This window comes from Chitinophaga solisilvae (assembly GCF_009928525.1).
Taxonomy (GTDB): Bacteria; Bacteroidota; Bacteroidia; order Chitinophagales; family Chitinophagaceae; genus Chitinophaga; species Chitinophaga solisilvae.
In genome coordinates this window covers 1-115,343 of sequence record NZ_JAABOK010000008.1, presented here as the reverse complement: position 1 = coordinate 115,343, position 115,343 = coordinate 1, and the positions used below count along the sequence as shown (strand labels likewise).

Annotated in this window: 99 protein-coding genes and 1 tRNA gene (1 of these 100 running past the window's edge); 38 read left to right on the top strand and 62 right to left on the bottom strand. The window is 47.1% G+C overall.

Features of this window, described 5'->3' with window-relative positions; genetic code table 11:
- Both GWG06_RS17970 and GWG06_RS17965 read right to left on the bottom strand, forming a co-directional pair.
- On the bottom strand, positions 1-321 hold the 5' portion of the coding sequence (locus GWG06_RS17970; RefSeq protein ID WP_202183055.1) for a P-loop NTPase family protein. It extends 237 nt beyond the left edge of the window; the window shows 321 of its 558 coding nt (coding positions 1-321); the start codon lies at positions 319-321; the stop codon falls past the left edge of the window.
- Positions 322-409: 88 nt separating this feature from the next.
- Positions 410-871, bottom strand: a complete 462-nt coding sequence (locus GWG06_RS17965; protein ID WP_127036926.1) for an SRPBCC family protein — start codon at positions 869-871, stop codon at positions 410-412.
- A 135-nt stretch (positions 872-1,006) separates the two neighbouring features.
- Here GWG06_RS17965 and GWG06_RS17960 point away from each other — a divergent pair, with 135 nt between their 5' ends.
- The gene (locus tag GWG06_RS17960; RefSeq protein WP_160714849.1) at positions 1,007-1,519 is read left to right on the top strand and encodes a GNAT family N-acetyltransferase; all 513 of its coding nucleotides are present in this window, start codon (positions 1,007-1,009) and stop codon (positions 1,517-1,519) included.
- Between the two features lie 68 nt (positions 1,520-1,587).
- Positions 1,588-3,120 (top strand): MFS transporter, encoded by a 1,533-nt coding sequence (locus tag GWG06_RS17955; protein ID WP_160714847.1) that lies wholly within the window; start codon positions 1,588-1,590, stop codon positions 3,118-3,120.
- A 127-nt stretch (positions 3,121-3,247) separates the two neighbouring features.
- Here GWG06_RS17955 and GWG06_RS17950 read toward each other — a convergent pair whose 3' ends face one another.
- Together GWG06_RS17950 and GWG06_RS17945 are read right to left on the bottom strand one after the other, a co-directional pair.
- The gene (locus tag GWG06_RS17950; protein WP_235938412.1) at positions 3,248-3,649 is read right to left on the bottom strand and encodes a nucleoside deaminase; all 402 of its coding nucleotides are present in this window, start codon (positions 3,647-3,649) and stop codon (positions 3,248-3,250) included.
- A gap of 221 nt (positions 3,650-3,870) precedes the next feature.
- A complete protein-coding gene (locus tag GWG06_RS17945; protein ID WP_127036932.1) occupies positions 3,871-4,431 on the bottom strand; it encodes a TetR/AcrR family transcriptional regulator in 561 nt (186 codons plus the stop codon).
- Between the two features lie 92 nt (positions 4,432-4,523).
- Between GWG06_RS17945 and GWG06_RS17940 the strand changes: the two genes are divergently transcribed.
- A complete protein-coding gene (locus tag GWG06_RS17940) occupies positions 4,524-4,958 on the top strand; it encodes a hypothetical protein (protein WP_127036934.1) in 435 nt (144 codons plus the stop codon).
- A gap of 67 nt (positions 4,959-5,025) precedes the next feature.
- Here GWG06_RS17940 and GWG06_RS17935 read toward each other — a convergent pair whose 3' ends face one another.
- Complete coding sequence (locus GWG06_RS17935; RefSeq protein WP_160714845.1) at positions 5,026-6,015, bottom strand: helix-turn-helix transcriptional regulator; 990 nt, start codon at positions 6,013-6,015, stop codon at positions 5,026-5,028.
- Positions 6,016-6,113: 98 nt separating this feature from the next.
- On the opposite strand from GWG06_RS17935, the gene GWG06_RS17930 reads away from it, so the two are divergent.
- The 4 genes from GWG06_RS17930 to GWG06_RS17915 all read left to right on the top strand — a co-directional run bounded on the left by GWG06_RS17930 (position 6,114) and on the right by GWG06_RS17915 (position 11,325).
- On the top strand, positions 6,114-7,868 hold the full coding sequence (locus GWG06_RS17930; RefSeq protein ID WP_160714843.1) for an ABC transporter ATP-binding protein: 1,755 nt from the start codon (positions 6,114-6,116) through the stop codon (positions 7,866-7,868).
- Between the two features lie 19 nt (positions 7,869-7,887).
- Positions 7,888-9,642 (top strand): ABC transporter ATP-binding protein, encoded by a 1,755-nt coding sequence (locus tag GWG06_RS17925; RefSeq protein ID WP_160714841.1) that lies wholly within the window; start codon positions 7,888-7,890, stop codon positions 9,640-9,642.
- Positions 9,639-10,463, top strand: coding sequence for a siderophore-interacting protein (locus tag GWG06_RS17920; RefSeq protein ID WP_127036942.1), 825 nt, complete (start codon positions 9,639-9,641; stop codon positions 10,461-10,463). Before GWG06_RS17925 ends, GWG06_RS17920 begins: the two co-directional genes overlap by 4 nt.
- An 85-nt stretch (positions 10,464-10,548) precedes the next feature.
- Positions 10,549-11,325 (top strand): GNAT family N-acetyltransferase, encoded by a 777-nt coding sequence (locus GWG06_RS17915; RefSeq protein WP_160714839.1) that lies wholly within the window; start codon positions 10,549-10,551, stop codon positions 11,323-11,325.
- Between the two features lie 80 nt (positions 11,326-11,405).
- On the opposite strand, the gene GWG06_RS17910 is transcribed toward GWG06_RS17915, so the two are convergent.
- Complete coding sequence (locus GWG06_RS17910) at positions 11,406-12,713, bottom strand: PQQ-dependent sugar dehydrogenase (RefSeq protein ID WP_160714837.1); 1,308 nt, start codon at positions 12,711-12,713, stop codon at positions 11,406-11,408.
- A 323-nt stretch (positions 12,714-13,036) separates the two neighbouring features.
- On the opposite strand from GWG06_RS17910, the gene GWG06_RS17905 reads away from it, so the two are divergent.
- Positions 13,037-13,732, top strand: coding sequence for an outer membrane beta-barrel protein (locus tag GWG06_RS17905; protein ID WP_160714835.1), 696 nt, complete (start codon positions 13,037-13,039; stop codon positions 13,730-13,732).
- 78 nt (positions 13,733-13,810) lie between these two features.
- On the top strand, positions 13,811-14,605 hold the full coding sequence (gene budA, locus GWG06_RS17900; protein ID WP_160714833.1) for an acetolactate decarboxylase: 795 nt from the start codon (positions 13,811-13,813) through the stop codon (positions 14,603-14,605).
- Here budA and GWG06_RS17895 read toward each other — a convergent pair.
- A complete protein-coding gene (locus GWG06_RS17895; protein WP_160714831.1) occupies positions 14,568-15,305 on the bottom strand; it encodes a DUF92 domain-containing protein in 738 nt (245 codons plus the stop codon). The genes budA and GWG06_RS17895 overlap by 38 nt on opposite strands.
- Before the next feature lie 27 nt (positions 15,306-15,332).
- Positions 15,333-15,983 (bottom strand): DUF2306 domain-containing protein, encoded by a 651-nt coding sequence (locus GWG06_RS17890; RefSeq protein ID WP_160714829.1) that lies wholly within the window; start codon positions 15,981-15,983, stop codon positions 15,333-15,335.
- A gap of 216 nt (positions 15,984-16,199) precedes the next feature.
- Here GWG06_RS17890 and GWG06_RS17885 point away from each other — a divergent pair, with 216 nt between their 5' ends.
- From GWG06_RS17885 to GWG06_RS17870, 4 genes are read left to right on the top strand one after another with little or no spacing between them, the layout of a single operon-like run.
- Entirely contained in the window at positions 16,200-17,153 is a 954-nt protein-coding gene (locus GWG06_RS17885; RefSeq protein WP_235938410.1) for an SDR family NAD(P)-dependent oxidoreductase, read from the top strand.
- Positions 17,150-18,136 carry an NAD-dependent epimerase/dehydratase family protein gene (locus GWG06_RS17880; RefSeq protein ID WP_160714827.1) on the top strand — a complete coding sequence of 329 codons (987 nt, stop codon included), beginning with the start codon at positions 17,150-17,152 and terminating at the stop codon, positions 18,134-18,136. The genes GWG06_RS17885 and GWG06_RS17880 overlap by 4 nt, the downstream gene beginning before the upstream one ends.
- Before the next feature lie 16 nt (positions 18,137-18,152).
- Positions 18,153-19,229 carry a sensor histidine kinase gene (locus GWG06_RS17875; RefSeq protein ID WP_158631405.1) on the top strand — a complete coding sequence of 359 codons (1,077 nt, stop codon included), beginning with the start codon at positions 18,153-18,155 and terminating at the stop codon, positions 19,227-19,229.
- Positions 19,226-19,984, top strand: a complete 759-nt coding sequence (locus tag GWG06_RS17870) for a LytR/AlgR family response regulator transcription factor (RefSeq protein WP_127036960.1) — start codon at positions 19,226-19,228, stop codon at positions 19,982-19,984. The genes GWG06_RS17875 and GWG06_RS17870 overlap by 4 nt, the downstream gene beginning before the upstream one ends.
- A gap of 155 nt (positions 19,985-20,139) precedes the next feature.
- Here the strand turns inward: GWG06_RS17870 and GWG06_RS17865 are convergent, their stop codons facing one another.
- Entirely contained in the window at positions 20,140-20,514 is a 375-nt protein-coding gene (locus tag GWG06_RS17865) for a VOC family protein (RefSeq protein WP_160714825.1), read from the bottom strand.
- A gap of 145 nt (positions 20,515-20,659) precedes the next feature.
- On the bottom strand, positions 20,660-21,466 hold the full coding sequence (locus GWG06_RS17860) for an AraC family transcriptional regulator (RefSeq protein WP_160714823.1): 807 nt from the start codon (positions 21,464-21,466) through the stop codon (positions 20,660-20,662).
- A 356-nt stretch (positions 21,467-21,822) separates the two neighbouring features.
- On the opposite strand from GWG06_RS17860, the gene GWG06_RS17855 reads away from it, so the two are divergent.
- Positions 21,823-22,005, top strand: coding sequence for an Arm DNA-binding domain-containing protein (locus GWG06_RS17855; RefSeq protein ID WP_160714821.1), 183 nt, complete (start codon positions 21,823-21,825; stop codon positions 22,003-22,005).
- Between the two features lie 219 nt (positions 22,006-22,224).
- Here GWG06_RS17855 and GWG06_RS17850 read toward each other — a convergent pair whose 3' ends face one another.
- On the bottom strand, positions 22,225-22,458 hold the full coding sequence (locus GWG06_RS17850) for a helix-turn-helix domain-containing protein (RefSeq protein ID WP_160714819.1): 234 nt from the start codon (positions 22,456-22,458) through the stop codon (positions 22,225-22,227).
- A gap of 1,188 nt (positions 22,459-23,646) precedes the next feature.
- Between GWG06_RS17850 and GWG06_RS17845 the strand changes: the two genes are divergently transcribed.
- Positions 23,647-27,303 carry a hypothetical protein gene (locus GWG06_RS17845; protein WP_160714817.1) on the top strand — a complete coding sequence of 1,219 codons (3,657 nt, stop codon included), beginning with the start codon at positions 23,647-23,649 and terminating at the stop codon, positions 27,301-27,303.
- 371 nt (positions 27,304-27,674) lie between these two features.
- Positions 27,675-28,403, top strand: coding sequence for a glycosyltransferase family 2 protein (locus GWG06_RS17840; protein WP_160714815.1), 729 nt, complete (start codon positions 27,675-27,677; stop codon positions 28,401-28,403).
- Positions 28,404-28,405: 2 nt separating this feature from the next.
- Here GWG06_RS17840 and GWG06_RS17835 read toward each other — a convergent pair whose 3' ends face one another.
- Together GWG06_RS17835 and GWG06_RS17830 are read right to left on the bottom strand one after the other, a co-directional pair.
- Complete coding sequence (locus GWG06_RS17835) at positions 28,406-29,392, bottom strand: glycosyl transferase (protein WP_160714813.1); 987 nt, start codon at positions 29,390-29,392, stop codon at positions 28,406-28,408.
- Between the two features lie 23 nt (positions 29,393-29,415).
- Positions 29,416-30,333: a glycosyltransferase family protein gene (locus GWG06_RS17830; protein ID WP_160714811.1), complete on the bottom strand. Its 918-nt coding sequence runs from the start codon at positions 30,331-30,333 to the stop codon at positions 29,416-29,418.
- A 93-nt stretch (positions 30,334-30,426) separates the two neighbouring features.
- On the opposite strand from GWG06_RS17830, the gene GWG06_RS17825 reads away from it, so the two are divergent.
- Positions 30,427-31,524, top strand: a complete 1,098-nt coding sequence (locus GWG06_RS17825) for a tetratricopeptide repeat protein (RefSeq protein ID WP_127044440.1) — start codon at positions 30,427-30,429, stop codon at positions 31,522-31,524.
- Position 31,525: 1 nt separating this feature from the next.
- Here the strand turns inward: GWG06_RS17825 and GWG06_RS17820 are convergent, their stop codons facing one another.
- The 4 genes from GWG06_RS17820 to GWG06_RS17805 form a co-directional block, all read right to left on the bottom strand.
- Entirely contained in the window at positions 31,526-32,248 is a 723-nt protein-coding gene (locus GWG06_RS17820; RefSeq protein WP_160714809.1) for an SDR family NAD(P)-dependent oxidoreductase, read from the bottom strand.
- 219 nt (positions 32,249-32,467) lie between these two features.
- Positions 32,468-32,971: a DinB family protein gene (locus GWG06_RS17815; RefSeq protein ID WP_235938408.1), complete on the bottom strand. Its 504-nt coding sequence runs from the start codon at positions 32,969-32,971 to the stop codon at positions 32,468-32,470.
- Positions 32,972-33,091: 120 nt separating this feature from the next.
- Positions 33,092-33,973 carry a class I SAM-dependent methyltransferase gene (locus tag GWG06_RS17810; protein WP_160714807.1) on the bottom strand — a complete coding sequence of 294 codons (882 nt, stop codon included), beginning with the start codon at positions 33,971-33,973 and terminating at the stop codon, positions 33,092-33,094.
- Between the two features lie 9 nt (positions 33,974-33,982).
- Complete coding sequence (locus tag GWG06_RS17805) at positions 33,983-34,519, bottom strand: molybdopterin-dependent oxidoreductase (RefSeq protein WP_160714805.1); 537 nt, start codon at positions 34,517-34,519, stop codon at positions 33,983-33,985.
- A 102-nt stretch (positions 34,520-34,621) separates the two neighbouring features.
- Between GWG06_RS17805 and rluF the strand changes: the two genes are divergently transcribed.
- Together rluF and GWG06_RS17795 are read left to right on the top strand one after the other, a co-directional pair.
- A complete protein-coding gene (gene rluF, locus GWG06_RS17800; protein ID WP_127044532.1) occupies positions 34,622-35,368 on the top strand; it encodes a 23S rRNA pseudouridine(2604) synthase RluF in 747 nt (248 codons plus the stop codon).
- A gap of 165 nt (positions 35,369-35,533) precedes the next feature.
- Positions 35,534-35,606: transfer RNA gene (locus GWG06_RS17795), tRNA-Lys, on the top strand.
- Positions 35,607-35,823: 217 nt separating this feature from the next.
- Here the strand turns inward: GWG06_RS17795 and GWG06_RS17790 are convergent.
- The 3 genes from GWG06_RS17790 to GWG06_RS17780 all read right to left on the bottom strand — a co-directional run bounded on the left by GWG06_RS17790 (position 35,824) and on the right by GWG06_RS17780 (position 38,696).
- Positions 35,824-36,552, bottom strand: coding sequence for a Cthe_2314 family HEPN domain-containing protein (locus tag GWG06_RS17790; protein ID WP_160714803.1), 729 nt, complete (start codon positions 36,550-36,552; stop codon positions 35,824-35,826).
- 104 nt (positions 36,553-36,656) lie between these two features.
- Entirely contained in the window at positions 36,657-37,616 is a 960-nt protein-coding gene (locus GWG06_RS17785) for a P63C domain-containing protein (RefSeq protein ID WP_202183054.1), read from the bottom strand.
- 759 nt (positions 37,617-38,375) lie between these two features.
- Entirely contained in the window at positions 38,376-38,696 is a 321-nt protein-coding gene (locus GWG06_RS17780; protein ID WP_160714802.1) for a hypothetical protein, read from the bottom strand.
- Between the two features lie 1,326 nt (positions 38,697-40,022).
- On the opposite strand from GWG06_RS17780, the gene GWG06_RS17775 reads away from it, so the two are divergent.
- Positions 40,023-41,204 (top strand): hypothetical protein, encoded by a 1,182-nt coding sequence (locus tag GWG06_RS17775; RefSeq protein ID WP_160714800.1) that lies wholly within the window; start codon positions 40,023-40,025, stop codon positions 41,202-41,204.
- A 30-nt stretch (positions 41,205-41,234) separates the two neighbouring features.
- Positions 41,235-41,663, top strand: a complete 429-nt coding sequence (locus GWG06_RS17770; RefSeq protein WP_127044626.1) for a hypothetical protein — start codon at positions 41,235-41,237, stop codon at positions 41,661-41,663.
- Positions 41,664-42,063: 400 nt separating this feature from the next.
- Here the strand turns inward: GWG06_RS17770 and GWG06_RS17765 are convergent, their stop codons facing one another.
- Positions 42,064-43,590, bottom strand: coding sequence for a serine hydrolase domain-containing protein (locus GWG06_RS17765; RefSeq protein ID WP_160714798.1), 1,527 nt, complete (start codon positions 43,588-43,590; stop codon positions 42,064-42,066).
- 106 nt (positions 43,591-43,696) lie between these two features.
- Here GWG06_RS17765 and GWG06_RS17760 point away from each other — a divergent pair, with 106 nt between their 5' ends.
- Together GWG06_RS17760 and GWG06_RS17755 are read left to right on the top strand one after the other, a co-directional pair.
- Positions 43,697-44,197, top strand: a complete 501-nt coding sequence (locus tag GWG06_RS17760; protein WP_160714796.1) for a winged helix-turn-helix domain-containing protein — start codon at positions 43,697-43,699, stop codon at positions 44,195-44,197.
- Between the two features lie 331 nt (positions 44,198-44,528).
- On the top strand, positions 44,529-44,984 hold the full coding sequence (locus tag GWG06_RS17755; protein WP_160714794.1) for a DUF4334 domain-containing protein: 456 nt from the start codon (positions 44,529-44,531) through the stop codon (positions 44,982-44,984).
- Between the two features lie 30 nt (positions 44,985-45,014).
- Here the strand turns inward: GWG06_RS17755 and GWG06_RS17750 are convergent, their stop codons facing one another.
- Positions 45,015-46,190, bottom strand: a complete 1,176-nt coding sequence (locus GWG06_RS17750; protein ID WP_160714792.1) for a cytochrome P450 — start codon at positions 46,188-46,190, stop codon at positions 45,015-45,017.
- Positions 46,191-46,377: 187 nt separating this feature from the next.
- Between GWG06_RS17750 and GWG06_RS17745 the strand changes: the two genes are divergently transcribed.
- The gene (locus tag GWG06_RS17745; RefSeq protein ID WP_160714790.1) at positions 46,378-46,941 is read left to right on the top strand and encodes an NUDIX hydrolase; all 564 of its coding nucleotides are present in this window, start codon (positions 46,378-46,380) and stop codon (positions 46,939-46,941) included.
- 129 nt (positions 46,942-47,070) lie between these two features.
- Here GWG06_RS17745 and GWG06_RS17740 read toward each other — a convergent pair whose 3' ends face one another.
- The 3 genes from GWG06_RS17740 to GWG06_RS17730 form a co-directional block, all read right to left on the bottom strand.
- Positions 47,071-48,399 carry a S41 family peptidase gene (locus GWG06_RS17740; RefSeq protein WP_202183053.1) on the bottom strand — a complete coding sequence of 443 codons (1,329 nt, stop codon included), beginning with the start codon at positions 48,397-48,399 and terminating at the stop codon, positions 47,071-47,073.
- 229 nt (positions 48,400-48,628) lie between these two features.
- Positions 48,629-49,033 (bottom strand): hypothetical protein, encoded by a 405-nt coding sequence (locus tag GWG06_RS17735; RefSeq protein ID WP_202183052.1) that lies wholly within the window; start codon positions 49,031-49,033, stop codon positions 48,629-48,631.
- A 200-nt stretch (positions 49,034-49,233) separates the two neighbouring features.
- Entirely contained in the window at positions 49,234-49,563 is a 330-nt protein-coding gene (locus GWG06_RS17730; RefSeq protein WP_160714786.1) for a LytR/AlgR family response regulator transcription factor, read from the bottom strand.
- A 217-nt stretch (positions 49,564-49,780) separates the two neighbouring features.
- Here GWG06_RS17730 and GWG06_RS17725 point away from each other — a divergent pair, with 217 nt between their 5' ends.
- Entirely contained in the window at positions 49,781-51,223 is a 1,443-nt protein-coding gene (locus GWG06_RS17725; protein WP_160714784.1) for a serine hydrolase domain-containing protein, read from the top strand.
- Positions 51,224-51,356: 133 nt separating this feature from the next.
- Here GWG06_RS17725 and GWG06_RS17720 read toward each other — a convergent pair whose 3' ends face one another.
- The 3 genes from GWG06_RS17720 to GWG06_RS17710 all read right to left on the bottom strand — a co-directional run bounded on the left by GWG06_RS17720 (position 51,357) and on the right by GWG06_RS17710 (position 53,915).
- On the bottom strand, positions 51,357-52,442 hold the full coding sequence (locus GWG06_RS17720) for a DUF1573 domain-containing protein (RefSeq protein ID WP_160714782.1): 1,086 nt from the start codon (positions 52,440-52,442) through the stop codon (positions 51,357-51,359).
- Between the two features lie 31 nt (positions 52,443-52,473).
- Entirely contained in the window at positions 52,474-53,418 is a 945-nt protein-coding gene (locus GWG06_RS17715) for a DUF1573 domain-containing protein (protein ID WP_160714780.1), read from the bottom strand.
- Between the two features lie 230 nt (positions 53,419-53,648).
- Positions 53,649-53,915 (bottom strand): carbohydrate-binding module family 14 protein, encoded by a 267-nt coding sequence (locus GWG06_RS17710; RefSeq protein ID WP_160714778.1) that lies wholly within the window; start codon positions 53,913-53,915, stop codon positions 53,649-53,651.
- A 765-nt stretch (positions 53,916-54,680) separates the two neighbouring features.
- Here GWG06_RS17710 and GWG06_RS17705 point away from each other — a divergent pair.
- On the top strand, positions 54,681-55,661 hold the full coding sequence (locus GWG06_RS17705) for a sterol desaturase family protein (protein WP_160714776.1): 981 nt from the start codon (positions 54,681-54,683) through the stop codon (positions 55,659-55,661).
- 107 nt (positions 55,662-55,768) lie between these two features.
- The gene (locus GWG06_RS17700; RefSeq protein WP_160714774.1) at positions 55,769-58,180 is read left to right on the top strand and encodes a TonB-dependent receptor; all 2,412 of its coding nucleotides are present in this window, start codon (positions 55,769-55,771) and stop codon (positions 58,178-58,180) included.
- Positions 58,181-58,305: 125 nt separating this feature from the next.
- Here GWG06_RS17700 and nikR read toward each other — a convergent pair whose 3' ends face one another.
- The 12 genes from nikR to GWG06_RS17640 all read right to left on the bottom strand — a co-directional run bounded on the left by nikR (position 58,306) and on the right by GWG06_RS17640 (position 67,136).
- Entirely contained in the window at positions 58,306-58,707 is a 402-nt protein-coding gene (gene nikR / locus GWG06_RS17695; protein WP_127037318.1) for a nickel-responsive transcriptional regulator NikR, read from the bottom strand.
- Positions 58,708-58,730: 23 nt separating this feature from the next.
- Entirely contained in the window at positions 58,731-59,942 is a 1,212-nt protein-coding gene (locus tag GWG06_RS17690; RefSeq protein ID WP_160714772.1) for a porin, read from the bottom strand.
- 45 nt (positions 59,943-59,987) lie between these two features.
- Positions 59,988-60,695 (bottom strand): hydrogenase nickel incorporation protein HypB, encoded by a 708-nt coding sequence (gene hypB, locus GWG06_RS17685; RefSeq protein WP_127037322.1) that lies wholly within the window; start codon positions 60,693-60,695, stop codon positions 59,988-59,990.
- 12 nt (positions 60,696-60,707) lie between these two features.
- Positions 60,708-61,049, bottom strand: a complete 342-nt coding sequence (locus tag GWG06_RS17680; protein ID WP_127037324.1) for a hydrogenase maturation nickel metallochaperone HypA/HybF — start codon at positions 61,047-61,049, stop codon at positions 60,708-60,710.
- Positions 61,050-61,087: 38 nt separating this feature from the next.
- Positions 61,088-62,029, bottom strand: coding sequence for an urease accessory protein UreD (locus GWG06_RS17675; protein ID WP_160714770.1), 942 nt, complete (start codon positions 62,027-62,029; stop codon positions 61,088-61,090).
- Positions 62,030-62,040: 11 nt separating this feature from the next.
- Positions 62,041-62,649, bottom strand: a complete 609-nt coding sequence (ureG, locus tag GWG06_RS17670) for an urease accessory protein UreG (RefSeq protein ID WP_127037328.1) — start codon at positions 62,647-62,649, stop codon at positions 62,041-62,043.
- Between the two features lie 25 nt (positions 62,650-62,674).
- Positions 62,675-63,361 carry an urease accessory protein UreF gene (locus tag GWG06_RS17665; RefSeq protein ID WP_127037330.1) on the bottom strand — a complete coding sequence of 229 codons (687 nt, stop codon included), beginning with the start codon at positions 63,359-63,361 and terminating at the stop codon, positions 62,675-62,677.
- 3 nt (positions 63,362-63,364) lie between these two features.
- Positions 63,365-63,826 carry an urease accessory protein UreE gene (locus GWG06_RS17660; protein ID WP_160714768.1) on the bottom strand — a complete coding sequence of 154 codons (462 nt, stop codon included), beginning with the start codon at positions 63,824-63,826 and terminating at the stop codon, positions 63,365-63,367.
- Between the two features lie 12 nt (positions 63,827-63,838).
- Complete coding sequence (gene ureC / locus GWG06_RS17655) at positions 63,839-65,707, bottom strand: urease subunit alpha (protein WP_127037334.1); 1,869 nt, start codon at positions 65,705-65,707, stop codon at positions 63,839-63,841.
- A gap of 44 nt (positions 65,708-65,751) precedes the next feature.
- Complete coding sequence (gene ureB, locus GWG06_RS17650; protein WP_160714766.1) at positions 65,752-66,123, bottom strand: urease subunit beta; 372 nt, start codon at positions 66,121-66,123, stop codon at positions 65,752-65,754.
- 33 nt (positions 66,124-66,156) lie between these two features.
- On the bottom strand, positions 66,157-66,462 hold the full coding sequence (gene ureA / locus GWG06_RS17645; protein WP_127037338.1) for an urease subunit gamma: 306 nt from the start codon (positions 66,460-66,462) through the stop codon (positions 66,157-66,159).
- 293 nt (positions 66,463-66,755) lie between these two features.
- Positions 66,756-67,136 (bottom strand): hypothetical protein, encoded by a 381-nt coding sequence (locus tag GWG06_RS17640; RefSeq protein ID WP_127037340.1) that lies wholly within the window; start codon positions 67,134-67,136, stop codon positions 66,756-66,758.
- A 270-nt stretch (positions 67,137-67,406) separates the two neighbouring features.
- Here GWG06_RS17640 and GWG06_RS17635 point away from each other — a divergent pair, with 270 nt between their 5' ends.
- The 5 genes from GWG06_RS17635 to GWG06_RS17615 are packed head-to-tail and all read left to right on the top strand — an operon-like array spanning position 67,407 to position 73,046.
- Positions 67,407-69,557 (top strand): TonB-dependent siderophore receptor, encoded by a 2,151-nt coding sequence (locus tag GWG06_RS17635; RefSeq protein WP_160714764.1) that lies wholly within the window; start codon positions 67,407-67,409, stop codon positions 69,555-69,557.
- A 9-nt stretch (positions 69,558-69,566) separates the two neighbouring features.
- Positions 69,567-70,577 carry an ABC transporter substrate-binding protein gene (locus GWG06_RS17630; RefSeq protein WP_127037344.1) on the top strand — a complete coding sequence of 337 codons (1,011 nt, stop codon included), beginning with the start codon at positions 69,567-69,569 and terminating at the stop codon, positions 70,575-70,577.
- Positions 70,574-71,263, top strand: coding sequence for a class I SAM-dependent methyltransferase (locus GWG06_RS17625; RefSeq protein WP_160714762.1), 690 nt, complete (start codon positions 70,574-70,576; stop codon positions 71,261-71,263). Before GWG06_RS17630 ends, GWG06_RS17625 begins: the two co-directional genes overlap by 4 nt.
- Positions 71,260-72,273, top strand: coding sequence for a FecCD family ABC transporter permease (locus tag GWG06_RS17620; protein WP_160714760.1), 1,014 nt, complete (start codon positions 71,260-71,262; stop codon positions 72,271-72,273). The genes GWG06_RS17625 and GWG06_RS17620 overlap by 4 nt, the downstream gene beginning before the upstream one ends.
- The gene (locus GWG06_RS17615) at positions 72,273-73,046 is read left to right on the top strand and encodes an ABC transporter ATP-binding protein (RefSeq protein WP_160714758.1); all 774 of its coding nucleotides are present in this window, start codon (positions 72,273-72,275) and stop codon (positions 73,044-73,046) included. The genes GWG06_RS17620 and GWG06_RS17615 overlap by 1 nt, the downstream gene beginning before the upstream one ends.
- On the opposite strand, the gene GWG06_RS17610 is transcribed toward GWG06_RS17615, so the two are convergent.
- The gene (locus GWG06_RS17610; protein ID WP_160714756.1) at positions 73,043-73,618 is read right to left on the bottom strand and encodes a dihydrofolate reductase family protein; all 576 of its coding nucleotides are present in this window, start codon (positions 73,616-73,618) and stop codon (positions 73,043-73,045) included. The two genes, GWG06_RS17615 and GWG06_RS17610, sit on opposite strands and share 4 nt — an antisense overlap.
- Before the next feature lie 294 nt (positions 73,619-73,912).
- On the opposite strand from GWG06_RS17610, the gene GWG06_RS17605 reads away from it, so the two are divergent.
- Entirely contained in the window at positions 73,913-75,046 is a 1,134-nt protein-coding gene (locus GWG06_RS17605) for an acyltransferase family protein (RefSeq protein WP_160714754.1), read from the top strand.
- A 118-nt stretch (positions 75,047-75,164) separates the two neighbouring features.
- On the opposite strand, the gene GWG06_RS17600 is transcribed toward GWG06_RS17605, so the two are convergent.
- From GWG06_RS17600 to GWG06_RS17565, 8 genes are all read right to left on the bottom strand, one after another.
- Entirely contained in the window at positions 75,165-76,139 is a 975-nt protein-coding gene (locus GWG06_RS17600; protein ID WP_160714752.1) for a TlpA disulfide reductase family protein, read from the bottom strand.
- Between the two features lie 82 nt (positions 76,140-76,221).
- Positions 76,222-77,412 carry a TlpA disulfide reductase family protein gene (locus tag GWG06_RS17595; RefSeq protein ID WP_160714750.1) on the bottom strand — a complete coding sequence of 397 codons (1,191 nt, stop codon included), beginning with the start codon at positions 77,410-77,412 and terminating at the stop codon, positions 76,222-76,224.
- A 33-nt stretch (positions 77,413-77,445) separates the two neighbouring features.
- On the bottom strand, positions 77,446-79,563 hold the full coding sequence (locus GWG06_RS17590) for a S41 family peptidase (RefSeq protein WP_160714748.1): 2,118 nt from the start codon (positions 79,561-79,563) through the stop codon (positions 77,446-77,448).
- Between the two features lie 33 nt (positions 79,564-79,596).
- Entirely contained in the window at positions 79,597-80,427 is an 831-nt protein-coding gene (locus GWG06_RS17585) for a hypothetical protein (RefSeq protein WP_160714746.1), read from the bottom strand.
- 27 nt (positions 80,428-80,454) lie between these two features.
- A complete protein-coding gene (locus GWG06_RS17580) occupies positions 80,455-81,957 on the bottom strand; it encodes a RagB/SusD family nutrient uptake outer membrane protein (protein WP_160714744.1) in 1,503 nt (500 codons plus the stop codon).
- A gap of 23 nt (positions 81,958-81,980) precedes the next feature.
- Positions 81,981-85,622, bottom strand: coding sequence for a SusC/RagA family TonB-linked outer membrane protein (locus GWG06_RS17575; RefSeq protein ID WP_160714742.1), 3,642 nt, complete (start codon positions 85,620-85,622; stop codon positions 81,981-81,983).
- 54 nt (positions 85,623-85,676) lie between these two features.
- A complete protein-coding gene (locus GWG06_RS17570; RefSeq protein WP_160714740.1) occupies positions 85,677-86,792 on the bottom strand; it encodes a FecR family protein in 1,116 nt (371 codons plus the stop codon).
- 16 nt (positions 86,793-86,808) lie between these two features.
- Positions 86,809-87,360 carry an RNA polymerase sigma-70 factor gene (locus GWG06_RS17565; RefSeq protein WP_160714738.1) on the bottom strand — a complete coding sequence of 184 codons (552 nt, stop codon included), beginning with the start codon at positions 87,358-87,360 and terminating at the stop codon, positions 86,809-86,811.
- A 331-nt stretch (positions 87,361-87,691) separates the two neighbouring features.
- Here GWG06_RS17565 and GWG06_RS17560 point away from each other — a divergent pair, with 331 nt between their 5' ends.
- A complete protein-coding gene (locus GWG06_RS17560; RefSeq protein ID WP_127037372.1) occupies positions 87,692-88,048 on the top strand; it encodes a nuclear transport factor 2 family protein in 357 nt (118 codons plus the stop codon).
- 136 nt (positions 88,049-88,184) lie between these two features.
- Here the strand turns inward: GWG06_RS17560 and GWG06_RS17555 are convergent, their stop codons facing one another.
- Both GWG06_RS17555 and GWG06_RS17550 read right to left on the bottom strand, forming a co-directional pair.
- Complete coding sequence (locus GWG06_RS17555) at positions 88,185-88,400, bottom strand: hypothetical protein (protein ID WP_127034350.1); 216 nt, start codon at positions 88,398-88,400, stop codon at positions 88,185-88,187.
- 456 nt (positions 88,401-88,856) lie between these two features.
- Positions 88,857-89,207, bottom strand: coding sequence for a hypothetical protein (locus tag GWG06_RS17550; protein WP_160714736.1), 351 nt, complete (start codon positions 89,205-89,207; stop codon positions 88,857-88,859).
- Positions 89,208-89,358: 151 nt separating this feature from the next.
- Here GWG06_RS17550 and GWG06_RS17545 point away from each other — a divergent pair, with 151 nt between their 5' ends.
- On the top strand, positions 89,359-90,012 hold the full coding sequence (locus GWG06_RS17545) for a sigma-70 family RNA polymerase sigma factor (protein WP_160714734.1): 654 nt from the start codon (positions 89,359-89,361) through the stop codon (positions 90,010-90,012).
- 76 nt (positions 90,013-90,088) lie between these two features.
- On the opposite strand, the gene GWG06_RS17540 is transcribed toward GWG06_RS17545, so the two are convergent.
- The 9 genes from GWG06_RS17540 to GWG06_RS17500 all read right to left on the bottom strand — a co-directional run bounded on the left by GWG06_RS17540 (position 90,089) and on the right by GWG06_RS17500 (position 108,237).
- On the bottom strand, positions 90,089-91,291 hold the full coding sequence (locus GWG06_RS17540; RefSeq protein ID WP_160714732.1) for a hypothetical protein: 1,203 nt from the start codon (positions 91,289-91,291) through the stop codon (positions 90,089-90,091).
- Positions 91,292-91,323: 32 nt separating this feature from the next.
- Positions 91,324-92,502, bottom strand: a complete 1,179-nt coding sequence (locus tag GWG06_RS17535; RefSeq protein WP_160714730.1) for a hypothetical protein — start codon at positions 92,500-92,502, stop codon at positions 91,324-91,326.
- 26 nt (positions 92,503-92,528) lie between these two features.
- Positions 92,529-94,211 carry a hypothetical protein gene (locus tag GWG06_RS17530; protein ID WP_160714728.1) on the bottom strand — a complete coding sequence of 561 codons (1,683 nt, stop codon included), beginning with the start codon at positions 94,209-94,211 and terminating at the stop codon, positions 92,529-92,531.
- Between the two features lie 10 nt (positions 94,212-94,221).
- Complete coding sequence (locus tag GWG06_RS17525) at positions 94,222-98,052, bottom strand: hypothetical protein (protein WP_160714726.1); 3,831 nt, start codon at positions 98,050-98,052, stop codon at positions 94,222-94,224.
- A 14-nt stretch (positions 98,053-98,066) separates the two neighbouring features.
- Entirely contained in the window at positions 98,067-100,361 is a 2,295-nt protein-coding gene (locus GWG06_RS17520; protein ID WP_160714724.1) for a hypothetical protein, read from the bottom strand.
- 2 nt (positions 100,362-100,363) lie between these two features.
- Complete coding sequence (locus tag GWG06_RS17515; protein ID WP_160714722.1) at positions 100,364-104,680, bottom strand: DUF6603 domain-containing protein; 4,317 nt, start codon at positions 104,678-104,680, stop codon at positions 100,364-100,366.
- A gap of 43 nt (positions 104,681-104,723) precedes the next feature.
- On the bottom strand, positions 104,724-106,097 hold the full coding sequence (locus GWG06_RS17510) for a hypothetical protein (protein WP_160714720.1): 1,374 nt from the start codon (positions 106,095-106,097) through the stop codon (positions 104,724-104,726).
- Between the two features lie 451 nt (positions 106,098-106,548).
- Positions 106,549-106,899 carry a DUF2200 domain-containing protein gene (locus GWG06_RS17505; RefSeq protein ID WP_160714718.1) on the bottom strand — a complete coding sequence of 117 codons (351 nt, stop codon included), beginning with the start codon at positions 106,897-106,899 and terminating at the stop codon, positions 106,549-106,551.
- A gap of 156 nt (positions 106,900-107,055) precedes the next feature.
- A complete protein-coding gene (locus GWG06_RS17500; RefSeq protein WP_160714716.1) occupies positions 107,056-108,237 on the bottom strand; it encodes a vWA domain-containing protein in 1,182 nt (393 codons plus the stop codon).
- 175 nt (positions 108,238-108,412) lie between these two features.
- On the opposite strand from GWG06_RS17500, the gene GWG06_RS17495 reads away from it, so the two are divergent.
- Complete coding sequence (locus tag GWG06_RS17495; RefSeq protein WP_202183051.1) at positions 108,413-110,227, top strand: tetratricopeptide repeat-containing sensor histidine kinase; 1,815 nt, start codon at positions 108,413-108,415, stop codon at positions 110,225-110,227.
- Positions 110,190-110,945 carry a LytR/AlgR family response regulator transcription factor gene (locus GWG06_RS17490; RefSeq protein ID WP_160714712.1) on the top strand — a complete coding sequence of 252 codons (756 nt, stop codon included), beginning with the start codon at positions 110,190-110,192 and terminating at the stop codon, positions 110,943-110,945. Before GWG06_RS17495 ends, GWG06_RS17490 begins: the two co-directional genes overlap by 38 nt.
- Before the next feature lie 10 nt (positions 110,946-110,955).
- On the opposite strand, the gene GWG06_RS17485 is transcribed toward GWG06_RS17490, so the two are convergent.
- Complete coding sequence (locus tag GWG06_RS17485) at positions 110,956-111,648, bottom strand: LytR/AlgR family response regulator transcription factor (protein WP_127034322.1); 693 nt, start codon at positions 111,646-111,648, stop codon at positions 110,956-110,958.
- Positions 111,645-112,670 carry a sensor histidine kinase gene (locus GWG06_RS17480; RefSeq protein WP_160714710.1) on the bottom strand — a complete coding sequence of 342 codons (1,026 nt, stop codon included), beginning with the start codon at positions 112,668-112,670 and terminating at the stop codon, positions 111,645-111,647. The genes GWG06_RS17485 and GWG06_RS17480 overlap by 4 nt, the downstream gene beginning before the upstream one ends.
- A gap of 138 nt (positions 112,671-112,808) precedes the next feature.
- Here GWG06_RS17480 and GWG06_RS17475 point away from each other — a divergent pair, with 138 nt between their 5' ends.
- On the top strand, positions 112,809-115,196 hold the full coding sequence (locus GWG06_RS17475; protein WP_160714708.1) for an outer membrane beta-barrel family protein: 2,388 nt from the start codon (positions 112,809-112,811) through the stop codon (positions 115,194-115,196).
- Positions 115,197-115,343: the final 147 nt, after the last annotated feature.

Genomic DNA, 115,343 nt, shown 5'->3' with positions numbered 1-115,343 from the left:
TTCCCGCAGGCGTTGCATACGTATTTCCGGCGGCAGCCACAGGAATACAATCAGGTCAAATACCGGGAACACCTGATCACCCCAGTTGATGACAGAGCCACCCAGTATCCATGCAGGATGTGCCGCTATATCTGCCTGCACCCGTGCATTCCGCACATCCGCCGGCCGCCGTACCGTAAACGGAGGCTCCGACGGCTCCCAGAAATAATCATCACTATCGAAGTACGGAACCTGCCACTCCTCCGCCAGCACACGCCCCAGCGTAGTAACCCCCGTACCCGAAGCCCCGAACAAATGCAGTTTTATTTGAAATGTAGTCATTTGAGATTTGGTTATTTAAAATGCAGCGAAGATTTTCGCGAAGATCTTCGCTGCATTTTAAATAACCAAATCTCAGATAATCAAATAATCAAATCTTTGGAAAGCGGTCGCCTACGAGGTTTAATTGAATATTATATTCAAGGTAGGCCTTCAGGCCGGCCAGTACCCAGCAGAAGCCACCGGTGGTATCGCGGATCTGGCGGACGATGGCGTTGGTGTCTCCTTTGAAGCCGTATTGCAGAATCTCTACGAAAGTCTGGCCGGGGCCCAGTGGCTTGAATGTCCATTCTACCGTGGTGGCATCATCACCTTTGCCCCATTCGATGATGATCTTTTCGTTGGGGGTGAGGGAAATTACTTTGGCGGGGCTGGAAACGTTATACATTTCCCAGGTCCATTCCACTTCCTGATGTTCATCCAGGCGGCCGGTGCTTTTGGTGAACCAGAATTTAGTAGTGACAGCCGGATCGATGAAGGCTTCGTATACCTGCGCTACCGGCTTGCGGATGAGCATGGCAGTTTCCGTAATCTGATTTTCCTTGCTGATCATGACAATAACTTTTTTATGTGAAGGATACTATAAAAATAAATAAAACCGTTCGGTTACGTGTTTTTTTAACAGATTTTTCCGAAGAAGAAAAATGTATAGATTGTACTGTAAATAACGACTGGAAATTTAAGAACAATGCAGATCAGTATCAGGGTGCTCAGCAGTGAGCGGCAGACAATAGCAGATTTATCGGACATGATGATAGCAGTAGTGGCGCACGGCGGTTCTATCGGATTTATGCATCCGCTGGCACAGCAGGTGGCCGAAGGGTTCTGGCAGGACTCCCTGCTATCGGCAGAGAAGGGGGAACGCATCGTGTTGGGGGCTTTTGATAATGATATCCTGGCAGGGACGGTAACGTTGCTGCTGAAAGGACCGCAGAACCAGCCACACCGTGGCGAAATAGCCAAGATGATGACCCGTGCAGAATATCGCAGGCGCGGTATTGCGCGCGCCTTGCTGCTGGATGCAGAGCGCCTTGCTGCCGCGCACGGTCGTACCCTGTTAACACTGGACACGGCCACCGAAGATGGCGCTGCCGGTTTATACGAATCGCTCGGCTATCAGCTTACCGGCGAAATACCGGACTATGCGCTGAAGCCGCATGGCGGCCTGACCGGCACGCTGATTTACTGGAAGCGCCTTTGACCGGCGCCTGGCGGTGGAACATTTTGAAATGACCTTTGTTATTGGAGGAGTTAAAACCCTGACATATCATGACAACCGTATCGCTCCGCAGCGCTGAAGGCAAATGGATAATGGTGACTACCATACTGGCGTCTGCCATGGCGTTTATCGACGGTACGGCGCTGAACGTGGTACTGCCTGCCCTGCAACGTGGGCTGCAGGCTTCCGCGGCAGACCTGTTCTGGGTGCTTAACGCCTATATGCTGATGCTGGCTTCGCTCATTCTCATAGGCGGCACGCTGGGAGATGCTATCGGGAGAAAGAAAGTATTCATGACGGGAATCTTGATTTTCATCCTGGGCTCTGCGGCCTGTGGCTTTGCCGGCAACGCCGTGTGGCTCATCATCTTCCGGGTGATACAGGGTATCGGTGGCTCGCTGATGATTCCTGGCAGTCTTTCGCTGATCTCCTCCTCTATAAATGAAGATGAAAGAGGCAAAGCTATTGGCACCTGGTCGGCGGTTACCACCCTGGTAACGATGGGGGGCCCTGTCTTAGGTGGTGCATTGGCCGATGCGGGCCTGTGGCGCTATATATTTTTTATCAATCTGCCTGTGGGGCTTGTTGCCCTGTTATTTCTCGCGTGGAAGGTGCCGGAGAGCAGGGAAACAGATAGCGCAGCAGGACTGGATATTCCCGGTGCGGCCCTGACGGCATCGGGGCTGGCAGCGCTGACTTTCGGTTTCCTGCGTATGCCGTCGGTGGGGTTCAGTCATCCGCAGGTGTATGGCAGTATCGCCGGCGGCCTTGTATTATTGCTGCTGTTCGTATATACAGAGAGCAGGAGCCGGCATCCTATGCTGCCGCTTCATCTTTTCCGTAACCTGACATTCACGGGCGCCAACCTGCTTACTTTTTTCCTCTATGCCGGTCTCAGCTCCGGTATGTTGTTTCTGTCACTGAATATGGTGCAGGCACAGGGTTATTCGCAGCTGCAGTCGGGGCTTACCTTCCTGCCCTTTACCATCCTGATGATACTGATAGCGCGGTATGCCGGTAGTCTGGCAGATAAGTACGGGCCCCGCTGGTTCCTGGTATTCGGCCCTGCCGTGGCAGGAGCCGGTATGATACTGCTTTCCTGCATCACCGAAACCAATGGTTTTTCCGATTACTGGACTACCTTTTTCCCGGGCATCGTAGTGTTGGGCCTTGGTATGTCTTTCACCGTAGCTCCGCTGACCGCCACTGTGATGGGGTCCGTCAGCAATCATCTTTCCGGTACAGCTTCCGGTGTCAACAATGCTGTTACCCGTATTGCAGGTGTTTTCGCCGTTGCCATTTACGGCGCTCTGGCCGTATTGTTTTTCTCCGGCTCCGTACAACATAACATCGGTAACTTACACCTGCCTGCTTCCACCACCCAGGCAGTGCTGGCACAAACCGTTAATCTCGGCGATGCTGCGCCGCCGGCAGGTCTGACAACCGGACAGCACGATGCTGTAACCGGCATTTACCGCGAAGGCTTCATTGCCGCCTACCAGAAAATTATGGCGTTGTCTGGCGCATTGGGGCTGCTGGCAGGCGGAATGGGGTTTTTGTTTATAAGATCCGGAGGGAAATGATTTTTTTATAATTACGAATTACGAATTGCGAATTACGAATGTAGCGCGAAGATATAAGCGTAGATCAAATAATGTCTACGCTTATACCTTCGCGCTACATTCGTAATTCGCAATTCGTAATTCGTAATTACATAATATGAATTTCCGGCGCAGCCCCCCACGCCTGCACCTTATCTGTTGTCAGGATATTAAACGGTTCTCTGGTGCCGCCGAGTTCGCCGGAGTGTTTCATGAAAACAACGGCAGCAATACGGTAGTGACGGATGGCGTAGGAGCAGAGCAGGCAGGGTTCCACGTTGGTGTACATGGTGGCGCCTGCAGGATGTGTGCCTTTGTGGAGGGCGTCCAGGAGGGCGAGGGTTTCTGCGTGGCGGGTGATGTCCTGCAGTTGTTTGCTTTGCTCGTATGCTTCGCCGATGATGATGCCATTCTTAACGATGACGCTGCCTACCGGGCTTTCTCCCTGTGAGGCGGCGATTTCAGCCAGTTCCAGGCAGCGGTGCAGGAATGGTGTATGGTGGTCTGTCATATTTCAAAAGTAAAAAAGTACCCGGACCTGGTATGCTATTTTACCGGTCAGGGTGGTGATAGTTATCGGGCAGTTCTTTTATCAGGGTATGAAAAGAGGTAGCGTATTTTCATTATACAATTTTACCAAACGTTCGGTATATAAAAAAATATTTTTAGACAGACAGGTGATCATTGATGAAATAGAGCAGGGGGAAACGGTTGTGGGGCGTACAGCCGGTGTTATTTTTTCAGCAGCAGTGGAATATCTTCCAGGCACTTTTTGAAATAGGTGGTATCATTCATCACATTGGATAACACCAGGGAGCCCTGAATAGCAACGCTCACTTCTTTGGCCTGCTGCAGGGCACGCGTACCGGAGAACCCGTTTGCTGCCGCAATAGCGGCAAAACCGGTATGCAGCAACTCGAAGCACGAAGCGATGGCATCGCGGAAATAGGGCGCATCCGTACCTATTGACAATGTTCTCAGTATACAATTGGAGGACCCGCCGTTATATAACTGGTCCAGCGCCTGTAATGCCAGCGTCAGCCGCTTCTTTACAGGCTGCTCCTCATGCGTCAGCACATCCCGTATATGTGTCTTTATCCATTGCCGGGTGCCCTTCAGCACATGCAGCGCCATCTCCTTTTTCCCTTCCGGGAAACGGTGATACAAACTGGCCTTCTTCAGTCCCGTGGCATTAGCTAACATTTCCAGCGAAGTACCATCGTATCCGTAGGAACAAAAAAGCGCGAACATCTCCCGGTCTGCTGTTTCCGGATCTACTTTTTGAAGCGGCATATTTTACCAATTGTTCGGTAAAGTTACAAACTTTACGAATGTTCTGCACGCTTATTATCTTTGGATGACATCGATTCAGTTAAACTATTATCATGATGAAAAAAATCAAATGGCTTTGTCTTTGTATGGCCCTGCTCACCGGCTATCATTCCTTCGCCCAGGAGAAGGCGCCCTTCCGTTTACGGGAAGGAAAGCACAATTTTACCCTGCAGTGGGTAGGTTGGCATAATCCAGGTAAGGTGCTGATTTCCAAAAGATCAGATGGGTTATTTAATGTTAAGGGTGAACAGCGGAGCAGCGAAGGTTTTGTTACTATAGACGGTACGCTGAAAGTGTTGTCGCCGCAGGAACTTTTGTTTGAAGGTACTATTCAGACCATGGAAAAAAGCCTGAACAAAGGAGAGGTATGCGAGAAAAAAGGCGTGTATCACTTCCTTGCCAAAGGCGCCCGCAAATACTGGCGGCTCCAGGAAATGGATAACTGCGAAGGCAACAACGTGGTAGACTATGTAGATATTTTCTTTTGATACCGGGAAGGGGCGTGGATCACGCCTCTTCTTTCCCTGTCATAACGGGCAGGGGTATACGCCCTTACTACCTGACAGCGCCGGGCGTTATACCGAACCGCTTGCGGAAGGCGGTGCCGAAATGCTGTACAGATGAATATCCCAGGATCTCGCTTACTTCCTTGATCGCCATTCCTTCTTCCAGCATCTCTTTGGCGCGGCTCATCTTTACTTCTCCCAGGTAACCGAATACGGTAGTATCAAACAGTTCCTTAAAACCATTTTTCAGTTTAAATACGTTGGTGCCTGTGATGGCAGCCAGTTCTGTCAGCGAAGGCGGCGTAGCCATGTGCTGCAGCAGGTATTCGCGCGCCTGCATAATGCAATCACGGTCCCGCGAAGAGTGGAGTACGGTACTCCGGCTGTTTTCTATCCGGTCAAAAGCTTCTGCCTGCAGCGTCAGCATTTCCACGGCTTTGGACTGCAGGAACAGCAGTTTTAGTCCGCCGGCAAACTTACAGGCCATAATCTCCCGTATACACTGGTGCATAGCCAGCGAAATAGGCGTATAGTCGCTGCTGATACGCGCCTGCCTGCCTCCTGCCACATGGTCGGCAAAGCGGCGTAAAGGCGCATTGGCAAACTGCGCCAGCTCCAGGAAATACCTGCGCGTGAAATGTATCTCGAAAAACTGGTAGGGGGTATCGCCGGAATAGGCAAGCGATCCGTCAAATGACGGCATGTACAGGAGGTCGTGCTGCAACTCCCTGAAATGATACCGCGTGCCGCTGATCTGTTCCAGTACCAGGCCGCTGCCGTTCAGCACAAAATGCAGTTCTACCATATCCGGTACATCATGGGTACGCATATTCAGCAGGTGCTGCTTCATCTGTAAATCGCCATATACGATATAAATATTGGGAAGCGTAATCTGTATCAGGTCCAGGTCCCCGAACTGCAGACTGAATTTTTCCCGGCGCTCCTTCACCAGCGGCGCCTGCAGGTCCTGGGGCAGGAGGGACGGTATGGCTCCGAGATCCACCCATCCGGCTTTATCATCTTTTATCATCATCCCCATAAAAAAATCCCTTAGATGTTAAATAATATCCCTGAGATGTAAAAACAATTTTTTCATACACAGGCACCTTTGTACAAATTTAATGATAATAAATTCCTATGGCTAATAAACAAGAAAAGAAACCATCAGGCGTAGCCAGACTGCTGCAGATAGCAGGCAGGCGTAAAAGGCTGCTCACATTATCTGCTGTGCTGGCGGTACTGCATGCGTTGCTGGCATTAATACCATATGTGCTGATGTACGCTGTTATCCGGAATATGATGCAGCCGGTAACAGATAAGGTGCTGCTGCAAACCTGGATATTTCGTGCAGGCATTGCCGTGGCTGCCGGATATGTATTATTGTACGCTTCCGGCATGGCCTCCCATGTGGCGGCCTTCAATATCCTGTATGAGCTGCGCCGGCAGATGGCGGAAAAAATCGGGAAACTGCCCCTCGGCTTTATCAACCGCCATAATTCAGGGGCGCTCAAAAAAATTATGGCAGATGATATTGAGCGGATAGAAAATTTCCTGGCCCACAGCATTCCTGATTTTATAAAAGGCATCGCCCTGCCGGTTATCACGCTGGGGTTCCTGTTCGTCACCGACTGGCGGCTGGCGCTGGTCAGCTGCCTGCCACTGGCCCTGCTGGCGATACTCATTCCCCTTATGTTCAACAAAAGCAGGATGGAGCTGCTCACCGCCTATCACCGTTCCATTGAAGACATGAATGCCGGTATTGTAGAGTATGTGCGCGCGATGCCTGTCATTAAAATATTCGGGCAAACGGCAGACAGCTTCAGTAAATACAGTCATACCGTATACAACTTCCGGGAGATTGTATTGCGCTGGGTAAAGGCCTCGTCGCCGGCATTCGGTATTTTCATCAGCTTCGTCAGCAATGCTACTTTACCCGTACTGGCATTAGGGTTGTATCTGTATTTCTCTCAGGGTATTGGCCTGCCGGTACTGTTCCTCTTCCTCATCCTGGGCGTTGGCTATATCCGGCCGCTGTTTGCGCTGAGTAACCTGGGCTCCCAGATTTCTGTCATCAACCATGGGATCCGGCGGCTGGATGAAATTCTTTTCAGCCAGGAGCAGGAAACAGCGGGAGATGATTTGCTGGAAGATGATTTCAATATTGTATTCCGGGAAGTGAGTTTCAGCTACGACGAGCGCAGCAGCGTGCTCAACTGCGTGAACTTTACCATTCCGCAAGGCGCCGTTACTGCGCTGGTAGGGCCTTCCGGCTCCGGTAAATCTACTGTAGCGCAGCTGGTAGCGCGCTTCTGGGATGTGCAGCAGGGGGCTGTGCTGATAGGGGGAAAAGACATCCGGCGGATTAAGCCGGAAAACCTGATGCAGCATATCTCTTTTGTTTTCCAGGACAGCTTTATGTTTCAGCAGAGCATGCTGGAAAACATCCGGATGGGCATGGATAAGACTGACGAGGAAGTGATGGCTGCCGCGAAGGTGGCGCAATGCCATGAGTTTATCAGCAGGCTGCCGCAAGGTTATCATACGCTGTGGGGCGGTACCAGCGCACATCTCAGTGGTGGCGAGCAGCAACGCATCCAGCTGGCGAGGGCTGTACTCAAAGATGCGCCCATACTTATCCTGGACGAAGCCACTGCCTTCAGTGATCCTGAAAATGAATACCAGATACAACAGGCCTTCGGCCGCCTGATCCGGCATAAAACCGTCATCATCATCGCTCACCGCCTCAGCACTATTACTACCAGCGATCAGATTATTGTGATGGACAAGGGAGATGTGCATGCCGCCGGCACGCATGAAGCGCTGCTGAAAGAATCGCCGCTGTACCTCAACATGTGGGAAGCGCATACCCGTGCAAAGCATTTTGCTATCTGATAACCTTCAATGAAAACAAATGATCCGTAACCTGATATATACCTTTAAAATAGCGCCGGCGGCAGTCCGTAAAAGCATTGTGCTGGACCTGCTGCATGGACTGCTGATAGCCATGCCTACCGGTTTCCTCCTGTTAATCATCCAGGAGTTGTTCTCCGGAAAGGCAGTACCTGAAAGACTCTGGACCTACACCGGCATCCTGCTGGCGCTGCTGGTGGTACAGCTGTGGCTGTCTGTCCGTACCATCATTGCGAGTAACGTGATGACCTATACGTTGTCTACCCGTCTGCGCATCCACCTCGGCAATCACCTGCAGCGGCTGTCTATGGGCGTATACAAGCAGCGCGATCCGGGGGACCTGGCCTCCGTAGCGCTGCAGGATGTGGCCAACTTTGAACTCATCTTCGGCCATACCATCGGTAATATTACCGCTGCTGTTTTTACGACGCTCACGATATCCGTATTCCTGTTTATCACCGACTGGCGGCTGGCGCTGGTGCTGCTGGCGGCATTGCCACTCAGCTGGCTCATGGTGAAAATCTCCGATATGCTCATCTTCCGGGAAGGGAAAAGGCATATAGCCGCGCGTAACAATACCGGTGCGCGTTTCCTGGAGTATGTACAGGGCATCCGGCATATCAAGTCCTTCGGCATGACAGGGAAGCGCTTTGCCACACTGGACAAGGCCCTCAACGAGCTGCGCGCTGCCAGCATACAGACCGAAATGCTGCCCGGTCCTTTTGTTCTTACCGCCGCACTGGTGCTGGAATGTTGCTTCCTGCTGATGCTGTATACCGGCGTCACCTTTCTTACACAGGGCACATTGACCACCGCCGCACTCATCACCTTTCTCATACTGGGATACCGCCTTTTCGAGCCGCTGCGTATAGTGCTTGTGGATTACATCATCCTGCGATATATGAATATTTCCCTGGAAAGAGTCATGACGCTGATGAAGACCCCGGTGCAGGATGCCGGCCGCCGGCTTGTGCCGCAGCGTCATGACATCACCTTTTCGCAGGTGAGCTTTTCGTATAGCCATGACAAGCAGGTATTACGCGACATCAGCTTTCATGTGCCGGAACGGCAGATGCTGGCGCTGGTAGGGCCTTCCGGCTCCGGTAAAACCACTATCACCTCGCTGATAGCGCGCTTCTGGGATGTACAGCAGGGGAGTGTGCAGATAGGAGGCGTGGATGTAAGGGATATGGAGCCGCAGCAGGTATACCGGCTGATCAGCGAAGTGTTTCAGGACGTATATCTCTTCGACGATACTATTTACAACAACATCCGGGTGGGCCGTATGGATGCTACCGAAGAAGAAGTGCTGGCTGCCGCAGAGAAAGCCCTGGTACTGGACTTTGCCATGGAATTCCCGGACGGTATCCATAGCAGGACAGGAGAGGGCGGTAATCGTTTGTCCGGCGGACAAAAACAACGTATCAGTATTGCGCGGGCCCTGCTGAAAAATGCGCCCGTCGTTTTGCTGGATGAAGCCACCGCCTCCCTGGATCCGGAGAATGAAGTATTTATCCAGCAGGCCATACAGGAGCTGGTGAAAGATAAAACCGTGATAGTAGTGGCGCATAAGCTGGCTACCATCCGCAATGCGAACGCTATACTGGTATTAAACGACGGCCGCATGGATGCATATGGCACACATGAGACACTGATGGCGGAGCAGGGATTGTATCATCACCTCTGGCAGTTGCAGCAGACTGCCGGCGGCTGGAAGGTATCCAACGAAACATTCATTTTAAATGATCAGATATGAGCAGAGAAAAGTCAACCATCGCAGCGGTACTGGAAGTAAAATATAAGATCAGTATTACCCCGCATTACATACGTATGGTGCTGACAGGAGCGGAAGTGCCACAGTTCAGCAACACCACGCCCGGTGTCAATAACAAAATACTGATACCGCCACCTGGTGTGAAGGACATCTGTTTCCCGGAGTGGGACCCTGTCAGCGGCCGGTGGACAGAACAGCCGGAAGCTGTGCGCCCCTGGATCAGAACTTTCACACACAGGGGAATAGATACAGCGCGCCGGGAGATGTACATCGACTTTGCCGTGCATGGCGACCATTCGCCGGCTTCTGCCTGGGCGCTGCATGCGCAGCCCGGCGATAAGCTGGGGGTGATGATGCGCGACGGCCTCACAGAGTTGTACCCGCGCGCCGATAATTACCTGCTGATCGGCGATGCCACCGCTATCCCGGTGCTGGGCGTTATCCTGGAAGACCTGCCACCAGCCGCAAAAGTGGTGGCGGTGCTGGAAGTACCAGGCCCTGAAGATGAACAGTCGTTTAAAACCGTTGCCCGCGCAGACATACGCTGGGTGTACAATCCCCATCCGCAGGAGGGCAGCCGCCTCTCAGAAACGGTACATGGACTGTCGCTTCCCTTCGATGCAGGAGATACCCGCTTCGGATACGTAGCAGCAGAGTATACCACGGTAAAGACTATACGTAATTACCTGCGTCATGAACTGAGATGGCAGCGTGCAGAACTGTTTGCCTACGCCTACTGGAAGGCCGGTACATCCGAAGACGGCTCCTTTATGGAAAGACACCTGGAGAATGCAGAGGCATAAATCTGGACTACCTGTTTATTCTGAACTGGACTATCAGGTAGTCCAGGTGGTCCGTTAGTTTTGTGACAGATTAAAACGATGCAGTATGGAAACAATGACAGGCAACATCACGGAAACACCAGGAACAACAGAACAAGCTATCATAAATAACCTGTACTCGCTCTGGCGGTTTGTAGGCCGCCGCGCGGGCATTCTGCAGGAAATGCCGGCATTCAGTGCCACCACGCCGCTGGCATCGGACTGGCCTAAAAGAATATTTGCGCCGGAAGCAGACAAAGAAGTATTCAGTAATCTGCCGGCACTGATCAGAGAAAGACAGTTGCCGGAAATAATGGCGCTTACGCAGACCACCGGAGAACAATTCGCAGATACCTTACTGGCAGCGGGCTTCACAGAAACGTCCAGGTTACAGGGCATGATCATTGACACCACAGCCATAACCCTGCCGGAAAACAATCCGGGATTCCGTTTTCAGCGAATAGCTACCGCAGCAGATGCACAGCTGTATGCGGCCATCGCTTCCGCCTCTTTCGGATACCATGTGGACGGCAGTATTCTCGAAACATTGCTGCACCAGGAAGATAAAATCAGGTTATTCATCGGCTATCAGCAGGATGTGCCATCTTCCTGCGGCTTTATCTATTTCGATGAAGACGGCTATGCAGGGTTGCATATGATAGGCACCCTGCCGGAATTCCGCGGGCAGGGGCTGGCTGCTGAAGTAACGGTACAGCTGTTGAAGGAAGGTATACAGCTTGGCAGAACGAAATGTGTATTGCATGCATCCGTTGCAGGAGAACGTGTATACACAAGGCTTGGATTTAAAGCGGTGAAACAGGTGATTAACTATAAACTGGCCTGACAGCGCACATGACAGATCTATGCTGAATAAAAAAGAGAACACCACGGGCGGTGTTCTCTTTTGTTTTTATATGGATAAGATTATTGTTTGTAGATAACCCGGTAGATGGTGCCCTGTTTATCATCAGAGATGTAGAGGGAGCCATCCGGACCCTGTGCCAGTCCGCAGGGGCGGTGCATGGCATCGCTGGGAGAAGCGATATTATCCTTGCCGGCGAAACCTTTTGCAAACACTTCCCATTTGCCGGAAGGCTTACCGTTCTGAAAAGGTACGAACGCAACGAAGAAGCCGGCCTGTGGTTCAGGGGCCCGGTTCCAGGAACCATGAAAGGCAATGAAAGCGCCGTTTTTGTAACGTTCAGGGAACATGCTGCCGGTGTAAAAGAGCAGTGCATTGGGCGCCAGGTGGCCGGGGAAGGTAACCACCGGATTTTCGTATTTATCAGTGACTGCTTTTTTACCGTCGCCGCCGTATTCGGGGCATACAATTTTCTTTTCCTGGAACTGGTCGTAATAGATATAGGGCCAGCCGCAGTCTGCCCCCTGGAATAACTTGTACATACATTCCGCCGGCAGTTCCGCAGACTGTTTGGTATCATACAGTTCAGGGAAGAAGTCGTGCAGGTTATCCCTGCCGTGCTGCATTACATAAACTGCCTTATCGGCCTGGTTCCAGTCCAGTCCCACCACATTACGCAAGCCGGTGGCAAAGCGTTTGCCGGTGGCATATCCCTGTTGCAGTGCATCCGCCTTAAACTGCCAAATACCGCCGGCAGAATCGAGCAGGGGGCAGGGCATCATGCCGGGAGAGCCTTTGGTACGGTCTTTTTCCTGGCATACGTTGGAAGGTGCGCCGATATTTACATAGATATTACCGGCATCATCCAGCGCCAGTGATTTGGAGTTGTGTTGTCCGCGGTCTATCAGGCCGGATACCAGCGTATCTGGATGTTCTGTATCTGCTACCTGCTGCTTTTCATTCAGCTTATAGCGGAATACGCTGGTGTTGGAGGACGCATACAGGTAGTCCTTGCCGAGTATGATACCGGTACCGGGGTAATTGCCGAAGCCGGTGCGCTCATCGGCTTTACCATCGCCGTTTTTATCGGAGAGCATCAGGATACCGTGTCCGCTTTTGGCATCTTCCAGCTTAATGAATATATCTCCGTTTTTATTAACAGTGATATGGCGGGCATTGCCGGTGCTGTCTGCTACCTTTAATGCGCCAAATCCTGCGGGCAGCGTGAGTCCGACATTGTTACTGTCGGCCGCCACGCCGCCGCCACCTGCAGCGGGCTGCTGGCAGCTGCTGACGTACAGTGATGCGGGAAGCAGCAGCAGTAACGCGTATTTTTTACCGGAAAAGAAGGGCTGTAAGCCTGTTTTCATATGCAATAGTTTGGTTTAACAGTGATAACGGGTTGAAGAAAGACAGGATGTAAATTAATGAAATTTTCGTGTGGTGCATAAGATGGCTACCGGTATCCGGCATGAAGATAAATTTACGGCTAAACAGGATAAGTAAAACAGCCACGGCCGGAATGGCCGCGAAACAGCTGTAGAAGTCAGGCTGCATGCGGGAAACAACCGGCAAAAGGAAAAAACATCAGGCGTAACCGTTAGATCAGCCCGGGGCCCTACTATCTTTTAACGGCCAGATAGTGATATATTTGAGGTATCAACCCATATCAACCTGAAAATTAATCTCTGGCATGAAGCAACTTTTTTTACTCACTGTCATCACATTCACTGTTACATTATCAGCCGTATCACAGATAAGATTTGGCATTAAAGCCGGTTATGGCCTGGCTACAGCCTCAGAAAAGAAATATGCAAATATTGGCAGTACACAGCGGAAAAGCAACATCACTGGTTTGCATGCCGGCGCTGTCGCAGATATTCCCCTGACAAAATATTTTGCCCTGCAGCCCGGGCTTTTTTATTACCAGAAGGGTGTCAACTTCAAGAGAAACAGCTACTCGGCTGCGCTGGGACAGCAGTTTAGTGTAGACTCAGACGAGAAGCTCAATTACCTGGAACTACCTGTTAACTTCGTGGGCAAACTGCCACTGGGAACAGGAAAGATATTTGCAGGACTGGGGCCTTACGTGGCTATGGGCATACACGGGAAAATAAAGTCAGACATATATCTCAGCGGTTCGCACCTGACGGATAATCGCGAAGTAAAGTTCGGAGGAAAGGAGCAGGATATGACGGATCCCCGTTCGGATGTGCCGATGAAGCATTTTGATGCCGGCGCCAGTTTCACCATTGGCTATGAAATGAAAATGGGCCTGGTGTTCAGCGCGGGTTACAGCCTGGGCTTAACGAGTATCAGCGTAGGAACGGACGGCACTTTACGCAACCGTTATGCAGGTATCAGCATAGGGTATCTGTTTACAAAATAAAAAGCAGTAGATTAGATTGCTTTTATCATACTTGCCGGCACTGATAAAGCGCCGGCAATTTTATTTTAAGATAACGCTATGAAATCTTGTTGGCTCCTCCTGCTCTGTCTTCTTTATATGCTGCCCGTATCTGCGCAGCGCACTGAACAACGCTCCGGTACCCTGTTTCAGGCTGGCGTAGCCAGTGCATTCATCGGTGGTTTATACGATGCCTGTTATAGCTACAAAGAGCTGCGGCGGCACGGCGACTTCGGCCTGGGTGCGCCGGATAAGCTGGATGGAGAGCTGGTGATCCTGGATGGAAAATTTTATGAAACCCGCTCCAGCGGAAAAACATTTCCTGCAGCGGATACCGGTAGTACTTCGCTCGCGTTTATTAATTTTTTTCATGCAGATAAAAAGATAGTGCTGCCGCAGGCGATGAGCAGAACTGTCTTGTACAGGTATCTGGACAGCCTGCTGGAAAATCCTAACGGTATTTACGCCATCCGCATACAGGGTAGTTTTGATACCGTGAGAACACGCGCATTTCCGCCGCCGGAGCATCCTTACAGGCCGCTGGCAGGTATGCTGGACCAGCAACATTTCTTCTCCTTTAAACATATCAGCGGGGACCTGGTAGGGTACAGGCTGCCTTTATACCTGGAGGCGCTGAGTATTCATGGGTACCATTTTCATTTCCTGTCTGCCGATAAGCAAAGCGGCGGGCATATCATAGACTTCATTGCCCGCGGGGCCACGGTTTTCATCGACGAGCTGGAAAACTATTCCCTGGCGCTTCCCGGCTCGGCGGAGTTCAGGCAGTTTGACTTCGGTAAAGACCGTAAGGAAGAACTTAAAAGTGTAGAGACGGGGCACAACACCAATAAATAAACAAGGCTGTCAGCGCAGCAAACAGTGTATTGCAGCTGTTCACGATGTCGTTATTAATAAATTTTTTACGTTCCAGCGTAGCGCCCAGTACAGAATCCATGAAGTTGCCGGCGATGCCGGCAACCAGTACATACCATGCGCCCGCTGTAGAGATCAGGGCCGCATAGAGCAGCGCAATAATCAGTGCGCCGAGTGCCCCCAGCAGTGTGCCTTCCAGGCTGATAACGCCATCCAGCCCTCTGGCTTCCTTCTTCCATGTAAGGATGTTGAAATGCCTGCGGCCGTATACCATTCCCAGTTCAGACGATAATGTATCTGCCGTAGCGGAGGCCATACTGGCAGCCAGCATCAGCAGGTATATATGCCTGTGCGGCGGATCTGCCAGCGCTGCTACCGCCATCAGGGCGGCTACGCCGCCGTTGGCCAGCACCTGCCCCGGTTTGCGTTGCTGTGGCTCCGGCCCGTCGGCTTCCAGCATTACTTTTTTCTCTTTCTGATGGGAGGTGGCCCAGGTACCGAGTACAAAGAATACAGCCAGTAGTACAATGCCCGGATAGCCTGCTCCTGCAAATATGAGTATGCCGATGAGGCCGGCTGTCAGCGCTGCCGGCAGCGATAGTTTGCGGGCTTTCACGCAAATGATGATAAATATAATCAGTACTACCAGGAAGATGATAGTCTGCGTAACAGGTATCTGCATAAGAGCAGCAAAACTAGGGAATTAATTTCAGGCACACCGGCTGAAATTGATCCATCCCTCCGCGATGATGAGGTGCAGGGTAAAGCCTATCCAGAAAGCAGTGCCAAAGAAGACCTGCGGCGGTAATCCGGAGAACCCGAAGAACAGGGCAATGATGGGGCGCACGGTGCTGACAGCCAGCCCTGTTGCAAATGCCCGGATCATCCATTCCCGGTGCAGCCCTGTATGTTGATGAAGAATATGATACCAGGCCATGGAAAGCGCCAGCAGGAACCAGCAGCCAAAGAGGATGGAGGCGGCAGCCTCATTGATGCCACCGATGGGGAGCATCACAAAAGGCATCATGACTGCAGATATGCCGGTGATATATGCCGATATGATAAAGATACGCCCGCTGATGCGGTGGAAGGCCGGAAACCTGCTCCGCAGCCGCGGGATAAACTGCAAAGGGCCCAGCAACATGAAAATGGCGCCGGGGAGTATATGAATGAAAGTTAGTAGAGGATTCTCTGTAAAGCCATGGTCAAAAGGTTTCCCTCCGGAAGGGTTAAAAGAAGTCAGGCTGCCGCTGACCACCAGCACCCGGCGCATCACCATCACCAGGCCGGTGGCGGCGAGCAGGAATGACAGTACCCTCAGCAGGCGTGCCATACGGCGTATCTTTTTATCGCGGTTCATAGGCTGAAATTAGGGAGTAAAACCATCGGGTGGCGGCATAGTAGGCCAGCAGACCATATCCCGCGACAAGGCGGCCAGGAATGCAGATAAAGCCGCTTACGATCCCTGCCTGCTTTTTTACAGTCCAGCTGCCTTATGCTGCAATTCGTGGGAAAATTGCTGGCAGATACTGCAGCGGGTTGCATTTTTGTACCATCAATTAAAGCCTACAATCATATGCAGTGCCTGAGGTATATACTGAGAACGGAAAACAGCTCACACATCAACGGAACCAGCAGCCGTCAGTGTAATACCATTCAGCCGCGGATGCAATCATTTGTCACCAGGGCCGCTACTGTTCACACCCGGAAAGCCGCCTGCCAAAGCCATTCTATGCAACAACTGAAGTACACCCTGATTACCGGCGCCAGTTCCGGACTGGGAAAGGAGTTTGCCCGCCAGTGCGCGGCGATGGGCCGTAACCTGATTTTGCTGTCCCTTCCGGGCTGCAATATATTCTCCCTGGCAGAGAGCCTGGAGCTGGAATACGGCGTGGACGTACGTTTCTTTGAATTTGATATGACCAATACAGAGGTCCTGCAGCGTTGCCTGCAGGAAATCATGTCACAATACCAGATCGATTTTCTCATCAACAACGCAGGGGTGGGCGGTACTTCTTCCATTACCGCTACCCCTCTTGAAAAAATTGACAGCATTATCCTGCTGAATGTAAGGAGTACTGTGATGATTACGCGGATGCTGATTCCGCATCTGCTGCAACATAAGGAAAGTTATATCCTCAACATAGCCAGCATGGCGGCTTTCACACCGATAGCCTATAAAACGGTGTATCCCGCATCGAAGGCATTTATATCTTCCTTCTTTCTGGGGCTGCGAGAAGAACTGTCCGGTACCGGCCTGTCGGTTAGTGTGGTGTATCCCGGGCCTATTATGACCAATTCGCATACCACGCGGAGGATCATAGGGCAGGGGATAAAAGGCAAGATGGGCCTGTTGCCGGCCAGTGAAATCGCGGAAATAGCATTGAAAGGCGCACTTTCCAAATGCAGGGTCATCATACCCGGACTGATGAACCGCATCAATCATAAGCTCATGCAGCTGCTTCCGGCCGGACTGAAGCTCCGGCTGGTTTCCAGGGAGGTGAAGAAAGAAATACAATTTGCAACATGATGAAAGTATTAATAACGGGGGCCAACGGATTTCTCGGCTCCCATCTGACGAGAGAATTGTTCCGGCAGGGATATGAGGTGAAAGCCATGATCCGCGCATCTGCCAATCTCCTGGGTATGGAAGATATTCCCTGTGAAATCTTCTCCGGAAATATTGATAACCGGGACGATGTCTGTGCTGCAGTGGCAGGATGCGATATTGTTATCCATACCGCCTGCATCACTGACCAGTGGAACATCTCCTTTGAAGCCTATGAACGCGTGAACTTCACGGCTACCAAATATATCGTGGAAGCCTGTATTGCGCAGCAGGTGAAAAGACTGATATACGTCAGCACCGCCAATACCATCGGGCCGGGATCCAAAATGCATCCTGGTACGGAGCTGAACGGATTCACGCTGTTTAACGCCAACTCCGGCTATATCAATACCAAATACCTCGCACAGCAATATGTACTGGAACAGGTAGCTGCAGGGCGTTTGCAGGGAGTGGTGGTCAACCCCACCTTCATGATCGGACCGCGCGACAGCAAGCCCAGCTCCGGAAAACTGATCCTTTACGGGATGAAAAAGAAAGTACTGTTTTATCCGCCCGGCGGAAAAAACTTCGTTCATATTCAGGATGTATGCAGGGGAATCGTGAATGCCATAGACAAGGGGAAGACCGGCGACTGTTATCTGCTCGCCGGTCATAATCTTACCTACCGCGAATTTTTTAGTATACTGAACCAGGTATCGGGAGAGAAGAAAGTGATGATACGCATCCCGCGCTTCCTCCTGAAAATAGCCGGGGTCACCGGTTCTGTACTGCAGCAGCTTTTACATATACGCGGCAAACTGAATTATACCGCCGCCTACATGCTGAGCCTGGACAACTATTACACCGGCAGGAAATCAGAACGCGAACTGCAGGTACGCTACACACCTATAGAAGATGCGATAGCAGGCGCGCACAGCTGGTTCAAAGAAAATAACTATTTTTAGGATTACCGCAATGACTATGAATTTCCAGGAGAACGAAAAGTTATTTTCCAGCAAAGTGTTTCTGTATCTGTCCAGGATACTGATACTGTATACTTTCAGCATCATCTTTCAATCCTTCGACCACACCTTTGTGCAGGAGCTGAAGATGCTGAATTTCCGCGGACAGATGTTCAGTCTGGTGTATGTGCTGTTCGGATTACTGGTGTGGGAAGGCACGGTACGCCTGACCAAATTCCTGGAGCACCGGCTGCACAACCAGCATACCACCCGCCGCCTGTCCGTATTATGCGCCGCATTACTGGTATATGGAATGTTGTCTGCCTACTGCTTCGGCTTCCTGTACGGCGCCATGGATATTGTGTTGTTTCACCGCTATGAGGCCTGGGAGAGCTTCCGCAATTTCAGCTATGACCTGAACTTCGGCATCTTCTGCTTTTACCTGCTGATACTGGCTTTCAACGGCATCGTATATTATTATTCCGGCTGGAAGGAGTCGCAGGTACAGGCAGAAAGACTGATGCGGGAAAACCTGCAGGCCAAATATGACGCCCTGCGCAACCAGATAGATCCGCACTTCTTCTTTAATTCCCTGAGTGTGCTGACCAACCTGGTGTATAAAAGCCCCGACCTGTCGGCCGACTACATCACGCAGCTGGCCAAGACTTACCGGTACATCCTCGATAAAAAATTTGAGAACCTGGTAACGGTACAGACGGAGCTGGACTTCCTGGATTCCTATCTGTTCCTGATGCGCATCCGCCACCAGCAGAGCGTACAGTTCAGGGTGAACATAGATGAGAAGACACGGATGAAAGGGATGATACCGCCGGTATCCCTGCAGCTGCTGATAGAAAACGCCATCAAGCATAATCGTTTCTCCCATAATGATCCGCTGATAGTAACGGTGGAAATGGAGGAAGGTCACCTGGTAGTGTCTAATCCTGTCAGGCTGAAAACCAATCCTGATATGTCTTCCGGTATTGGCCTGGAAAATATCCGCAACCGTTATGCGCTTATCAGCGATCGCAGCATCATTATCCTGCAGCAGGATGATCAGTTTATTGTAAAAATTCCGATTATCGCCACCACATGAAGATTATCATATTTGAAGATGAAATGCATAACGCCGAACGCCTGATTCAGCTGTTACACAAATACGATCCCGGTATAGAGATCGCCGGTGTGATAGAATCAGTAGCTGACGGGTTAAAATGGCTGGAGCAGAAGCAGCCCGTAGATCTCATGATGATGGATATACAGCTGTCCGACGGCAACTGCTTTGAAATATTCAGGCAAGCAAAGATACGTACGCCGGTGATCTTTACCACGGCCTTCGATGGCTTTGCATTACAGGCATTCAAGGTCAACAGCATTGATTATCTGATGAAACCGATCGATGCCGGCGAACTGGCTGCCGCCCTGCAGAAGTACGAACACTTCCAGCCTTCAACCGCAAAAACCATCAGCATAGAACTGATCGCGGAAGAGTTTATGCGGCGTAACAGCACCCGTTTCATCGGTAAAGTCAATAACCAGCTGGTGTATGTCAAGGCCCAGGACATTGCCTACCTGCATTTCAGCAAAGGCGTAACAATGGCCACCACCACAGCTAATCAGCGTTTACCGCTGGATTACTCACTGGACCAGATAGAAAAAATGCTCGACAAAAATGTTTTCTTCCGCATCAACCGGCAGTTCATCATCCACATCGATGCCATCAAAAAAATTACAACCTATTACAATAGCAGATTAATTCTTCAATTAGCGCCTTATGTTGATTCTGATGTTATTATTAGCCGCGAAAGGGTGGCGGAATTTAAAAGCTGGCTGGAAGGCAAGAATGGTTAGGAGGGCGGTTTGTACCTATCTTTGTCATTAATTAATTACGAATTACGAATTGCGAATTACGAATTACGAATGAGGAGCGAAGACATAAGCGGATAAAAAATTTTAATCTTCGCTTCTACATTCGTAATTCGTAATTCGCAATTCGTAATTCGTAATTAATTCGCCTGGTATGTAACAATATCAATCCCTACCCCATTCGGGTCTTCAATAGCAAAATGCCTGTCTCCCCAGGGCTCTTCCCGTAGTTCAATCTTTATCTCTACTCCTTTATCTTTTATTTCCCGGTAAACGGCATCTACATCATCCACTTCGATGGTGAGGTATACGCCTTTGCCCTGAAAGGCCGGGTGGAAGAGAGGTTGCTGGGTGTAGTGTCCGGGCAGCAGGAAGCTGATCTCCGACTGCCGGCCGGGTGTATGCAGGAGGAGGTAGAATTCATTTTCGAAGGTAATGCCGAAATGAAGGATGCTGGTGTAGAAGTCTTTGGTGGCAGCGAGTTTGCTGGTGACAATGCCTGCGTTCAGTTTCATGATGCTTAATTTATTTCGTTGCTGATTGATGCAACAAAATTGACAAAATATAGGTGAAGAAGATTGTAAAAAACGGACAAATATAATTACGAATTACGAATTACGAATTGCGAATGGGAGCGGAGATTAGCGGGGAGATCAGGGGTTACTTTTCCCGGAGGGCGATAGTGGGGGTGAGTCCGTACATGGTTTTGAATTCTTTGATGAAATGGGCCTGGTCGTAGTAGCCGGCGTCATAGAATAGTTTGTTTTCCCGCAGGCTTTTGAGGGAGGGCTTGGCCTGGAGGATGTGCTGGAAGCGGACCACCTTGCTGAATGTTTTAGGGGTATCGCCGATATAAAATTCAAAGAGGCGGCGCAGCTGGCGCGGACTGATACCGGTGTCCAGGCTGCTTTCCACGTTTAAGACGCCTTTAGCCTGAAGGATCAGGTCTATGGCTTCGAAAAGACGGTGATCCGCCTGGAGGTCCTTGCCGGAGATAGTTTCCATGAAATATTGATCCAGTAACGGTTGTAAGGCCGGCAGGGATACCTGGCCGGCAGCAATCCGTGCAATGCCCCTGGACAGGGCCGGCACTACCTGCTGCAGCTGTTCAAAGCGGTTGGTAAGTTCGCCGGCATTCACCCGGAACAATAAAGGAAAAGCAGCCGGCAGAAAACGGATGCCGATATAATTAAACCTGTTTTCCAGCGGGAACTCCGTATAAGTGGTGGAGAAACCCATGATATAGTTGTCATCCGGCTTATCCGTGTTATAGAAAATATCCATACAGCCATCCGCCACTACCCGGTAATAAAAGGGCTCCTTTAATTCTTCTGCGGAAGTCAGCTGCCAGTAGCAGTAAATATATTTCATCAACCGCACATCCGGGAGCAGCTCCGTATAGGTGGCGCCCTGAAGGTCATTCCTTACAGAAGGCTGTACCGGCTTGAAGAGTTGTCTGATTTCCATTATAACGTTGTTCCAACCCCCTAAAGATAGGGGTTATTTAGTTATTTGATTATTTGAGATTTGTATCCACAAGATGTGCCCCCTGGGGGATTTACGAAGTAATGTAAAAATAAGTACGCTGAAGTATTTAAACCTTGTAGAAGCTGATTCTACAAGTTTTTTTTGTTTTTGGTGGTAAATGTGTGAAAAGATAAGTAACGATAGAAAAGTGAGCGTTGAGGTTAGCAACAGAATGATTAAATTGTGCTAACCGTCACTGGTCTTAAATGCTATACTGTATTTCGTTTGGCCAATGCTAAGTGATGTTAAGATAAGTGCAATTGAAACAATTTTGGTTAGCTTAAAACAAGTGTCGTATGACCAGCTTTTCTGCTCTTTTCTGGCTCAACAATAGCCGTACTAAAAATAATAAGCCCGCTATTTATCTTCGCGTCAGCGTAGGCGGCAAATGTGCAGAACTTTCCACGTATCAGTATGTAACCCCGGCATTATGGAATGCCTCCGCCCAATGTGTTAAAGGAAACTCCGAAGAAGCATAGGCGATTAACCGAAAGTTACTCACCCTGAAAACCAATCTACACAAACATTACAGCCTCTTAGTTACGTCAGGCGAACCAGTAACCGCTGGTGTATGAATGGATAAAGATTGGTAAGTTTAAACGCTATAAGATGAGATCTCGTGTTTTCTTTCTGAGAGATGAAGTATGGAAGCTATTTCAGCAAGAAAGTAACACCGAGAAGTAGATCTGTAAAATATGTTATCCCGCGAAGCGAAAATCGAATAGTTCCTTGGGATGCACATCCAGCCCTTTTGCCAGTGCGTAAATTACCGATAGCGTGGCAGCATGTTCTCCATTTATTACACGATAAACCTGTTTGGTTTCAATATTGCCATGGGCAGCAACCTCTTCTGGGGTCTTTTTCTTAGACTCCAGAAGTTTTTTGAAGTTTTGACCGAAAGCCGTTATATATGCTTGATTCTTAGTTTTCACCTACTCAAGGTCCGTAACCGATTAATAATAAAATTGTCAAATTTGACAAAATCGAATTTATTTATTATTTTAGCATTTAGAATATATTTTTGCGATTCTTCAATACAAGATATTGTAAGCAATTCGCATTTTAAGTCTCGCTTTTGAAACCTGAGAATCTTCAATGCCACGAGACGATGAAGTGGATGGCTCGCGTTCGTACGTCGGCCCACTTTTTCGTAGCATGGGCTTCTCATGGCCTCAAAAGCGAAGGGTGGGTACCGCGCTTTTTTTGTGCCAAATCTTCGCGCCCGCTTTTCATAAAACATATACCTGCTAAAAGATTTTTTCAGCTCTAATATTAATATCCGTGATGCACTTCGAAGAAACTAGGTTGGGGACTTAATACCAGCATTGATCACAGAGCAGGAAAGCGATCTTTATGAATTATTGAGTTTTCAGTCGGGTATTGAGTTACATGATTTAGAAGCTGCATTGGATCAATATATCGCCATCCTGGCTGATGAGGATACCCACACAGACATTAAGTAGGGCAGTGAAGGAAAAGATACGTGAGATTGCTGAGGAAGTAACGAATGGCTTATCTACCTCCATTTTCGGGGAGCAGGATTTGAACCATCGAGTTTTTTTATGTGTTAGGACTAAACGATAGTGGTGCCTGATTCTTTTTGCGCCATTTATCTTATCGCATGTTGCATGCGGAGCATGAAAAGTTTAAGGGTTTGGGTATTACTAAAACATAGCTGGCAATGCAGAATTAGTTCCAATGCCGAATAGGTTCAAAAATAGCTTTGCACTGTAATGATCAATTTTGCATTGTTTTAATGTATCTTACTTATATTTGCCTTCACTACTCTTGACTATCATGCTTATACACATATTAATACTCAAGAGAAAAAAAATTAGTAGATAGGATGTATTGTTAGAACTCCATGAATCTATAATCTCAACAGTTGAATCATTAAGATATGGCCCTTATTTTTTCGAGAGAGACAATTGGTCGGATACTTCGTAAAATATGGGATCGAAATAGTTAGTCGGTACATCCAATTTATATATTGTGATTGGCTTTATATTCACAAAATAACATTAAAGATATAGCTCATCCACTAGGTTCTTGTGATGTCTAGTCATATTGGCAACAGAGAAGAAATGGTATAATTATTTTTATATATATAATATAAACAAATGACTCTTGTAACCAAAGATAAAATTATTGAAACATTTAATGAAAGTGTTTCGTCGTTAGAAGAATCGCATAGCCTAGCTCAAGCTGGAAGAATTAATGATTTCATGATGCAATTGTCATCTTCGGCGGGGTTGATTTATAGTACTTTAGAATGGGTTATTAAAAATTATCTACTAAATATTTTTACAGACCCTATCACAAATGCAAATGAAATTAGAATAATTGAAAGACCAAATTTTCATGATAAATTACATTTATTTGTAGGCAATACAACGCCGCCTATCAGAACAACTGACATTGATACTGCATGTATTAGCGATCTTAAAAGGGCCGTAAGGAATGACCCGGAGCACTCTGGGGCTGTACCACACTATAATTCTTTAATAAAAGTTCTAGAAGAAACTCGTAAGATTATTTTGACTTATTTGAATGTTTCTAATTCTCAACTCAAACAAATTCCTGATTTATCCCCAGTTGTTATAGATACTTCCTCTGAGTGGAATAGACTTTTTAGTCTAATGAATGTTTTTGGTAATAATCAAAATTATATTCTGGTAGCCGATTTTAACCAAATCCTTCCAGATTTGATTAAGCCGTTTGCTTTAGTGGATTGGAGTGCAGTAATTGATTTGGATAATGCCTCTGCAAATTCTGGATTTTTCCACGTCGTGAACAGTGAAATTAGTTCACGTAAGCCAATTCATCAATTTACTTTAGGAGATGTTCTACCGTCATCATTTTCTGATAGGGCATGTTATTGGCTATATGGAAACGGGATTGATGGAAGAACCAGTAGTGTTTATACCGATTTTAGATTTTGGAATAGAGATTATCAGCCTTTTTTTACCCAGGTATTTGCCAAATTGCAGTTAGCGATATCTAGTAAGCCAACTACTGTTCTCATAGTCTCAGATAAGATCAACTACACAACAGAAGTTGTTAAATGGCTGTTTAACTCCTTTGGAACTTCAATGAAGTTCGTTTTTGCGAATGCTAATCTAGATGACTATTTTCAATTGGCTACAGAATATGAAGGCGAACAAGTTAAAATAAAAATTCCTGAAATTGCGGTAGGACTTTCGACAATAAGGACATATTTCGAGCCACTCGCAGCCATTGATGATATAGTTATTCCTCATAAGGATGAGGGTACCCAATCAATTTCATCGGTGGATTATCAATGGTTGGGTGAAGATATTGAATTGCTTCATAAATCGATTTATAAAGAAGATTTTGATTCACATGATGAAAGAATGGATTTTTATAAAGGAGGAAAACTTGGATGGAAAGGGCTTTTATTAGGATATGATCTTCCCAGGGATTTGGAACCCGTATTAGACCAAAAGCTGGAGAAGAATTTGAGAGAACGATTAATAAAAACAATTTCTCTATTTCATTATCCTGGTATTGGAGCAACAACAATTTCAAAAAGAGTTGCTTGGAAGATTAAAGAAAAGTATCCAGTTGCATTTGTTAGAAGATATCGTCCAAATGAAACTATAAATAGAATTTACTACCTGTTTCAGCAATCTTCCCTTCCTCCATTAATTGTTATGGATAGTGAGGATGTGAATAATGACTCTCGGCTTCGTATTTTCAACGAAGCTTTAACACGGAATTTTCCAGTTACTTTTTGGGAAATTCAGCGAAAAATAACCAAGCCATCTCAACTCAGAACAAGTCAAGACTATATTTCTGAAGTTCTGTCAGATAAAGAAGTTGTTACGTTTTCTCAGGCTTACATTGAATTGTCGCCACGAAAGAAGTATGAATTAGATGCTATTGTTAATTCTGCAAATTCTAAAGAGAAGCATCCTTTGTTTTTTGGATTAACTGCATTTGAAGAGAATTTTTCGGGGTTAGCAAGTTTTATCAGAAAGGCGGTTGACACTAGTGAGAATGATGAAATTCAAAAGCAAATTGTCGCGCTAATCTGTTTCTGCGGAGTATATGCACAGAGATCCCTTTCTGCTCAATGCTTTTCGGGTTTTCTTTCCTTACCAGAATCAGTCTCAATACGGCTTGAAAATTATTTAAATGAAGCATTACTCCACTTGATAGTTAGTGATGGAACCTTAATTTGGAGACCACTACATTATCTGGTTGCTAAACAATATTTAGTTGTCATGTATGGTGGGAACTTGGAAGAAATGACCATATCGCTTACGGATCTTTCAATAAAGTTTATTGAATTGCTGGGGAATAGAAGCTTTGACCCCTCCGAAGATGAATTTGAGCTATTAAATAGGTTATTCATTGACAGGATCGATAATGAAGACGAGGAAGATGAGAAGCAGTTTTCAAAATTAGTGGAAGAAGGTTTAAGTTCATCTAATGCAAAGCTGATTGTATTAAGTAAATTAGCAGAAACTTTTCCTAAGAAAATCCATTATTGGAGCCACCTGGCAAGATTATATAATTTGGTTATTAAGAATCAAGAGAGAGCTGAAGAATGCATAGATATAGCAATTCAGTTAGATTTAGAGTCAAATGGCAAAGATCATACGTTATACCACATAAAGGGTATGATTTTAGTTTCGACGGCAAAAAGTATAATGCAGCGAAATAGGTATAGTTCTGATGTGGATCTTAAAGATTTAGAAGAGCTAGAAAGGCTTGTATCACAAAGTGGCTTGCAATTTGAAATAGCAAGGAATTATAATCCCAATAGTAGGTATGGATATATAACGAATATAGATGCAATTACTTCCTACCTTGACTTTAAATATTCTAAATCTAAACTCGATGATAGAGGACAATTTCTTACTAAATTAAATGATTTTGATGCAAATTTATTCCGTGAGGCAAGATTGCTTTTAGAGGAGCTTCAGGCCAAATTAAATCATACAGAAGATGATTATTACTTTACGCGGGCAAAGAATAATTTGCGGCAATATTTCACAAATTATAGTGTAATCATACAAACTTGGCAAAATTTGCTTTCAACCAGTAAAACCAATAAATTGGCGATACGTTTAAACTTGGTTTATGCCTATGTAGATAGAGCTTCTGGATGGGAAATGCTTACGTCCAAAGACCTTAATAGAATTTTAAATCTGCTAGATGATAATATTGATCAAGATCCTACAGACATAAAGAATATTTTTCTTTGGTTTAGAGCAGCACGAGTTAGCGAATTTATTTCAATAGATACAGCTATTCAAAAATTAGCTCGGTGGAGAACTTTGAGTAATTCTATTGAGGTAAGATTTTATTTAGCAATATTGTATGTAATCGATGCTATTAATGGCAATTCTTTTTCTGCGCAGCTCGCTGTAAATCTAATTCGAGAGGTGAGCGAGAGTTCAAGGCACAATCCGCAAAGAACATTTATTTCGGAATTATATGGACATGGAGTAGAACTAAAACATATTATTCTCCGTAGGTTAGTCGTGACAGTTGAAGATGGTATTAGAGGGTTAAAGCTTGATCATTCAAAATTGGTGCCACTACGCGGGCGGGTTGTAAGTTTAACAGGTCCCGAGTTAGGCTTAATAGAGTTTGCAAATGGTTTACAAGCATCATTTATACCTGCAAGGGCTGATAAGGGTAATGGGCTTATTCGGGGTAGAAATGAAAACGTAGAGGTCGAATTCTTTTTAGGATTTAGTTATGACGGATTAAAAGCACTTGACGTTGCCAAAGTATCGCATTAAAATTGATTGATAATACGTTTTTAATGCGAATATCCTAGGTCGTTGACATTGACTAATATGGTATGTGGTATTATGTTCTGTTGTATCCGAGCAACCTAGTCTTGTTTTGAATTTTGGGCTAAGAATGTGCTATTTTATAACTTTACTTATATCTTACACTATAATGGTCAAACGTAATCAGGTTAGCATTACGGTTAGCCAATAAACGCTCACCACTATCAAACACAGATTCTACAAGCTATTACGAAGATACGTGCTACTCCCCCCGGGGGCACATCCTGTGGATACAAATCTCAAATCTCAAATCTCAAATAACCAAATAATCAAATAATCAAATAATCAAATAATCAAATATTTTATAGTTTTGCGGGATGAACAGGACCATCAGTATAATTATTGCAACGTATAATGTGGGGGAGGATTTACGGGAGTGTCTCGCTTCTGTGGAGGTGCAATCCTATAAGGATATTGAGGTGGTAGTAGTGGATGGGGGTAGTCAGGACGATACAGTGGCAGTGTTGAAGGAGTATGCGTTGAGGCTGAAGTTGCAGTATGTGAGTGAGCCGGATAAGGGTATTTATGATGCGTTGAATAAAGGTGTGCGGATGGCTACCGGCGGGTGGTTACATTTTCTGGGTGCGGACGACAGGTTGCTGCCGGGTTTCAGTGAGCTGGCGGCCAGGCTGCAACGCCCGGATACTGTGTATTATGGCATAACGGAAGAATTCCATAAAGACGGAAGGACGACGAAGACGGGTCTGCTTACCGGAAAGTTCTCTGCTTACCGTATGGCAAAGGGATGTATTAACCACCAGGCGATATTGTACCCGGCTGCGGTTTTCCAGAAATACCAGTATGATCTTAAATACAGGGTGTATGCAGACTATGCATTGAACATCCGGGTATGGGGCGACCGGCAGTTCCGGAAGGACTATTACCCTGTTCCGGTGGTAAGCTATAATATGAGTGGCTTCTCTGCCAATAATCCTGACGAGGTTTTCCTGAAAGATAAACCAGCTATTATCCGGGAGAGTATGAGCTGGTTTACCTGGTGGCGGTATAAAAGCAAGGAATTCAAAAAGAAGATCAAAGGCGCCTGACCTTACCCTGTAATATATTTCCGCTTATAGTATTTATTCGTATAGCCGGCAAGGTAGTATTTGAAGAGCCGGTTCAGGGATGTATGCAGCCTGGGTATTTCCCGCGTTTCGTGGAAAGTACCGGTAAGTCCGGCTGCGGCCAGCTCCTGTTCTGCTGCCTGCAGGGCTTTTATGTAAGGTTTGTAAATGGAGCGCATCTGCGGAAGGGTAATCACATATTCACCGAGATAGCAGCCATCAGCCATACAGTATTTATAATCATGATAGTGATAGAAGACTAACTCAAAACTTTTCTCGCCGGAAATTTCCGTGCCGGTGATTTTATCTCCCTGGCCGGAAAATGAATACTGCTGTATGTTCCAGGGAGCTACGCCCCCGCCGGTATGTTGCAGCTCATGTACGCCGGTGAAGCGCTCACACCAGCTGTCCAGGTATTTCTGATCTCCGAATTTACCATCTTCAAAGCGGTTGTAGCACCACTCAAAACATTTCTCTTTCCAGTCTGTCAGCACCTGCCGGCCAGCGGTATCATTTTTGAAGCTGATGAACTGCACGCAGTATTTACCGCTGGTAGCGGTCTGATCGTAAGCAGGTGTATAACGGTGTTCCGTGATGAGTACCGACTTATGCTCCATTTCTGCCGTCAGCACAGCGGGATTGCTGAAAAACAGCAGGTCTGCATCGATGTAGGTGCAGGCGGCCAGCTGGTATTTTTCTATACAATATTCGATGGTGGCAGGTGTGCAGGTCCAGCAGTATTCGCCGGGCGTGCGGGATGGTTTAAGGGCGAGCAGCCGCTCATCTTCAAATTCCTGCAGGGAAATGATGGTTGCCTTTGGCAGCCGCAATGCGCGCAGCGTGTTCAGGGCGGCATCATCGAAAGCAAAAATATAGAGATGGAAATCCGGCGCATGACGTTCCAGGGAGCGGTACATGGCCAGTCCGCGGGTAAGATATAATGAGTTGAAGAGGGTGCAGAAATTCAGCATGCAATCTATGTTCTGTGGTATAATCAGGCGCCGGTGAAGATATATCTGACCCAGCGCTTGAAGCGTTTACGTTTGCGTTTGAACCAGCTGTATTTGTTCATGCCGATGAAGAAGTCCTTAAAGGCACGGAACGCCTGCGGACTTTGTACCACGGGCAGGTTCTCAACAGGAATGGGAGAGGTGCCTATTTCCACGTCATAATCACTGGAAGTGCCGCAGTTGGTGCCGGAGCTGTCCATCCCGATGTTATGGGCCATAGACTGGCCGGGATACAGGGTATATTTATTTTGCAGGAATGCAGCCGCATGCCAGCGGATAGCCCAGGAATCGTTTTTACCTGCGATCTGATCTCTCAGCATCTGCGTGTATGGATAAGCGCCGTGGAAATCAAATTTGAAGGAGAGCTTCCGTCGTTCTATTTCCTGCAGCAGCTTTTGCCCGTCTGCCTCAAAGATGGTCCACGCTCTTTTCCAGGTAGCCCAGATGGCGCAGTCGGCTCCTCTCATGAAGAAGGCGGGAGGCACGGGTTTGCGTACCGGATACAGGAATCCGCAGACACAGGCTACGCGGTCATCATGTTCGTAATGGTCAAGGGCGTCGTTGAAGTATTTCAGGCACCAGGGAGAAACAATCAGGTCATCATCTATCTGAATCATCTTCCCGTGCTTATCGAGCACCATAGATACGCCGGAAAGGATGCTGCGGGAGAGGCCGATATTTTTAGGCTGTTCAACGATGGTAACGCTGGCGAAGCCGGTAACGGTGTGAATGTAATTCCTTACTTCCTGCACCTTTACGGTTTCTTTTTCTGACCGGGGGCCATCACTGAAAATATACAGATCTGTATGCGCCGCTTCAGCAGTTTTAAGCAAATTGGTAATCGTCTGTTTCGCATGGTCTGCTCTGTTATAGACAAACAGTGCGATAGGCGCTAAGCTCATAATTCCTCCTGTGATTTTCTGGCATAAGAAACAACAAATGTAATAAAATTCACTTAAATTCAGGTACAGGTTTTCCCTCACAACACCCTGACTATGCAACTCATCCCTTGTATCCTCATTACCTGCCTGTTGTATGCCAACACCTCTGATGCCAGGCAGAAAGATTCCCTGCTGGCGCGTGAAAAATGTATCGCCGCACTGGCCTTTATGGAAAGCGGTGATCCGGCGCAATCGGTTCCCCTGCTACAGGAGGCCATCCGCCTGGATCCCGGCAATGAAATGTATGTGTATGAAATGGCTGCTGCCAGGTATGCCCTGCAGGAGTATGACAAGGCCATCACCGTACTGCAGCCGCTTACCCGGCAGAAGCCGGCATCGCCGCTGGTATATGTGCTGCTGGGACATTGTTATGACGACAGCGGAAAGCGCAGCAAGGCCAGAGAAACCTATGACAGGGCGCTGCAGCTGTTTCCGGAGGCAGGCAACCTCTATACCGAAAGAGGGATGCTGGAGATGCAGGCGAAAGAATATGAGCGGGCGCTTATTTATTTCGAGACAGGCATACTGGCCAGCCCGATGCATGCCGCCAACTACTACTGGGCTTCGAAACTGTTCTGCAATTCATCTGAGAAGGTTTGGGGCATGATTTACGGGGAAGTATTCCTGAACCTGGAAAAGCGGAACCCCTCGCGTATCCGGGAAATCAGCAAACTGTTATATCTCACGTATAAATCTGATGTACATTTTCCCGGAGATACTGCGGTGACGGTAGACTTCAGCCGTGGACACGACATAGCGGGTGTACTCTGGAGCGATGCTCCCGGAGAGCTGACGCCGTCTTTCCGGACGCCTTACAGCACGGGAATATATCAGCCGTTTCTGCTGGAAGCACTACAGGGCGAGAAGATCATCAGTCTGCCTTCCCTGCACCGTGCCCGCACCAGGTTTTTGTCCATGTATGAACTCCGGGAAAAGCAGCAGGAGGCAACGCCATTATTCGATTATCAGCTGAAAGTACGTGCTGCAGGCTTCCTCGAAGCGTATAACTACTGGATACTGGGATTTGGTGATGAGCGTGACTTTGAAGTGTGGCGTTTATCGAATCCTGCGTTGTTCCGCAACTTTCTCACCTGGCAGCAGGAACATCCGCTGGTGGTAACAGATACCAGCCGGGTATTCCGGCGCCGGTAGCTCAGGGCAGGCGGGCGACCAGTTTTTCCGGCAGCCGCCGCAGGATGTGGTAAATAACTTTCCATTTATACCCTGGTACCAGCACAAAACCGTTGCCGGCGCCAACTACCGCCTGTGCAATAAAAGATGGCTCCAGCATCAGGGATTCAGGGAGGTCAAGACCTGCCGTCATTTTACTGCGTATATATCCCGCTACCACCACGTTAACGGTTATACGGCGTTGAAAAAGATGCTGCCGCAGCCCTGCCAGGTACTGCGTGAAAGCAGCCTTGGTGCTGCCATAGATGAAATTGCTTTTCCGGCCCCTCACCCCTGAGAGAGAGGAAAGCCCCACAATCTTTTCCAGGTGGGTATTGGAAGTATCTGTGGCAATAATATTCAATATAGAAACAGCTCCGCAGTAATGTACCTGCATCATCTGATAACTGCCTGACCAGTCATGCAGCGCTTCTTCATTATTTTTCAGGAAACCGGCGGCATACAGTACAATATGGGGTTTAGCAGGCAGCCGCTGATAGAAGTCCGCATGCTGCTCAAAATCCGCCGCATCAAAGGAAAGTATGGTTACCTGCTTCTCCGGAATACCCTTTTCCTCCACTAAATCCTGTAACGCAACCGTATTGCGGGAAGCAGCCATAACATGATACCCCTTTGCCACATACAGCGGAATGGCAGCCTTAGCCACATCAGAATTGGCACCCAGTATAAGGACGTGCTTTTGCATCCTTCAAAGATAGGAGGACATTTTGTTATTTTATTATTTGGTTATTTGAGATTTGATGGGAAATTTACGGATTTTGGGATTTTGAAATTTTGAGATTTTAAATGCAGCGGATGATAGTGTGATCTTCACTGCATTTATAAAATCTCAAAATTTCAAAATCCCAAAATCCGTAAATTTCCCATCAAATCTCAAATAACCAAATAATAAAATAACAAAATATTAGTTGCGGTCCCAAAACGGTACGGGTTCGAGGCCGAGGGCGCGGAAGTAGACGTAGGCCTGGCCGCGGTGGTGGATTTCGTTGTCGATGAAGTAGAGGAGGAGGCTGTATACTACGCCTTCGTACATGCCGAAGGCTTTATCGGTTTCGTGGAAGCGTTCCAGGGTCATCAGGGGCCAGTTGCTGTCGATGGCGGTGGTGACGTTATCCCAGAGGGCCAGCACTTCTGCTTTGGTGGCAGGGGTGGCGGCGGAGGCGTAGCTTTCGGAGTGCCAGTTACCGGTAGGCAGGCCGGTGGCGGCGCTGGCGGCGATTCTGTTCAGCTCGGCGATCAGCTCAGAGAAGGGGCGCATGCCGCCGATAGAAAAAGTAAAGAACTGGTCTTCCGGAAAAGCTTCTATTAGTCTGCGGGTAAGTCCGCGGTGGCTTTGCCAGTGTTTGCGTATTTCTTCCGGAGAGATAACGGTGGCTGTCAGTTCAGTAGTTGCGTTCATGTTTGCCATGGCTATAGTTTTTTAGGATGTATGTGATTAATAACAACACAAAGAACTACAGGGAGAGTGACAACCTTATGTCAGCAGGCTTTAAAAAAAGTTGAAAAAATTTTCTGCAGATATATTTTATCAGGATGGAATGGGCTTCAGGCGCCAGGTCGCCTGTATTTTTCCGCGTTTGCGGAGGGCCGACAGTTGTTCCGGGGAGCTGTTTTTGAGAAGATGATTGTAGGCTGTCAGCCGGGTATAGTCCGGCTGAGCTTCGCCGTCAATTTCAAAGCCGTTGCGGCGGAAGAAGCCGGCTGCAGCATCGAAGCTGTCGAACATATTCTCCTGGATATTATGTTGCAGGAAGAAAGAATTCAGTTCCTGGTCGGCCTGTAGTACGGGGTTTCCTGCGGTGCTGTGTTTCAGGTAGCAGTCGGCCGTAATCCAGTATCCGCCGTGGCGGAGCAGGGTTTCCCTGATAATGCGGCATAGTTGTTCTTTTTCGGGGATGCTGAGATACATGAGCAGGCCTTCGTTGAGGATGGCCAGCTGTCCGGGCCGGAAGCGGCCGGTGGTGGCTGTAAAAGCAGGTGCATCGAGGGCGTTGAGGGGTAATGTTTCCAGCATGCCGGCAGCGGGTGGGAGTGATGCGGATAGGGATTGCAGGAATGATATTTTGGCTGCTATCAGTTCTGGCAGGTCAGTGTCTATATAATGAACCGCTTGCTGCTGTGTGGTGGCGAGCCCGCGGAAAGAGAAGCCGGAAGACAGCTCCAGGATGTTAGCCGCCTGGATGCCGGTCAGCAGCTGATTGATGCTGTGATAGCGGTTTTCGAAGTGCACCACGCGGGCCCAGAAAGCAGGGTTCCGGTGGCTGGCGGCATCGATGTCCGCAGCCTGACTGCCGGCCAGCATTGCTGCTTCGCGGGCGAAGGGGATATCTGTCAGGGCTTTCATTGCCAGCAACGCGCCGGCGGAAGGGCTGATGGTATTATAGTTCCGTTCAGGGATATTATTTTCCATAAAGCAGTATTAAGGCAGGCTGGCCACTTCGATGCGGTTCACCCATTTGACGTGGCGGGGACCGGTGATTTTATCGGTGGTGCTGACCATGACGAAAGGACCGTCGGTTGTAATAGGCTGGCCATTTTCTTCAAAGAGGAGCACCACATGAGATCCGGTGGGGTTGTTGAAGAGGTCATTCCAGGAGTAAAGGGTGGTGTAGTTGTCTGTTCCCCGTACAACGATATAGCAGCGTCCTCTTTCTTTAGGAGCCAGCCGGATGCCGGCGCTGTCGAGGAGGGTTGTCAGCAGTACTCCTTTCCAGGAATGCAGTGTTTTTTTGATATCGCCTTTTACGCCGACAATTTTCAGGTCTTTTCCTGTAACGGCATTGAAGCGGCGCAGGTGCTCCTGACTTAAGGTGAGCGGATGCGTGACCTGTCCGCTTATGGTTACACTATCCGCCGGAAGGCCGTATGGTTGCCGGGGGGTAGCGGAAGCGCGGGTAGCAGCGCACAGGACCAGCAGCAGGGCAACTGCGTATAGGCATTTAAGTGAGTACTTCATTTTCCGTAATGTTGATTATATATAATAAAAGTACGGTCTCTCCGCTGTTTTTCCAATATCCCGCGGGTTTTAAGTAATTTGCAGGCGATTACAATAACTGTTATGGATATCAGTGTAAATAAATATATCAGCGAAACCGGCTTCTGTAGCAGGAGGGAGGCTGACAAGTACATAGAGCAGGGGCGTGTCACCATCAACGACAATGTGGCGTCCAAAGGGAACCGCGTAAAAGCCGGCGATGTGGTGGAAATAGACGGGGAACCGCTGAAGAAAAAGAAGAGCACCGTATACATTGCGCTGAACAAGCCTAAAGGTATTACCTGTACCACGGATCTGAAGGATAAAACGAACATCATTGATTACGTGAACTATTCGTCCCGCATATTCCCGATAGGCAGACTGGATAAGCGTTCTGAGGGACTGATATTCCTTACCAACGACGGTGATATTGTCAATAAGATATTGCGTGCCGGCAATCAGCATGAGAAGGAATATATTGTTACCGTGGATAATCCGGTTACACCGGAGTTTATCAAATCCATGCGCAATGGGGTGAAGATACTGGGAGTGACCACCCAGAAATGTTTCGTGCAGCAGGAGGGGCCTCAGAAATTCCGTATCATCCTTACACAGGGATTGAACCGCCAGATCAGGCGTATGTGCGAAGTGCTGGGGTATAACGTAGAAACGCTGAAGCGGGTACGTATCATGAATATGACGCTGAAAGACCTGCCGCCAGGCAAATGGCGTTATTTCACCAAAGATGAAATCAGCAATATTAATACACTGGTGGCCAACAGTAGCAAGACAGCCGGCGGACATGACGGTGCGGATGGTATGGATGAGTAATATTTTTTATTGACAGATGTGTGTTTGGAGATTGGCTATGGTGGCTTGTTTGGTGGTTTTGTCTACGTGTATGCGTTATGTTTAGTTGATATTTTTATTGATAAAAGTTTGGAAGTAATTGAATTATTTATATCTTTGCATCCGCTAAACAGCAATACAGTAAAGGATTCCGTAGCTCAGTTGGTAGAGCAATACACTTTTAATGTATGGGTCCTGGGTTCGAGTCCCAGCGGGATCACAAGTAACTTCTAAAACCTGCGCTGGTCGCAGGTTTTGTTTTTTTAGTTGAGCGTTTAGTCGAGTTCCTATTGTATAACCCCGATTTCTTTCCCGTACTTTATACAGGTTAATCAGCTTTTACTAAGATACGAAATACTCACATTAAGATTTATATAACTTATTTGAGGCAAACCGATTTCGAAGCTGTAATCAATTTCTTTCTACGGGTATAAAAACTAGTCTTCCTTTATTGGCAACCCCGCAATAATTTCTAATGCCAAATAGAAGCACACGTTGCAAATCTCCAGCGCATGTTTCATTTTTTCTGGATATGCTTCTTTTTCTTTGTTCAATCTATCTATTTTTTCTGGGTCTTCTCGATTTTCAATTACACCCCAAAATTGTTGGGTTTCTACTTGGTAGTGATGAACTGCATCGTGTCTGAGGTCAAAAATGCTCTTTTGCTCATCGTATAGTTCAATTAAGCGTAGGTATGAAGTCTTTGATTTGAGATCATCTGGAATTAAATCCTTCATTCTTCCAAATGTTACTTTGTCTAACCTGATGTTGGTTCGAAAGTAGAGATGTAGCAAATCACCTAGTCTATCCCAAAAGTTATAGATAGCCTGAATGCCGAATGTGGTGTACATTAAGTATCGTCGATCTTCCAAGTTCTGCAAGTATTTACCTTCATTCTCCTTGGGATTTATTATATGCGGCCTGAGTAAAAACAGGATAGCCGTAATGTATTTTATATCCTTGCTAATTGATATAAATTCATCATGAAGTTTGAAAAGAGAATAAGGTAAAGTTTGAGAATTGGCTCTATTGAATAGAACATCACTAAATATACTGGCAGATGATTTACCGTAATGACTGGTATGATGCAAATCAACGAGGTTTTGCTCTTTTTGTTCTTTAAAAATTTGGTCATTCCATTCATGGAATGCTTTTAATTCTTCCATTTTTTCAGTTTGAGATTATAAGCAATGAATTATACGTCTCTCACATTATTGGAATATTAAAGCCACCTGTAAACTGCTTAACAGATGGCTTTAAGCTATGGCATTTATTTTATCGAGGTAAGCAAAGCGGTTTGAAGACTAGCATCAAACTTGTTTAAAGTGGGAGGTTTAATTTCCTCATTAAACTCCATCTCTAATTGTATACTTTTGTTATATTTCATTTTGAATAATTGCTGAAATTGCTCTTTGGACACTGCAATTGACATTAATGTGGTCACTTCAATGATCTGCTTTTTCAAGTGTTCTCGCCCAATTTCAGGCGTGAGGGATTGGTGAAACTTATATTTCCAATTACCTTTTTCAGTTTTTGGAGTGTTTATTTTTATTTTTTCTAACACTCCCTCCGGTAACTGTTCATATATGTATTTAGTTGTAAGCTTGCCTATAAATGAAGGCTTATTTTTGATGTATTTGGGTATAAAAGATAGTCCCCACAGTCGATATACTTGTTTGTAGAATTCATCAGTAAATGTGAGCTGCCATTTTAAAATCTCATCCGAAATATATGCAGTAAGAATTTTTTGTAGTTCAAATCTTTCTCTGTCATATTGATATCCGGTAGCTTCGTCTACTAGGGCGATCATTCCTACGGTTGCAAATCCCCGAACTAATAACTTGCACTGATCAAAGATGTGCATTTGATTGCTTTTAAGTTTTCCTGCTTCGCCAGCATCGATAAAAACATAGCAAATATGAGGAAGTAGAGACGCTTTGTACCCAATTAATTCGACATTATTTAAATCAATAAAATTAATAGGTTTAGAATCCTCGATTAATTCAGGAGAAATAAAGGGTTCGAGACTATTGGCAGTCAAAAAAACTGGTAATGTTGACTGTTTATCATATTTTCTTCCTCCCTTTGCCTTTCCTGTGCGCCCAATCGCTCTTAAAAGACTTATTCTGTTTAATACACGGGTACCATCAGATAATATGGCAACCTTCATTTCAACATCTCCTAATTTTACAACTCCCTCATGGGTTGCTCTTAAAATCTGTTTTTCCATGTTTCATTTTTGGTTTTGGTTATAAACAATATTTAATCTCTCAAGTACCATTGTCGCGGATTTTGGTGTAATGTTTAGTATTTTGGCTAATTCTGATGCTCGAAAATTCTTCTCCTCTACAATAATCAGGTATATCGCAGTGAACCACATTGACAGAGGAATCTTGGTGTTGTCAAACATAGTATTGGTGAGAACTGTAAAGTACTTTCCAGAGTTCTTACATTTATATCTGCTGCCAGCACATTTATATACTTTTGAAGCTGGGTCAAATGGAGATATTACATCTCCATTCCATCGTATCTTTTCTAGGTGAGCTAGACAATCTTCTTCAGTGGGGAAAATTTTATTTATGTCCATCACAGATTCAACTTGCCGCATCTCCAATAGTGTTGTTTTTTATTACCTCAAAAGTAGGGAAGATTACACCGATAATCTAATTTTTGGTGTAAAAATGTATAAAATATATCATATTTATTGTATGTTCTGAAAATATTGAAAGTATATGTGATTTGTTGACTAATGAAGCCGATTTGTTAAAAAGAGGCAAATATTTAAACAATAGAAAAATGCTTTAGAATGTAACTTCGTTCATTACTGCTTCTTCGGGGGATAGTCCTATCTCGTCTCCATATATAGAGTGGATTGATACCCAATTGTGGCTAATATTTCCATTTTCATCAATAAACCCATTTTTCGATTGAGGTTTTGTAGGGATTTCTATAGTAATGCGCTTTACATCCTGATTTCCTTCAACCTTAATCAGAGTGCAAGTAGTCGCAACGTTTCTTCCAAACGAGACGTAATATTTGTTGCCAATTGAACCAATGATTTTTCTTTTTTGTTCGATGCAACAACGCCTAAAAGAATTGCTAATTCCTCCAAGTCTCCTTTTCTGCTATTTGCAATGTTTTTTTCTTTTAGAGACCATTTTCTATTTATACATTCATGTTCAGGTTCCCAATTTTCTTTGAATAAATATACAGTACGAAATCTGATTCGATCAGTCGCTACTTTTTTATAATTGCTGCGTGTAATATCATATTTATCATGATCAATCTTCTGCCGTATAATCTTCTCCATTGAATGTTCTGTGTCTTTAATTCCATATCATTACAGCATGAACACCCGGTGATTTCATGAGAGAGCTAAAAATGAAGATAGCAGGCGTCTCTAACTCTTATTTGAAATTCAAATCATCATCCTGGATGACCTCTAAATCACACTATTTTAAGTTTGTTTTTTGAAAATCAAAATATTTTATATTGCTATATTTTTTGAAAAATATTTGGCAAAAAAAATACCAACTTCAATAAATAAATCCTATATTCATATCGGTTAACTTGAAATAACCCGGAAAAGCAGCTTCATTTGATTGGACAAAAAAGTTTTTTATAGCTCAGTTTCTTTTAGTTTGTAACCAGTTTGTATTAACCATTCAATAAGTCCATTAAAGAAATCCAATTGTCGTATCTAAGAAATGTAATGAGTTACGGCTATTAAGGTTTACTCCATATAACGGTTCATATAGATTGAATCTGAAATAAGAATAAAATCAAAAGACACAGCATCAATTGAGATCCCCAAAGAACCTCATAGCAGTTAACTCGAAAATAATATAATTGTTGTTAAGACTGGTTTGTAATACCTGTTAAGCCCCGGGAGGCAGACTCTCGTTACATCAAAACGTAAGAGTACTGTATATTGATACTTCAATTATTAACAGTGATAATCTCCAAGGAACAACCGCAAGTCATTATGATCTTTTTTATATTGATCCGGCTTTTAGCGCCGTTAATACTTAATGTAAACCTGTTATGCCTTAAAAAAGTTATACGGATGAATACCAGATAAGAATACTTTCAACATCGATTTAATCCAGTAGCATTGATTAAATTTTTTATTCTTTAGCTCCTAAAATGTTATAATCCTTATGAAAAGATTTAAAATGTCATTAGTCATGACGCCGTTAGCTGTTTTATCATGCACCAGACCAAGAAACGCGCTATCAAAATATCCTGGGAAGTTTATTTTCCGGCTAAATTGTCCACGAATATTATTTTCGCAATAATGACCCTCACTACAGCGGAACAGGTTTAATGAATGATGACCCGCCCGAAGTATTCCTCATTTTTCAAAAAGCCAGGTAAGAAATGTCTTCTGAGGTTTGGTCATTCCAATTATTTGATCCATACTTGTGCTGATAAACCCTATCGATTTATTAAAGACGGTTCTCTTTTGTTTCATACCAAATCATGCCCCTTTTTCATGCTCTTTCTCCTTCTTTGAATATATTTTGTATAACTTTTTTGTTACCCACATCTTTTCATCCCAAATTCTTAGTTTAAAAAACCACCGGACTATTGTTGTAAGAAAGCAACATAATAACATCAAATATAATCTCAAAATATGCCACAAATCACCACTTACACTGTGGATGCCGCGAAACGCCGCATCATCACAGTTGAAAACATGGAAGAGTTAGGAATAACACCTAACTTAATTCAGGATTTTTTGAATAAAAAAGTACCTGAATTAAGAAGGGTTAAAGTAGATCAAAGAGGAGTACCTGTGCTGGATAGTAAAAATCAACAAATCCCGTTATGGCCGGTAGGAGTTTCTATAAACGATCAAAAATTTGGTAATTTCCCTGATCCGAACGCTGCACAAAGAGGATGGATCGGATTTTTCGAAATTGGAGCCCCCTTATTTGAAGAAAGGTCGAATATCATTCCACCCGTTGCGGATGTAATATCTACCAGGACCTATGACAATAGATCTGCTGAGGTACGTCAGTTTTCCGACACTATTGAATTTACTATAGAAAATATCATCTCCTGGACTTTATCAACTACGGGCAGCGCTACTTTTGGCGGATTGGTTGCCGGGGAACTACAAGGACAAATGTCACAGACTATACAGACGATTTTGACAGAGAGTTTGACTAATAGCCTACAAAATCTTACCGGCAATACTACCAAACAAAACCATCATGATCATAATCATAAAGACGATATAGGTACTGAAGATGAATCTGGTGCTGAAAGTAAATCGGAAGTTACTACAAAAACGGATATTGCTTCCACCAATTCAAACATGGTAAGTTTCACAGGAACAGGTACAGCTATCGGTCGTGGAGAGTTACATGCAGAACTAGGACTTTCTCTGACGGGCACTATTTCTGGTACGGTAACAACATCATGGAATTCAAGTTCTAATGTTTCAGGCAGTATTTCTCCCAACTCCCGCGTTGAAACCACAGCAACACAAAGGCGTCAGGTGAAGCAATTTACCTATGAAATACCCATTACGTTTAGTGGATATATTGCATTGAATTATGACGACTTAGTTCTTCCTATTGCGGATGGGAATGGACCGCCACTTGCCAGTACTAATTATTTAACTCCGTCTAAGGTAATTCCTGTTAATATATCTTATTTGCAGCTTGTAGAGTCAGGTAAATTATACAGAGCAAAAGGAATGGCAGAAACAGTATCAGCTCTGGATGTAATCCATGCTATTTTCGACACTAAGCCGCTCTATAGAGATGCTAATCAAAAATTTGGAACAGAGCGTCCTCATAATTTGTAAAATTAATATAACTTATCTAAATACAACAATATGGCATTTCAAGATATTTTCAATTTTGCCCGCAGTGTATCTGGTGGGGGAAGTACAGCAGAAGAGCAACTTTCGGGATTCATACCAAAAAAAGAAAATGAATCAGTCAGTGTCGCTCCTCACGATCCGTTTAAACCTGAACAACCAGTTCAGCAAGATCCGAAAATCGTGAGAGAAACTTCTCCACAATCCAATATAGTATTCAACTTCATCAAATCAGTGACGGCTGATATTAACCAATGCAGTAACAGCGTGGAAACATCGATGGCTAATCCTTCGACGGTAGTTGATCCTGGTGCAGGAGTGATGGGTAAAGCCAGAGAGACTTCTGATAAGGTTAAGAATGATACTCCTGTTTCCGATACAGTAGTGACTCCTCCTCCTAAACCTAAGAATGAGAAACCAGAGGCATGGAATCCTGATAAATAGGCTAAAAATAAGTATCTAATCAGGTGTTTTATTCAAAAAACCGGTGGGTCAAAAAACCTGATAGATATTCTAAGTTACTGGTTCAATAGTTTTTTGAAATAAGAATTTCGGATGAAAAAATGTGGATAACAAAAAAATATGCAGAAGGTATTCAAAGGAGAAGAAGGAGACCGTAGCCGGAAAATGAATTCCCCGGGAAGGCTTTTCCTGACTTCTAATCTCAGCCGGATCACTAGAAATTTCAAAGCCTGCGACCATTGCGCAGGCTTTGAAATTTACGCTCTTTTTTACTCAATTAAAGCCGCAGATGCTACGCAGCATTTTGACCTCCCGGCATTTTAGAGATGGATGCCATCGCAATAGCGAGATTGCCGGAGCTGGAAGCGATAGTAGTGCTATCCTAGTTATTAAGCAATTGATCTAATGCTTTTTTCCCGCTTTTGTTGTCCGGATTTAGTACCAATGATCTTTTATACATTTCAATTGCTTCCGTTTGGTTCCCGGTAAATGCGAGGGCCTCAGCATAGCTGTCGTAGGTATTGAAACTTTGCGGGAACAACAGAATGTTCAGTCTTAATACCTCGAGGGCCATCACTTGGTGATTCACTGATTTACTTGCGTAAAGCAGTTGCAAACCGAGGTCATTTAATTCATATTCAACAACTGTGTAGTGCAGGCTGTCTGCTTTTAGGCCGATCAGTTTAGTGAAAGCAGCATCAACCCCCGCAGACAACAAAGTGGTGGCATATTCACGTGTCAGGCTTTTTTTTACCGGGACAGGCTGCTGGCCATACAATGCCCGTAAGATGTTAGCCGCATTACGAAATAACCCGGGGCTGATCGTATTATCGAACAGCATAAGCGCCTGTTTTCCGGTGAGGTTCCGGATAAAGATGGAGGCTGCACCAGGCACCCCTCCGGTATGAAAGACGACCTTTCCAAAGGTCGTATCCTGGAGAATAAACCAACCTAAACCATAAGCGGCATTGCCTGGACCATTATCTGAGACGCTCAGGGAGCCGTCATTAAGTTTTGCCGGAGTAAATGCTTCAGCAAGCGTTGCTGGTTTCAAAAGCCGGTGCCCGTATAGTGCCTGGTCAAACTTTATCATATCTCCGGTAGTGGTATAAATATTTCCCTGGCCCAGTAATCCGTTCAGGTTATAGGTTCGCCAGCGTACTGCCTGAATACTGTCCGCATTGACAGGCATTGAAGAAAAGTAGAATGGATAATCATGGTTGGCAGCTTGCTGAGACGGTCTGTCTTTTGAAGTACCCGTATAAAAGTAACTTTCCCGCATGCCGGCAGGTTTAAATATTTTGGTTGTAACATAGTTTTCAAAAGGTTTGCCTGAAACTTTTTCCACCAGCAAAGCCAGCAGGCAAAAATTGAGATTGCAGTACTGCCATTGACTGCCAGGTTTAAAAGCTAAGGGCCTGTCCCGGGCTTTCAGGTAAGGAATGATGTCTGCATTGTAAAATTTCTTTTCCGGCTGCTGTGCAACAGCTTTTTCAAAAAGCTCGTAGTCAGGCAGGCCGGAGGTCTGCGTCAGCAGGTGGCGGATCGTGATATCCGGATAGGGAAAGGCCGGAATGTAGCGGGTGAGCGGATCACCCAGTGATAACCGGTGATTATCACGTAATTGCAGGATGGCTATTGCAGTAAAAATCTTGGATACTGATCCCAGTGCAAATGTAGTTTGATTATCATTCAGCTTTTTCAGGGAAAAGTCCGCATAACCATATGCATGCTGATAAATTACCTTTCCGTTTTCTGCAATCATGGCTGCGCCATTGAATACCCCATACCGGTTCATTTCCCGGAATAAGCTATCTGGCAGGCGGGTTATTGGAGCCTGCCGGGCGTTCAGTTGTATGGACAAGATAAGTAGGGCGAAAATGATTAAACTCAGGGAGCAGTTTTTCATGCGTATCTTTTTGACTGTAAAAGTAGGGTACATGCCCCTCCGCACGGCTTTAGAAAAGGTTTGGAAAATGTATGGAAAACCTTAATTTTATATTTTCCAATGAATTATGCTCATTAACAACCGTTTTGAGGTTGACCCAGTCCGCAGCAAAGTCACTGACCGCGATACGGGTGACCAGACCCGCCTGGAACCCAGGCTGATGAAACTGCTGTGTCTTTTAATCGAAAATCATGAGCGACTTGTTACCCGGCAGCTGATTATAAAAGAAGTATGGGATGATTATCCAGGTGGTGAGGAAGGGCTCAACCAGGCAATATCCGGCCTGCGTAAGTTATTGCACGATGAGCAAAAGCAACTGATTGAAACACTGCCTAAAAAAGGATATTGCTTTCATGGGGTGCTCTCTGATAATATACCTGCAGCCAAACGAAAGTTATTAAAGCCGGTTTACGTAGCTGGCATCCTGTTACTGGTAATACTTACTGTATTTACTTTCCTGTTTTACCGTACATCCCGCAATAGTTATACCAACCAATCCTCCACAGAAGAACATATCCGGCTGTTCAAAATTGATTCTGCCAGGCAAGCAGAGAAGCTAAAAAAGTGATAAGGGAGAAATTAAACCATTTTCAGGTAGTAAAGATTTAGTCCCCATCATTATTGATGGAGGAAAAGCTGCTAATAAATTATTAGGTTGTTGAATATTGTGTTCCGCTCAGCTAAAAATCATGAAGTGATGCTGCAGCCTTTAGCAGGGTTGAGCATGGGAGAGACGGCAGCGGAAAGATGTATGCCTTTTCCAGATGAGGCAATCACTGTTACAGACTATATGCTGCTGTTTATCTTCTTTATACTATGATATATTTGTCATTGGCAGATAGCAGTACAGCCGGAGGAATGAGGTACTGACATTTTCAAGGGTAATCAAAATATATGTTATGGACCCTAAACAAGTATTTGAGAACTTCAGAAATAATGAATCTGATCTTACAGGAGAACAAATCAGTACTTTTTTTGACAGCTTACCGGATGTACATACCGATGAACTTATCGGTAACTGGAGAGGCGGATATTTTCATTTTCAGCATAACGAGGTCGCAAAACAGCTCGACGCAGTAAGATGGTTCGGGAAATCAATCATTTCCCGGGATCATGCAGCCCCGCTGGTTTGTCTGGATGAACAGAATAACCCATACACCTATCAGGATATAGGTGAGGGAGTACTCCGTATGGTACAATTCAGGAACGGATTAACAACAGCATTGATCTATGATCAGCTGCCTATAATAGATTATTTCCGGAAAGTAGATAGTAATACGCTGTTGGGTATTATGGAAGGCAAAGTATACCTAGAAGAGAATGAGTTTTTCTATTTTTTCCTGGAAAGAATATGATATCGCTTTAATTCAGCTACAGGGAATTGATCATTGTATATGCCTGTTCCGGAATGTTATTGGCAATGTTTTCAGGTCATATGTAATAGGACTGCCGCTAAGTGATAGCACTGCATCTTCCTGTATACTTATCCCGGACATGTGTTTCAGTATTATGCTGAACGCAATTCTGGCTTCCATTCTCGCAAGCATTGAACCTATGCAGCTATGTATACCATGCCCAAATGACAGTGACATACTATTATTACGATGCACGTTGAATTCATCAGGATTGTTAAATACTTCAGGGTCACGGTTAGCCGATATACTATACAATCCTACCAGTTCTCCTGCTTTAATCTCTATGCCATTTATAATTGTATTATGCCTGGCAATACGATGGAAATTTAGTACGGGAGATCTGAACCTCAGCACTTCTTCCATGGCAGCAGGTATCGATGCAGGGTGTTGTATGAGATACTCCTGCAACGCAGGCAGCTTACAGAGGGTATACATGGCATTTCCAAGAAATGCTTCCGTTGTTTCAATGCCTCCGCTTAATAATACTATACAAAAACCAAGTAATTCTGCCAGTGTTAGTTTTTCGCCATCTGTATTGGCGTCTATCAGACCAGCAATAATGTTGTGCCCGCTGGTGATGCCCTGTTGGTATTGTGAAATGTACTGATAAAACGGCTGGCTTATCCGTTCTTCCATTAACTGAAGAGATCCCGGATCTTCGCTATGATTTTTACCCAGTATGTCAATTTCCTGTGGCAGGAGCTGGGCCGTGATTTCCGGCGGCAATCCAAGAAACTGCAATATGGTCCGTTTCGGTAATTGCCTGGCAAAGTCATCGATAAAATCCATTTTCCCGGCACTTAGCAAGGGCTGTAATAATGATTCACATTGTGAGGTAATCCAGCTTTCCAGGTAAGCGATGGCAGTTGGGGTGAAAGCCTTTGCGACCAGCGACCTCAGCTTTCCGTGACGGGGAGGGTCGGTGGCAAGGAAACTATTGCCAAGGTGATTTTTTCTGGAGATAAATTCACTGGAGAATATTTCATGATGATCCAGTACATACCGGATATCATGATAACGGAACAAATGCCAGGCGCCCTTGCCACCATGCACACGAGGGTATTCACTGTTATAGACTATAGGATGTGCAACTCTCATGCGGTGGCACCAGGGAGCGAGGTCAATGGTATCAATGGACGGAATCATGGGTTCATGAATGTAGATTGATTCAGAATAGAAGATATGCCGGCCTGATTAACTTCATTGAATAACGCTTTCCTGATTAAAGGAGGCGTAAATGGTTTACTGTGAGATGATATGCCTAATCTAAGTTAGCTCACGGGTGTGAAAATGGATGGCAGTTTGAATTCATAAATTTATATAAACATCTGTTATGCATGCATTATCATACAAGAGGCTGAACACATCCTATCTGTTCAATGAGAAAGGATTGATTGTCCGTAAAGAAATCTACGCGTCTGCAGATAATGTTATTATGGATCCGGTTTATATATTTGAGTATCCCGATATAGTATGCGCGGTAGCATTGACAGAAAGAGAAGAGGTAATTATGGTGGAACAGTTCAGGCCAGGAACAGGTAAGGTAGTCATTGAGTTACCTGGCGGGAAAATAGATATAAAGGATGAGTCCCCTGCTACTGCTATTGAACGGGAGCTGCTGGAAGAAACAGGTTTTGTTTTTCGTAGTATCTATCCTCTCGGAGTTGTAGCGGTAAACCCTGTTACACATAATAACAGGTTGCATATGTTTCTGGCTACGGGAGGCCATCCGGAGAAAGAGCAGCAGTTTGATAAAGACGAACGGATAGAAATCCGGCTTTTGCCTCTGGCTAAAGCAATGGCGTTACTTCAGAAAAGTGAGTTTCTGAATAATGCATATTTAGTAACCACTTTTTTCTATGCGTTACTCAAAATGAAAAAACTAGACTTTACCTGAATGTCTTCTTTGTCAATAGCATTTAAATGAAAAAGCCGTTTCCCGATCAGAAAAACGGCTTTTTCAAAATAGGCAATAAGAGGGAAATTCAGCATCACCTTACAGATCCTTTCAGGTTTCCCTTTGAAGCTACTTACTGTTCAGCACCTCATTGACAAATTTGATCCATCCGGTGCGCTCGACAGTATTATCAATGTAATAGTCAGGTTGGAGGCCAATGTCATCTATCGCCATTCCAGGTATACGATAGCTTTTGGAAAGCCCGTAAAAGAGCTCAAACTTCGCACAGGGAAAAGGTATGGAATGTACATTGGAAATGTCGAGCATACCAAAGGTAGTTACCCCAAACAGCTTTACTTTTTTGCTTTGCTTGGCCGCAAGCAGAAACTGTTCGGTGGTACTGCCATTCCGTTCATGGACCAGGATACCGACCTGCTGTGGATAGGTGTAGACGCTGTCCCTCCTCTGTATCTCAACTATCTGCTCCGAAAAGGGGATAAATTTTCCCGGGGACTGTTCCAGCTTTTCATAAAATTCCCTTAACTGCTTTCTCGTAGCCTCATCAAATTCGGGGTTGTTAGATAATTCCAGCATCCGCTGATTATTCAGCTTTGTGGAAAGAAACTCAGTTCCGACGTTCCGCACAGGATTGGTATACAGAAACGGAAGAATCTCTTCAAAGCTGGCGTCGCTGCCACCCGGGTTGTTACGCAGGTCAATGATCAGATTGGGTGTCGATGAAATAATCGCCCTGTTTACCCCGATCACGCTATCAATATATTTTTTCTCTGTAATTTCAAAGAAGGGCACGCGCAGGATAACCGTGGTAGCATTCAGTCTTTCGAAAAGAGGTCTGGAGCTTTTCAATAACTTCAGCTCCAGTTCCGTTTCAGGATCGTTCTTTAGTACCGGGTAAATTCTCTTCAGTACAAAATTGCCCAGCTCCAGGTCATTCTTGCCTTCCAGTTTAATCTTCGATTTGCTGAATTTGGCTGCTGCCTTGTTCCGGAGATAGTATACCCCGCCATTTTCGTCAAATTTCGCCTTCACCTCGCCGGCCTTCCAGTTTTCGGCAGTAGTTTCTATGATAAATCCCACATAGCTGTTGCCTGTTTTTTTGATTCCTATTTTATACGGTTCAGAGACCCAGATTCCCTCATAACCAGGATCCTTTTTAGCGTTCAGGTATTTTTCAAATTCCCTGGTATCGATCTTTACGGTCTCTGATTTTTCCGGAACTGCCCCGGCCCCGGTATCCTTTCCTTTGAAAGAAACACCAATATGGCCTTGTCTGAAAAATCTCATCCACTGGTCCAATGCAATGGCGCATTCCTTATCACTGATGATCTTTTTTACCTTTTCCAGGTAAGCATTGTTGTGCATTTCATAGGCGTCTTTCCCTTTTTTGGACAGAATGTAGGCAAAGCCGGCATCATTTTCCTCAAAAGTTTTCTTCATCCAAAGAAAATTAGTCTCACAATTACAGTCCTGGGCAAATGCCCCATTCATTAGAAACAGGGCCAGTAATAACAGTTGTAGCTTCTTCATTCAATCACATGTTTGGTAAAAGGCGGGCAATACATAGTTCTTGTTAGGTAAAATCAAGTCTTTGAGCAAGTATTTACTAAATGCCCAATTGAAGGGAGTAGCTGGATTTTATAATCAGATCTCCCTTCAGATACAGTTTTTAGTTCCTGTCAAATGTTTTCGGAATAATATGTTTGTCCGTTTCACCAAAGAATGTCCAGGAAATAATATACCACCGGTTGTTGTCAAAAATCAGTTGAATGCTGTTTATGCCTCTTCTTGCAACTTTTCCGTCTTTTTCCAGCTGGGTCTCGTAGGTACTCCAGACGTGCGCCATATTACCAAAGACTCTGACTTCCCGGTTGATTTCCTTTTCATAAAAGGCCGTGCTGAAAACCATGTCGTCAGTTTCTTTATGAAATTCTGATAATGTCATGGTTACCTGTTCCTGCTTCTTCTTGTCAAAATAGGAATATACTGCTTTGGGGTGATGTAAATAGTTATCTCTTTCCCATTGTCTTTTTGCCCCTTTTTCACCGGAAACTACCTCATAGCTAGCTTTCATTATTGCATCAATTGTTTTGACGTCATGTTCAAACGTATTGCTCTGTGCATTTAAATTCCCTGCCATCATAAGCACCATAGTTGTTAAGTAAAATAGAAATCGTTTCATGATTTTTTTACAAAGCAACTCACATAAATAGCTTCAGAAAAAAGATTTATCCGGTTTGTTCAGTTTTTTATGTGATCTGCCGGGTTTCTTATTCAGAGTAACAATTTGTCAATGCTGTTTAATAAGCAATCTTTATAACTTTTAGCAATGGTAATCTGATGTTCGCCAATGATTAAATGATTATCTTCTACATAGTCCACATTTTTTAAGTTCACAATATTTGAATTATGGACTCTCATAAATTCATCCGGCAGGTTCTCAATCAGCTCCTTTAACGTTTTGTAATAGACATATTTTTTATTGCTGCTGACAAATATCTCCACATAATTTCCCAACCCTTTTATAAATAAAATGTCGTCGAAATTTATTTTGATTAATTTTCTGTCAGTTTTTATGAAAGTGAAATCTTGCTTGTTCGTCATGATAGCATTTTTTTTATTAAGATTTCGATTAATTATCAAATATATGGAGTATGTTTCATTTAGTTAATGAAGAATACTGATTCTACAGTCAATCATCCGGATATTGGCAACTCCTCAATGAAGATTTTTATCAACCTTATCTGTATATTTTTAAAATACGAATTATTTCGTACATTGGCAGGATTAAAGTAAACCTATACTGTAAATACATTAAAGTATGAAAAAAGCAATATTCCTGTCCTTCCTGTTTGTAATAGCAACAGGTTTATGTTTCGCACAAAAAAACACACAGTACAAGCAATTGGATAGTATCTTCTCTGTACTCCATTCGCAAAATCAGTTTAACGGAAGTGTATTAATCGCAGACAAGGGCAAAGTTCTGTTTAAGAAAGGTTATGGAATCCGGGATGAAAAAACAAGAGCCCTCAATAATCCAGGAACTGTATTTGAACTGGCATCCTGTACAAAGCAATTCACAGCAATGGGAATTGTTTTGTTAAAGAAGGACGGTAAATTGAATTATGAGGATAAAATCTCTAAGTATATACCTGAACTGAGTTGCTGGGATAAAGTAACCATATATGATTTATTGCGGCACACCAGTGGTATCCCAGAATTTTTGATAGACATGGAAGAAGACAAGGATCCAACAAAGATTCTAAACAATCAGGACCTGATAAATTTTTACGCGAACAGACATGATACGCTGCGATTTGAGCCGAAGACCAGGCATAGATACAGCAATACCAACTATGCCCTGCTGGCAAGTATTATTGAACGGGCTTCCGGAAGAAAATATGCTGACTATCTGCATGAACGGATTTTCAAACCATTAAAAATGAAGAATACATTTGTCTATAACAGGCGGGAAACTCCCAGGGCCATTAAAAACTATGCCACCGGGTATGTCTGGGCAAAAGACTCTTTCGAGAAGGTCACTTCAGAAAACCCCCGGCATGGAGATAGAACGGTCTATTATCTGGATGGCGTGGTAGGTGCTGCAAAAGTAAATTCTACAGTTGAAGATCTGTTCAGGTGGATAACCGCTCTGAAGAACAATACGCTTATTACCCGGCAGGAATTTGAAGAAATGACAGCCGTTACTAAAACATCTCTTAATAAAAATATTCCCTACGGTTTTGGATTTGATGTTTCAAAAGGAGAGAATAAATTTGCTTTTGGTCATACCGGAAGCTGGGATGGATATATTTCCTTTATCTCTCAGAATATGATAAAGGATAAAACTATTATTATCCTGGAAAATTTTAACCTGGGAACATACTCCTATGATAATATCAACCAGGTGCTGGATAATAAGCCATTGAGTCTGGAATATAAAACAAAGCTCAATCTTCCTGACAGCGAAATGAAAGCATTTTCGGGAATTTATACAGATGAAAAGGAGCCGGAAGAACAACATATTATTACCTGTAAAAACGGACATCTGTTTTATAATACCAATAAGGTCAAATGGGATATGAGATTTTTTCCTGTTTCGGGAAATGAATTTCAAGCGATAAGGCAAGGTGGCCGCGATGGTGTTTTAAGGTTTACTACCCAGGCAGACGGAGCAACCAGGCTTGAAATGATTGAGTATGGAAAGGTTATCGGAAGTGGCGTAAAGTTAGTTGAAGTCACCGCTGCCAGCAATGAAATATGAGTTAGATGATCAATCCTGGTTAAGGACGCTGTATTTGCCCCTGCAGTATTATCCTAAAATAGAAAACTCCGTGCTCGCGCGGAGTTTTCTATTTAATTCGGTTATTATCAAATTTATATCCCCTGCAATATTATCAGGGTACTATCCCTTTCACCATTAATTGCAGCATCGGATTCGCTGCGTTACTATGAATAAATACCGCATGACCGAAGCTTCCTGTCTCCGTGGCACTGAACGTTACCTCCAGTTCTCCGTCTTTGCCGGGCGCTATACTGTCCTGCAAGGTCTTTGCCAGCGTACATGGACAGTCTGTATAAGTTTTTCCGAAAATCAGCGTCTGCTTTCCGCTGTTGCTGATCTTAAACCTGATTTTCCGGACGGAACCTTCCTGCACTAACCCAAGTGATTTTTCTACCGAATCCGGAACTGCTAACGGCTCTTTTTCCGGGCTGTATTCCGGATCGATGAGGAGATGCATTTCCCGGCGCAGCATATGGAACATGCCGGCGGACTTCGCATCGTGGAATTCCAGTGCCTGATGTGCATATATGCGGGCATTGGCTGTATCCCTGATGGTACTGTAGTATCGGGCCAGCAGATAGTTGTTGTAGAAGTAAGGGTATATGGAGATACTTTCCTTTAGGTATGCCGGCATTTTATCTGGTGTGTATTGCTTGCTCTTTTCGTACCGGTCCCATTCCAGCTGTGCATTCAATGTTGCCTGCACACATGCCATCTGCCGGGGGGCGGATATATGGGAAGTATCACTCAGCGCATAATGCTCAAAGAGATGCTTACCTGCGCTTACCGCTGTAAGGATGTCTGTTATTTTCTTTTTGGGAACGGCGCCGGATATGATAGCGCGTATCTCTCCGTTTTTATCGGTGATGATAAACAAAGGAGTAGCCGTGGCATTAATGACACGGGAAAGCCATTCGTTTCCCGGCCGCATATGGTCAATGGAAGCAACAATATAATCCTTGTAAATAGCAGCTGCAAACTCCTGATCCCGCAGTAAGGCGGTTTCATATACTTCGCATGCCGGGCATCCGTCTGCTTTGCTGATAAAGAATATGCCTTTACCTTCCGTTTGGGCAGCGGAAAATGCCGTATCATAGCTGATGTTGTACAAATGTATGTTCCGCTTTTCTGCGGATTTACATGATAATATGAACATGGCCAGTACCATGCATACAAGGTTCGGTAGATTATTTTTCACGGGTGTTCGATTTAAATCAATAGATGTTGGCTCAGACTGCGATTCCTTTAATGATAATTTCCAGCCTTCCGTTTACGGCATTACTGTATATTATGACCGCCTTGGAAAATCTGCCGGGGGCAGTAGCATGGTAGCTGAGTTTTACGGCGGTTACATGCCCCGCACGAATGGGCGCTTTGCTGAAACCCGCAGCGGTGCAGTTACAACCTGTTATTACACTTGACAGGATAAGATCTTTTTTTCCCAGGTTGGTCAGTAATATAACGGTGTCGGTGTTGCTTCCGTTTTTGACCTCCCCCAGATCTATAATTGTATTGCTGATACCAATCCGGGAAGAATGAGCATCACTGCCGGCAGTGGTCAGGGATTTCAACTCGGTACGAAGTAAGCCGAAAAGATCCACTGTGTGAGCATCATTGAATGCTAATGCTGTATTGGTATAGTGATGCATGGCGATTGTATCGCCACAGGCTGCTGAAATTTTAGCTGCCAGATAGTTATTGTAGAAGTAGGAATGTTCTGCAATACTCTCTTTCAGCATATTGTATAGGGAACTATCAGTCACCGCTGCCGGAGCTGAGTGACTGTGGGTATTCCTGATCCGCACTATGTCAAACAGATGTTGCAAATGACTTAACTGCTCCTGTGCCGTGAAGTTTTCCTGAAGAAATGCACCTGTAGCATGAACAAAGCAACCTCCGGATTCCACTTCACTGACCCGGGTGAGGATATCTGCATCAGAAGCTACATTGTCTGATATTCCCCTCAGTTGCATGGAATCATTAAAGAAGAGGAGTAAAGGCGTTTTCGATGTATTCAGCAGGTGCGACAGCCATTCATTTCCCCTGGTATTCTGATCAATTCGGACTAATATATTTTTGCTGAAAAAGGAATCTGCAAACCTGTGATCTTCTTCCAGTTTTGCTTCCAGCAGCGCAGATGCCGATATTTCTGCAGATGCGGAAAGCAGTATCATCTTTTTTCCGAGCTTTGTTGCAGTGTCTGCTGCTGCTGCGTAGGAAACATTCTTTAATATGGTTTTCTGCGGTGCTGAATGACAGCCATAAAAAAGGAATATCCCTATTATTGCGAATCTGAACGTGAATTTTTTAAATGTCTGCATCCTCATGAATTTGCTGCACATAATTTTTTTCAGGTAAACGACCGGATGCAATCTGCATCCGGTCGGTGATTACAGCTATTCCATTACCATTGGCAGCATCCGGCTGCGGATACAACCCAGGGATGATCGCACTGTAAGTTGACACAGTGCCAGTACAATCCGTTCGGGCATTTCCATTTCACATATTCGCGATTCGCACATATCCAGAATGCAGTACAGTCTACAGGATCGGAAATGAACTGAGGAGACGAGTTGTCGCATGGACCTACTACCTGGGCTGTCACCGGACGGGCGAAAACGAGTGTTACTGCAGTTACTGCCAGTAATACAGGGAAAATGAACTTTTTCATGTTCGGTTGAAATTTAAGATGAGAAAAAATAAGGAGTAAATAGGTTTATGATTACAAACTTATTTGCACAGCATCTCTATTCCATCAGCAGGTATGCTTTGATGAAGTTTCAATTGCTGCTCACAAGTTTCGGAAGCATGAGTACGGGTAAACGGATATGATTGTTTGTTTACAGTCCCGGAACGGTATCGGATTTGGTTTAAGGTAAATTACAATTGTTTCGTTGTAAAGGTATCGTTCATGAATTCAAATGTAACCGTTCTACTGAAAATACAAATAGCGTACTGTAACGATTTTATTCATGATAATTAAAGTAAGATACAATCCTTACTGATAGCGGTTGTCCGGGAAAAGCAGCCATGAAAAATTTTATTACATCCACTCACTCATTTTGTCCAGTGCCGTATTTTTGCATGTTTAATTCCCTTGTTCTGTCTGAAGAAAAAATTAATAAGACTAATGATTCATCGATCAGACAACAATCATTTGTATGCCCTGATTTTCCCGGCAGGCAAAAGCAGATTGCCGCAGTAGTATAAACAGGCTGCATTAAAACAGCGCCTGCAAAAAAATTCCCGATTCGCGTATCCCCGGTTTATTAAAGTATTTATCTTCATGCCTGCATGACACAACTGATAGGACTCTTCTTGCAGAAGAGTGCTATACGCCTGTGTTATCTCTTAAACTAATGATTAAACCCTAACCAGCTGTGCTTTTCGAAAACCCCGATGAATAAAGGCATAGCTGGGCAATAACCCTGCAGCAATGAGTAACGCTTTAGAGATACTGTTGAGCGAACTGAAAGGCCCCTATAGAACTATCGTGCTGGGCTCCGTATTTATTGAATGGATCATTCTTATTATAGCCAGGAGGATAGAAAGTAATAAGAGCGGCCTGATAAATATTTTATGCTATGTCATAGAATTGATACCCTATCTCTTTTTCGGAAGAATTGTCATTTTTGGTATCATGCTGTGGTCGTATAATCACCGGTTCCTTACGCTGGGATTCGAATGGTATATCTGGGTGCTTGCCTACCTGGTGTATGATTTTATGCTCTGGTTTGTACATTTAATAGGACATAAGGTAAGGTTCTTCTGGTGCATCCATGGCGTACATCATACGGCAGAAGAGATGAAATTGTCTGTCACCATCAGAGGTTCTTTTCTCGGATTTCTGCATTCGCCGCTCAGTATCGTGTTCTTACCGATACTGGGATTTAACCCCTTTATGATTTTATTGCTGGATCTTATCAGAAGATTGTATGTTCTTTATGAGCATGCCAGCGAGTATATGGATTCATTTGTAGGAAAACTAACCTGGCTGGAGAAAATATTTATTACTCCTTCTCTGCACCGGGTACATCATGCGAAGAATTTTATCTACCTGGATAGAAACTATGGTGAAACCTTCTCTGTGTGGGACCGGATATTTAAAACTTTTCAGCCTGAATTGCACGATGTCAGGCCGGTTTACGGGATCATCAGTGATAAAATCAACAGCCGTAACTTTTTCCAGGTGCAGTTGCAGCTGTGGAAGGACCTTTGGTCCGATATCGTCAGAGCGCCCAGGTTAACGGATAAGATAAAATATATCATTATGCCCCCTGGCTGGAATCATATTGACGGTGGGAAAATGGCCAGCGCCTACCGGCTGGAGGCAGAGAAGGCGCGTCAGCCGGCCGTATCTGCGGAAAGGCATCCGGCGCCCTCAGATCAGGAAATTCAGCCACAGGACCTCATCTGACGAACCGGGAAGAAGTTCGGCTGATAAAATTCCGCATTGCGTAAATGATCGAGGACAGTTCTGTCTATCTTCGCGCCGAAGAAAAGCAACCTGTTTAAGGACTGACTATGAAGCTATTATTTATCCAACGCGCCGCTAAAATGGCGATACCGTTCCTGTTTTTCCAACTGAATACTGCAATAAATGCCTGGGCTGTCAGATATATTTCTGATAATGAATTGGTTAAGGCTTATTATCAGGATGGTGGTAACATCACAGGAAAGGTATTGACCAGCGACGGGCAGCCTGCGGAATCTGCTACCATTTCCCTGAATAATCTGAAAAGTACACAGGTTGGGAAAGATGGCACATTTAAATTTGAAAACCTGGGAGCAGGAACCTACAAACTGGCTATTCTGTTCATGGGGCACGCGGCGGAGGAAAAAACAGTGGTGCTGAAAGAAGGAGAAACTGCCCGCATCGATTTTGCATTAACTGCTACTTCAAGGGCGCTCAATGAAATATTAATAGTAGGCGATAAATATACCATCACCTCCAAAAAGCAGAGCAGCAGTGTGGGCCGCCTGCCGCTTAAATACCTGGAAAATACGCAGGTGTACAGTGTGATCGATAAGGAGCTGATACGTGAACAGCTGTCCGTTACGCTGGATGAAGCGTTCCGTAATGTGCCAGGCGCTGCGCCTGCCAAGACGGGCGCCGGCATCCCCGCCTTTTTCTCCCGAGGCTTTGTTACAAACGATAACCTCCGCAATGGAATGGCCACTTTTACCCGCACTACCATCGATCTGGCTACAGTGGAGAGGGTAGAAGCCATTAAAGGCCCTTCTTCCACCTTATTCGGCGCGTCTATGGTATCTTTCGGAGGTCTGGTCAATTACATCACCAAAAAGCCATTTGACCGTATGGCCGGCGAAATTGGCTATACTTTTGGCAGTTATGACCTGAACAGGTTCACCGCTGATTTCAATACACCTTTGAATGATAGCAAAACGGTGCTTTTCCGTACCAATATTGCCTACCAGAAGGAAAATACCTTCCAGGACCAGGGGCATGGCTCAACGCTGGTAGTGGCGCCCAGCCTGCTCTATAAGGTGAACGACCGCTTTACCGTGCGGCTGGATGCGGATATCCAGCATTATAAAGGCACCTCCAGCACCGCCTGGATCGTATCTCCCGGTGTCAATGCCAAATCATACGATCAGCTGAACCTCGATTATAAGCGCTCCCTGATTGATAATTCATTTACCGCCAACATGTATACCAATAATATATTTCTGCAGGCGGAGTACAAACTATCGGATAAATGGACATCTACCACCAACTATGCCTGGGCAACCGGCGGATACAGCAACATGTATCTGTTCGATATGACCTGGCTGTCCGATACCACTGTAGCCAGAAGTATACGGGTACATGCACCTGACAGAATGGGACGTAAGCATTTTCAGCAGAACTTCACCGGCGATTTTAAGATCGGTAGTTTACGCAACCGGCTGGTGGTAGGTTTTGATATTATGGATCAGTATCGTGACCTGAAGTATAATATGCTGCAACTGGATACTGTCAATACACGTGGTATTGCCAAAGACGTCCGCGTAGAAACGGTAGACGCCCGTCTGGCTGCGCTGAATACGCCGGAAACAAACAGCCGCCAGCTCAGTTACGGCGCCTATTTCTCCGATGTATTGAATATCACCAGTAACTTGCTGGTAATGGCCAGTCTGCGTGTTGATTATTTCGATAACAAAGGAACGAAGAATAACCTCACCCAGGTGACCACAGGAGCTTACAACCAGGCAGCATTTTCGCCCAAATTCGGGGTGGTATACCAGCCGGTGCTGAACAAGGTTGCCCTCTTTGCCAACTATATGAACGGATTTAAGAACGTGGCGAATACGGTGCAGCCCGATGGCTCAGTAAGTTCCTTCAAACCGCAGCAGGCAAATCAGCTGGAAGGCGGTGTAAAGCTGGATCTCTTTGAAAACAAGCTGGCTGCCACCATCAGTTATTATGATATCCAGATCAATAACAGCACCAGGGGAGATGTAAAGGGTACTCAGGTATTTACCGTGCAGGATGGTACGCAGGAAAGTAAAGGCGTAGATGTGGAAATTATTGGTAATCCGCTGCCGGGCTTCAATATCATTACCGGTTACGGCTACAACGAAAACAAATACATAAAAGCGTCTGCTCAGCTGACAGGTAAGAGAACAGTAGGCGCTCCGGCTCATGTGGGTAATATCTGGATGAGTTACAGTATCCTGGAAGGAGCCGTGAAAGGACTCGGTATCGGCGCCGGCGCCATCTATGTAGGCGATGCATTCTACGACCCGGCTAATACCTTTGTACTGCCTTCCTATACTACCTTCGACGCTACGTTGTTCTATAACACACCGAAATTCAGGATCGCTGTAAAGGGTAATAATCTGACAGGGAAGAAGTATTGGGTCAGCGATGGCTTTTATGCCCGTCCGCAGAAACAGGCTAATTTTCTGGTGAGCCTGGCCCTGAAATTCTGATAAAACCGCGCGTCTGAATAAGACTGCATATCATAACTAATGTTCATCATGCAGGAAGCTGTCTTCGTTATCCGGAGACAGCTTCCTTGTTTTTCGATGTCGTCGTTATGCCTTTCTGTTGATCCTTAATTTATCTTCGTCATAGATAATTCTCCATGTATAATGCCTTTTACAGCTGTCAATGCATTGGCCAGCTGCTTTAGCAGGGAGGCCTTTCCCTTGACTGCAATAATTTCCATACAGTTGTCGTGGTCCAGGTGAATATGCTGGGAACAAAGAATCAGATGATGATAGTCATGCTGAATGTCTGTGATCCTGTCCAGCAAATCTCTCTTGTGATGATCAAACAGTAGGGTTATAGAACCGCCTACTACTACATCCGACTGCCATTGCTTTTCTACTTCTATCCGCTGAATAAGATGACGGATAGCCTGCGACCGGTTGGGAAACTGGTTATCTTCAATATAATTATCCAGCAACTGCAATACGTTTTTCTCAATGGAGACACCAAATCTTACAACTTTCATATGCGGCGTTTAAATCTTACAACTTAGAATGCATTGACCAGGTACAGCACCCCGACGGCAATCAGGTTGGTGCGCTGGGGGGCGTTGGCATCGGCTATCACATTTTTGTATTTTACCTGGTTGTTATAGTAATAACCGAACAGCTTCATGTTCTGATTCGCAATGGGCTTATATTCCAGCCCGGCCAGGAGGCCGATGTTCTCCCGGAAATTCTTTCCCGCTGCGCCGTTATGTTTCGTCTGACTGGCAGATTCGAAAATACCCTTGGTGGTAATGAACCATCCCGGAACAAACTCATAGTCCAGCCTTAATACCGCTCCTTTATAATTAATGTCCCTGGCAAATACCGGCGTGAAATCAGGATTGAGCCGCTGCTGATACCTATTGACGGAGGGAGAGGCAATGTTAACGTAATCTACTGCCATAGCAGCCCATTGCAGGTCCAGGTATCCCTTGAGTTTCTTCAGCACCATTTTATTACCCAGCGCAACGGCGTGATTGGTTTTTCCGGAGGCATACTGTGCAACATTGTAGCTCCAGAAGGTGTGTAGCTGCTGATCGAACATTTTACCTAACCAGCTTGCATATACGCCCATCGGCGTTTTAGCGCCTTTCAGGCCGTCAGCGGCATAGCCGGCACTGGTATGTGTGGTGTTGAAGCTGTTATTGTAGGTATTGTGCAGCTGCAGGAAGAAACCGTGGTTTTTGTTCACCTGGTATCCCAGCCGTATCCCCATCATGAATAAATTGGTCTGGAAGTTTACAAATTCAGAGTATTGATACTCATAGGTAGGGTTGGTTTCAAACTCCCAGTTGCCTACATACGCGGCCTGTTTCCCGATATTGACGGACCATTTTTTAGCGTCCCCGAATTTATAGTTGACGGAGGCGATGTCCAGAGAGCCGGGAGCATTGTCGAGATCCCGTTGCGCCTGCGATCTGTTAAGCCTGTAACGGATTCTGAAGTCCAGGTCCGGAACAATGGTACCGAGTACTTCAAGGCGGGCCTCATTGAGGCGCATGGAAGACTGTTTGTCTCCATCGGGAATTTCCAGGGAGCTACGCAGCAAAAAATTCATATGAACATTTTGCAGGGCTTCCGGTTTTTTCTTTATTAAAAGCGACGGCGCATTACCGGTGGTGTCGCCGGCAGATGCCGGCGCCGGCGCTGTCTGGGCAAACAGGTAACCAGATGAACAAATAAAGCCTATGGTCAGAAAGAGTTTCATTTTCATATATCAGATTCGATTTTTTTGGGAGAAAAGGCGGCCGGAAATACCTTATTGTTTCCGGGCCTTTTTCTCTTTTACTTTTTCCTCCAGCCAGCTGCACCACTCCTCAATTCCTTCACCGGTTAAGGTGCTCACCTGTATGGCTGAGAGATCGGGATTTACTTCCCGGGCATCTTTAACGGCGGCTTCGACAGAGAACGGTACGTAGGGGAGCAGGTCTGCCTTTGATACCAGCATCAGTTCACTGGTTAAAAACATCCGCGGATACTTTTTAGGTTTATCATCTCCTTCGGTAGATGCCAGTAATGTTACGCGGTAATCTTCTCCCAGGTCAAACGCTGACGGGCAAACGAGATTACCCACATTTTCAATGATGAGCAGGTCTACCTGTGTGAGGTCTATATGATCCAGCGCCTGGTATATCATCTGTGCCTCTATATGACACATGCCGCCGGTAACAATCTGCAAGGCATTGATGCCCACATCGCGTAACCGTACAGCATCCCTTTCTGTTTCCGGGTCGCCTACCAGCACGGCGATGCTTAACCTGTCTTTCAGGCGTCTGCCGGTTTCCTGCAGCAGCGTGGTTTTGCCGCTTCCAGGAGATGAGCATATATTGATGATCAATACATCCGGCACTTTGTCTTTAATCGCTTTGGCAACAAAATCGTTGGCCTTTAACAGGTTCATCGTGGTATTGTCACACTGCACGGAACCGGCAGGCATTCTGTTGCTTTTAGGTTTTGTATCAATCATGTGTATTAATTTTCAGGTTAGAAATTCCACTTTACTGATGCGCAGTTCTTCGCCCTGCACAATTTTTCTGGAAGGAGTGCCGCAATCGCACACGAACCGGTGCCTGATAACATCGAAGTGTTTGTCGCAGGTACCGCACCAGGCTATAATCGGCAGCAGCACTACTTCCAGGTCGATATGGGCCAGCTGTGGCTCGTCACGTATCAGTGCTTCAAATGCGTTCTGAATCAGGATGGGTTGTACATTACATAAAAGCCCGGCTTCTACCTGCACCTTGGTGATGCGGTCGAACTTATCCGGATGGCTCTCCTGAAGCGTATTGAAAATATCTCTGACTATCGGTACTTCGTGCATGGCTTCATTTTAAATTTCCCCGGGACATAAGCCCCGGATTATAATCTGGCTGCCGTTTTTCCGGCAGGCTTTTTTTTCGCAGGCTTTTTTTTCACCACCGGTGCTGCTTTCTTTTCCGGCGCCGGTTTCAGGGGCGCCGCTATGGTTTCCTCTGCTACCGGAGCAACGGCTTCGGTATGATGTTGAATGAAACTCCAGCACATATCGCCGATGTTGGACAGCCACTCGTGCATAGCCTCGCCGCTTTCTCCCAGGGCTCTTACCAGCAGCGCATTTTTGCCGCATAGGGTAAATCCGTAGCTCATATCCACGAACTGTTCTGTCAGCACTTCATCCAGCTCTTCCTTAAATGCAGCGGCATATTCAGAGACAATCAGCAGGGTGCCCTGATGGGTATGTCCTTCGAAGAACAGCATGCGTTCCAGCGGCTGTTTACGTGGTTCCATTAACTGGTTGTCAAAGAAAATCAGCTTTCCGCCGCGGTAGACTTTTGTCCGGCTGTGCAGTTTCGAGAACTCGAACCGCTCGCCGGAATGAATACGGCCGCCGCTGATAATGTCTCCCCATATCAGGTGTCCGTTTGCTGCCACCTCAATCAGGTTGTCCATATCGAAAATGGCGTTCCTGAAGGGGATGGTGGGCATCGGCAGATATTGCAGGAGGGCGTGCTCATCTACTTTCACATGCATCGACTGGGAAGCCCCTTTTTTCATGGGGTGCACTTTGTTGAATGATTGAGTAAACAGTTTCATTTCCGCGTTAACGGGGCAATGCACGCTTACCTGCAGCGTGTCGCCGTCCATAACGCCGGGAGAGTAACACATCATCATTACCTCCAGGTGATCCTGCAGGCGTTTGGAACCATAGTGCACCACTTTATAGGGAATGTCAAAATAACTGTTCACCAGCAGGGTTTTAGGCCCTTCCCGCTTGCAGCTAATGTCAACCCTGCTTGTCAGTGAATTATCCCTATTTATCATTGTTGTTCAGATTATGCTTCGAGTAATGCGTATTTCTTGATCCAGGTAATGACATCGTTCAGTCCCAGCTTTTCCCGGATGTTGGTTTTGAGGAATGGCTTGTCGCCCCTCATTTTTTTCGCGTCTCTTTCCATTACTTCCAGGCTTGCACCTACGTAAGGCGCCAGATCTATTTTGTTGATGAGCAGTAAGTCGGACCGTGTAATACCAGGACCTCCCTTGCGCGGTATTTTCTCGCCTTCTGCCACATCTATCACAAAGATGGTCACATCTGCCAGGTCAGGGCTGAAGGTCGCCGCCAGGTTATCGCCACCGCTTTCTATGAATACAATTTCCGTATCAGGATGAAGCTTTACCAGCTCTTCCACTGCTTCGAGGTTCATAGAGGCGTCTTCCCGGATGGCCGTGTGCGGGCATCCTCCTGTTTCTACACCGCGGATTCTGTCTGCCGGCAGTTTGGAATTTTTAATCATGAACTGCGCATCTTCCTTGGTGTAGATATCATTTGTGACTACGCAGATGCTGTAGTCATTGCTCATCTCTCTCGTCAGCGCCTCTATCAGGGCTGTTTTCCCGGATCCTACGGGACCGGCTACACCTACTTTTACATATTTCGTCATGTCACAAGAATTTAAAATTAAAAGATCAGGAAATGTAAATGCGGGTATGCAGTTTTTCATGCTGCATACATTTTATTTCCTGTCCTATACAACATAAGCCCAGCTGCTGCTCGTCCATATCTTTCTGTTTGTTCACCAGCCTGGCAATGACCGGCTGGAGCCCGAACAGTATTTTCTGCCCGGCAGTCTGACTGATGGGCACCGTTTTGGCGCAGTTGGTGATAATACCATTCAGCGAATTATAGTAAAATGCGCTGAGGGCTTCTTCTGTGGAGATGCCTGCGGCCTTCACATATAATCCGAATGCGATGGCGTAATGCCCGTGCAGTTCTCCCTGCTGGATGGCTTCCGCATACTTCCTGCAAACAGGATATATCTTCAGCTCATTCACCAGCTTGAGGAAGCGTATTGCGAGCTTTTTACTGGCATCTCTTATTTCATAGGATGCCTTTAAAGCAGTGACCAGCACATCCAGCTCTGCCAGTTTATCCCATCTTTTTTTTCCGGTGGGTAAGGAGAGGGTCCTGTACAGGAAAGCGGCATCGTTGTAGTAGATATTATGCTCCAGCATTGTTCTGGCATATTCGGCAGCTGAAAGGTTATCGTGCACAATTCCGGCATTCACATAAGATTCCAGCCCATAGGAATGTGTAAAGCTTCCTATAGGGAACATGGAGTCGTTCACCTGCAACAGTGTTAATAGTTTCTGCATTTATTATTCATTTGCATGGTTATTACCATGGCTATGAGCCCGCAGCATATGTGTCTGCAACAGTTTGCGTTCTTCAATGCGGGGCTCATAACCGGCTCTCTGCAGCTGCATATATAAGGGCGACTCGTAGGCCACGCTTATGCTATGCTCCTCATCGATGTAAATGGGGATATGTTTGTTGCCGATCTCAAAACAAATAATCCCCATTTCCTTCAGTGTTTTTGGTGTAAACACAATACACTCGCAGGGCTTTATCACCAGCTCAATGTATTTTTCATCGTCCATCCATAAAATATCGCCGTCGGCCAGCGGGATGCCGTTGTGTTTTCTGATCACTATTTCCATTCCGGAGCGGGTAGGGCGTCTGATAATTGTTTTGGCAGTTTCATACCATTCAATTTCAAAAACATCTCCTTTCCTGTTTCCGGTAACCGGATTTTTCAGCACTTCTTCAATAATGATCATCACTGCATAATTTTAAAACAACAGGTAACGCTGCGCCAGCGGAACAACTTTCAAAGGTTCGCAGGTGGCTACCTTGCCGTCAATTTTCACTACATATGTTTCCGGATCCACTTCCAGTTTAGGCATGGCACTGTTGTGCACCATGTCTTTCTTTCCAACGGTTCTGCATCCTTTCACCGGCAGCGATTTCTTTTTCAGTCCCAGTTTCCCGATGTTGCCGGATTCTATGGATATTTTGGATACGAAGTTGTAGCTGGTCTGCGCTGTGGCGCCGCCATATGCGCCGTACATTTTGCGGTAGAGTACAGGTTGCGGTGTTGGGATAGACGCGTTCGGATCCCCCATTTTGGAGGCTACGATCATACCTGATTTGTAGATCATCTCCGGTTTTATACCGAAGAATTCCGGTCGCCAGATAACGAGATCCGCAATCTTGCCGGGTTCTATGGAGCCTACATATTCATCGATACCGTGCGATTTCGCCGGGTTGATGGTGTATTTGGCCATATATCTTTTTACCCGGAAGTTGTCGTTGCCCTGTTTGTTATCTTCCGGTAAGGCGCCCCGCTGTATTTTCATTTTGTGGGCGGTCTGCCAGGTGCGGGTGATTACTTCACCAACACGGCCCATCGCCTGGGAGTCGGAGCTCATCATGCTGATGACGCCGAGATCATGCAAAACGTCTTCCGCCGCGATGGTGGAAGGGCGGATGCGCGAATCGGCAAAAGCAACGTCCTCCTTGATTTCAGGGCTCAGGTGATGGCACACCATCAGCATGTCCACGTGTTCGGCAACGGTGTTAAAGGTATAGGGCTTGGTAGGATTGGTGGAAGATGGCAGGATGTTGGGATACATCGCAATCTGGATAATATCCGGTGCGTGCCCGCCGCCGGCGCCTTCTGTATGGAAAGTGTGGATCACTCTTCCGTTGATGGCCCTGATGGTATCTTCCAGATAACCTGCTTCGTTCAGGGTATCAGTATGGATGGCTACCTGGGTGTCGTATTTGTCGGCTACCCGCAGCGCCATATCGATGGTGGATGGCGTGGCGCCCCAGTCTTCATGGACCTTCATACCCAGCGCACCCGCCCTGATCATTTCGGCCTGCGCTTCTTCATTGGATACGTTGCCCTTGCCGAAGAAGCCTACGTTGATAGGCAGGTCTTCTGATGCCTGCAGCATCTTTTCCATGAAGAACTTACCGGCAGTAACCGTGGTAGCCAGGGTACCGTCGTTAGGCCCTGCGCCGCCGCCGATCAGTGTAGTCAGACCGCTATACAGTGCAGTGTCGATGATCTCCGGACAGATAAAGTGGATGTGGGTATCAATGCCGCCAGGGGTAACGATATAGCCCCAGCCGCCATGCACTTCTGTACCGGGACCGATAATCATGCCCGGCGTTACACCGTCCTGCGTATCAGGATTACCGGCTTTACCGATGGCTTTGATTTTCCCATCCTTAATACCGATATCCGCTTTTACAATTCCCCAGTGATCGATGATGATGGCGCCGAGAATACAGAGATCCAGCACGTCTTTATCGAGGGCAGAAGTGGCTTGTCCCATACCATCCCGCACCGTTTTACCGCCGCCGAATTTGTTCTCTTCGCCATAAACCTGGTAATCTTTTTCTATCTCAATAAACAGCTCTGTATCGGCCAGGCGCATTTTGTCGCCTGTAGTAGGACCGAAGAGAGACGCATATTTTTCACGCTTAATATAAAGGTTCCCGTTCTCAAATCTTACCTCATTGCTGTTCTGAGCAAAGGCCTTGTTCAGGCCCATCACCGTTAGGCCGGCGGTGGTAACTCCCACAATTTTGATCCATTCCCTCCTGTTCCAGGTTCCACCCTTTTTTTTGTTCTCTTTATTCTCGGACATACTTTTTGATTTAATGAAAAGTGAAATGCTTCAAAGGATGCCTGTTATTTGGCGCCTTTGAAATTGTTTTTCTTTGCTCTGGCTATCGCTTCGGTTTTAACCGTATTGCTGGCGGCATTGCCATCGGTCAGGTTGTTGAACCCATGGATATTTTTTTTGCCGCCGAATTCCACCAGGATCACCATCTTTTTTTCGCCGGGTTCAAAACGTACCGCTGTACTGGCAGGGATATTGAGCCGCATACCGAACGCCCGGTTTCTGTCGAAGTCGAGCGCCTTGTTGACTTCAAAAAAGTGGAAGTGCGAGCCCACCTGAATAGGGCGGTCACCGGTATTTTTCACTTCTATTCTTACCGTATTCTTTTTTGCATTGCAGATAATATCTTCTCTCTTCAGAATAAGTTCTCCGGGTATCATTATTAATTCATTTAACAGGTTATGCAATTGATGTTATCGGATCGGGTCATGAATGGTGACCAGTTTGTTTCCGTCCGGAAACAAAGCCTCAATCTGGATGTCGTGGATCATTTCCGGAACACCTTCCATGACCTGACTTCTGGTCAGCAGCTTCGTGCCCCATTCCATTAATTCCGCCACTGATTTTTTGCCATCCCTGGCCTGTTCCATGATTTCACTGGAGATGTAGGCAATACATTCCGGGTAGTTTAATTTCACTCCGCGCTTTAGCCGTTTGGCTGCGAGCTCTCCTGCCTGGTGTAATAACAGCTTCTCAATTTCCCGGGTGGTTAGATGCATAGTAATTGTATTTTGTTATGATAGAATACTTCTGGACGCCTTCCTGTATAGCCGGACACAGGTATGGCAGGGACAGCCCGAAAAGGCTGAACAGCGCTACATTTTTATATGTTGCCGGTCATGGAAATGAAAACAGATGCAGCAGGTGACCCTCCTGGAAAAGAAGGCACGATACAACGTTTCCTGCGCGTTATTCGCAATAAAAAGAGAATAAATTCACAATTGACAACCTGAAAAATAGCAGGACGGAACAACGTCTTCTACACGTTATTCACCTAGAATCGAAAATAAAATCAGGCTAAGGTATGGGTGCCTTCCGGAGGCGGAGTAATCAATTCAAGGGAGTGGTTATCCAGATAGAAGGTATCTTCTCCCATAATAAGCTGAACAGGATCAGGGATAATAGTCAGCATCTCTTTCCGCTCACAAATAAATTCGGAGAGCAGCGTATCTTCTTCCACCCGCTCTTCATTGAGGCCGGAGCGCTCTTCATTTAGATCAGAACTGGATTCGGAATCCGTATTATCCTTGCTGACAGAATATATTTTTTGTTTTTGTTCTGCCTGTTTAGTTAAAATGTAGGGCATACTTACAGTCACCCATGTGAAAAACAACATGGCGAGAATGGCAGAAAGTCGGCGGATTAATTGATATGTGTGTTTTTGTAACCGCATAGAAGTGTGACTGCGTATGAATCGCGGCGAAAGTAGTAAAAAGTTATTAAACAACAAGTACTTAATTGATTAATTATGATTTGCTGCTGATCTTTTAACATATTGTTCTAAATTTTTTTTTCTGATGACGTTTTTTATTCACGCAAAAAAAACGACCTTCGTGGCACGAAAATAAAATTCTTGCTACTTCTACTGGCACACATGGCTACACTCCGTTGACGCGCGGACTTCCACTATTACCAATTTTATTTGCTAATTTTTTTATTTAATATGTTTAGGAAAACTATGTCCCTGGCGGCATTGGCCTTTTCCTGTCTGCATGTTTCCGCACAGGAAAAAGAAACATCAGACTCGTTAAAGGTACTGATGCTGGATGAACTGACTGTGACCAGTAAATACTATAAGAAGTATAATCTGAGTAAAATATCTGCTGATTTGCGCCTGCAATCACCATTGATAGAAACACCACAGAATATACAAATTATCAGCGCTGAAGTTTTAAAAGATCAGGTAGTTTATAACCTGATAGAAAGCGTTACCCGCAATGTAAGCGGTACTATGCGCGAAGAACTGCATAATGCGGTATCGCCGGATATTTATTCCCGCGGAGGGTACATCAATGCACAACGTAATGGTGTTGACCTGCGGCCGTTGATTAAAGGCCCGCTCGGCGATGATGCAGCCATGATTGAAACAATTGAATTCGTAAAGGGCCCAGCCGGATTTATGACAGCCCTCAGCGATCCTGCCGGCTCCTATAATATTGTCACCAAGAAACCGACCGGCATAAAGAAACACACGTTTAAACTGATGTCCGGCAGCTTCGGCCTGTTCCGCGCTGAATCGGATATGGGCGGCGTACTGGATGACAAGGGAAAATGGCAGTACCGTTTTAATATGATGGGCATGGGTACGAAAGGATTCATGAAATTTGATAACAGTACAAGAATGCTGATCGCACCATCTATAAAATATCTGGCCGGCAAAAAAACATCATTCACGCTTGAATATATTTATCAGCGGATGAATTATCTGTTACTCAGCGAAGCGCAGATATCGCCTTATGGTTATGGTACCCTGCCACGGGATTTTTCTATAACTGATCCCAACACCAGACCTTACCGGGCCAACGATCACAATATCTTCTTCACGGCAGAACATAAGTTCAATGATGACTGGAAGCTGACGACCCGCATCAGTAATATCAACAATGAATATAATGGCAGCATATTCTGGGTATACGGAAAAAACAATCAGAATCCTGATATACTGAACAGATATTATGTGTACGATGGCGTAGGCTACAATACTTTTTCAGCGCAGGCATATGTCCAGGGCAGGTTTAAAACCGGTGCTGTCGGCCATGCCGTGATGGGGGGCATAGACTTTAATGACAAGAAAAACAACACCACTGACACCTGGGAAACCGCCAGCACTGTGTATCCGTTGAGCATCAGTAACCCGAAATACGGTAATGTGATCAACAACAGCGGAACAGGTGGTTCATTTGAATCAGAGAATGATATCACCGGAGAAAAGAACCGTACAAAAGGCCGGCTGTATTATATTTCAGCCTATGTGATGGATGAAATATCATTAACGGATAAATTAAAGGTAAATGCAGGCGTCCGTATGACACAGTCCAGCGCTGATTTTAACCAGTATGGTACAAAGACGGATGCCCGCGACCTGGTGGTTACTCCGCGTATAGGCGTTAACTATATGCTGACACCCGCAACCAGCGTGTATGCATTGTATGACCACTCGTATCTGCCACAGGCAGGTGTAGCGTATGACGGCTCTCCACTGAAACCGCTGACAGGTAAGAGTTATGAAGCAGGTATCAAAAAAGACTGGCATGATGGCACCTGGAATACAACGTTATCTGTTTACCAGATCTACCGGAAACGGACAATCCTGCGGGATCCAGTATCAAACGCCATTTATCAGACGGGAGAAAACAGGTCGGAAGGAGTAGAGCTGGATGTAAGAGGCCGCGTCGCAAAAGGACTGAACCTTGTCATGAACTATGCCTTTACCGAATCGAAGATTACCAGGGACGAGAAGAATCCTGAAATGGTGGGCATGGCAACACCTAACAGAATAAAGCATATACAGAACACCTGGCTGAATTATGCATTGCCGCTGGCCAAACTGCCGGGTATCGCTGTTTCTGCGGGATATCAGTATATGGCAGGCCGCGCAGAGCGATATACTACCACCAATCCGGAAGCGCTGAAGGATTTCTTCCGCCTGGATGCAGGGATCTCCTATACAAGGAAGAAGTATAGCCTCAACCTGATCGTCAACAATATCCTGGACGATCATTTGTACAGCACTGCCTGGAAGCGGAATGACATGTATTATTGGGTACAGGTGGCGCCGCGTAACTTCCGTTGTGCCCTTACAGTTAATTTATAAAGAGATCACATGAAACATATTTTTATGATGGCGGCGCTGCTGGTTTACCTGTCAGCCTGCACTCCGGGCCAGCGTCCGGACGAAGAAGCTGCCATAACGTTAACGGATATACAGGGAAATAAAGTGGTATTGAATAAGCCTGCGGAGAAAATCGTGTGTTTGTTTGATCCTATGATGGATGCCATTTACATGCTGCAGATGCAGCATAAGCTGGTAGGAATACCAGCGGAAACCTATTCCGACAAGGAGCTGTTTACGCCCTTCAGCCTGATCGACGAACGGATAAGAGATAAGCGCCTGGCCATTCCGGGGAGTAACGAAACGGCGAATCTCGAAAGTATCATTGCGCTTAAACCAGACCTGGTGATTGCCAAACACATGAGCGCCGGTAGTATCCGGAGTCTGCGGGAGATGGGAATAGCGGTATACCTGGCATCTTCCGAAAAGTACAGTCAGGTGCTGAAGGAGCTGGAAGATATTGGTCAGCTTACCGGCGCGGGGGAAAGAGCCGCCGAACTGGCCGCCTATACCCGGCAGCAGTTCGATGCTATGCAGTCGGCCGCTGCGGCAGTACCGGAAAAGGACAGGAAGAAAACGTATTTCACCTGGGCTCATGGCCGCATTTACGCTACCACCGGCCGTAACAGTATGATGAACGATTGTCTGGAATTTGCCGGCGTGCGGAATGTATGTACAGCTCCGGTTGACCAGCCGGATATTAATGCGGAAACACTGATCAGCTGGAACCCTGATATGATCGTGATGTGGAATGATCCGGCAGATTTGTTTTATGCAAAAAAGGAATTATCCCGCGTTACGGCAGTAGAAAAGAAAGCCATCTTCAACCTGATGCCTATGTTCTTCTATAATCCGCATACGCTCAAATCACTGACGGCAGCGGTGCGTATCAGGGGATGGGCAACCGGGCAAACAACGGAAGCATCGCTGGAAGCAGTGAGAGAAATGATCTTAAAATATTACGGTCCAACAACCGGTAACCAATTAATCACATTATTATGATGCAGGAAATATCAGCCTATTGGGATAGGCAGAGTGCTATCTGGCGGGAAGAAAAGCAGGACGCATGGTCGCAGCCGGTAACACAGCAGTGGCTGACTTACTTTAAGGAATTATTACCTCATCTGAAAGGCAACAGAGTGCTGGAAGCAGGTACTGCTTCCGGTTATTTCGCCAATATACTGGCGCTGGCAGGGTATGAAGTAACGGCGGCCGATATTTCTGCAAATATGATCGCCGAAGCAAAAGCTGTGTCGGCAGCGCTTAATGTCCGGGTAGACTATCACGTGATGGACGCGCAGCAGCTTGATTTTCCTGAGCACCACTTCGACCTGGTATTTACCCGGCTGATGACCTGGACTATACCGGATGTAAACACTTTTTACGGTGAATGCTTCAGGGTATTAAAACCCGGTGGGTTGTTACTGAACTTTGATGGCGACTTTGGGGCCTGTCAGTTCAGCCAGGAAGGGCACGAAAAATATCCGGCAGACATTATGGAGCAGGCGAACAGGATCAAGAGCCGGCTGGATATTTCAAAATATCAGCGCCCGGCGAAAGATATAGCTGTACTGCAGGCGGCTGGCTTTGTGCAGGTGTCCGCCGGTGAAAGAGAGGACCAGGTGCTGCAGCAGCCGGAAGGAACATCGGATCTGTTTGAACTCAAAGGATACAAACCATTACATTGAAACAGGGGATTATCTACTTAATATGTTATGCATTGCCTGTACCGGTTATCCTGTTATCACTCTTTATAGGATCAACCGGTCAGGCAGATGTGGGTACAGCGCTGGAGCTGGCATATAAAAACGCCGTTGCATCCCCGCTCTCATCAGTGGAGCAGGAAAGCTGGGTGATGATAAAGAATATTATCTGTAACGTCCGGCTGCCCCGTGTGTTAATGACCTTTCTGGTAGGCGCCGCATTGTCTGTTTCCGGCTCTGTACTGCAGGGCATATTCCGTAATCCGCTGGTCGATTCCTATGTATTGGGCATATCCTCCGGAGCGGCTTTCGGGGCTGCGCTGGCGATGACATTCACGCTGATCCCGGTGAGCGTGGCTGCTTTTGCCGGAGGAATACTGGCGGTGGTGCTGGCTTACCTGATTGCCCGGTCAGGATCCGGCGCCAGCATCATCACCATTGTATTATCCGGTATGGTTATCTCCGGCATGTTTGCAGCAGGCCTGGCCATTGTGCAATACATCAGCAATCCCTACAAGTTGCAGGCCATTGTACAATGGACGATGGGTAACCTGCATGCTGCTTCATGGGAGGAGTTAAAACGTATATACATTCCCGTTATACTGGGGCTGGTGATCGTATTTATTTACCGGTGGCGCCTCAATATCCTGTCGCTGGGCGATGACGCCGCGAAAGCCACCGGTGTGAATCCGGGGCCGGACAAATGGATACTGATCGGTTGTGCCACGCTGCTGACGGCCATTACCGTGGCATCGGTAGGGATCATCAGTTTTTACGGACTCTTCCTGCCGCATATTGTACGGATGATGCTGGGGGCAGATAACAGAAAAGCGATTCCTGCCAGTATCTTCCTGGGAGGTACCTTTCTGCTGGTGATTGACAATTTTTCCCGGTCGCTTTTTGCTTTTGAAATTCCGGTAGGCATCTTCACCATGTTGCTGGGAGGACCATTTTTTATATACCTGATGCGTAAAAACAAATTAAACTGGCACTGATGGAACTGGCTATCGAAATAAAGAATATGAGTTTTTCCTATGGCAGGCAAACCATTTTACAGGAGGTGAATGCAGGGTTTGGCGCGCGCAGGTTTTCGGTGCTGCTGGGAACCAACGGCAGCGGGAAATCTACGTTGTTTAAATCTATCACCGGGATATTGTCGGGTTACAAAGGCGAAGTTCACGTAAAGGGACGTCTTATCAGTCAGCTCACGCATAAGGAACGAGCCAGGCAGATCGGGTTTTTACCACAGTTTTATCAGACGGTATTCCCGTTTACTGTAGAAGATATTCTGCTGACCGGCCGCGCGGCCTTCTCCGGGTTTTCACCCACCGGAGAAGACCGGGCACTGGCAGAACAGGTGTTGGCAGAGCTGGGCCTGGAAGCCCTCCGCAAAAAACACTTCCCGCAGCTGTCGGGCGGTGAGCAGCAGATGGTGATGATCGGCCGCTTACTCATGCAGGATCCGGAAATTATCATCCTGGATGAACCTACCAACCACCTCGATGTATACTATCAGCATTTTTTGATGAGTAAGCTGAAAGCCTTTGTGGCAGCAGGCCGTACCGTTATTGCCATCATGCATAATCCTACGCTGGCCTATCAGTTTGCTGACGACTTCTTTTTTATGCTGAACAACACGGTGGTGCCGGCAGTAAGTGCAGATATGCCGGAACTGGATATGCTGAAAGCGGTGTACAATACCAGTTTTCTGCATATCCGGCATGATGATCTGAAAATTGTATTGCCGGTGGGGGCGGGCGGCAGTTAACCGGAAGTGCCTGACCTGTCTGCTTTGTAGGTCTGCAGCACCACACCGGATTTATAGTCTTTTGTCTCCACGAGAAGCAGCCGGTGTTTTTCTTCAATATGCTGAAACAGGGGTTTGCCTTTTCCCAGGATAACAGGATGCACCGCCAGCCGGTATTCATCAATCAGATCCATATTAAGCAGGGTGGTGACCAGTTTGGCGCCGCCATATAACCAGATATTCCCGCCGGGCTGTTGTTTAATCTCCATCACTCTTTCCCGGATACCGGAATTGATGAAGATGGCATTGGTATTATCTCCGGTTTTTGTTCCGGAAAAAACATACTTTGTTTTACTGTGCAGGAGTTGATATGCCTGCCGTATTTTTTCTCCTGCATTTTCATCAGGCCCGGCATTACCAAACTTATCATAGCTTACGCGACCGTAAAAGATGATGTCTTTATCACGCAGAATATCGTTGAGGATATCGCCAAAATCAATATCCGGATCTTTTACAATCCAGTCCAGTTCCCCGTTGGGGCCTTCAATAAAGCCATCGTATGTCATGGCGAGGTTTAGAATAAGCTGTCTCATTTTATACTTATTTTGAAGATATGGAATAATACGGTGGTGATTGCCTGCAGGTTTTTGCGGGAGATGTATTGTGCTTCAGGCAGCGCTGGATGAGTGATAAGCAGTGCGGTTTTCCACGGCGCCTTTCTGAGAAGTTAGGAAAAATCCGCCAAAGTATCAATAGTATCTGCGGCAGCTATGAGGATGTACGCTGCTGAATGCTGTGATGAAAAGGGGTTGCAGGCTATCAGATTGTTTTGTATTTTTCGCCCTTCAAAAGAAAAAACACTTTAAAAGTACAGGAGAAACCGGAGAATGGACAGAACAATAGCGTCTTCATCAGCATTTGCAGACACGAAGCCTCATTACAATATACTGGATGGATTACGAGGGGTCGCCGCCATAACAGTTGTATGTTTTCACTTATTTGAAGCGTATGCCACCAGTCATGTGGATCAGAAGATCAATCACGGATACCTGGCAGTTGATTTCTTCTTTATCCTCTCCGGCTTTGTGATGGGATATGCTTATGATGACCGTTGGAAAACGATGACTATAAAAGAGTTTATCAAACGCAGGGTAATCCGCCTGCATCCGATGGTGGTGATCGGCGCTATTATCGGCGCGGTGATGTTTTATTGGCAGGGGTGTTCCGCCTGGGATGTTTCAAAGGTGTCCATAGCGATGCTGCTGGTGTCTACGCTGCTGAACATGCTGCTGATTCCGGCAACGCCGGGCTTTGAAATCCGTGGGGTCGGGGAAATGTATCCGCTGAACGGACCGAGCTGGTCATTGTTTTTTGAGTACATCGGTAATGTGCTCTATGCTTTCTGGATCCGTAAACTTCCGACCAAGGCGCTTGCTGTACTGGTTTTGCTGGCCGGCGGCGGATTAGCAGCATTTGCCATATGGGGCCCGTATGGTGATATCTGCGCAGGGTTTTCGCTGACAGGCGAAAATATGCTCGCTGGTTCTTTACGCTTATTATTTTCTTTCTCAGCAGGATTGCTGCTTGCCCGTGTATTCAGGCCGGTCAGGATAAAGGGTGCTTTCTGGACAGGCAGCATCGCTATCGTTGTACTCTCAGCTATACCACGGATTGGCGGTCATGAACATTTCTGGATGAATGGCTTATATGACACCATTTGTTTTGCGGTGATCTTCCCGCTGCTCGTTTACCTGGGAGCTTCAGAAAAGGTAACAGATAAAACAACTATCCGGATATGTAAATTTCTGGGAGATATTTCCTACCCGTTGTATATGGTACATTATCCCTTTATTTATCTGTACTTTGCCTGGGTTAAGAATAAAAACCTCAGCTTCATGGAATCGTTACCGGGAGCGGCCGCGCTGGTCATTGGCAGCATTTTGCTGGCTTACCTCTGCTTAAAGTTGTATGATGAGCCTGTACGGAGATATTTGACAAACCGGTTGCTGAAAAAAAAGTAAACAGCAGGCATACTATATAAAAGCCGCCGGTACTATCTGGCGGCTTTTATATGGTATGCCTGCTGTAAAAATAATCCGGTGGAATTACACAGCACGTAGTACGGCTCATCTGCCGCCATTACTGCGTCAGCTTCGCCAGGATATCCGGCAACTGCTGTTTGGCAAAAGCATCCAGCCAGGCGGCGATCTTACCGTCTTTTCCCACTACAATTACGTGCGGAATGCTGGTGATATGCAACATTTTCTTTACGGGCGAACCTGCGCTGAAGCCGCCATGAATAAGCCCTTGCGTCCATTCCATCCCGGTTTCCCGTATGGCTGTCCGCCATTTCTCTTCTTCTTCATCGAAGGAGGCTGCTACAAACTCTACGCCTTTGGGCTGATATTGCTGATACAGCTCCCGCATGGCCGGAACATAAGACCGGCAGGGGCCGCACCAGGACGCCCAGAAATCCAGCACTACTATTTTACCTGCCATGTTCCTTACGGAAAAATTTTTGCCTTCAGGGCTGGTCATATTGAAATCGGGCATAATGCTGCCGGCCTGTGTGCTATGGAATACCGCCAGCTTTTCCGCCAGCGCGCGGCCGTGCCAGGAGTCTTTATTAGCCTGGCTGAGGGCATCATAACCTTTCTTTATTTCAGAATACTCCCGTGCATAGAAGTGTACGAGAATAGGAGCTACCGGCTGGTCAGCATGCTGCGCCGCATATCCCAGCTGATTGGTACCGCTGCCGATGCATTCCCTGAACTGATCGTTCAGCGTACTGCCTTTTAACTGCTGTGGCGCCAGTTCTTTAAAGTCGCATGCAATGGAGTATTCCGTATTCTCCAGAATAATCTGAAATGTTTTCGTGCTGATCTTCAGTAGCAGGATAGCGGGGTGTGCTACTTTGCCGGTGAGGGTGAAAGCTCCGTTTTCAATCCTGACGCGAGGATACGTTCCGCCGGGTTGCCAGGGCCTGCCTCCTTCGTGGATAGCAGCATATCCGCTTTGGATACCGGCAATCTTACCTTTGATGATATACCCTTCTCCGGCCAGGCATCCGAAGGGGAGTAGAACAGCTGCTATGATTTTAAGGATGATATTCATGAGATGGAATTTAGGAAGGTGAAAAAACAGGGGCTGACCTTAACTGGCAGCCCCCTGGGTTATTCATGGTAATACGGTGTGTTTATTTTATCAGTGCCTCCAGCTGTTTTTCTATCATGTCGCCGTAGAGTCCCATTGCCAGTACGGTTCCGTCGGGCCCGATCAGCACATTGCTGGGAATGGCGCTGATGCCGTAGGCAACTGCTACCGGTTCTGCCCAGCCTTTAAGATGGGATGCGTTGAGCCAGGTCAGTTCATGTTTTTCGATTGCTTTAGTCCAGGCTTCTTTTTTGCTGTCCAGTGAAACGGCGAGCATCACGAAGTTTTTATCCTTGAATTTTTCATTGGCGGCCTTGAGGAAAGGAATCTGTGGTTTGCAGGGGCTGCACCAGCTGGCCCAGAAATCGATGAAGAGATATTTCCCTTTGAAGTCTGCCAGTGAAAGCATTTTACCGTCAGTATCGGGGACGCTGAAATCCGGTGCAGCCTTACCTATTGTAATAACGCCCTTTTTGCCGCTGGGGGTACTGGCAGTGTCTACCGACAATGTCATCGGGCGCGGATCGTATTTGCCCGGAAACAGGAAACGTTTCATGATGCGGGAACTTTTAGCATGTTCGCCCATGCCGGCCACGATGGAGTCTCTTTCCTTTCTGTTTTTGATGTAACAGGTAGCCAGGTAGCCGGTAACACCGGAGTTGGGATGTGATTGGATAAAACTCCGGATCTTCCGGTTTTGGATTTTCATGAGGGAGTCGCCTACGCGGTTGTATTCATCGGCTGCATCTTCATCACCGATTTCCATGGCCTTGAAGTATTTGGCTTTTGTTTCCGCCAGTATCTTGCCGCTGCCTTTACTTTCATCCAGGAAGTCAGCAACTTCCATCCACTCCTTCGCCCATTTGTCGCCGGAGAGTTTTACATTTTTAAGTGTAGTGCCATTACCTTCGATATGCATTTTCCCGCTCTCCAGGTATAGGATCATACCGCCTGTTTTGGGATCAGGATTTCTGCCTACTTTCAGTATATACATGCTGCCGCCTTTAGGCATGGGCATGTTCAGGGTGAAGCGCTGATTTTTGATGAAGGCAGTGTCTACTTCACCGGAGTAAGGTTCGTATAAGGTTATTATCGAATCGTTGGGCGCATTCTTCAGGAAGCCTGTAACGACAGCCTTTTCTTCTTTCAGTGTAGTCAGTTTTTGTTTCTTATCCTGTTGTGCATGAGCGCTGATGGCTGTAAGACAGCCGAGGAACAGTAAGTATTTTTTCATTAGCTGATGATTATAATATGATAGAATTGATGATTACTTTTTTGCCGGTGCAGGATGTGCTATCATGTCGGCCAGCATAGCCAGGGAGGCGTCGATGTAAACATCCTGCGAAATTGTTTTCAGCCATTCCTTTACGTTGGCGCCGGCTGTCTCTTCTTTCCGCAGATCAGGATGTATGCTTCTGTTTACCGGTAGTTCCACGGGTAATACTTTTTCTGCGGGCAGTGTGCGGGCGTTGCGGATGATTTTTTCTGAGCGGGCTGTTTCTCCATAGTATTGGCGGAAGGAGCTGATATCAAGCGGCGCCGGCAGAAGGGCATGTTCCCTGATGTGGTTCATCTGTGCGGTAATGGTGGTAAATGCCGGGTTGGCAGCTATCCGTTCGCGGGCTTGCCGTACTACCAGGTCATAGTTGAAATGAGGCCCTGCAGCTTCAAATGCCGGCAGTTGCAGGGTATCGCAGGGCAGACTGGAAGCGAAGGTACGTTCGCGCTTTTCTGTAGTGCGCATGGTTTCCTGCAGGATAACGTCCGGCACTACGCCGTTCAGCTGCGTGGAGGTGCCGGTAACGCGGTAGAATTTCTGTACGGTGAGCCGCATGCTGCCATAGCTGATGTCTGGTGTACCGAGGGTAGCATCTCCCAGTTTCCCGACATTGACTGTTGCCTGCGCAGTACCTTTTCCGTAAGTGGAAGCGGGTCCTGCAATAAGTCCCCTGCGCCGGTCCTGGATAACGGCAGCAAATATCTCTGATGCGGAAGCGCTGGATTCATCTACCATCACTACCAGCGGGCCTTCAAAGGAAGGAGGAACAGCAGGACTGTTGTAGCGGTTGACCTGCTGCTGTGTCCTGAGCCAGGTTACCGGGCCGGAAGGCAGAAATATACTGCTCATACGCACGACTTCCTCCAGCGAGCCGCCGCCGTTGCCGCGAAGATCGAAGACAATACCCTCTACTTCCTGTTCCTTGAGCTTCTCTACTTCGCGTGCCACATCGCTGAATGAGCCTGTCAGTCCCTGACCGGTAGGGTCCAGGTAAAAGAGCGGGAGGGAGAGATAGCCGAACTTCTTACCATTCTTCTCTATCACAGCACCTCTGGCCCTGTTCTCCTGATCTATTACTTCTCCCCGTTTAACGGCAACAGTTCTGGCGGTATCGCCGGGCTGACGCAACATCATTTTCACTTCTGTATCTTTTTCCCCGCGTATCATGCGTGTTACTTCCATGGCGGTAAGGCCGGAAACAGGCACCATATTGCCATTGGCATCGGATATGGAAATGATGTTATCATTTTCCTTTACCACGCCGCTGCGGGCGGCGGTGCCTCCGGACATCAGCCGTTTCACATAGAAGTCAGCTTCTTTTTCGGCCAGCTCCATGCCCAGTCCGAAATACCGTTTACTGATCTGCTGTTCCATCGTTTTATCTTTCGGTCCGCTGTAAACAGTGTGCGGATCTATCTCTATCAGGGCGACGGCAACATACTGGCTGAATTTTTCATCTTCCGCATTGGGCGCGGCTGCTAGTCTGAACTGGTCGTTATGCCATTTGCGGATGTATCCGCGGGCTTTTGCCATGGCAGCCGTGTCGGTGGTAGTTTGGGTATTGCCGGCGGCAGTTTGCTGTTCCATGTAATTGCGCAGCACCTGGTATTTCAGGAGTTTACGCCATAACGATTCCTTCTCCTGCACACTGGCCGGATAATCGCGGGTCTCTGTGTTCAAGACCAGCGTCTCCTGCCTGGTGACATCAAATGCTTCTCCGGATATTTTTTCAACTATTTGTTTGTTCTCCTGCATCCGCAGCTGATAGGTGGCATATACGGAATCAAAGAAGGTGGTTTGTCCGGTTGCCAGCTGGTTGTCCAGATCCTGCTGCATGGCGGTGAACCGTTGTATATCTTCCCGGAGGAAAACGTTGCGGTTGGGATCCAGCAACCGGATATAGCTTTTCCATACGGCGGCGGACCATGTATCGTCCAGCTGCCGCGGCGCATAATGTCTGGTTTTTACTTTCTGCAGCACGTTAAGGATCACTTCCCCCCGGAAGGCCCGGGTTTTAACCGGATCTGCCGGAGCCTGGGCGTAGGCCGCCAGACTGCATGAGGTGGCCAGGGCCGCCAGTAGAAGGGGCCTGCATCGTTGGTTCATATCGTACGTATTTATATCGTGAAAATTCAGGGCTTACGGCAGATTGCCGATAGCCTGAAGGTCTATGCCATATGTTGATTTAAGATGACTGATTACTACATTATATTTCTTCCGGAGCAATCCCTTCTTATCTACCTGTGGCCGGAAAATGCCAGCTTCCAGGGTTTCGGCAGAAGTACCGGCAATCACCCTGATGAAGGAGATGTAATCCCTGGCGGGATTTAGTAACTTTTCGTATACATCAGATACCACACCCTCTGCATAGCGGTTGCCTGCGTGGATATTGTTGTATCCCGCTGCCGGCGTCAGCGCCATAAAAGCAGGCGGTACAACAACAGCTTCGGTGCGTATGGCCCGTTCCCAATAGTAATAATGCAGGAGGCCGCGCATGTTCTTCAGCTCTGCAGGTGTTTTCCCCAGGAGCGTACTGTCGGCCCAGCCAATGGTCAGCGTACCGGAAGTACTGGCAAAGCCGTCTGCATGGCGGGTGTCGCCTGAACCGATGTAGGCTGCCAGCAGCACTCTGAAAGGCATCGTTTTTTTCAGGAAACTTTCAGGATACAATGCCATCAGCTGCTGCCTGAAAAAACGCAGGGTGGTATCCACATATGCGGGATTGGCGTTAAATGCGCTGTCTTTACGCATTGTCGTATAGTCGTAACCGAAGTCGCCCTGGGAGAAACGGTACAGCACATAGGTGCCGTATTTTTTATGAATGGCTATAATGCTGTCATCCGCTGCCGTATGGCCCTGCGGCAGGGTGTAGGCGGGCTGCTCCGGAGTGGCTTGTAATTTCGCTTCCTTCTGGCAGGCAAATAATGCCGTTGTCAGCAGCAGCACCGGAATGAGATATGTTCTTTTCATCGGTTATTTTTTTGATGGTGGAAGACATTAATCCGGCATGCGCATGCCGGGTAATACAGGATTGCGTATGAGGGCCGGATTTCTTTCGATCACATTCTTCGGAATAGGCACTACGTACTGCGGATCTCTTTTTTTCAGCGTGAAATACTGCACCGTAAATCTGTCCGGCATACTGATATGTCTGATCTCCGGCATGCCATAACGCCGGAGGTCGAACCAGCGGTGTGCTTCCTCCATATACAGTTCGCGGCGTCTTTCCTGGCGGCACATTTCCAGCAGCTTATCGCCGGTATCCATAGCCCATGGCCTGAAGGTGGAGGCGTGAAAACGCTGCGCGCGGAGGGTATTAAGACTGCTGAGTGCTTCGGCAGCTGCTGCTGCATCTCCTCTGGAGCGGTACAGCTGAATGCAGGCCTCTGCCTTGTTAAGGTATGCTTCGGCGCTGCGCCAGGAATTGGTGATGGTTTCCCGTCCTCTGCCTGTAAGACTTAACAGCTTGCTTTGAATGTAGTCCGGTACGATATACTCCTTTAATGGCTCCGGTGTAATTTGGATGCCGTTCTGCCTGCGGAGGTCAGTTTCTTCAAAACAATCAAAAAGGTTTTTGGAAATATCAAAGACACGGCCGAAACCCCAGGAGAGGGAGTAGTGTTCTGTAAAAGTGCCATAGCACCAGATAGACTCTGCGTTACCCGGACCTATAAACTGAGTGGCAGGAGCGGGTGGCGTATTCGTCCATTTATTGTAGTCCATCAGCATAGGATGATACTGGATGACCTCATTGGCATGTGTTATACTTTTCTGCCAATCTTCCATGTAAAGATATACCCTGCTGGCCAGCAGCTGTACGGCTGTATAGGACAGACGGAAAACGTCCCTGTCTTCCCTGCTTTTACTGAGCAGGGCAAGAGAACTGTCCAGGTCCCTGGTGATCTGCTGGTATACTTCCTTTACGCTGTTACGTGTAAGAAACTGATCAGAAAGATCAGCAGTGGTTCGTATGGGAACACCTGCCAGTTTATCGGGAGTAGACAGGGAATCGTTATAGGGAAGCGCATAAATGTTAACCAGCATAAAGTGATAGTAAGCTCTGAGCCCGAAGGCTTCGCCCTTAAACCGGTCTTTCTGTTCCTGGCTGCCGGTCGAATTATCCAGATGTTGCAATGCCACGTTAACGCCCAGTAACATTTTATAATAATTTCCCCAGGCGTTCAGCTGCCGGTCGGTAATAGCGCCATCCTGGAAGCTGGTCATTTCAGGTTGCCAGTGATAAATATTACCTATAGCAGCCATAAAGCCCTTATTGGCTAATTCATTCGCCTTTCCTACATAACATTGGATGTCGTCATCGAGGAAAACCATCCAGGGTTGTATGGGTGTTATGGCATCCGGGTACCCGTCTGCATAAAGGATCTCTCCGAAGTCCGAAGTTGTTTTCGGCGTTACATCCGAAGGTGAATATTCGGCCAGAAATTTCCGGCAGGAAACCAGGCAACCGGCAACGAGCAGTATGATTAGTATTTTCTTCATGTTCTTGCATTGAATTGGTTCGGCTAAAAGGTGGCATTAAGAGAGCCGGCATACTGGCGGGTGATAGGCAATGCACCGGTGCCCGTTCCGCTGATCTCGGGGTCCTGCCCTTTGAGGGCAGGATTGGCGATGGTGAAAACATTGTTGACGGAGAAGCCCACACTCAATGCCTGTAAACCGCTACGGCCAAGTCTGCGGGGCGGTACATTGTACCGCATGTTAATATAGTTGCAGCGCAGGTAATCATTTTTTACAGTTCTGATGTCAGACAGGTCATAGGCGTCCAGGGGAGATACGGATATTTTCTCCTGTGAAGTGAGAACCGGCCTGTTCATCGGGCTATAGGGAACCTGTAGTAATAATACATTGTACTGATCGGCGAACGAAGGGATATTGGTATAGGCTTCATCTCCCGGTTTCCGCCAGCGGTACAGCAAGTCCCTGTTGGCATTCGATATTGCCCTGGGCGTACCTGATGAGGAATTGGTGCGGTTGATGACAGGGTTCAGCCTTTTTACGCTGCCCAGGCTGAGATAAATGCCGGATGTCAGCGTAAATGATTTGTAGGTGATGACGGGCGTAATGTTAACTGTCAGCTTTGGATCCGCCTGACCGGCATATACGAGGAAATCGTCCGGATTGGGAGTAGGTTTAGCTAAATCCAGCCTGTCAAACTGAGGCAGGCCGTTTTGTCCGTTGAGTCCCTTGAAGATATAGGAATACATGCCTGAAACGGCTTTGCCGGCGGGATGCCCCTCTCCGCTGAATAAACTGTTATATCCATAGTTACTCACCTGGTCGGCTACACGGTTCAAATTTTTGCTGGTATTGAAGGTCAGTGAAAAACTGCTTTGTTTCCGTTGTATCAGGTGAGCGGTAACAGAAAGTTCCAGTCCGCGGTTAAACATCTTACCACCATTTCTGTACATAAAGTCCATACCATATTCGTATGGAATGGGCAACCTGTCTACCAGGTCAACGGAATTTTTGGAATAGTAGTCCAGCACCAACAGCAGGCGGTTGTTGAGCATACCAATACTGGTACCCAGGTTCAGCTGGTATGTTTTTTCCCAGCGAAGATCAGGATAGGGCATGGATTTCATGGTGAGATACGGCAGGTTATTGGCCGGGTTCACCTTATAGGTTGAATATTGCGCAATAAGGTTAGGACCTACTGCCGTTACCACGTTACCCTGGGTGCCAAAGGAGGCTGACAGCTGCCAGTTATTCAGCAGCCGACCACGTGGAAACCAGTTTTCAGAAGAGGCATTCCAGCGGCCGGAAACGCTGTAGATAGGGCGGAAGTTGGCATTGGCATATTGCCCGAACCTGTTGGACCCTTCAAATCTGACGGTACCGTTGATGATATAGCGGTTCATCAGGCTATATCCGCCGGACAGGTAAACTCCGGCTGTATTGTTTTTCGATTTGTCGATTCCGTTTTGACTAATCAGCCGCTGGCCCACCGGCGAAGGAGAGAAAATATTTCCACGGTCAGGAAAATATCCGGGTAATACATGGAACCGGCTGTTCCCTGTTTCACTGCGGATTTCATTTCCAAGGGTAATACTGTACTGGTCACGGTTACCGAATAAACCCCTGCTGTAATCAAAACTGTTCCGCATGCTGAGGGCCATACTGCTGGAAGTGTTCATATCTGCGACACCGCCGACGGGCAGCTTCGAACCCTCTATATTTATGGGAGAAGGTATATAAGCCAGATCCCAGCCTCTTTGAAGAGCTGCAGCATGGCTGTAATAGTCTGCCCATGACATGCCTTCCCCTGCATCCAGAATAAAGCTGGTGTTATTTCTGAAGAAAAAACCATTGGCAATTTTGTAGTCTGCGTTCAGGTTCACAGTACCTGACTGCAGGCTGGAAGTTTTCTGCGTATGGGCGATCTCGTTATGAATGTTAAAGGTATAGGGAGGTCTGATAGCATCCAGTTCATAAATGCCGGTTGTAGTATGGCCATTGGCGATGGGAATAAAATCGTCCGGACTGAAAATACGGCTTGTCTGCAGGGCAAATGCCAGCGGAGATACGCTATTATAATAAGTACGGGCTTGCTGGTAACTGGTGGTAACGGAAAGGTCTATATTGAGCCGGCTGGTAATTTTAGAACGCATATTAATGGTGGCGCTGTAGTTCTTGCGGCCATCTTCCCTGGCCGCCCCTTTCTGGTCAGAAAACCGCAGCGAGGCGTAATAGGTTGTTCTGGCATTACCGCCACTGAGACTGAGACTATGCTGCATGCTGAACTGATTCCTGAAAAGTTCCTTAAACCAGTCGGTATTGCGGGTTTCCAGTATGGCCACCCTGCGGTTGAATTCAGCCTCTGATATTTTACGGGCATACAATAGCTGCAGCAGTCCTTCGTAGGAATAAGTATCTTCAAAGCCGCTGGTGGTAGGCGTGAAAATAGTATTGTCCTCCTGCATCTGCCGGGAAAGCAATATTCTTTCCTTTGAGTTCATCAGGTTCATGTTCCGGTAAGAAGGGCGTGCCTGGAAAGAAAAATCTGCATTATAGGTGACGCGCATCGGTCCTTCTTTTCCTCTTTTAGTGGTGAGCACAATAACGCCGTTGGCCGCGCGCGTACCATAAATGGCGGTGGCGGCGGCGTCTCTCAGGAAGGTAAAGCTCTCGATGTCGTAAGGATTTACACCGCTGATGGCATTTCCCAGCAGTTCGAAGTTAGATGCTGAGGTCTGGCTGATAACATTATTGAGAATGGCGGAGGAAATATTTACCGGCTCGGTACGTATCATGCCATCAATAACCCAGAGCGGCGAGGCATTTCCCAGCAGGGTGGAAGTGCCTCTCATACGTAATTTGGGTGTAGCGTTGACGCCGCCGGAATTATTGACAACCATCAGGCCGGGCACCTTGCCCTGCAACATTTTATCGATGGTGGGCATGCCGGGCTGGATCACATCCGTGGCAGATAATTTCAGTACAGATCCGGTAGCGAGCCGTGGATCAATTTTCTGGTAACCGTTTATCACCACTTCCTGAATAACTTGCGCTACCGTGTCCATCTTCATAATCACCAGGCCATCTTTTTTAGGGATCGCCTTATACGTGAGTGGTTGCATGCCCAGCAGCGAAAAGCGTACTATCTCATTTTCACGCGGAACGATAAAGAACATACCATCTGCCTGTGTTACCGTCGTCTGGCCCGATTCAGCGGCACGGATGCTCACGCCATCCAGCGGCTGGCCGGAAGGACTGACTACCCTTCCCCTCAGCACTACATGCCGCAGGTCTGCTGCTTCATCTTTTTTGGCGGGCGTTCCTGTGGCAACAGATTTTTTCAGTAACACAATTCCTCCCATGGCCATTGTATAGGTGAGGTCAGTCTGCTTCAGTATCTCCGTGAGGAAAGCGTCCAGCGGCATGGCTGTGGCGTTGACCGTTACCGGTGGCTGTTCCCTGACATGTTCTTCGTTATAGGTCAGCCGCACTTTCGTGATTTTGCGCAGGTCTTTCAGAACCCTGACCAGCGGGGACCGCTGTGCCTTATAAGTGACTTTCTGCGACAGTACCGGCTGCGCTGCATCCTGTGCCTTTGCGCCGGCAGTCAGCAGCAGGAAGGTGAATAACAGGCAGCAAAGTTTCCCCATATCCTTCATACGGAAGGATGATCCTGATAATTTTCTCATTTTGGATTGAAATGATGGTTACATGCTAAAGCCCCGGTTAGGGAATGAATGGCATTAATGAATTGAAATGGTAATGGTTTTGTTATCTACCTGGAAGCGCAGATCCTCACGGCTTTTGTTGAGCTGCGCCAGTACATCCTGCAGCCGTTCCGGCCGGGGTATATCCAGCGTGAAGCGGAGCGCAGCAATGGCCGCATCATCAAATACAAACCGGTAGTCGTAGTACCGGGACAATGTTTCCGTTATGCTGCCCAGCGTGGCGCCATCGAAATACAGATCTCCCTGTATCCAGGCGAAGTAGTCCCGGCTGTCTACCGTCCTTTTTTGCAGATCGCCGTTCCGTGTATGAACGATCGCCTGTTCATCGGGTTGCAGCTGCAGGGAGGCAGATCCTGCTGTTACCTGTACTTTTCCGCTGCGGAGGGTGGTGACTACCGAGGCATCGTATGCACGTATATTGAATGCGGTGCCCAGCACTTTCGTGGTGATGTTGCCGGTATGCACCAGGAAGGGGTGCGACGGATCAGGCGCTACATCAAAGTAGCCTTCTCCTTCGAGGAACACTTCCCGTGTCAGCCCCTGGAAAGCCGCGGGATATATCAGCCGCGATTCGGCGTTTAGCCATACCCGTGTGCCATCTGCCAGTAACAGCTGAAAAGGCGTGCCGCGGGGAATGTCCAGGGTATCTCTTTGTATCCCGTGCTGTTTTGCTTTGCCGGTAGCGGTATATACCAGCGAATCCCCGCCGGCATTTATTTTTGCTATATCGTTGTCCTGTATGCTGCGTGCCTGTTTTTCCAGTTCTATTGAGCGGCCGTCTGAGGTGCGCAGGCGTACCTTGCCGGCCGGAAGTGCATCAGCAGTCTGTATGCTATGGTTGCGGGGGGGAAATATCCATAACCCGGCGCCCAGCGCCAGTACCACGCTGGCGGCCACTGCCAGCCGGATGATACGCTGGTGGCGAAGGCGGCGTTGCCCGCGCAGGTACGTGAATTCCTGCCAGCCGGCCGACTCGTCGAAATCCTGCGCAGCCAGCAGGGCCTGCGCTGCACGGGCGTCGGACATGGCAAAGAACTCTTCTTTCGTCATATCTTCGGGGATTTTAGCTTCATCTAATGATTCCAGTATTTTGTTCCAGTCCATTCCGGTATCGTCAGCAGGTAATTGCATACATTCAGTTTGAAGATTAAAATAACAAAGGCATTTTCCAGCATAGCAGGAATACGACCGGTGTGGTCATCACCCATTTACATTCCATCCGCAGAAACTGCAACGCCAGGCGTATATGCGTTTTTACGGTATTGACAGAAATACCCAGCTGTTCAGCAATATCCTTGTACTTTATTTTGTCCTGATTGCTCATCAGAAATACCTTGCGCCGTTGTTCCGGCATCTGCTCCAGCGCTTTCCACAGCGCGGTGTAGCATGCCTCCTTCCACTCGCGGTCTTCTGCCGTAAAGTGACGGGAAAGGCCGTCTATTACCTCCAGGTCTTCCAGCTTTACCCTGCCTGACCGTTTCAGATAGTCGATGGACAGGTAGCGGACAGCCCCTGTGGCATAGCTTTTAAAGTCATTCGTGATCCTGATCTTATGTCTTTTGCTCCAGTAGTCCAGGAAAAAATCCTGTACAATATCCCGCGCAGCGTCCTTATCTTCCACTACATAGTAAGCTATGGTACATAGCGCCACAAAGTGTTTCCTGAACAACTCTTCGAAAGAAGCATTATCATCTGGCATTGGTTGATGCATATTCCCAAAACTTCGTTCCACATTACCCGTACCTGTAATTTACAGGCCGGAAAAGGCGCTATTATAATATAAATAGCTGAAAATCAATAATGATGTCTTGATCTTTCAGACGGCTACCTCCTGTTATAAGGGAGCTATCAGGGTTAGGTCTGCCGGAATGCCAAAAAGGGTGAAAGGAAAATGAATTTTTTTTAAATTTTTTTTTCAGGGTAAGATGATGACATGAGTTGGCAGGTACGATTGGTCTGCAGAAAAATAAAATGTGTGCTACATTTATATCAGTGGAAAAAAGTTACCATAAACTAAAAACGGATAACATATGCAGGAGAACAGGGAAATACTGGAAAAAGCAAATGCAGCGATCACCAACGGCGACTATGAAGGCTTTCTGGCCTTCTGTACTGATGATACCGAATGGATATTTGTAGGAGACAGCACACTACAGGGCAAGGAGGCAGTCCGGCAGTATATGGCAACGGCTTATGCCGAGCCGCCTGTATTTAACGTAGAACACCTGATCGCTGAAGGTGCGTTTGTGACCGCCATCGGCAAAATCAGCATGAAAAATAAAGAAGGGAAAATGGTGGACTACGATTACTGCGATGTCTGGCAATTCCGCGATGGCAGGATGGCAGTGTTGAAGGCTTTTGTAATTGAAAGAACAAACAGCAGGTGAACCTGGGAATTACGAATTACGAATTACGAATGAGGAGCGAAGAGCTAAGCGAATAAGTTAATTCTTTATCTGCTTAGTTCTTCGCTCCTCATTCGTAATTCGCAATTCGTAATTCGTAATTCAAAAGCCACCTTATCTACCAGCCATGCGGGCACGCTACCGTACAGGTGCCGGATGCGCATGGATCAGGCGGTAAGGTAGGCGGGCCGGAAGGACCGGTAGGTCTGGTGGAAGGGTATGTCGGAGCGGTAGGGGCGGAGTCTCCGCCCAGGATGAACTGAGCGCCGGCTGCATTCAGCTGGGCAACCTTGATCATTTTCAGACTTAACTTTTTAGTTGTCTTCTTTTTCATGGTGTTTTGCTTTGATTAATGAAAAGATGTGAGTGGTGTGAATACGGCAAAGCTTGTCCGGGCCAGATAGGGCCGGGAACAGGGGTGTGCGGTATACTTCGGTTGATGGCCCTGCTGCGGGTAATAACTGGTGTGATGAGGTGGAAACGATTTCCGGCAAAAGCAGGCAGCCCGCTTTATGCATGAAAATCTTCCGGCAGTTAAAGGGTTTACCGTGTTAAATGTGTACTATCCGGGATCTGTTGCATGGTTATTATGATTATCATAGATGTCATATCTGTCAATATGCAGATACAAATATGCCGTATTTGAGACAGATCTGTTTGATAGAAATTATCTGATAGTATACAGATTTTAACTCTCCGGCGACAGGCAACAGGTGTTCGCTGCCGGAACCGGCATATAACGGTAAGGGGTATACGTGTTTGGCTGCTGTTTTACGGATGACAGGAGCCGTCAGTTGGCCTGTAAATTCCCCGGAAAATGCCTGCCTGCCTGATTATTCTTTTCTTCTCTCCATTTCAGAAACATGATGTGCTGAACAAATTCCAGGAACTGATAATCCGCTATCAGGGCGTCGGTGGTCAACTCTTTGGGAAGGGCCGCTGCGGTTGTACGGGCCTTCTCAAAGGCGGTGAGTTTTTCCTGTAAGGCATGGGTAAGGGATTTGATCAAACCCGGAAAGGCGGTGAATTGTTCCTGCATAATGCGTTGTCCCTGCGGGGTTTGTTTTAATTCCCCGATACGCTGATGCGTTAAAGGAGGCAGCGAACCTCCGGGCTGCTTAAAATTCTGGTCACTGATCATTTACGGGTGTCGGATTTTTCGGTCAAACTATTTGAAATCAGGCTGCTACGAACCAGCCTCCAGGGATTAGAGTACAGATTTTAAAAAAGGTTACAAAAAGCGGGCATTTTTTGTAACTTATTTTCATCTTAATCATCTAATAACCGGTAGAATGACTATTGCTCAACCTATTGACACGCTTACTGACAACGAAATTATCGCGCGGGTGCTGGCAGGGGAGAAACGCCTGTACGAACAGTTGATACGCCGCCACAACCCCGGGCTCTTCCGGCTTGGGATGTCTTTTCTGAACAATGACATGGATGTGGAAGACGTGATGCAGATCGCTTTCATCAATGCCTATCAGCACCTGAACCAATTCCGGCAGGAGGCCGCTTTTGGTACCTGGCTGAAAAGGATCCTGATCAATGAGTGCCAGCAGCACCTGAAGAAAAGGAACCTCCGTGCCGGTGAAGATATTTCCGTGCTGGAACACCATCAGGATATGCCGAAAACCAATGAAACACCTGTGGATACCATTATTAACAAGGAGTTAGGCAAAGTACTGGAGCAGGCGCTGCTGAGCATCCCGGAAAAATACCGGGCTGTTTTTGTATTGCGGGAAATAGAACAGCTCAATGTGGCAGAAACCAGCAAAGTACTTGATATCTCCCGCGTGAACGTCAAGGTCCGGCAGATCCGGGCTAAAATGATGCTGCGTGAACATATCTCCCGTTTCTACAAAAATGATATAGTATTCCCGTTCCACCTGATCCGCTGCGACAGAATCGTGCATCATGTACTCGACAAGCTGGACATCAGATAGGCATCATTTTATACAAAAGCAGCGGTTATCCGCTGCTTTTTGCGTGGTGCAGATCTATATGGCAAAGAGCGGCTGATTATTTCATAGTCAGTAGTTTTTCTATCAGCAGTTGTTTCGCCGGGGCATCAATAGTTTTATTGCATGTCTGCTCGATATGCTGTATAAATGAACTGGCGGCTTTCTGTCTGGCGGCGTTTCTGGCTGTCAGGAGCGCTTCTGCTTCAGCCAGTATTTCTTCCACCCTGTCTCCCGGCATATCTGTTATCTCATAGGTTTCTTTTTTATCAGCTGCCTGGCCAATGGGAAACCACTTGATGGTGAACTCAGTGGGTATGGTGTAAAAGCCTTTGTAAACAACCGTATAGGTCAGCGATTTACCTTTTGCTACCGGCAGAAATATAGTAGCTGCATTTTTCTTGTCAAGGTAGGTAGAACCGCCTGTGGCATTGATGGTATAGGAGTCGATCTGTATCTCTAAGGTAGAAAAGGCGGTGTCATCTGCCTGCAGGTATACCAGGAAATAGCCGTCTGTTTTGGCCTTAAAACTTTTCGTGAAACTTTCTTTCCCCTGGTAAAGTGTCTGGCTGCTGGTGAATAGGGATACGCTGCCTGCAAGTGCAGTCAGGCTCTTGCCGGCTTCCAGGGTCTGGGTGGAAGTAGTGCCCGCAGTCAGACCACTTGCATTCAGCTGCGGTACCTGCACGCCATTGCTGTTATTAAAATTACCGTTCACCTGGAGGCTGCCGTTTACCGTTAAGCTATCAATGGTAGCGGCTCCCTGAACGGTAGTTGTACCCGTAACACTCATCTGGCAATTGGTAAACAGGTCGCCGGTAATCTCTAACGACGGATCATTCTGATTCGGGAATACCAGCGTCCCGGTTACTTTCAGCTGATTGAAGGTGGCGTCGCCTTCGGCGTTCAGGTTATTATTCACCGTATCATCCTTGGCTACTGTAACGCTGCCGGGTGTTAAGGCCGGGTTGCTGATGGTAATGGTAACGGAACTGTACAGCTTATCGCCGCCGGAAGATGCTTCCAGGGTAAAAGTGGTATCCACCGTTACGCCGCTGCTGAGAGTGGTGCTGGTGTCTTCGCCTTCATAGACAGGCAGAGGATTGTTGGCGGCATATAACCGGAAGTAGGTACCCGTACTTTGCCAGGAGAGCGTAAGGGCTGTACCGGCTTCAAATTCGGTGGCAGGCACCTGGTTCTGTGTTACAATCAGGTAGGAAATGGAGAGTGTCCCGGTGTCGGTATTGCTGAATGGTAAATGCATGATGAATAAACGTTTAATGGTAATATGGATGATTACTGTCCGGCTGATGGCTGCGATGCCGCAGGATCTTTATGCATGGCTGCTGCGAGTGTCTGCAAAAAATCGGTTTGCCATTGCTCCTGCAGATCAGGCGGTTTTACGTTTATACCGGCAGATGCTTTCGCTTCCCTGGTGATGGTATACGAATCACTTCCTCCGCCCAGCGGCGCCCAGTAAATGGAAACAACAGGTGCGTTGCCGGCGGAACCTTCCGTGCTGGCGCTGCATTTCCAGGTACCTCCCTTTTGAACAGGTATGCAGCAATAACCATATTTAGGGATATTATGGCCTGGGTTTTCAGACAGATAAACGCCATTAACGGAGTATTCCTGGCCATCGTAAGTGATGACGCTATAAGAATTGACGCCCCCATAACAGTTGGTAGGATCTATGAGCGCGATCGCAAAGCCATCGGTTTTGGCGGTGATATCCATCTCTCCGAAGGAAATGTCCTGCTTGATAAGCTGCAGGCTTCCGATCATGGCAATACTGGCATTCCCCGACGTTATACCGCCGCTGACGGTAAGGTCGCTGATATTACTGGTTCCGGAAGCAGTTACGGAAGTAGTATCCAGGCGGCTGATGTTTGCATTGTCAGGCAGTACCAGTGTAGTGTTTGAATCGGTTGTCAGGGTGGAGCCTCCTGTTATTTCGTTTACACTCAGCGTTTTCATGGTGGCTGCTCCGCTGACATTGGTCTGCTGACTGACGCTGATATTGTTGAATGAATTATTGCTGCCTGTATTCAGGTTATCTGCAATCGTCAGATTTTTCTGGGTGTACAGTGTTTGCTGTACGGTTAATGTACCGGAATCGGTCTGGTCCCCGGATACCTCCATGCTGTCCGGTGTCAGCACCGGATTACTGATAATGATGGTCAGAAATGCATATAAGGTTGTTACGCTGTCATTGGTGGTCAGCATCAGTGTGGTATTCTGCTGAAAGCCCTGTTGCAGATCGAAGGATGGCGTGGCGCCGGAGTAGAGCAGGTTGGAGCCTCCGGCAGCATACAGCTGGAACTCACTGCCGTTGCTGGCCCAGCTGAGACTGAGCGGTTCGCCTGCTGTAAACTGCATAACAGGTACATCCTGATTGCTGCTTTGATAGGGAAAGGAAATAAAGTTCGTCAGGTATAAAGATGCCTGATCTTTATGGGAGATATTATTTTGCATGTCAGTTACAATTGATGGTGAAGGTATCAGAGAGACATCAGCTGGCGGATCATATCTTCTTTAACAGCCGTGTCAAAGGTGGTGTCCAGTAGTGTTTCAATGGAATTAACCAGCTCTGTCCGGCGTTCCTTTCTGGCGGCCCGGTATTGTTCAATGACCTGAACCGGATCGTGCCCGTTGGCTTTGCCGGCAGGAACAGGAATACTGGCAGCTGCCTCGTATCCTGATCCGGAATCATTGCCGGTAGGGAACCACAGTATGTTGATGGTAGCCGGTTGTGGCGTGTTGAGGGAGTTATCGCCTTTATAATACCAGGTAGTACCGGCCGGCACCGGCAGCCACAGAAAACCATAGACCTGTGCGATAGGAAGGCCCAGGGCAATGCCGCCATACGCATAGAACCATTTGTCGCCATCATATGAAATACCTCCATAGGCAATGGAATCGTTGTTTTGCGCATGCAGATCTACCGTAATGATGACATACCCGTCGGTATTGGCTTTTCTGCTCGCCTGCTGAATACTGGTGCCGGAAGCCACCGGCACAAAATCACCAAACATAGGCGCCTGCTGCCCCGTGAAGGTAAGCGAGCCCTGTATCGTCAGGTCGTCAACGGAAATATCAGTTGTGTTGAGGGTTGTTATATCCGGCTGCTGGAGGGAGAGCTTTGCAGGAATATTTATTTCCGGGTAAGTGCCGTTAAAATCCTGCTGCACTACCAGACCAGAGGTGGTAACATTACTGAAGGTGGCGGTATCCACAGAAAAGTTTCCGCTCAGATTCAGGGAAGAGGAGTCATTGGTAAGATTATCCGTGTCCGGATCTGTGCCGGTCATGGTGATGGCGTTGCTGGCCAGGTTCAGCGAATTGCAGGTGGCGCTGTTACTGTTCAGGGTCCCGTGAACATGCTCATCTTTATGGGTAGTTACCGATTGTGGTGTAAGCGCAGGATCGATGACGATTAACGTGAAAGACGCAAATAACTTATCGCCGTTTGTATTGGTGGCAACGCAGCAAAAAGTGGTGGTGTCTGTAATGCCATTGGGTAATGTATAATTTGTACCTGTGCCGCTGTATACAGGATCTGCGATGCCGCTCTGGTACAGTTGATAGGAGCCGCCATAACCATCCCAGGCGATTTCTACGGCATAGCCCTGGTGAATGGCGCCACAGGGATATTGCGATGACTGCGGATCAATGGCAAACAGGCTACGCAGGTAAAATGGCGGTGTACTGTTTTTCGGTACCTGGTAAGAATTCTGCCGCAGTGCATACTGATAGTCACTGGTAGAGGCGGAATAATCCTGTATGAGTATATCGGGAGAACCACCTACGTCATTAACTATTCCGGTAACGGTGAAATCCGTTTCCCGGCTCACCACACCGCCTACCGTGTTGCTGAGCGGCCATTGCCGGTAGTCAATGCCGGTAGCATCGTTATGTATGTTCACTGCATTTCCAACGGACCAGTCGGTGTTAGATACACTCAGTGTTGCCTCAGGATTAATTTTGTAAATATCATCGGTATCATCGCCCTGGGGGACCATAATGGTGATGGTAAGGCAACTTACTGTTGTATCGGGTTGCAGTTTCATGATGACTTTCCCGGAGATATCGTCTGTTAGCGGGGACGGATCGCTGCTGACATCAAAAGTCAGTAGCAGCGGCGGATAATTGTCGGTTTGCATGGGAATAGGTGTTGTGTTCATAGTGTTTTTATTAAGGTTGCTGATTGGTGATGAATTGCAGGTAACCGTCATGCAGGCTTGCCTGGTATTGATCAAAATTTGCTGTAGTAGTGGCTTTGGTAAGCGTGAACCCTTGCCAGGAGAAACTGGCGGAAGCCGTACCCGGATTGGCTACTGTACTTTCCCACCAGGTCCAGGCGCCGAATCTGGCACTCACCGGCAGGTAAGTGAGGGCATTGGCATAAGCAGGGACACCGTTGGCGCTGTCTGACGGCTGAACGGCAGATAAGACAGGACCTGCCCTGAAAGTGATGTCCAGCGCGGATAAGGGCTTGTCAACAAATTCTTCCGGCAATTGCACTTCCTTTATGGGCAGGATGCCGGTAAAAGCGTGTATGGATGCCCGTGGGTCTGCCAGCAGGGTGATATATTTAGGATTGTTATCTCCGAAAGAAAGCCGGATATAATTGCCGTTATCCGTATTCAATGGTCCTATCTGCTGCAGATAGTTACCGGAATCATCAGGTTGTACCACACAGTTGAACAGGTCATAATTTTCTTCTTCAAAATATCCTATCACACCATCTTCGCGGGAGGCCTGATCTCCGAAGCGTACATCAAAAACGCAGTCTCCGATGGCAGGAACATGAGCGTTGCTGTTGGCGGCTGCCATCGGAGAAGGCCAGTCCTGGCTCTGCAATGGCTGCCCGTGCAGCTTCAGTTGCAGGGTAAGCGCTACCAGTGCCAGCGGCCGGCCGATGAAAAAGGAAAGGTCCTGATTAGTACGCTTGCCTAAAGGATCTACAGTCCAGAGCGTACTGTCAATGGCTTTCAGGAAAGCCTGGAAGGCAGCAGGCGATTTGGCTGTCAGCGCAGTAGCAAATGAACCCAGCTGCACCGACCGGGAAGTAACATCTCCTAAATTATTCACGTTGTTGTGCGGCGGCGGTGTCCACTGCACATGCGTGCCTGAGGTACCGGCCATCACCAGTACCTCGCCGGCGTTGCTGCCGTCAGGGAAGAACAGCAGGAGCGAATGGTCGGTATGATTGGCTACCACCCAGCCACACACGGGATTCACACCTGCCGCGATGCCGAGTATATTGGTTTTGTTGCGGTAATCGGCAAGTAACATGTTCAGCCTCGCCGGCTGCAGTATGCGCGGCGGTACCTGGAAGGGCGCCTTAATACCTGCGGATAACTGATGGGTTACACCGAAAGCGCCGTCCACCATCAGCGGGAAATTAGCGGCGCCTAATACGCCGTCAGGCACTACCAGGTCCAGCCTGCGGCCGAACTTATCATATATGGTGAGCTTTCTCAGATAAAATTCACCACCCCTGATCTGATGAAAAGGATAGTAGCTGGGACCGCCCTTTCGTATTGCAGGAATGGAGTTGACCAGCCCCTGCGCAAAAGAGGGAGTATCGAAAGGATATAAACTGGTATCATCATCATACCCGATGATCTTCGAATACGTCAGCTGTTGCTTCTGATAGGAGAACGATTCGAAGGCCGGCTTGCGGTAAAGTCTTCTGTCGCGTTGCGTAAGATAATCGTTGGTATTTGTCAGCTCCTGCGAAAGAAAACGCCAGTGGTCTGTATTGTCGATCTGTTTCCACAGATCACTCAGATTACTGTTGCCGTATTGTTGTGCAAATGCCTTGAGGCGCGCACCGAAAGTCATCTGTGTGTGGGTACTGAGAGAAGCCCTTCCGGAAAGGGTATAAGGTGTTGCCAGATCTGACGGAGAAGTTACTACGGTTACTCCCTGCGGGTTGTTGATCATTTCATAGTCTGTACCATTGAAGATCCAGTTGGGGGTACTCTGCTGATCCTCCGGATTGATTTTCCAGGCAAAAGGAACGGGGGTATGCATCAGTTCCCACTCCATAAAAGCCGGTTGCCATTTCTGCTGCCATTCGCTGAGATCTGCATCGGGTAGTATGCCATCATTATAGCCGGTGGTCTGATGTGCTTTCATAACATTGTACACATCGCTTTGTGAAAGCCCGGTTATAGTGGCTATCTGTGCGGCGTTGGCGGGATCCAGCAGAAAAAATTCCGTATAGATGTCCAGTACGTTGACAGGTAATACCTGGGTGTTGGCTAATGCAGGTATCATGCTGCTGAGGGCCGCCGCCGTTATCTGCTGACTTGCTACTGTAAAGGATTTTATCAGCTGGGAGGGAAGCCTTACTTCCAGAGCGGTATCCGGGTTCACCAGCGGATCGGGCGATATACCGGAAATGAGCAGACTGGGATTATCGGGCAGCCAGTAGCGGGGCTGGGCTACTGCTTTCAGCACATATCCCTGCGAGATATGTTTGCTTTGGGCAAATGCGTTGATGCCTGCCTGCAGCGCCTGCTGCGCATTGGCTATACCTGGCTGTGGCTGCGGCACCTGGGGGAGCAGGTCATTCACGATCTTCAGCTGCGCCAGTACTTTCCCCAGTGTGCTGCCCGTATTATCCGGATCCAGCAAAGCTGCCAGCTGGTCTGCTGTAATACCGATCCGCTCCGATTCCTGATGGTTCAACGGTGCATGGAGGTAATGATATTTCCACCAGATAGCGTTGAGATCCCACTGCAGACTGAAGAGCAGGGTCAGTGCATCGTCGAGCGACTGCTGGGCTGTATTCAGCTGTTGCAGCCAGGCGGCATCTGCTGCACTGATGCTGTCGCCGGATGCCTGCTGATGCTGGCTGTCAGGCACAATCTGCCAGCGGTTGCCGCCAAATGATGCATTGAACCAGGCCTGTTGTATTTTTTCATCGACCAGCTGCCTGCCATTTATGTTGTTGAGTTCCGGTAACATATCGAACTGGAAGGCGCGCAGCAGTTCAATGGTTTGCTGTGGGTCCGTATAGCCGGGCATATGTTCGAGGTGTGTGGCGACGAGCGTGCTGAAGGCTTCGAGGCCGGTGTTGGCTACGCAGACAGATACATCCAGGGTACTGCGTATGTTTTCCAGTTCATCATTAGCCGGGGGCTGGCTGGCATTTTTATCCCAGGGCAGATTGAATGATCTGCCGCTGTACAGGGTGATGTTACTGCTGCCGGCGCTCTGTTCCTGCGCCACCTGCCAGTTCAATGCTGCCAGCACTTCATCTGCCGTGGCTTCGCCGGTGAAACCAGAGCTGCCCGTGACCAGAATATCGTTGTTGCTGTTGGCATACCAGCCTGTCACCATATAACTGAGGGCAGTGGTATCCGGTACGTCAGTAAGGTTATCGTAGAAGGATAATACGCCGGTATTGAATTGTATATATCCGCTGAAGTCCGTATTGCCGGGGCCCAGAGAGGTAATAAACATCAGCTGCGGGTCCGCTTCCTGCCAGGAGGGCATATCAAAAGCCCGTCCCATGTTGATGTAGTAGGAATTGGTACCGGAATTATCGGGAATGTCGAAGGGAGTGGGTCTTACACTGTTGCGGTTAGGGTCGCTGCTGGCAGTCCAGTTATTTTTCACCTCATCGCTTACGATGAAATAGCAGGCGTTGGGATCGCCGGATACCTGGTTGGGACAATCTGCTTCGAGTATCCATGAACGTTGTACATTCTTCCCATTGGTATCCCGGTATATGCGTACGATAAGCCAGCGGTTGGGAATCAGCGGGAAGTCGCTGGTACTGCCGGCCTGGCCCACGCGCAGGGAGCGGGGTAATGTCCAGTGCAGGTATGCACCGGTACCCGGCAGGTCTATATTTCCGTCGAAGCCGTCGGGTTCGGGGAACGCCCAGTTTAGAAAGCTCATTGACGGGTAGCTGTATCGCCACAGCCTGAACTGATCCCGGTTGGTAAGCGCGCCGTTGGCGAGCAGCACATCCAGTTCCATGGGTACTATAACAGGGGTATTCATGCGGAAGTAATTTTTTAAGACTGACTTTTGAATGATACGGCTTCGGTGGATTTTATCAGCTGCAGGGCCAGTGTGCCGGCGCTTAGTTTGCCCCCCGGCGGAGGTGTATTGTCTTGCGTCATGGCGCGCTGTATCGTTTGTACTAGACCGTTAGTACTGTCCGGGGAAATGTTAAGTACGTGACTGCCGGCGGCGCGCATGCAAAGCTGTTGGTTCCCGGTCAGGTCGCGTACCGCTACTGATCCCATTTGCTTGCCCAGGGCGTTGCTGCCGGTCACCACATTTCTGATGACGGCTTTCCCTTCGTCATCCACGCCGAAGCAGAGGCTCTCCTGCGGCTCGCTGAAGGTCACGTTGTCAGGTACGCCGCTGAAGATGCACAGTAGCAGATTGGGTGCAAGATGATCTGTCCGGATAATAGTGAGCGTATTATCTGTGGCATCTTTAGCGCGGATGGTGAGTGTGGACCATGCCTTTACCATGGCGGACCTCAGCAGGAACCCGCTCATCACGTCCGGCGGGGTGGTGGCGGTTGTCTGCCTGCCTGTTATCTGCTGGCGTATCATTCCGGTTTTTTGCCGCGCTGCATCCCGGATAACCGGCATCACAATGTCGTGCAGTGTCTTTGCTTTAGTGCTGTCGATGCCAAAGCTCATAGCGCCGTCGATGGCGGCGTTCAGCCAGTTCATATCCAGATAGAAGAAGCGCAGTGATTCGTTGGGAAGCATGCGCTGGTCAGCCACCAGCTTCCGGAAGGGGATAGGATAGAGTAGTTTGAACCGGGCGATCCAGTCAGATAATTCATCGGAAATATCTGCCGCAATTGCCTGCAGCCGTTCCTGCACGTCGCTGCGTTGCAGGAATGTCATCAGCGTCTGCTGCGGATCCGGTAATACTCCTTTTTTGCTTACTACCGTTGTACGCGTACCTGGCGTATGATGCGCCGTATCGCCGATAGCCTGTATCAGTTGTGGTGTAATCAGTGTTTGCAGCCGTTCCTGTACAGTAGCATACGGATCAGCAGCTGTCATGTCCTGCTGTTCAAAATGCGGGGAGGAGGAGCGGAGCAGCAGTTTGTCTGCCATCATGTTCAACTGTTTCCGGAATGCTTTGACCTTACTCATGAAATCGGCGTCGGCCAGGGCTATCTCCCTGCCTGCTTCCCAGGCTGCTGCGAGGGTCACATCAAATATACCGTGGGCCTGGTCAAATATCAGGGCGGCATCTGCTGTATTGTAGTGAGAGGCAGATGGCGCGGGCAGCAACGGCGACAGCGGTCCGCGGTACCAGGCGAAGGTGCTTTCCCCGCTGCGCGTCTGCCAGGGAAGGGGAATGTATCCATCGCTGATACGCTTGCGTACTGCTGCATTAGCAGCCGTTCCATTATCGGCAGGCACCGGTAGCCGCAGCCATAACAGTGACGGATCTACGGAGTTGCTGACGGTTTCGGATGCTACCAGCTGTTCCGCCAGCATACGGAAGCTGTAACCGCTGTCGGCCTGCGACTGAAAGGTCCAGCTGGCAAGGCTTAACAGGGATACGCTCTGGTAGCTGCTCAGGTCCGCGCCGGTATGCAGGTAGTCTTCCATCCCTTCCAGGGATACCAGGTGTACAATATTTTTCAGCTGTCCCGGTTGCCCGTCAGGTGGCGCCAGACAGAAACGGTTACAGGCAACTACAGAGAACAGGCCATGTTCATTTAAGCCGCCGATGGCGCAGTTGCCGGTATTGATCCGGCGGATGTGACTCAGGTAGGGCAGTTCATCCAGCATGGGTACGTTGGCCTGGAATACAGCTACGGAGATGCTGATTGTTTTGCAACTACCGCCGGGGTCAATATCATCTTCCCGCTTGATTGCCGGCTGCAGCACGCCGCTCTGCCCTTTCAGAAAATCCTGTACGGTGGTAGTGGTGGATTTATCATCATCGTTATCGCCGTCATTCAGCTCTGTTTCCTGGAATACCATCAGTGCTACCCATGGAGTGCCGGGTTGTCCCAACGCCCTTTCCCAGGGTAGCTCTGCATCTTTCAATACAATATTGGGCAGCACCTGATTGTACTGGCCGGCACTGCCGGGTACAGGATACATATTGACGACCTGCGTTTTGTCAATAAAAAACTGAGGCGCGGTGACGATGAATTCCTGTACAGCGCTGACGCCATCTGTATCCAGCTGGTTGCCGGTGTTATACAGCGGCTGTGTGACGGTGATATAGTAGTTGCCGGCTTCCATGGCAGGAATGTAGTTGTCAAACAACTTCAGGTCCCCCACCGGGATATCATCATTTAAATCTTTTACCTGTTTCATAATCAACTGGATTGTTCCATGGGGATGTCAACAAATAAACTGTTTGCAGTAGCGCCCATCTGCAGCATATTATCATTGCTGCCGGTATAGAGCTGATCCTGCTGCAATTCGGTGAACACGGCGTTACGGGCGGCTGCCAGTCCTGTGCCGATAGTGCCGATGTCTGTCAGGGTATTGCTGTCTGCATACGGCGTATAGTCGTTAGCGTAAGGATGACTGGTGCTTAACGGATTTTGCGGACTATCCTGCCGGATGTATTCGTTCAGCAGCAGCCGCATTTCCACAATACCGAAAGTGCTGCCGGGCTTGGGTGAAGGGCCTTTCACGGTATAGCCCGTGAGTTGCTGGTCTACGGTATCTGCAGAAGGAGTGGAAGGCGCCTGAACAAATTGCCCGTTATCGGTGAGTGGTTGTCCCCACAGCGAGGCCGCTACATTGCCATAGCTGGCGGTGAAAGTCCATCCGTCAACCGGGATAGGATCTCCGCCGGCATTATCTTTCGTGATACTCAGATTGTGAACGGCGGTAGCTGTGGTAATATTCATGGGGCGTATGCAGATATACTGCGCACCATTTACCTGCTGGTCACTATTGTTGCCATAAGTGAGCATGGTGGCAGGGATCATGCTTTTGGTAGTGAATTGCAGCCGTCCCGCCCGCAGGAACCATACTTTCGTAGTGGGGTTACCGGTAGTATCTCCGTTATAGATAATCTGACCGGTGACGGTATCTTTTTCCAGTGTGGCGGACAGCCCGTTGTTGGCGATGATCGCGGATCTGTCGGCCGGCGCAGGCAGCAGCTGTTTAAATTCAGTCCATGCCAGCACGTCTGTATTCCTGTTCTCTGCGCTGTCGGAGCCGAAGTGGATTTTAAATGTGACGAAGACAACATGTATCCGCACGATACCACCGATGGGTGGCCCCCACAAATCCAGTGATGCGCCTATACTGGCGCTGAGTGTTTTATGGATAAACCAGACCTTGACCGTAAGCGACACGCCGATTTCCACCCATATACCGGCCACAAAGGTGAGCGGATGCCAGGTGACGAGGAAATCGGCGCCTGCGTCCAACCAGGCTTTCAACGGGCCGGACTGGAACTGTATTTGCAGGCGTCCGCCGGCCATAGCACAGGATGGCGTAAAAGCAAAATAGGAGCCGCCTTTGATAGATACGTCGCCGGATACCTGCCAGTTAAATCCCAGCCGGGCTACCTCCGGATAATAAACAGGTGCATTGAATGCAGGATGATAACCGCCTGCCGTCACAACAAACTGGCCTGCATGCGGGTTATCGCCGAACCAGAGATAAAAGGCAAAGCCGCCGGTAAGATGGCAATCTTTTGTTAACACAAATGAATTGCTGGTAAGGCCCGCAGCTATTCCGAGAAAGCCTTCCTGCGGCTGCAGCACTGCTTCCATCTGTAGTTCCACAAACACCAGCCGGTGGCTATCAATGGCGTTCTGTGGTAACGACAGCCAGGCCAGCCCGAGCAGCGCGAACTGCATATCCCTGCCCAGTTCGGCCGTCAGCAGCACTTCTCCGTTGATGATCTCAAAGGAATTGAATGCCATACCTGCTGCCACCCAGTAGTCGCCGGTATGCGGACTAACCCACTGTGTGGTAATATTGCCGGGCCCCGGCGTCTGTCCTTCCAGCATGGCCAGCGTATTCATGGCAATGTCTTTCTGACTGCCGGATGCCGGCGCATCCAGGGCCAGCAGCGGGAAGTTCTGCAGCTGGCTGAAAGTAGGAAGGGTAAGCGCCCGGTTATATCCGAAACCTCCCATCAGCCCGGAGATCATAAAGAAAGGCGGGCCTCCGGGAGGAAAGTTGGCATTCAGAAATATGAAAAAAGAGTCGGTACTGTCTGTCATCTGCGCATAGGAACCCAGCGCGGAAAGACCCAGTTGCTGTATCCTGATAATCAGCGCGCCGTCAAACTGAAGCGCGACGCCGGAATCCAGCTGACTATCCGGAATACGGATCAATGCACCGCTGATGGTAAAGGCGGCAGAGGTAAAATCGAAGCCGATACCATTCAGGCTGAACGACGGACTGAACGCATCAATGGAAGTGCCGATCGCTAATCCGTCCAGCGATGCATTGAAAGGACCGATGGTCATCGTGGCATTGATAGCGCAGTAAATCTGCTGATTGTGATAACTCAGTGCAATGGAGTCAACAAACAATGGTCCCAGGTTTTTGCCGATAGCAATGGTATGGGCTGTATTTCCGGAATTAAGGGCAGTGTCATGGCTGATAAGATAATAGCTGTTGACGATGGCTTTGAATTCTGTGGAATAGGCCAGTATCGGAAGGGTAACAGGGGTATCATCTCCCATGAGTTCAACATCAAAATAGAAAGAAATACCGGGGGAGATATCAGGAGGAATATTTTGCATAGGAACGTTCTGCGGAGAGCTGGAAGTAATAATCAGGTATCCTTTTTTCAAGGTCAGATATCCTGTCAGCTCGCCGCCAACCAGCGGAATATGTGCGCCTGCATCAAAGGCAGGATGAAGCTCAAATCCGGCCATCGCAATAAACTGCCACGTGTTGCCCGTTTTCTGGCCAACGAGGTGGAAGACACCGGCAGTACCGTTGTAATCGAGTGTACCGTCTATACTGAGTGTTCCAACCTTGGGGGTATTGTAGCTGACGGTAATCTGCGACAGCGTGATGTCCGGCAATACGGTCAGGTCAATATTAATATCGGAGAAAATACTTACCAGCAGTTCTGTCAGCGGTATATCCTGTGCGGAGGCGGTGAATATAAGATCGTTGCCCCCGAGTTGAATATCCATGTCGAGGGAGGAATTGCCGATAATCGTATGTGCGTTGAAGGTATAGGTCGTCTTTGTGTTTTCATGACTGATTACCAGACCGAATTGTGTGTTGATTTTTGCATCAAAGAGATGCATGTCCAGATCTCCGTAACAGGCGCAGGAATACGAGTTTCCATCTGGATGTACCTGCAGGGAGAAATCATAGAAGGTAAGGTCCATCAGTTCCTGTGAGATGGTGATGTTGGTATCCAGTTCATGAATCAGTTCATTAAAGGAGATATAATCCGGGTAGCCGGCGGTGATGGAGTCAATGCTCCAGGTGCTGTTAGTATCTGTGTTACTGGTAGCGCTGACGATGTTGATGATGCCGGTGAAGTTGCTTTTGAAAGTCTGCAGCGGAATTTTTGCGGCTATCTGCATATGTACAAAAGCGGCTGCATTGCCGCCGGGGTCGGTCAGATGGAATTTCAACCGGAATGCGGAAAGTGTAAATAATCCGAGGTTGAACGTGATGGCCGGCGGTGAATATACCAGGAATTGTATGTCCCTGACCTTGAAGCCGCCGGAGAAGGTAAGCGTGAGGCCGGCTTCAAAGGAAATGCTTTTAAACATGGTGCTGAGTACAGCAGGAACAAAATTTTCAAAGTGCCAGGAAGGCCCGGCGATCAGCGCCTGAGCCAGACTGCAGGAGCTGAGCTGACTCAGTGTCATTTGTGCATAGGTCGACTGCGGCTGGCAAGTGACAACTACTGTAAGGAAAGAAGTATTCTCCAGTACAAACAGCAGATCAAACATCGTATCGGCAGCGAGCAATCCTGTATTTATCCGCTGAACAGATGCAACAGGAGCTGTGATCTCTGCTTTCAGCTGAAGACTGCCCAGGTTGAATTTGTCTGTAAAGGAGATATGATCGGCAAGAGGTGCGAGCAACGTGATGACCGGATAGGCATAATTACCGGTCAGGTCTATGCTGCCGCTTATCCTGATATTACCGGATGGCAGCTGGGAAGCCAGTATGACCGGTAGTTTCGGAATCTTGCCGACATTTGTCAGGCCAGAGAAATTAAGTCCGGATACAAGCGCTATCTGCTCGTTTGCTGTCACCTGGTAGGAGGGCTGTGGCGCGGTACTGTAAATGAAACAGCTCTCTGATACCGGTAGCAGGGAGAACGGTGGCAGCGTAAGTACAGGAAAGGAATTGATCCAGGTCCAGGAAACAGGTAAGGTCAGGTGAAGTATAACATCGGTTGTTTCTGCATCCACCACGGTGAAAATGAGTGCTTTTACAGCGAGAGATGTCTGATTCAGCAGGTCTGTCTGCCCGGCAGTAATGGTAACGGAATTACCATTGGCATCAGGTATATCGCCGGCAGTAAGGTGACTGATTGTTACATACTGCGTGGCTTTCAGGCCCACGGCACCCTGCATTTTTGTTACCTGTGCGGTGCTGAGGTAACTGGTATTCAATATCACCTGTCGATTGGCAGCGGCATCAGACCTGAGTTTCGCAATCAATGCTGAGATGTCCATTGTCGGTTATTTTGAGGGAGGGAAGAATAGCGCCATCTGCTGATTATACTGCGGCAGGGGGATTGGTATCAATAAGCATAATATCATATTCGATCTGCTTGTTTTGCAGCGCCAGTTCGTCATTGTACATGACTTCCGTGAAATTGAACATCGGATTTAAGAGCCTGTCAGCCAGTTTATCTATATTCCAGTTCCAGCTTTGATTTTCGATGTACATCCATTTCATCAGGAGTTGTTCGCCGGCTTTCATAAAGGTTATTTCCGGGCGCTCCTTCCTTCCGAATTCGGGAGACGCCGAGAGGAATGTCCACAGATCGGCGTTGTTGTTAATGATGATGGAGGGCACGGTTCTTACCAGCTGGCGTATTGTATTTTTTTCCGCTTCTATAGAGGTGGTGGCATTACTTTCAGCCAGGGTTTTTGCCGTATGTATCGTTGGACTGCCTTTGAGGACTTCGCATCTGTTGAAGTACTTGCACCTGTTCTGTCCCAGAAAATAGGTGATACTGACATCTTCGCCGGAAGCAATAAAATAGGGGCTGTAATTAAAACCGGCTCCCTGATTATTATCCTTTGTCAGTTGCTTTACATCCCATAGCACTGCCTGTTGCAGAAACAGGGGGATACCCATTCTTTCACCGTCGTCAATAGGTTTCAGCCGTTTAATGCTTTTGATTTGATCATCGTCGAGGTAAGCCTGCAAACCTTTTCCTCCCAGCGCCCATATATCCGGCGTCATACGCTTTTCAAACACATCAAATCCGCTGAGCCGTTGTATATACAGTACGTTGTCATCGATGAACCATACTTTAGGAATATCGATATGACTGAAAAACTTGGCAGCCGCATAACGGGAAGCGCCGAATCCCAGCATATGCTGATGCTGCATACCTACTTCATACCCGATAACTGTTATGCCGGTACCTGCCAGGTCCCTCGCATAGATTTCATATTCCTCCTGCTGAACAAAGATGTATACACTCCTGTAGCCATAATCGGCAGCAGAAAACCTGTAGGGAAAATAGAGGGGTATTTTATCGCCGTTCCTGAAAGGTGCAATGTCGTCTATGCCTTTGAAGTGCTGGTATCTTGCTGGTATAAGGCTTTTTCCGACCTCAAACATCGTCTTGATCCAATAGCTTCTTCCTGATGAAATAACTGCCAGGGGCGGTTTGCGGCCGTTGGCACTTTCCAGGTCGTGGATGCCGTTAATATTATTGCCCCAGAACCGCATGAAGTAAATATTTCTGGCAGCATTTGACAGCACCAGTACGCGATTGCGCGCAATATCCCGGATGATGTTTTTGGTGGCTTCATCTGTTGTAATGGCGAGGGATGGGTCCCGCAGCGGACGGTACTTTTCATAGATAGCTCCCAGCGGATTGTATTTGGGGGCCAATGTTGCGGTAATTGCCATAAGGATAATTTTGAGGGTACATGATATTCCATGCTGCCGGAAGCAGTTACATAGGATCATTAAGCTGATAGTGCGGAAGGCCGGTCACTACTGGTTATTTGAGTATCATTGCTGAAGCCGGAATGATCTGGTCAGGATCTTCAGCGCATCAGTTTTCACAGATAAGGTGAATAGGAGAAGTCGTGATTTTCATTAAACGTTGCTGTCGGGGAATAGCCTTGGTTTCGATAGGATATAAAGTAAGCTGTATGGTCAGGAATGAAAATCAAAAACTGATCGTTGTGCAATTGAGTAAAAGCTAACTGAATGATTTTTTTTGGAAGCCATTAATATACTCAACCGGTAAACGAACTTCGGGAAATTATTCCGCATTTACAAAAAATATTTTAAGTGTGGTTTTGACGATTAAGTAGTGTATGCAGCGGGCAGAGGTATGGCTGGATGCCTGATCTTATTTGCGCAGAATTTTCTCCATGGCTTTTCCCTTTGCCAGCTCATCTATCAGCTTGTCTAACCACCGTACCTGCTGCACGAGCTTGTCTTCAATGTCTTCCACACGGTATCCGCAGATAACACCGGTGATTTTCGCTGCATGGGGATTCATTGCCGGCGCCTGTGCAAAGAAAGTCTCAAAATTACTTTTGTTATCTATCTGCTGTTGCAGCGCCTGCTGGTCATATCCTGTCAACCACGAAATAACGGTATCGACTTCTGCTTTTGTCCGCCCTTTTTTCTCCGCTTTCTGTACGTAATGCGGATAAACACCTGCAAAGGACATCTTGTAAATTCTTGTATTATCCATAATATGTAAAGAGTGGTGAGTACCAAAAGTAGGTCTATTTTGTTATTTTTTTATTTGAGATTTTGTGCCCAATCATGGTATTCCCTTGTACCTGTAAGTACAAAAGCAGATCATGATTGGGCACAAAATCTCAAATAAAAAAATAACAAAATAAACCTACTTCTCTGCGGAGTATCCCTTTGTTGCTGCCAGCTGTATAATGGACATATTGATGGCGGTGCCGAGATCATCGGGTTTGCCGGTTTGCTTCATGGCGGCATCGATGTATTGCTGGCGCTTTTTACCGAGAGTGGCTATTGTATGCTGGATGCTGTCCCGCTCCCGGCTTTTCGCTATTACTACTTTGTGCAGCTCCTCGGTGGTTTTGCCCTGCAATTCTTTTGGCAGATCACTTTTACTGATGGTTTTCAGAATGGCAGGATCATTTTTACTACGTTCAACCAGGTCCCAGCTTTCATTTTTATAGACTTCCTTTGATTTACTGATATAACGTTCTACGGAGTTGGCTTTGGAGATGGATTTGGCATTGGCATCCTGTAATACCTGGTTGTTTTTCTTTGATACGCCATAAGCTCCGTAGCCGATATAGGTATCGTTGATACGTTCATTATACGCTGCGATGATGCTGTCGTAAGGCGTTTCAATAAAGTCTACCTTCCGGTCGGAATCAATATTGAAAAATTTCCCCAGCCCTTTATCAGCGCCGTCTTTCCACCTGGTGGCAATGCCTTCTCTTTTATTACCGCAGAAGATGGTGTTGATAAAGATGCTTTTGCCGACCGCTTCTGCTGCGGCAGTTGTATATGATACACTGCCCTGGTTAAAGGGTTCGTTGCCGGCAATGTAAATGAGTTTCATGTCAGCTTCATCATGTCCCCATTCCAGTGATTTCACCGCGGAGCTGATAACGGCGCCGCAGTATTCCTCTCCGCCATTGGTGCGGAGGGAGAATAGTTTTTCTGAGATCAGGTCCAGGTCGGTGGTAAGCGGCGTTACCTGCCTGATAAAGCCGGAGGCGGGAGAGAGGCCGTTGTTGCCATATTCATACAGGGCAATTTCAATGGCGGGCGTCTTGCCATGATACTTCAGGGTGGTAAGGGTATTGATGATATTCCATAATCTCGACTTGGCCTGGTCTATCAGGCCATCCATGCTGTTGGAGGTGTCGAGCAACAGAGCTACCTGTATACGGGTATTGTCTTTGGCGGAAGGAGAGGTGGTAACCGGATGCAGGACAGCCGGGGGATTTACTTTTTCAGTAACTGGCTGCAGCGGATCATATTTCCATGCCAGGAAACCTGATACCAGTACAATGCCGGCGAATAGCGTTGTTTTCATAATGTTTGAATTAAGATGATGCCATGAAAATAGCAGGTCTTCCGCAGCGTAAAGCCGCCACTTGGTGAAACGGGTGGCTGACTGGGTGAATTACCCGGTTATCCGTGCTGAAAATTCTTATTTTGCAGCAGAATCAATACACATGATACGCTGCCGGTTATTTATACTTATCTTGTTGAGCCTCTTGTGTGCAGGAGGCGCTGTTGCTGCGCAGGATTCGGTGAGCAGTAAGAAGTTTGGCAGTAAGGCTGTATTCAAGGCTGCCAAAAACCTGAAAAAGTCGCTGGAGACTAATGATAATGAACTGCAGACAGCCACCGACTACGAGGCTTTGGCGAAAGAGCTGACGGATAAGAACGAATATGCCAAAGCGGAAGATTACCTGAAAAAAGCGCTGGAAATATATACGCGGCTGAATCATGAAAATGCGGCATCCACCAGCCGCATGCTCGCGAAGGTGCAGGAAATGCAGCACAAAATAGAGCCGGCTATCAGTAATTACCAGTCGGCCGGCAACCTGTCCGTCAATAAAAGTCTGGAGCAGATTAACTTCAACGATGCCAACCGGCTGCTGAATACCGGCAACCCACGTCTGCAAACAAATTTTGTACAGTCCAATATCCGGATTTTTGAAAAGGAAGGAAAAAAGGCGGAAGCAGCAGATGCGTACCGGCAGCTGGGCAACAGCCTGCTGATGCAGAATAATAAAGAAGAGGCCATCGCCAGCTATAAAAAGGCTATTGAGAAAAGTGATAACTCCGGCGATATCGCTGCTCTCAGCAATGAAATCTCCAAAGCCTATGTGGCAGACAATAAAATAACGGAAGCCATCCGCAGCAATGAAGCCATCCTGGAAAAAGCCAGACAGGAGCATAATACTGACCTGCAGATCAGCCAGATCCGGGACCTGGCACGCCTGTACACTGCCGGCCGGCAAACGGATAAAACCGGTAAACTGCTGGAAGAAGCCTACACGCTGGCCTTTAAAAGCGGTAACATCTCCAGGGCAAAGGACTGCCTGATGGCGCTGACCAGCCACTACAAACAGCAACGGAAAGATGCGATGGCACTGTCGCGGTATGACAACTTTCTCCTGAACCTGGACTCGCTCATACGTACAGACAGCTCCCTGGTGGATGCCAGTCTCTTTGATATCACAGAAGGAAAGATCAAAGACCTGGAAAGAGAAAAAGCCTTGCAGCTGGCCCTTATCAGCAACAAAAATAAACTCAACTACTTCCTGATCGCCTCTGTACTGGCGATGCTGGTACTACTGCTCTTCATCATCCGTTCCCTGCGGGCCATCAAAATAAAGAATAAGAAAATCGCCCTGCAATCCCTGCGTCGGGAAATGAATCCGCACTTTATTTTCAACAGCCTTAACAGCGTGAATCAGTACATTGCGGAGAACAACGAAGTGGCCGCCAACCGGTATCTTACTTCTTACTCCGGCCTGATGCGCAACGTGATGGAGCATTCCAACCGGGACTTTGTTTCTTTATCCGTAGAAGCGGAACAGCTGAGAAGATATCTGGACCTGGAACAACTGCGCTTCAGTGATAAGTTTGTGTATCTGCTCGACATAGATGATACACTGGACCCGGATAGTGTGATGATCCCGAATATGCTGATACAGCCGCACCTGGAAAATGCGGTGTGGCACGGGCTGCGCTACAAGGATACGAAAGGGACGCTGCGTGTCAGCTTCCGCCTGCAGGAACAGCATATCCTGGTGGAAATTGAAGATGACGGGATAGGACTGACCAGAAGCCGGGAGTTAAAAACCGTTCACCAGAAGGCACATGAGTCCAGAGGTATTACCAATACCAGGGAGCGTATTAATTTACTGAACGACATATACCATCTCCATATCCTGCTGGAGATGCAGGAAATAACTAAGGATGGCGCAACAGGAACACGGGTGGTGCTGCAACTTCCGTTAACAGACAAGCATGATTTTAACAGGAAAAATTACATCAGTAATCGTTGAAGATGAGGCCGCCGCGATGGCTGCCCTACAGAATTACCTCTCGAAGTTTTGCCCGCAGATAGAGGTTACCGGTACGGCGCAGAACAGCCGGGAAGCTATTGCGCTGCTGCATGAGCTGCAGCCGCAGCTGGTGTTTCTTGATGTGGAAATGCCTTTTGGCAATGCCTTCGATGTGCTGGACGGCTGCCAGGATCTGCAGTTCGAAACTATTTTTGTAACGGCCTTCTCAGAGTATTCGTTGCGCGCGTTGAACCAGAGCGCCGCCTATTACCTGCTGAAACCCGTCAGCATAGAAGAGCTGATATTGGCTGTCAATAAGGTACAGCAACAATTGCAGCAAAAACACTGGCTGAACAGGAACCGTATTATTATGGAAAATGCCAGGGAAAGCAATCCCGGTATGCAGCAGGTCATCCTGCCCACGCTCGATGGTTTCGATGTGGTGAAGATGCAGGAAATTGTACGGCTGAAAGGAAACGGGAACTTTACGGATGTTTACCTGGTCAACGGCAGTAAAAAAATGGTATGCCGTTTCCTCAAGCATTTTTCTGAGATGTTACCCCATCCGTTTGTACGGGTGCATAAATCACACATCATTAACATTCAGTATGTGCAGTCCTACCACAAGGGCGCCGGCGGCTATGTAAGCCTGAACGACGGTACGGAGGTGGAAGTATCTGCAGCATATAAGGATAACCTGCTCAAAGCATTCCGCTAGTAAAACCCGCTTATTTCTCTATCCATTCACTGACCAGTTTCCGGTACGTTTCACCGATAGGCAGACAGGTTCCATCCTTCATCTGAATCTGATTGCCTTCAATAACCCTGATCTTGTTCAGCGGAATAATATAAGACCGGTGTATGCGCACAAACTGATTGCCAGGCAGCTTTTCCAGTATATCTTTCATATTTTCCAAGACCATGATTTTCTCATCGGCGGTATGGATCCGGATATAATCTTTCAGCCCTTCAATATACAGGATGGAATCAGGTGCAATCTTATAATGTTTACGGTCAGATTTTACAAACAGGAAATTGTCGGTGTCATTTTGCTGAAATGTTTGCTGCCAGCGGGTATATTTTTCTATAGCCTGGTAGAACCGGTTGAAGGTAACAGGTTTTAACAGGAAGTCTACCACATGAAACTGATATGCATCGAGCGCATATTGCGGATAAGCCGAAATAATAATGAAATTATGTTTTCTGTTAAACAGTTGCATCAGCTCAATACCCGTCAGCTGAGGCATCTGTATATCCAGGAAGATGAGATCTACCTGTTCCCTGTTTAATACTTCAATGGCTTTATAAACGTCACTGTCTGCGTAAAGCACCTGCAGCTGCGGGATTTTGGAGGCATAGTCGGCAATCAGCTTTACTGCAAACGGTTCGTCATCCAGTATGATACAGTTTATTTTCTTCATCTTAATGTGATTAATAGTTCGGTGGTAAACCTTTTTTTATCATTCGTTAATACCAGCCGGTGTGCATCCGGGTAATGAATTTCCAGCCGCTTTTTTAAATTTTCCAGCCCGATTCCTCCCAGCTTGTCTTTTTTCTGAGTGCCGATTTCGTTGGCGGTTTTGAAAATGAGTTTTTCCTTGCTGGCTGTAATGCTTATTTCTATCGGGTTTTCAGCGGACGCTGCTCCGTGTTTTAAAGCATTCTCCACCAGCGGTGACAGCATATAAGGCGGAATCTCGATGTATTCATTTTCGATATCGCTGACAAAATTTACAAAGCCGGTTTCATGATGCCGTAGCTCTTCCAGTTCAATGTATGCTTTGATATAACTGATTTCATCCAGCAAATTAATCTTTTCTTTCTGGGATTCATAAGTGGTGAACCGCATTACCTGGCTCAGTTTTTCAATGGCAGTCAGGGATTTGTCCGACTGGAAATAAACCATGGAATATATATTGTTCAGGGTATTGAATACGAAATGCGGATTGATCTGTGCCTTCAGGAATTTAATCTCCATGTTTTTGCTTTCTTCCAGGATGGCTTTGTTATGCGCTGAAAGACGAATGAAGTAAATGCCCAGCCATAGAAACGAACTGAAGATGATCGGCATGCTGCTGTAGTGCATATTGTCGAACATGTAATTCAGGAAAGTCGGGTCCGTATAATTCTGCCGGTTGAATAATATGTCTGTCATCACCTGTTCTGTCAGCCACCGCAATCCTGTAAAAAACAGGTAAGAGATGAACAGGCCGGCCAGCATTTTGCTCCACCGGAAGGATTTAAAAACCTGTTTCATCACAATAAAATAGTGAAAGTAAAAGGTGCAGATAAATACAACCAGATAGGTAAGGTAAAACAGGTCGGGTATGTATAATTGTGCATAGAAAGGGTTTTTGACAAACGTAAAATAGCCGGTAAGTATCCAGAAGATACCATGTATCAGCAGTTCGGCCTTCCTTGACAATGTCCCCGTGTATTGCATTCGCTTATTTTTTACAAAAGTATTTATTCTCAGAAAGAAATGAAACCGGGTTTGTAGATCAACCGGAGGGGTTTGTCGATAAAAATAGTTTCCGGCCTCTATTCCATAGACTTTTGTGCCGTACTTAATTCAGCAAGCATGAAACAGATGATCTTTTTACTGGTAGCATTTTTACATTATTCCTATGCCTTCAGCCAGCAATTTTCTGTCAGCGGGAAAGTTGTCAATCAGCACAATACCCCCGTCGAATTTTTATACGTTACCCTATCCAGGCAGGCTCCGGTACTGGCGCAGGCCATCACTGACAGCCTGGGGCGTTTTGTGCTGAAAGCGGATAAAAATAGCTACCGCCTGATCATCAGACAGTTCGGGAAGGATTACCTGAGCCGGGAAATTGTGCTGGACAAGGATATAGACCTGGGAGTGATTGCCATCGAGGAAGGCACGGAACTGCAGGGCATCACTGTCAGTTCCCGGAAAAAGCTGGTGGAGCAAAAGGTAGACCGGCTGGTCTTTAATGTTGGCAATGCCATTATGCCTTCAGGAGGTACCGCTGTGGATGCCCTGAAAGCCACGCCGGGCGTAAGGGTGCAGAATGACAATATCTCCATTGTGGGCAAAGGAGAGGTGCTGGTGATGATAGACGACCGCCTGCAAAGGATGTCGCAGGAAGACCTGACCGGTTTCCTGAAATCCATACCGGCAGATAATATTAAAAGCATAGAGGTGATTACTACGCCACCGGCTCAATACGAGGCCGAAGGCAACAGCGGATTGATTAATATTAAGCTGAAGCGGGCAAGGGCCAACTCCTGGGATGCCAATATCGGCGCCTCCTACACGCAGAAAACGTATAGTGGCGGCAACCTGAACGGCCTGTTCAACTACAACCGTAATAGGCTCACCCTGCAGGCGTCTTTAAGCAAAGGAACGCAGCAGCTGGCCACTACCAGCGCCGACCGGATATTTTATACCAATGAGCTGTGGACAGAAGATGTGCGCAACAAATCCCGCAGCGGGCTGCTGAGTGCTGGTCTGGGAATAGATTATAAGGTAACCGGTAAATGGACAACAGGTATTAAATACCTGGGCAGTTTTACGGACCGGACTTCCGATAATCATCCGCTCACCACCCGTTTCAGCAACACGTCCGGCGCCGTAAACGGTTTTGTAGCCTCAGATGTAAATGCCCGCAACAAGCCGGGAATGAACGCCCTTAACTGGTATCACGCATTTACGCTGGACTCCCTGGGAAAAAGTATTACCGTAGATTTCGATTATTTCAACTACCGTAAAGAAGATTACCGCTCCTTTTCCGGAAATGAGCTGGATCCTCACCACAGCCCTGTTCCCGGTACTTTCTTTTCCTCAGTGAATACCAATATCAACGAAGTAAATAACTATGCCGGCAAGGCAGATGTATCACTGCCTTTCAAATGGGCTAATCTCAGCCTGGGCGGCAGGTTCTCCTATACCAACACCAACAATGATCTGGTAGTATACGATCATCATACGGGCATTCCGGTGCTGAACACCGGCCAGTCCAATGTTTTCATCTACCGGGAATACAATGAGGCACTGTATTTCTCTGCTTCAAAAAAACTCTCCGACAAATGGGAAACGCAGGCAGGGCTGCGTATGGAAGCCACGCAGACTACCGGTTATTCCCGGAACCTGGACCAGACGAACAACAACAGCTACATCAAGCTGTTCCCGACGGCCTATATCACTTACCAGCCGGGCGATAATAATTCCTTCTCACTCAATTACAGCCGCAGAATACGCAGACCGGATTTTGAATACCTGAACCCGTTTGTGGTGAGAACCAGCCCGTATTTCTATTCAGAAGGCAATCCGTTTTTAAAACCTTCCTATATAGATAACCTGGAATTCACCTACATCCGGAAGCAGCATTGGGTAAATTCGGTTTATTATTCCCGCGTTACCGATTTCGGACAACAATTATCCATTGTGGATGATGCTACCAACATCACCCGGCAAACACCGGTGAACTACGGCAATACCTGCCAGCTGGGGTTCTCCACGTCCTATAATATGAACCACTGGTCCTGGTGGAACAGCCTCACAGGATTCAATGCCAACTACCAGCGTGTTACCTCCAAAACCAGCTTTGTACAATCAGTCGATGGATATAACGGCTATATATATACGAATAATGATTTCACCTTAAACAAAACTAAATCTCTGTTCCTGGGTATTAATTATGCGTTGCAGCTTCCGGGCCGTTATCAGTTCTTCCATATTTCCACCTTACATATCCTGGATGTTTCCATGAAATTCCAGCTGATGAATAAGAAACTGACACTTACCGTTACCGGAGAAGATTTGCTGAACGCGCAACGCCCCCTCATCACCTATTACTCCAACGGCATCAAAAACACCATACGCTCCTACGGCGACACCCGCGGCGGCCGTATCTCCATCAGCTACAAACTGGGTAAAGCCAACCTTAAACCCAAACAAAGAGACTTCGGCAACGAAGACGAGAGAAACAGAGCGCAGTAATATTTGGTTATTTGATTATTTGGTTATTTGAGATTTCATTGGAGATTTAGGGATTTACGGATTTTGGAATTTTGAGATTTTATAAATGCAGCGAAGAAACAAGCAAAGATCTTCGCTGCATTTATAAAATCTCAAAATTCCAAAATC

What these genes read in the sequence shown, in the direction of transcription:
- GWG06_RS17575 (WP_160714742.1), bottom strand. Translation starts at nt 85,622, where the DNA reads ATGAGAAAATTATCAGGATCATCCTTCCGTATGAAGGATATGGGGAAA.
- GWG06_RS17590 (WP_160714748.1), bottom strand. Translation starts at nt 79,563, where the DNA reads ATGAACCAACGATGCAGGCCCCTTCTACTGGCGGCCCTGGCCACCTCA.
- GWG06_RS17890 (WP_160714829.1), bottom strand. Translation starts at nt 15,983, where the DNA reads ATGAACCGCGATAAAAAGATACGCCGTATGGCACGCCTGCTGAGGGTA.
- GWG06_RS17950 (WP_235938412.1), bottom strand. Translation starts at nt 3,649, where the DNA reads ATGACAGACCACCATACACCATTCCTGCACCGCTGCCTGGAACTGGCT.
- GWG06_RS17525 (WP_160714726.1), bottom strand. Translation starts at nt 98,052, where the DNA reads ATGAATACCCCTGTTATAGTACCCATGGAACTGGATGTGCTGCTCGCC.
- GWG06_RS17935 (WP_160714845.1), bottom strand. Translation starts at nt 6,015, where the DNA reads ATGGGGATGATGATAAAAGATGATAAAGCCGGATGGGTGGATCTCGGA.
- GWG06_RS17530 (WP_160714728.1), bottom strand. Translation starts at nt 94,211, where the DNA reads ATGAACACAACACCTATTCCCATGCAAACCGACAATTATCCGCCGCTG.
- GWG06_RS17810 (WP_160714807.1), bottom strand. Translation starts at nt 33,973, where the DNA reads ATGGAAAATAATATCCCTGAACGGAACTATAATACCATCAGCCCTTCC.
- GWG06_RS17605 (WP_160714754.1), top strand. Translation starts at nt 73,913, where the DNA reads ATGGACAGAACAATAGCGTCTTCATCAGCATTTGCAGACACGAAGCCT.
- GWG06_RS17785 (WP_202183054.1), bottom strand. Translation starts at nt 37,616, where the DNA reads ATGGAAAAACAGATTTTAAGAGCAACCCATGAGGGAGTTGTAAAATTA.
- GWG06_RS17515 (WP_160714722.1), bottom strand. Translation starts at nt 104,680, where the DNA reads ATGGACATCTCAGCATTGATTGCGAAACTCAGGTCTGATGCCGCTGCC.
- nikR (WP_127037318.1), bottom strand. Translation starts at nt 58,707, where the DNA reads ATGAAAGTTGTAAGATTTGGTGTCTCCATTGAGAAAAACGTATTGCAG.
- GWG06_RS17760 (WP_160714796.1), top strand. Translation starts at nt 43,697, where the DNA reads ATGCTCATTAACAACCGTTTTGAGGTTGACCCAGTCCGCAGCAAAGTC.
- GWG06_RS17905 (WP_160714835.1), top strand. Translation starts at nt 13,037, where the DNA reads ATGAAGCAACTTTTTTTACTCACTGTCATCACATTCACTGTTACATTA.
- budA (WP_160714833.1), top strand. Translation starts at nt 13,811, where the DNA reads ATGAAATCTTGTTGGCTCCTCCTGCTCTGTCTTCTTTATATGCTGCCC.
- ureA (WP_127037338.1), bottom strand. Translation starts at nt 66,462, where the DNA reads ATGCATCTAACCACCCGGGAAATTGAGAAGCTGTTATTACACCAGGCA.
- GWG06_RS17915 (WP_160714839.1), top strand. Translation starts at nt 10,549, where the DNA reads ATGGAAACAATGACAGGCAACATCACGGAAACACCAGGAACAACAGAA.
- GWG06_RS17635 (WP_160714764.1), top strand. Translation starts at nt 67,407, where the DNA reads ATGTTTAGGAAAACTATGTCCCTGGCGGCATTGGCCTTTTCCTGTCTG.
- GWG06_RS17880 (WP_160714827.1), top strand. Translation starts at nt 17,150, where the DNA reads ATGATGAAAGTATTAATAACGGGGGCCAACGGATTTCTCGGCTCCCAT.
- GWG06_RS17965 (WP_127036926.1), bottom strand. Translation starts at nt 871, where the DNA reads ATGATCAGCAAGGAAAATCAGATTACGGAAACTGCCATGCTCATCCGC.
- ureC (WP_127037334.1), bottom strand. Translation starts at nt 65,707, where the DNA reads ATGTCCGAGAATAAAGAGAACAAAAAAAAGGGTGGAACCTGGAACAGG.
- GWG06_RS17730 (WP_160714786.1), bottom strand. Translation starts at nt 49,563, where the DNA reads ATGACGAACAAGCAAGATTTCACTTTCATAAAAACTGACAGAAAATTA.
- GWG06_RS17700 (WP_160714774.1), top strand. Translation starts at nt 55,769, where the DNA reads ATGAAGCTATTATTTATCCAACGCGCCGCTAAAATGGCGATACCGTTC.
- rluF (WP_127044532.1), top strand. Translation starts at nt 34,622, where the DNA reads ATGGATATCAGTGTAAATAAATATATCAGCGAAACCGGCTTCTGTAGC.
- GWG06_RS17840 (WP_160714815.1), top strand. Translation starts at nt 27,675, where the DNA reads ATGAACAGGACCATCAGTATAATTATTGCAACGTATAATGTGGGGGAG.
- GWG06_RS17820 (WP_160714809.1), bottom strand. Translation starts at nt 32,248, where the DNA reads ATGCAAAAGCACGTCCTTATACTGGGTGCCAATTCTGATGTGGCTAAG.
- GWG06_RS17665 (WP_127037330.1), bottom strand. Translation starts at nt 63,361, where the DNA reads ATGCAGAAACTATTAACACTGTTGCAGGTGAACGACTCCATGTTCCCT.
- GWG06_RS17855 (WP_160714821.1), top strand. Translation starts at nt 21,823, where the DNA reads ATGACCAGCTTTTCTGCTCTTTTCTGGCTCAACAATAGCCGTACTAAA.
- GWG06_RS17835 (WP_160714813.1), bottom strand. Translation starts at nt 29,392, where the DNA reads ATGCTGAATTTCTGCACCCTCTTCAACTCATTATATCTTACCCGCGGA.
- GWG06_RS17715 (WP_160714780.1), bottom strand. Translation starts at nt 53,418, where the DNA reads ATGATACTGCTTTCCGCATCTGCAGAAATATCGGCATCTGCGCTGCTG.
- GWG06_RS17610 (WP_160714756.1), bottom strand. Translation starts at nt 73,618, where the DNA reads ATGAGACAGCTTATTCTAAACCTCGCCATGACATACGATGGCTTTATT.
- GWG06_RS17845 (WP_160714817.1), top strand. Translation starts at nt 23,647, where the DNA reads ATGACTCTTGTAACCAAAGATAAAATTATTGAAACATTTAATGAAAGT.
- GWG06_RS17815 (WP_235938408.1), bottom strand. Translation starts at nt 32,971, where the DNA reads ATGGCAAACATGAACGCAACTACTGAACTGACAGCCACCGTTATCTCT.
- GWG06_RS17945 (WP_127036932.1), bottom strand. Translation starts at nt 4,431, where the DNA reads ATGCCGCTTCAAAAAGTAGATCCGGAAACAGCAGACCGGGAGATGTTC.
- GWG06_RS17555 (WP_127034350.1), bottom strand. Translation starts at nt 88,400, where the DNA reads ATGAAAAAGAAGACAACTAAAAAGTTAAGTCTGAAAATGATCAAGGTT.
- GWG06_RS17930 (WP_160714843.1), top strand. Translation starts at nt 6,114, where the DNA reads ATGGCTAATAAACAAGAAAAGAAACCATCAGGCGTAGCCAGACTGCTG.
- GWG06_RS17690 (WP_160714772.1), bottom strand. Translation starts at nt 59,942, where the DNA reads ATGAAAATGAAACTCTTTCTGACCATAGGCTTTATTTGTTCATCTGGT.
- GWG06_RS17600 (WP_160714752.1), bottom strand. Translation starts at nt 76,139, where the DNA reads ATGAATATCATCCTTAAAATCATAGCAGCTGTTCTACTCCCCTTCGGA.
- GWG06_RS17560 (WP_127037372.1), top strand. Translation starts at nt 87,692, where the DNA reads ATGCAGGAGAACAGGGAAATACTGGAAAAAGCAAATGCAGCGATCACC.
- GWG06_RS17660 (WP_160714768.1), bottom strand. Translation starts at nt 63,826, where the DNA reads ATGATCATTATTGAAGAAGTGCTGAAAAATCCGGTTACCGGAAACAGG.
- GWG06_RS17475 (WP_160714708.1), top strand. Translation starts at nt 112,809, where the DNA reads ATGAAACAGATGATCTTTTTACTGGTAGCATTTTTACATTATTCCTAT.
- GWG06_RS17625 (WP_160714762.1), top strand. Translation starts at nt 70,574, where the DNA reads ATGATGCAGGAAATATCAGCCTATTGGGATAGGCAGAGTGCTATCTGG.
- GWG06_RS17805 (WP_160714805.1), bottom strand. Translation starts at nt 34,519, where the DNA reads ATGAAGTACTCACTTAAATGCCTATACGCAGTTGCCCTGCTGCTGGTC.
- GWG06_RS17710 (WP_160714778.1), bottom strand. Translation starts at nt 53,915, where the DNA reads ATGAAAAAGTTCATTTTCCCTGTATTACTGGCAGTAACTGCAGTAACA.
- GWG06_RS17505 (WP_160714718.1), bottom strand. Translation starts at nt 106,899, where the DNA reads ATGGATAATACAAGAATTTACAAGATGTCCTTTGCAGGTGTTTATCCG.
- GWG06_RS17485 (WP_127034322.1), bottom strand. Translation starts at nt 111,648, where the DNA reads ATGAAGAAAATAAACTGTATCATACTGGATGACGAACCGTTTGCAGTA.
- GWG06_RS17520 (WP_160714724.1), bottom strand. Translation starts at nt 100,361, where the DNA reads ATGAAACAGGTAAAAGATTTAAATGATGATATCCCGGTGGGGGACCTG.
- GWG06_RS17790 (WP_160714803.1), bottom strand. Translation starts at nt 36,552, where the DNA reads ATGGAAGAATTAAAAGCATTCCATGAATGGAATGACCAAATTTTTAAA.
- GWG06_RS17490 (WP_160714712.1), top strand. Translation starts at nt 110,190, where the DNA reads ATGATTTTAACAGGAAAAATTACATCAGTAATCGTTGAAGATGAGGCC.
- GWG06_RS17540 (WP_160714732.1), bottom strand. Translation starts at nt 91,291, where the DNA reads ATGCATTTACCATTCAGCAATACCGACACCGGGACACTCTCCATTTCC.
- GWG06_RS17640 (WP_127037340.1), bottom strand. Translation starts at nt 67,136, where the DNA reads ATGCGGTTACAAAAACACACATATCAATTAATCCGCCGACTTTCTGCC.
- hypB (WP_127037322.1), bottom strand. Translation starts at nt 60,695, where the DNA reads ATGATTGATACAAAACCTAAAAGCAACAGAATGCCTGCCGGTTCCGTG.
- GWG06_RS17570 (WP_160714740.1), bottom strand. Translation starts at nt 86,792, where the DNA reads ATGCAATTACCTGCTGACGATACCGGAATGGACTGGAACAAAATACTG.
- GWG06_RS17780 (WP_160714802.1), bottom strand. Translation starts at nt 38,696, where the DNA reads ATGGAGAAGATTATACGGCAGAAGATTGATCATGATAAATATGATATT.
- GWG06_RS17480 (WP_160714710.1), bottom strand. Translation starts at nt 112,670, where the DNA reads ATGCAATACACGGGGACATTGTCAAGGAAGGCCGAACTGCTGATACAT.
- GWG06_RS17740 (WP_202183053.1), bottom strand. Translation starts at nt 48,399, where the DNA reads ATGAAGAAAACTTTTGAGGAAAATGATGCCGGCTTTGCCTACATTCTG.
- GWG06_RS17615 (WP_160714758.1), top strand. Translation starts at nt 72,273, where the DNA reads ATGGAACTGGCTATCGAAATAAAGAATATGAGTTTTTCCTATGGCAGG.
- GWG06_RS17830 (WP_160714811.1), bottom strand. Translation starts at nt 30,333, where the DNA reads ATGAGCTTAGCGCCTATCGCACTGTTTGTCTATAACAGAGCAGACCAT.
- GWG06_RS17910 (WP_160714837.1), bottom strand. Translation starts at nt 12,713, where the DNA reads ATGAAAACAGGCTTACAGCCCTTCTTTTCCGGTAAAAAATACGCGTTA.
- GWG06_RS17865 (WP_160714825.1), bottom strand. Translation starts at nt 20,514, where the DNA reads ATGAAACTGAACGCAGGCATTGTCACCAGCAAACTCGCTGCCACCAAA.
- GWG06_RS17825 (WP_127044440.1), top strand. Translation starts at nt 30,427, where the DNA reads ATGCAACTCATCCCTTGTATCCTCATTACCTGCCTGTTGTATGCCAAC.
- GWG06_RS17630 (WP_127037344.1), top strand. Translation starts at nt 69,567, where the DNA reads ATGAAACATATTTTTATGATGGCGGCGCTGCTGGTTTACCTGTCAGCC.
- GWG06_RS17765 (WP_160714798.1), bottom strand. Translation starts at nt 43,590, where the DNA reads ATGAAAAACTGCTCCCTGAGTTTAATCATTTTCGCCCTACTTATCTTG.
- GWG06_RS17770 (WP_127044626.1), top strand. Translation starts at nt 41,235, where the DNA reads ATGGCATTTCAAGATATTTTCAATTTTGCCCGCAGTGTATCTGGTGGG.
- ureG (WP_127037328.1), bottom strand. Translation starts at nt 62,649, where the DNA reads ATGACGAAATATGTAAAAGTAGGTGTAGCCGGTCCCGTAGGATCCGGG.
- GWG06_RS17680 (WP_127037324.1), bottom strand. Translation starts at nt 61,049, where the DNA reads ATGCACGAAGTACCGATAGTCAGAGATATTTTCAATACGCTTCAGGAG.
- GWG06_RS17895 (WP_160714831.1), bottom strand. Translation starts at nt 15,305, where the DNA reads ATGCAGATACCTGTTACGCAGACTATCATCTTCCTGGTAGTACTGATT.
- GWG06_RS17545 (WP_160714734.1), top strand. Translation starts at nt 89,359, where the DNA reads ATGACTATTGCTCAACCTATTGACACGCTTACTGACAACGAAATTATC.
- GWG06_RS17735 (WP_202183052.1), bottom strand. Translation starts at nt 49,033, where the DNA reads ATGAAAGCTAGCTATGAGGTAGTTTCCGGTGAAAAAGGGGCAAAAAGA.
- GWG06_RS17755 (WP_160714794.1), top strand. Translation starts at nt 44,529, where the DNA reads ATGGACCCTAAACAAGTATTTGAGAACTTCAGAAATAATGAATCTGAT.
- GWG06_RS17925 (WP_160714841.1), top strand. Translation starts at nt 7,888, where the DNA reads ATGATCCGTAACCTGATATATACCTTTAAAATAGCGCCGGCGGCAGTC.
- GWG06_RS17675 (WP_160714770.1), bottom strand. Translation starts at nt 62,029, where the DNA reads ATGATAAATAGGGATAATTCACTGACAAGCAGGGTTGACATTAGCTGC.
- GWG06_RS17565 (WP_160714738.1), bottom strand. Translation starts at nt 87,360, where the DNA reads ATGCCAGATGATAATGCTTCTTTCGAAGAGTTGTTCAGGAAACACTTT.
- GWG06_RS17500 (WP_160714716.1), bottom strand. Translation starts at nt 108,237, where the DNA reads ATGAAAACAACGCTATTCGCCGGCATTGTACTGGTATCAGGTTTCCTG.
- GWG06_RS17535 (WP_160714730.1), bottom strand. Translation starts at nt 92,502, where the DNA reads ATGCAAAATAATATCTCCCATAAAGATCAGGCATCTTTATACCTGACG.
- GWG06_RS17960 (WP_160714849.1), top strand. Translation starts at nt 1,007, where the DNA reads ATGCAGATCAGTATCAGGGTGCTCAGCAGTGAGCGGCAGACAATAGCA.
- GWG06_RS17595 (WP_160714750.1), bottom strand. Translation starts at nt 77,412, where the DNA reads ATGAAAAAATACTTACTGTTCCTCGGCTGTCTTACAGCCATCAGCGCT.
- GWG06_RS17550 (WP_160714736.1), bottom strand. Translation starts at nt 89,207, where the DNA reads ATGATCAGTGACCAGAATTTTAAGCAGCCCGGAGGTTCGCTGCCTCCT.
- GWG06_RS17875 (WP_158631405.1), top strand. Translation starts at nt 18,153, where the DNA reads ATGAATTTCCAGGAGAACGAAAAGTTATTTTCCAGCAAAGTGTTTCTG.
- GWG06_RS17745 (WP_160714790.1), top strand. Translation starts at nt 46,378, where the DNA reads ATGCATGCATTATCATACAAGAGGCTGAACACATCCTATCTGTTCAAT.
- GWG06_RS17940 (WP_127036934.1), top strand. Translation starts at nt 4,524, where the DNA reads ATGATGAAAAAAATCAAATGGCTTTGTCTTTGTATGGCCCTGCTCACC.
- GWG06_RS17585 (WP_160714746.1), bottom strand. Translation starts at nt 80,427, where the DNA reads ATGAAAAGAACATATCTCATTCCGGTGCTGCTGCTGACAACGGCATTA.
- GWG06_RS17750 (WP_160714792.1), bottom strand. Translation starts at nt 46,190, where the DNA reads ATGATTCCGTCCATTGATACCATTGACCTCGCTCCCTGGTGCCACCGC.
- GWG06_RS17885 (WP_235938410.1), top strand. Translation starts at nt 16,200, where the DNA reads ATGCAGTGCCTGAGGTATATACTGAGAACGGAAAACAGCTCACACATC.
- ureB (WP_160714766.1), bottom strand. Translation starts at nt 66,123, where the DNA reads ATGATACCCGGAGAACTTATTCTGAAGAGAGAAGATATTATCTGCAAT.
- GWG06_RS17775 (WP_160714800.1), top strand. Translation starts at nt 40,023, where the DNA reads ATGCCACAAATCACCACTTACACTGTGGATGCCGCGAAACGCCGCATC.
- GWG06_RS17870 (WP_127036960.1), top strand. Translation starts at nt 19,226, where the DNA reads ATGAAGATTATCATATTTGAAGATGAAATGCATAACGCCGAACGCCTG.
- GWG06_RS17510 (WP_160714720.1), bottom strand. Translation starts at nt 106,097, where the DNA reads ATGGCAATTACCGCAACATTGGCCCCCAAATACAATCCGCTGGGAGCT.
- GWG06_RS17920 (WP_127036942.1), top strand. Translation starts at nt 9,639, where the DNA reads ATGAGCAGAGAAAAGTCAACCATCGCAGCGGTACTGGAAGTAAAATAT.
- GWG06_RS17580 (WP_160714744.1), bottom strand. Translation starts at nt 81,957, where the DNA reads ATGAAGAAAATACTAATCATACTGCTCGTTGCCGGTTGCCTGGTTTCC.
- GWG06_RS17705 (WP_160714776.1), top strand. Translation starts at nt 54,681, where the DNA reads ATGAGTAACGCTTTAGAGATACTGTTGAGCGAACTGAAAGGCCCCTAT.
- GWG06_RS17725 (WP_160714784.1), top strand. Translation starts at nt 49,781, where the DNA reads ATGAAAAAAGCAATATTCCTGTCCTTCCTGTTTGTAATAGCAACAGGT.
- GWG06_RS17955 (WP_160714847.1), top strand. Translation starts at nt 1,588, where the DNA reads ATGACAACCGTATCGCTCCGCAGCGCTGAAGGCAAATGGATAATGGTG.
- GWG06_RS17860 (WP_160714823.1), bottom strand. Translation starts at nt 21,466, where the DNA reads ATGGAAATCAGACAACTCTTCAAGCCGGTACAGCCTTCTGTAAGGAAT.